Here is a 95,351-nt window from a genome sequence, read left to right on the forward strand (position 1 = left end):
AATTGTATTTGACTCCGTTTTTAAATCCTTTCAGATCATATGATTTCCACCGGTTATGATATTGAAATACGGGAAAATAGCGAGCGATCTCAGCCAGTCCCACATTGCTCAATGACATTTTGCGGTAGATTGCAAGGGTCTCCAAGATTACAATTTTAGGCTTTTGCTTTTGAAATGCCCTGTGCAGCATGGTGTTGCTGTAGGTTAAATGCTGACCCGCGGTTCCACAGACATATGCGGTGTAGCCTTTTTCTTTCCAAAGCTGCAAAGGGGAGATGGAGAAATAGGATTCGCTGTCTCCGAGCACCAGAATGTCGATGGAGTTTTCCTTTTCACCAAGGATTCCGTTGGCCGAAGTTGCTTCCATTCCCGCTGCAGCCGTATTGTTTCTGGGAACAAGCAAATAGGATGATACGGCCAGCAGGATCATGAGTCCGGCAATGAATGCTACACCTCTCAGCGTTCTCTTGATTTTCATGGTTTACCGCCTTTCTAAAAGCTTGCATAAATCGGATCGACAGGGACATAATTGTCTCCATATGCGCCAAATATGACAATTGCCATAATCAGAGCATAATACACCGCAAAACGTTTCGCCACAGGCTTTGTACTGATGCGCTCCCGAATGGATACGCCCTTTTCTTGGCAAAGCTCAATAAAAAAAACGACAGCCAAGACAATAGCGACAATGATGTAGTCATATAAGTCTGCACCAAAAGAAAAGAAAGTCTTTTCTACAATGGTGTTGAAAGTGAAGTCTGTAAAAATCTTCTTAAGCATTGCAAGTCCGGTACGAAGTCCGTTGGCTCGAAAAAACATTTCACCGATACAAACCAAAGCGGCGGTTCGGACGATTTGAAATCCATGATAAAGCGGATGTTCTCGCGATATATGCAACTTATGTGCGATATTCGCCGCGAAAGGTTCTGCTATGTTTCCACTCAAAATTAGCGCGAAATGATACATGCCGAAAAAAATGAAGTGCCACCCAGCGCCGTGCCACAATCCGTTGCATAGCCACACGTAAAAGAGCGCGATGGCACTGGCGGGCAGTGCGCCAAAGTTATGTCCAAGTCGTTTTCTCGCCTTCGAAGAAAGGTATTTCATGGGCTTTGACAGGGAAATAGGATAGAAGATATAATCACGGAACCATGCACCCAGAGTAATATGCCACCGCTTCCAAAATTCAGGAATAGTCTTGGAAAAAAAAGGGCGCTGAAAGTTTTCGGTCAATGAAACACCGAAAATCTGTCCGATGCCAAGGGCTACATCCATTGTGCCGGAGAAGTCCATGTAAAGCTGAATGGTATAGCACACTGCGGCGACAGCGATTACGAAGCCGTCATAGTCCTGATAGCTGTTGAATACATTGCTGATCAGCAGGTTCAGGCGATCTGCGACGACCATTTTTTTCAGAATACCGAACAGAATGCGTTGCAGGCCAAAGGTAAGGTTGCGATATTCAATGGGCGGTACGCTCCACAACTGCTCTGCGGTTTCGGTATACCGGCAGATTGGCCCTTCCATGATCTGTGGAAAGAAACTCATATAAAGGGCAAGACGAAATAGGTTGCGGTCAGCTGATATTTTTCGGTGATAGACATCCAAAACATACGATAGCGCCTGCATGGTATAAAAAGAAATGCCGATTGGCAACACAAAAGAAGGTATGGCGACCGTAGCAGGCAGCTTTAAAAGATTAAAGCCGACATTCAGGTTTGTTGCAAAAAAAGCCGAATATTTCAGAACTGCCAGAACGCCTATATGGAGAATAACAGCAAACGCAATAATCCCTCTTTGCTGCCGCTGATATAACACTTTGATGCCCTTGCGGTTTTCCTTTTGAGCCTGCTCCAAAGCCTGGTCACAGCGATTTTGATTGTCGGCAAGCCAGAGACCAAAATGGTGGATGGAGAGCGTGGACAGCAGAAGATAAACCAACAGCTTTCCGCTGACGGCCCAGAAAAAGGCGTAGCTCGCGAGTAAAAGTACAATCCGCCGCGGCTTTTGCGGAAGGAAAGCATAAGTCGTGACAGTGACTGGCAGCAAAATCGCCAGAAACTGTACGGAAAAATACGATGGAATCGAGGGCATATTATTCTTCCTCAATTAGTCGCGTTACCATTGCCCAGAGAGATTCTGGGGAATTGAAGTTGTCCGGAGTTATCTCGACGGTCGGGATTGTAATATCGAATTCTTCCTCCAGCTCTCCCACCAAGGCAATGATGGAGAGCGAATCCAAATGATGTCCATCGATCAGGTCTTTGCAGTTTGCGTAGTTAATTTCCGGTTCTATGTCTTTCAAAATTTTAATCAGGCGTTCCATACTCTTTTCCTCATTTCATTATTCGGTGTATTTAACATCTCTATTGGCATATGCCCCCGCACACAGACGGGTTCACAACCGTTTTTCAGCAACATGACCGCCGGTAAATCCCTGCTTAAAAATAAGGCGATTCCTTCCGCCGCACAATATGCACCAGTGTTTTCAAATACGATCACATCACCGATTTCCAGGCAATACATGGGAAACTGTTTTACCAAGATATCGTTAGTGGTACAAAGCGAACCGCAGATATTCCATGGTTCCTGCTCTGTGCCCCCGCGGCGAGTGAGCTCGTGGACAATGGGATGCTTCATTGCCATTGACTGACCATAATAGACAAGTTGGTGTATACCGCCATCGACAATGGCGTAGTTCTGCCCTTTGTTTGTTTTTTTATCGACAACGCTTGTTAAATAGGTACCGCAACTGGCGGCGATGCTGCGTCCAAGCTCCAGGGTAAGCTTTGTCTTGAACTGCATTCCGGTCAGCAAGGCTGAAAATTCATGCAAAAAGGCGTCTTCGTCAAAGTCCTCGTCGATAAAGTAGGAGACCGGAAGTCCGGGTCCGAACTCCAATTCAGGAGCGGAATAGCCGCAGTCAGTTTGTAATTTGTTAAGCACGCTGTCCAGATAGTCCAGCTCCCGTTTAAGCCGCTTCAAAGATGATTTCTGGGTACCGGAAAAATACTGAATGCCTCTGATTTCAAGGAATGGATCGTGCTGGTACTCGCTGACGATATGTTCCAATTCATCCTCGGAAAGTCCAAATTGGTTGCCGCTGGTCAGGCGGAGCAGAATGGAAATGCGTTTTTTCGCCAGATGAGCAATATCGCTTAAGATGCTGAATTGTTGCATGGATTCCACAGTGTAAAGCTCCCCAGTCGGTCCCTGGGCAATTAGTTCTCGAATCAGGGCGGGCGTCTTATAAACACCGGAAACCACGAATTTGTTCGTGGGCAACCCCATTTGGTAACAAATCCGCAGTTCTCCCGGAGAACAGATTTCCAGTCGATCGACTAGCGCACTTACTGTCGCAAGTATAAAGGTGTTGGCTTTCACTGCATAGCACAGTCTGACACCCTCGGGCAAACAGCTACGCAGGGAACGGATACGTTCTTCCAGTACAGAAAGGTCGTAAGCGTACATAGGCGTTGACTGTTTTTCTAATAATCCTCTCCATTTGAGTTTGTTCATGTTTTACTCCTTTCGGTCAAGCAGTCGCTTGCGGTCGATTTTTCCATTTTTATTCAATGGGAATTTCTTGATTTGATAAAGTGTGCGCGGGACCATATATACAGGTAAAGACTCGGCAAGCTGACTGCGGAGACTGGGTTGCTTTGGACTGCCAGTGTAGAAGCCGTATAGCTGCTCCTTTTTTGCGTCAAACACACAGCAACACTGATCAACACCGGGGATTTTCGCAACCGCCCGCTCGATTTCTTCTAATTCGATCCGGTGTCCCATGTATTTGATCTGAAAATCCTTCCGACCACAGAACAGAAGTTCCCCATTGTCCAGATACTTTCCAAGGTCGCCTGTTTTATAAATGCGTTCGGGGTAACCGGTATTGAGCGGATTCTGTACAAAAGCGACCTCCGTCTGCTGAGGGTTTCGGTAGTATCCAAGCGCCAGTGCCGTTCCCCGTACGCAGATCTCACCGACAACACCGGAGGTTGTCACTTCTTGTGCGTTGGCGTCGAGCAGGAACACCTGCTCATTTGGGAAGGGACGCCCAATAGGAATCCCATGAGAATAATCACCGTTTCTGTCAAGGATATGATAGGTGCAGTTGCAGGTGATCTCAGTAGGTCCGTAGAGATTAACAAACTGCGCGTTCGGCAAATGTTCCAGCCATGCTCGGAGATGCTTTTCCGGCATGATCTCGCCGCTAAAAAGAATCTTACGCACGGAAGTGGGGATAAGGTAGTCTAGACCGTGAAACGCGCTGATCAGGCACAGTGCTGAGACGGACCAGATCATGACAGTGATGTGAATCTCGCAGATCCAGTCCAGAAGCGCCTTTGGTCGTGAAAAAAAGGGCTTTGGAATAATCGCCAGTGTCCCTCCAACCTTTGCTGAAGTATAGATATCCTTGACGGAAACATCAAAATCGAAGGGTGCCTGATTGCCAAAGACATCCGTGGATGAAAACTGGAAGGTATTTGTGAAAACATCGATAAAATCGATCACAGAACGGTGACTGACCACAACACCCTTTGGAACGCCAGTAGAGCCAGAGGTGAAGTTGACATAAAGAGGATCGGTGTCGATCATCCTACTGCGCACAAAGCGCAGACGCTCCAAATCTATGGATCCTTTTTGCAGATCGTCCATCATCAGGATTGCTCTGGCTGGAAAAAGTTCCGTCGCAAGCTTTGCGTGCTGAAAATCGACAATCACATATTCTGCCTGAAGTACTTTCTGAATCTGCTTCAGGCGGAATACCGGCAGCTCTGGATTAAGCAGCACATAGTAGCCTCCTGCATAAATGGCGCCCCAAAATGCACATAGCGCGGGGATGCCTTTTTCCATCAAGACTGCGACCGGCTGACCGACTTTGATGTACCTTGACAGCGCTGTCCCGACAGTCTTACAGGTATGTTCCAATTCCCGATAGGAGTTGGAAGAAGTTTTATCAATGACAGCAATCTTGTCCGGGCGACAAAGCACATGGTGCTCCATATATTCCAATACATTTTTCATGGTGTTTCCTCACATTCATATTATTCTGTTATTCTGAATTGCTTCCTCCGAGATAAAAACGCTGCAAGTCAGCGATATTTTGATCTCATAAATCACACATGGGAATGCGATGGTTTTTTTATGTATCGAGAAATCAGCGCCTTTGAAAGTGCAGAGCATAAACGATACCTAAAAATGAGGTCAACATACCCACATAAGTGAGAATCACGGTGAAATTTTAAAATTTAAGCATAGGGACCTCCTAAAGTACGTTACTGAAGAAAATGCTGTAAAGCAGGATACACCAGGGCTTTGCAGTCATGATGATCAGAATATATTTTTTCGTTGGCATATTGATCAGGCCGGAAAAATAACACAGGGCACAGTCCGGCGCCAGCGGAAGCAGAATGGAAAGAAAAAGAATAATCGTATAGCTCTTTTTCGAGGCTGCCCATTCAACGACGGCATTATATTTTTTCTCCGGTATAATCTGTTTCACAAATCTGATCCCGAAGCGTCTGGCCAGGTAGTATGCAATGATGGAGCCAAGGCTGATACCGATATAATTACAAAGGAAGCCGCCAAACGCTCCAAATAATCCGGAGCCCGCTGCGAATCCGAAAAAGCTTGGGATGATCGGCAGAAATGCCTGCATGGTTTGAATCGCCGTCAACATCAGCGGCGCGAACGGGCCAAAGGTGCCAATATAGGCTCGAAACGCCTCCAATGATCCAAAGTATCCTCGGAAGAAACCTATTGCGAGGAATACTCCGGTAACAAGGAGCAAGAGCAAAAATAGTATAAGGAGATAAATCTTTAGCCGTTTTTCACGCTGTTTCATCCGCACCCCCGACGAGATATGCCCGCCCGCAGTTTCCATTTTGTTTTTGTATTATATCTACATATTCTGACGCTGGTGCTTACGAAAACCTTAAGTATTCTTAACTGACCCTGATAGGGGTATATCTTCGTTGCTTGTGTGACGGGCAGATGGTAAGATAACAGCAATACGTAGAGTGGAGGCGGAGCGACATGAAGAACGCCGCAAAAATTATGATCGTAGATGATGATTCTGAAATTCGTGAGATCGTCTGTGTTCTGCTGGAGAGCGAAGGTTTTACCACGCTGGAAGCAGCTGACGGGGAAACGGCGTTGTCGGTCTTTTCCGACGATGTGGATCTTGTTATTTTGGATATTATGATGGCCGGTATGTCCGGGTATCAGGTCTGCTTGAAAATGAGGGAGCAAAGTAATGTTCCCATTTTATTTCTTACGGCTACGGCAAAAAATAAAGATTCCGACCTGACGCTTGGATTTTCATCCGGCGGGGACGATTATCTCGCAAAGCCGTTTTCTTATGCCGAGCTTCTTGCCCGTGTAAAGGGACTCCTACGGCGCTATCAGACTTACAGAGGGAAAGGCAATATTGACAATGAAACCCCGTTGGAATGGCGTGGAATCATACTGTATCAGGACCGAAACGATGTTTGCAAAGATGGAGAAGAACTGAACCTGACAGACAAGGAGTATCAGATTCTCCGGTTACTGCTGACCTACAGAGGCAGGCTTTTCTCTGCGCAAAATTTATTTGAGAGCATTTGGGAGGAGCCGTTTTATTACTCCTCCAGCAACACGGTAATGGTTCACATCCGTAGACTGCGGGAAAAGATTGAGGAAGACCCGCAGGAACCAACATTGCTGAAAACGGTTTGGGGAAAGGGGTATCGCATTGAATAGCAGCAAATTTAAATCCCGCCTAGGTCTGAAATTCGCATCGGTTGCGGCAATTGCGCTGGTTATTTCCTTCTCTGTCTTTTTACTCCTGTATGATGGCGTTATTTGGTGGTTCTTGTACGGCTCGGAGTTCGATTCTTATTGGACAAATGTGGGAACTTCGGCAGTGGCGAGCTTTCAGGAACATGTGACAAGTAATGAGCTGACTGTCGATGACGCAATACGCGATGTCAGATGGGAAAAGAACTATCGTACGATGTATCTCTATTTGGCGAGCAGCCCTGAGGCGGACATCCCGGAGGAAGACGATGATACGCAAGTCGGTATCCCGGTGAACTGTTCGGACGGTGTCGTGTATGCATATGCATACCCGTCTACTTCTCATTATGATGGGCTTGGAATGGTAATCTCCCTTGGTATCGCGGCAATCTGCTTCTTCCTGATTTTAATTCCCTATGTCTATCGGATCATCCATCGCATTATGCATCTGAGTCATGAAATGGAGATCCTCACAGGAGGAGACCTCAGCTATCACATCGATTCTCCAGGCGAGGACGAGCTGGCTGAGCTTGGACGCAGCATTGAGGGAATGCGGCTTTCAGTAATCGACCAGATGGCACGAGAAAATGAAGCTGTGCTGGCAAACAGCCGACTGATTACCTCTTTATCGCATGACTTGCGAACGCCGTTGACCAAGTTGACGGGCTATCTTGAAATACTCCGCTATAAAAAGTATCGGAATGCGTCAGAAGAAGAACGCTATTTGAAGAGCGCCATTGAAAAAGTACAGCAAATGAAAAGCCTTTCCGATGAAATGTTCCGTCATTTTCAAGTGAATGATACCCCAAAAGCGGATACCGTTGCCGAAACAATTTCAGGGACGCTGCTGCTATCACAACTGCTTTCTGAAATGTGTTTTGATCTGCAGGCAGCAGGCTTTCAAGCAACCCTTCCGGTCATTGACGGTGAATTTATCCTTTCCTTTCCCGTATTTGACCTGCGGCGGATATTTGACAACCTGTTTTCCAACATAAAAAAATATGCTGACCCATCGAAGCCCGTTGAAATAACGATCATTAAACAGGCATCCGAGATTGGCATTATGATTTCAAATTATATGGGAGCTTATTTAGATACCGACAGCAATGGCATTGGTTTGCCCGCTGTAAAAACACTTGTGGAGCAAAACGGCGGAAGTCTTGATATTAAAAAAGCTGACGAAAGATTCTATGTCAAGCTATTTTTCCCAGTGCAAAATAAGTAATTGTGAAATGCAAAACGAATCCATAAGAACGGGGTTCTTCCGCATTTTAACGTTTATTTTAAACGCCAGGTCAGTAAGACCGCAATAGATAAAGTATTTATCAAAGAATTAAGAAAAGGCATGCTTCTTTAATCGAAGGACATGCTTTTTTTGAGTGGATCTAAGTGATAACAGCCAGCAATTCGAATTCAAACCAGATGCAATTGCGGCAGAATAATGATATGATTTAACAAAGGATTAGTACCTAATCAAATTGGTTGACTTTCCCGATGCTTTCGGGAGGATTGGAGTAAGTGTGAATTGGGATTGTTTAATTGTCGATGATGAAGTAGAATTGGCGAAAGCGAGCTGCGAATATTTTGAAATGTTTGGCGTGACCTGCACCTTTGTGAGCAATTTTGATGATTGTGTCTTGTTCATGGGAAATAACCAGGTTAAACTGATTTTGCTGGATATCAATCTGGGAAAAGACAGCGGCTTTGAATTGTGTAAAGCACTCCGAAAAAAAACCGATGTGCCAATTCTTTTTATCAGTGCCCGGCAGAGTGACGATGATGTCCTGATTGCCCTGAATATCGGTGGCGACGATTATATTAAAAAACCCTATTCCCTCGGTGTCTTGCTGGCCAAGGTGAAGGTTATGATCAAACGCTATGATGGGGCGGCGCTAAAAGCCGGGAGCAGTGATGCGGTTAGCGCTCAATTAAAAGCGCAGGACAGTTGCGGCAATCTGAGAATTGATAAGGATGCCATGAAGGTCTATCGCAATGAAAAAGATGTGGGTTTCAAAACCAAGGAATTCAAGTTGTTTCAATACCTCTATGAAAATAAAAACCGGGTGATTTCCAAAGACGAGTTATTTGCCAGGATCTGGGGGGATGCTTTTTTCAGTGATGGCACCCTGAATGTGCATATCCGGAAAATTCGTGAGAAAATTGAAGAAAACCCCAACCAGCCAAGGCTGATTAAAACCATCTGGGGAACCGGATATATGTTTGAGAGTCAGGAAAATGAATAACCCCGACGATATTCTGGCGGACATAATAAACTGTTTAGGTGAGGAAATACATGAAAATAAGAAATATGGTTATTCTCTTTTCAGTGATCATGATAGCCGGCTATCTGGCCACAATCACCACGATCTATGCCACCCAGATCAATCGGGTGGATGTCACGGAGATTAATAGCATCGTTAAAACCATTGAAAAAGATTGGCGCGACGGAGATACAATAAAATCTGGTATGTTCGGAGGGATGTCCTACCAGATCGCCCTGTTTACGGATGAAAACTATCAGGCGCTCTTGTTTGACAGCATTAAGAATCGACAGACCATCATGGATTTGACCGGAACCGCAGCGGATGGACAGGAAGAATTCCTGGGGAAGATCATTATTCTGACCGATGGGAGTGAGGAAGCAACCATGAAAAGAAATCTGACGATCCTGATTTCGCTTACCTTTGGGCTGGTCATGATTATGGTTTATCTGGTTTTGGGGCTGGTACATACTGCGATTCTGCGGCCCTTTGGGGTGCTGAAAGCGTTTGCCCGAAAGATTGCCGATGGTGATTTGGAGTTTCAGCTACCGATGGATCGGGGCAATTACTTTGGCGCTTTCACTGAAAGTTTTGATCTGATGCGGGAAGAGCTGAGAAAGGCCCGGCAGGGTGAATATCAGGCCAATATCAGCAAAAAAGAGCTGGTGGCGGAACTGTCCCATGACATTAAAACCCCGGTGGCTACCATTAAAGCGATTTGTGAGCTGCTTGAGATCAAGCTGGCAACTGTAAAAAGCGAGGATTTACCGGGGTCAACCGCGGCGACGACGCTCACCGAAAGTATCGAAAAAATCGCGGTGATCGATGCCAAAGCCGACATCATCGATGCGCTGATCAGCAATCTGTTCCACGCGACTCTGGAAGAATTGGAAATGCTGAAGGTCAATATCAGCGAGGAACCAAGCACTGTGATCATTAAAATGTTAAAGGAAATGGATAATTTTGGGAAAATCCAATTTAAAAATGACTTGGCGGAGTGTCTGATTTTTTGTGATCCGCTGCGGCTGGGTCAGGTGATTGACAATATTATCAGCAATTCTTATAAATATGCCGATACTGATATCGACATCTGGTTTAATCTGGACAAAACAGAAAAAAACCTGACCATAACGATCAAAGATTACGGGCCGGGCATAAATCCCGATGAATGTCCGCTGGTGTGTGAAAAGTTTTTCCGGGGCTCTGGGGAAACGGTCCAGAATACCCCCGGTTCCGGGCTGGGCCTCTATCTGGCCAGGCAGTTTATGGTCGCCATGGGTGGCAGCATCCGCTGCTATAATGAGGAGGGCTTCACGGTGGAATTGGGCATCAGGGTGGTGTAAGGGTCGTTTTAGTTAAGAAACAGATAAGAATTTAATAAGAGTTGGCAAAAGACCGGTTAAGAACTTATGAAATATAATTAGGCCATGGAAAGCAAAAGCCGACCATGGTCTTTTATCTTTGGGATAAAGATCCAATCAGTCAATTGGGAGGAATGTATGTCAAACACCATTTTAAAAGCAGAAATGCTCAGTAAAACCTATTCAAACGGCAGCATCATGCAGCATGTTTTAAAAAATCTTAACTTAGAAATCAAAGCCGGGGACTTTACGGTTATTATGGGTAGCTCGGGGTCGGGAAAATCGACGCTGCTTTATGCTCTGTCAGGGATGGACAAGCCAACCCTGGGAACCATCAACTTTAAAGGCGAGGCGATTTCCAATTATTCCAATGATCAGTTGGCGGTTTTTCGCCGAAAGCATTGTGGCTTTGTCTTTCAGCAAATCTATCTTAATGATACGATGACGGTGCTCGATAATATTATGATTTCGGGGTTACTGGTCAGCCGCGATAAAAAGGCCATTGCCAACCGGGCCAAGGAACTACTGCAACAGGTGGGGTTAAGTGATGCCAGCTATCATAAATATCCGTCTCAGCTTTCCGGCGGCGAAGCCCAGCGGGTGGCGATTGTTCGGGCGCTGATCAATGCACCGGAAATCGTCTTTGCGGATGAACCTACTGGGGCTCTCAATTCGACTAACGCCATCAATGTACTGGATGTGATAACCGAGGTCAATACCTCCGGTCAAAGCATCATCATGGTGACTCATGATATCAAAACCGCCCGCCGGGCCAACCGCATCCTTTATTTAAAAGATGGGGTCATCATCGACGAACTGAATCTGGGCGCCTATGTCAAAGACGATCCGGATCGCCATAAAATCCTTCGGGAATTTCTGGAAAGCATGGGCTGGTAGCATGAAAATTCTGATGATTGCGACCAACAATATCAAGAAGGCCAAGGTGGCCACAGCCACCCTGATCATCCTGATTGCGATTGCCACTATTTTTCTCTATGTGGGAATCAGCGTGCTGTCCAATATGGACACCTTTATTGATGAAAAAAATGCCGAAACCAATGGTGCGCACCTGATCTCAATTACCGATGGTACCTACGATCAGGAGATTCATGAAATTTATCAATCCATCCCGTCCTATTCCTACAGTGAACAGGAAGATGGGATAATGTCGATGTCGTCCTCATTTCAGAATATAAATACCGGGGAAGAGGCCAACAGTATCCCGGCGGTTTTCCTAAATTTGGATACCGCCCGGGAAATATCCCAGGTAAAGATTATTGATCCGGCTGAACAGATGCCCAAAAATGGGGTCATTGTGCCCTATGTTTTGAAAGTGGCCAATGGCTATCAAACGGGGGATACCCTAAAACTGACCGTGGATGATGCCAGTACCGAGTTCGAGATCGCCGGTTTCTATGAAGATCTGATGTTTGCCAGTCCTTCAAATGTCAGCATGTATAAATTGTTTCTGGGTGATCAGCAGTTCCAGGAATTCCAGGCGCAGCCGGAGTATGGCTCGAAATGCAGCTATATCGCAGTGATCACCGATGACATAAATGGCACCGAAGCATTTGAAGCGGAGTATCTTAAAGAAACAAAAACGGTTTTGCCGGACGGCACGGGGAGCTATGCGTTCTTAAGTTATGGATCAATGAAAACGGGTGTGGCCATCTTTATCAATATCATTATGGCGGTGCTGTTATCCTTCTCGATTATCATTCTGGCGATTGCAGCGATCGTTATTAAGTTTTCCACCACTACCCATATTGAAAACAACATTAAAAATATCGGAACCCTGGCAGCCATGGGCTATACAGCAAGGCAGATCCTTAATGCGACTCTGGTGGAGTATCTGTTGATGACCGCCGTCGGATTTATGGTGGGGCTGGCTGCTGCGCTATTGATTTCGCCGGTGATTACCAATATGGTGTCATCATCAATTGGGCTGCGTTGGGCTACCGGTCTCGATCCCCAGGCGGTGTTGGTAAGTTTGGGTGTAATTATGATGGCGGTATTGGGAATCTCCTATTTCAGTGCGGCGAAAATAAAAAGAATCACCCCTCTGACAGCTCTGCGCAGTGGGATTGAAACCCATCATTTTGAGAAAAACCGCATCCATCTGGATCAAACCAGGCTGAGCCTCAATACGGCGATGGGTTTTAAGTCACTGATTTTCAATAAACGGCAGAATTTCATTGCCGGGCTGATCATCATGCTGCTGAGTTTAGTAACGGTGTTTGCGCTGGCGTCATACTATAATTTTTCGGTGGATAAAACCGCCATGATCAAATTAATCGGACTGGAAACTGCCGAAGTTCAAGTGACGGCGTTGGCGGATGAAGCTAAGATGTTCGAAGAAATTGCCGCGATGCCAGGGGTTGAAGACACCATCAGACTCAATTCTTTTGACGGCATGATTAAATTTAAAAACAAGGATAGCAGTGCCAATACCAGAATAACTGAGGATTACAGCCGCTTGAAAGTTAACACTTGCGTGAAGGGCCGGATGCCGGTGCATGATAATGAGATTGCCATCACCAGCATTGTACTTAATAATCTGGGCGCCCAGATGGGGGATACGGTGTCGATCGACTATAATGGCACAACCCGGGAATTTCTGGTGGTGGGAGTCACCCAGCAGTTTAATATGCTGGGCCGAGGTGCTGCCATTACCACCGCCGGGATGAAAAAACTGGTACCATCCTATCAGGAGCAAAACCTGATGATCTATCTGGCCGAGGGTCAGGATACCGAAAAGTTTGTCACTAGAATAAATAATCAATACGGAACTGATAAACTACAAACCAACAGCTATTTTGCGTCCATCGAAATGATGCTGGATTCCTTTGAAGCGTCGATAAAAATTGTCGTGACCGGCTGTCTGGGGATCATTGCCGTGATTATTGTGTTCGTCCTATTTCTGGTGATCCGGGTGCGGATCTTGCGCGAGCGAACCCGACTGGGGGTTTCCAAGGCCCTTGGTTTTACCGCCAATCAGCTGATCGGGCAGATCTTAATCAGCGAGATGCCGGTTATTATCGGGGCTGCGGTGGTCGGGGCCATCGCTGGCTATTTTGCCACCAATCCGATGCTGGCGCTGATGCTGGCGGCCAATGGGATCCTGAACTGCGATTTTTATGTCGATCCCAGCCTGGTAATACTCACCGCCATCGGAATCAGCCTGCTGGGACTGGCAACGGTGCTGATTGTTGCCGGCAAGATCAGAAAGATCAGCCCTTGCAAGATGTTTGAAGAAGGAGTGGACTAAAAAGCCAATAAATAAACTTAGGATAAAAAAGATTAACAAAAATTGTAATTACCGGTGTTCCTAAATCTGAATAAGAGTTAGCGGCAGCAAGCAGGGTTACGATATCGCAAGGCTGCTAATGAAAAATGTATTTACAAAGAAAGACCAATATGTTATTATGACCACAAGTCACATGACCTGTGGTCATAATAATTTGGAGGGATAAATAAATGCCAAAGTCTACATTTTTTAACTTACCAGAGGAAAAGAAAGACAAAATCATTGCTGTTGCGATCGATGAATTTGCACAAAACCATTATGAAAAGGTAACGATTAATAAAATCGTCGAACGAGCAGAGATTCCGAAGGGCAGCTTTTACCAGTATTTTGAGAATAAAGATGACTTGTACATTTTTTTGTTCGGTCAAATTGGAAATTCAAAAAAAAATAGCCTTGAGGGATCAAAAGAAAAAATTAGCCAATTGGATTTTAAATCCTACCTTGTTTTATTACTTGAAGCAGGAAGTCGGTTTGAAACAAAGGATCTCAAAATTACAGAACTCAAGAATCGCTTTATAAATGAATGTCCACAAGAAATCAGAAAGAAAATACTGGGTAATGAATTTCCGAAGAGTTATGCATTGTTGGCAGACGTGATCCGGTTGTATATAAAAAAAGGGGAGTTGCGGGAAAACCTCGATGTCGAAATGGCCGCTTACATCATTACCCAAGGGGTGGCAAATATCGAGTTTTATCAAAATGATGATGGTTCAAGTATTAAAGACTTAGGCGCACGGATATTGGACGTTGTCATTGAAGGGATGCAGCCCGACTCAAGTGGAAAAATAGGAAGGGTGCATAGGCCATGTTAACCAGGCAGGATTTAGTACGAGATGAAAAATACCTGAAGTTAAATGAAGCCGGAGAGTTTGTTATTGATACGGATGAGGACCTGGAAATTGTCGATTTTCATACGCATATGTGCAATGTCCTGCCAGTTAGGCATATTGATCCCAATTCAAAAGGAAATAAACTCACATTTCCGACCCTTCCGGCCAATGAAAAGATTGATTTTTCAGTGCCTTACTGGACAAAAGAAGAACCAGGTATTAACCGGAAAGGCATGATGCCGGTGTTTCACTATGCGCAAAATGCCTACGCGGTGCTGCAGGATATGCGCAAAGGCGGGACTTACGACAATTGTTTTAAGTCTCAAGCAGATAATAAGATCGGCATCAATGTCGTGTTGCCATTGAGTACAAAAAAATACGACTGCTCACCAGAGGCGCTAAGAATTGCCGCTGATTATCCGAGCCACTTTATGGCATTTTGTTCGGTTCATCCTGATGATTCCGAGATGAAGGAAAAAATTGTAAAATACAAAGCCCTTGGCGCAAAAGGTTTCAAACTCAAAATATCGGACATTGAGCTTAAAAATGATTTTGTTTCGTTAATGACGCTGTTTAGAACCTGTCATGAAGCAGAATTGCCGGTTATCTTGCATACCGGATCAATTCCAGTGGATCAAAAAAGGACATCTAAACTTCTATGGAAGTTTTTAAGGTCAACCCGGGTCGAATTATTTGGTCAGCTGCTTAAGGAAATGCCAAAGGATTTTGTCTTTATCTTTGGTCATAGCGGGGTCTGCGAATATAAACTTGTCGCCGAATATTTGAAAAAATTTCCGGCAACTTATGCAGAATTGTCAAGTCAATCCCAGCACAGCATCAATTATTTAATCGATACGGTCGGATATGAAAGACTGTTATTTGGCTCGGATTGGCCAGCCTTGCCTCAGGCAATCACCCTTTCGCGCGTACTAATGGCAACTGCAGAAAATAAAGAAGCAAGAGATCATATACTTAACAAAAATGCGAAAAGACTGCTAAATCAAGCATAAGATAATTATTTTAAGCCATGATGCCATCTGCGGCATCATGGCTTTTTTTCAAAAAGGGATTAATTATATCGAGCACTCTGATATAATAAAAAATGATTGAACGCATAATTGAAATAGTGATTGAGCTAATGAAGGGATGGTGCGTAGAAGATGCCATTTGAAATCATCCGTAACGATATTACAAAAATGACGGTGGACATTATTGTCAACGCCGCTAATACTGGTCTGAAAATGGGCGGTGGCGTCTGTGGGGCGATTTTTGCTGCCGCCGGGGCGGACAAGCTCCAGGCTGAGTGTGACCAGATTGGAGGCTGCGCAGTGGGAGATGCTGTGATCACTGACGGTTATCAGTTGCCAGCAAAGCGCATCATCCACACCGTTGGGCCAGTCTGGCAGGGCGGTGGTGCCGACGAGGCCCGGCTGCTGCACCGGGCCTATACCCGTTCCCTGCTACTGGCCCTGAAACAGGATTGTAAAACGATAGCCTTTCCGCTGATTTCATCAGGAATCTATGGCTATCCTAAGGATCAGGCTTTAAAAATTGCCGTGGCGGCCATCACAGAATTTTTGCTTGAACATGAGATGTTTATTTATCTGGTGATTTTTGATAAGAAAGCTTTTATTTTCAGTGAAAAGCTGTTTGCGGATATCGAAAAATTTATTGATGATCATTATGTGGATGAACATCCGATTTATGAACGTAATATGGAATTCGAGCCGGAGCTGCCCAGGTATAATCGTACCCAAATGCGGGCTCAAGTCGAAAAACTGACCGAAACCCGGCCCTTGATGTCTGCTCCGGCGGTACCAGTCAAAAGAAGTCTTGCGGATGTGCTGGGTCAGCTGGATGAGTCCTTTTCAGAGATGCTGCTGCGGCTGATTGATGAAAAGGGCATGACCGATGTAGAAACCTACAAAAAAGCCAATATCGACCGGAAATTGTTTTCCAAGATCCGCAGCAAGAAAGATTATAATCCCAGTAAGGCCACCGCCATCGCCTTTGCCATTGCCCTGGAGCTAAGCCTTGACGAGACCCATGACCTGCTGGGGCGGGCTGGCTATGCCCTGTCCCACAGCCATATCTTTGATCTGATCATTGAATATTTTATCAGTGCCAAAAATTATAACATCTATGAAATCAACGAAGCCCTCTTCGCCTTTGATCAGGCATTGCTGGGGGCCTGATTGTCGTTTTAAAAGCGACCACCAGCCAGACCATCCATGGTATTCTCTACGTATCAAAGAAACGGAGGATAATATCATGAACACAAACAAAACAAGAAAAACGGAACTGGTCTTTATTCTGGATAAAAGCGGCTCGATGTCAGGATTGGAAAGTGACACCATCGGTGGCTACAATGCCATGCTTAAGAAACAGCAACAGGCTCCGGGCGAGGCCCGGGTCACGACCGTACTTTTCGATGATGGTTATGAAGTGCTCCATGATCGGATTGATATTCGTGGGGTTGCCCCGATTACTGAAAACGACTATTATGTCGGCGGTTGCACTGCTCTTTTGGATGCGATCGGAAAAACCATTCACAAGATTGCCAACGCCCAGCGTTATACCCAACCGGAACATCGCTCCGAGCAGATCATTTTTGTGATCACCACTGATGGGCTGGAAAACGCCAGCCAGGAATATTCCTATGAAAAGATAAAGTGTCTGATTGAACTGGAGAAAACAGAGTATCAGTGGGAATTTATTTTCCTGGGGGCTAATATCGATGCCATTGAAACCGCCGCCCGATTTGGGATCAGTGCTGATCGAGCCGCTAATTATCATGCCGACGGTCAGGGAACCCAACTGAACTATCGGGTGGTCAGCGAGGTGGTCAGTGAAATACGGGCCTGCAACCCGATTTCGGCCAATTGGAAGGCTGAAATTGATGAAGATTTTGAACTACGCAAGAAAAATAGATAGCCAGAGTAAGAAAACGGCAGGTAAGGTTTGCTTATCTACCGTTTTTTTTGAAAGTGGTGATATTTAAAAATCAAAATGGGCTATCAGGTAGGTCTTGCCATTCATTTGATAAAACGATATGATAATACCAATACGAATATAAAAGAATGGAAAAAATAAAGTGGCATCGAAGAATAAAAAATATACGTGTATGAAAGAATTGGAGATTTTCAGTATTCTGACTGACACTGAACAAAACGCAATTTATGGTTTAGCCAAGGGTGGTTTACTTAAAAAGGGTGAATTACTATTTTGTCAGGGCGAGGAAGGAGAAAAGGTTTTTTTAATTCAAACCGGGAAGATCATGTTGCAGAAATTCACCAAAGATGGGACGAAAATTGTCATTGACATCCTAAAACCGGGAGATTTGATTTGTGAAAACATTATCTTTGAAGACATTAATTATCCATTTAGTGGTATCGCTCTGGAAAACAGCTATATCTGCGCCTGCTCTAAAAAAGAGATGGTTGAATTAATCAAAGATCCAGTGATTCTTGAAAAAATATTTTTTAGCATCAATAGCAAAATGATGGAATACACTGAAAGAATGACCAATAATGCCTTAAAAGATGTTCAGGATAAGGTTTATAATACCTTAAAGCAGATTGCTGGCCGTCATGGACGAATAACTAATCTTGGACTGGAGATTGATTGCTATTTAAGCCATGAAGATATCGGGTTTCTGGTTAATGCATCACGGGTTTCGGTGACCCGTTCAATCAATCAATTAATTGAAATGGGAAAGCTGGAAAAAAATAATCGACATTATATTGTACATGAGTAAAAGTGTAGCCTGCTATACAGAAAATAGTTTCATTTAACGATATAATTTAACCAGAATACAATTCTGGAGGTCAAGATGAAAAAAATAGTATGTATCAGCGGTTCACCGGTTAAAGACAGCAATACGGACAGAATGCTGAAGAATATTGGCGAAAATGCGGGGGTGGAATATGAGTTCATTAAACTGAGTAACCGGATTGTCCGGCCCTGTTTAGCGTGCAAAGCCTGTGTGACAACAAATAAGTGTGTTCAGAACGACGATTTTCAGGAAATAAGTGAATTAATCTTAGGCGCAGAGGCTGTAGTTTTCGGAGCATATACGCCCTATGGCATGATTGACGCTTTCTCAAAGGCATTCTTTGAGCGGTTATGGTCGATGCGACATATCAATGGTTTAAACAATGGAAAGTATGCGATCACCGTGGTAACATCGCTTAATCGGGATGTAGCGGATCAGGTTAATCGGGAGATTGCCATGGAAATGGTCATGGAAGGGTTTATTTTACTGGATCAGTTAGTTATTAATGGCAGTGTTCCTTGTTTAAGTTGTGGGTATGGGGAAACTTGCAAGAATTCTTTTGCCCGCATGCAGGTCGGCGAAAAAGGTTCGGTTTCTGAAGCAAGTTGTTTCGATGTGGAAAACCAAAGCGTTTTTGAGAGAGGTGCAAAATTAGGAAAACTATTGGGCGATTACCTGAGAGATGACCAGTTATTTGATCTGGAAGGTCACCAAAAGAACATCGCTGGAATGATGGAAAAAATGATGCCGGTCATGGACAAGGGCATTCGGCAATGGCGGGAAGAAGAGCTTGCCAGTGTTAATCGAGACACAAAAAACAACTGATGGCCGGTGGATTTTGATCCTGAAAACCGTATTGAAAGGCAGAAACGATGTGGTTTAAAAAACGGGATGAAACCGATAGAAAGCTAAGTTGATGAATATAGAACTTGATTTAGTTAGGTAATATTACAACAGCCTCTAAATACCCAAAAGTATTTGGAGGCTGTTGTATAGAAGGAGAAAACAGCTAAATTTCGCACGTTTTGAATTCTCATTTCACACGCATGCGGTTTATTTCCAGTGAATGGCCCGGTTTTCCGTTGCCAGGGCGGCTTCTTTAATGGCTTCGCCGACGGTGGGGTGGGCATGGATGGTGGAGATGATTTCTTCCACCGTGGATTCCAGCCGCAGCGCCAGGGCGCCTTCGACAATCAGGTCGGTGGCCCGGGGGCCCAGAATATGAACGCCTACTACTTCTTTATATTTTTTATCAGAGATGATTTTGATCATTCCCTCGGTACTCCCCATAATTAGCGACTTGCCATTGGCGGCCAGCGGAAAGCGGCCGATGGAATAGTCTTTTTCCCGACCCCGGATATCTTCTTGAGTCAGACCCACACTGGCGAATTCGGGGTTGGTGTAAACACACGAGGGGTTGGTTTTTTCGTCATAGATAGCCTCATGGCCCAAGGCGTTTTCGGCGGCAACTTCCCCCTGCTGCGAGGCCACATGGGCCAACATTGTTTTCCCCAGACAATCGCCGATGGCATAAATGGTTGAGACATTCGTCTGCATTTTCGGATTAACAAGAATGCCTTTTTTATCGGTTTTAATGGTTGTGTTATCCAGTCCCAGTGTTGATAATTCGGCTTTTCGGCCAATTGCCACCAATACCTTTTCGCCGATGATGGCACTGTTGTTGCCATCCTTGTTGATGTTAACAGTCACCTTATTGTCATTGGCGTCAATCGACACGACCTGGGTACCGGTTAAAATCTCAATCCCATCTCGCATCAGTTTTTTTCGTAGCATTTCTCCCAGTTCGCCATCCATCAGTGGCAGGATCCCCGGCTGCATTTCGACAATCGTTACTTTGGAGCCAAACTGATTATAAACCGATGCCATTTCTACACCAATGACGCCGCCGCCGATAATCACCAGACTTTCCGGAACTTGAGCCAGTGACAGTGCCCCGGTGGAATCGATGCAATCGGGATGGTTAATCCCGGGAATCGGTGGCAGGGCAGGGATTGATCCGCTGGCAATGATGATTTTATCCGGCCGTAGTTCGTCCGTTTTTCCCGATGGTTCTGTGACCAGCAAGATTTCATCGCTTAAAAATTGGGCGGTGCCAGTGATGATCTTAACGCCGTTGGCTTTTAGCAGACCCTTAACGCCGCCCGACAACTTGGTACTGATCTGTTCCTTGTGTTTTTGAATTTTCGTCCAGTCAAAACCAATTTCAGGGATCAGTAATCCGATGCTTTCAGAATTTTTCGCTTCGGTCAGCACCTCGGCAGAATGGAGCAGGGCCTTGGTGGGAATGCAGCCTACATTTAAACAAGTGCCGCCCAGCTTATCTTTTTCGATCAGGGTAACCTGGGCACCCAACTGGGCCGCCCGAATGGCCGCCACATATCCACCGGGTCCACCGCCGATGATTGCTAAATGTGTCATATTTTTACCTTCTTTCAAAGTGTTACACCAACAGTAGCGAGGGGGTTTCAAGATATTCCCCGATCCGCTGCAGGAACTGAGCAGCCAACATCCCGTCGATGATGCGATGGTCGGCGGTGAGGCTCAGATTCATCATTGGCCGGATGGCGATTTGGTCACCAATAACCACAGGGGTATCAACCATCGCATCGATCCCTAAAATGGCCAGCTCCGGTTGATTGATAATCGGCGAAAAGGAAGTGATCCCATAAGCCCCCAGATTAGTCAGGGTAAAGGTGCCGCCGACCAGGTCATCCATGTTGGTAGTGCCGGATTTTGCATCGGCAATCAGTTTTTCGGTCTCTTCAGCAATCTGAGCGAGAGATTTGGTATCGCAGTTTTTTACATTGGGAACCAATAGTCCGGAATCCAGGCCGATCGCCAGACCGATATGGGCATGGGGATGAAGGGTCAGGGTATCATCAACCAGGCTGCCATTAACATGTGGATACTCCAGCAAGGCCTGGGCGCAGACCTTCATGATAATATGATTAAAGGTCAGCTTGAGTCCCCGTTTATCAAACTCCGGTTTCAGTTTAGCACGAAATTCCTTCATGGCAGTGGCATCGACTGGCCGGGTATAAGTGACCCGGGGCGAGGTAAGAAAGCTTTCGCTCATCCGTTTGGCAATGGTTTTACGCATCCCCTTAAGGCGGATCACTTCTGGAAGTGATTCGGCGGATGCAGTTAGCTGGGCGGCCACGTCTTTTTTCATAATTCGACCATCACCAGCCATGGTATTTAAATCAAGCCCCGACGCCTCAGCCATTTTTTTAGCAACCGGGGATACAGAAATTTTCAGATCAGCTTCGGCTATCGGGGTATAATTGTTGACATCGTCTACGGTGATGCTGCCCTTGGCACCGGTGCCAGTGATTAAACCAAGATCAATACCTTTTTCTTTAGCCAGTTTTTTAGCCAGCGGCGAGGCATTGATCCGCCCGCCAGCGGTTTTGGCTGGCGTTTCGATAACAGGAGCTTCGTTGGGCGTAGCTTTCTCATCCTCACTGGGAGCTGCAATACCGGTTAGTAAAGATGAAATATCCTCATTGGCTTCACCAATGATGGCAATGGGTTCCAGACAGGTAACGGTGGCGCCGTTGCCTTCGATGATTTTTAGTAGTACCCCGGCTTTGGGGGATTCAAATTCATTGGTTAGTTTATCGGTTTCGATTTCGCAGAGAATATCGCCTTCGGCGATGGTGTCGCCAACAGCCACATTCCAACTGCCAATGGTGCCTTCTGTCATTGTCAGCCCAAACTTGGGCATGACGATTAATTGTGCCATAATAACCTCCTTAATTTTTTGATTTCATGGTTAACCTTAAAAATTAAGCCATCACTTCCTTGACGGCATTGTAAATGTCGACGTCGTTGGGCAGGACAAAGTTTTCCAGGTTGGGCGCAAAGGGAATCGGGGTATCCAGAGCGTTGACCCGTTTGATCGGGGCATCCAGATTAAAGAAGCAGGCTTCCGAAATCATTGCCGCCAGTTCCCCGGCAAAGCTGCCCCGTTTGACTTCTTCAGTGGCAATGACCACCCGGGTCGTTTTTTCAATGGAGTTAAAAATCATCTGTTTATCCAGCGGATAGAGGGTTCGGGGATCGATCACTTCGACAGAAATCCCTTCCTGCTCCAGCTTGGCAGCGGCTTTTAAGGCATCATGAACCATTTTGCCGGTGGCTACCACGGTAACATCGGTGCCGGCCCGTTTGATGTCGCCGACGCCCAGTTTAATCGGAACGATCACATCATCGACGTCCCCCTTCATTCCATACATCGCTTTATGTTCGACGAACATAACCGGATCTTCATCATCGATGGCGCTGAGCATCAGACCCAGAGCGTCCTGTGGGGTCGATGGATAAACGACTTTTAATCCGGGAACATGTGTCAGCCAGGCTTCTAATGACTGAGAATGCTGAGCAGCAGCACTGACACCACCGCCACCTGGTAAACGGACAACCATCGGCACGGAAATATTACCGCCGAACATATAGCGCATTTTGGCAGCCTGGTTGACCAGTTGATCCATCCCGACAGTTAAGAAGTCAATAAACATCAGCTCAGCAATAGGGCGCAGGCCGGTGGCCGCTGAACCGACGGCACAGCCGATGATAACCCCTTCCGAAATGGGGGTATCGCGAACCCGTTTATCGCCAAATTCGTCGAAAAGTCCGGCAGTGACACCGAAACAGCCACCAAAAGCTCCAACGTCTTCGCCGAAAATACATACATTTTCATCTTCCAGCATGCGAATCCGCATGCCCTCACGAATGGCTTCACCATAAGTCATTTTTTTCATCTTGAACGAACCTCCTCAACAATATCAAAGTAAATATCTTTAACCGCACTGGATAATTCCGGATAAGCACTGGCATTGGCGAATTCAATCGCTTCGGCAATTTCTTTTACGACAGAGTCCTGAAGGTCGGCCAATTCTTCGGCAGTGAAAAGGTCGCTGTCGCGCATGTATTTTTCAATCCGTGGCATTGGGTCCTTTTTCATCCACATTTCCTGCTCTTCGGTGGGTTTGTATTTGCCGGCATCACCTTCAAAATGTCCCCGTTGCCGGTAGGTTTTACATTCGATCAGGGTTGGTCCCTGGCCATTGCGAGCTCGTTTAACGGCTTCAACAGCGGCTTCGTGAACGGCAATCACGTCATTGCCATCGACCGAGATGCCGGGAATACCGTAAGCGGTACCGCGATCAGCAATATCTTTAATGGCTTGATGACGGGCTTGGCTCATCGAAATGCCATAACCGTTGTTTTCGCAGACGAAGATAACCGGTAGTTTCCAGATACTGGCCAGATTCATCGATTCATGGAAGGTTCCCTGATTGGTGGAGGCATCGCCGAAAAAGCAGACGCAGACCTGGTCCGTGCCCCGGTATTGAGCACTGAAACCAGCACCAACAGCCAGATTATGACCAGCGCCAACGATGCCATTGGCACCCAGAATCCCCTTGGTGGCATCGGCAATGTGCATCGAACCGCCCTTGCCCTTGCAATAGCCGGTTTCTTTTCCGTAGAGTTCCGCCATCATGTATTTCAGATCGCCGCCTTTGGCAATGATATGACCATGGCCGCGGTGGGTACTGGTGATGTAGTCGGCATCGTTAAGGGCCTGGCAGACACCGGTAGCAACGGCTTCTTCACCCAAATAGAGGTGCACAAAACCGGGAATCGCCCCTTCGGCAAAAAGGTTCATAGCCTTTGTTTCAAATTCCCTGATCCGTTTCATGCGGATGTACATGTCTTTGATAATCGCTTTATCAAGTTTCATAAATTCAATGTTCTCCTTTTTTGTATTATCCAAAGATTTTAGATGACTTAACTAATAACAAGAACCGTGCCAACTTTTAAATTCAGCAGGATGTTTTTTGAAACGGCTTTAGAATGGGGTTTTGTTTCAAAGTGGGATTTTTTGAATAAAAAAAAGATACGCCCGATTACTCAGGCGTATCTCATATTTGAGAATTGGCTGTCGCAAAAATGAGAAAAATCTCACATTTGCGACAGATGACGAAAATCTTTGATATCGATGTTGTATTTTTTTATTTTGCGGTACAGCGAAGCCCGGCTCAGACCCATCATTTCGGCGGATGCTTCCACGCAGCCATGGGTTTCTTTGAGGATTTTTTCCAGATTGGCCTTGACCAGGTCATCCAGGGTCGGGCTGGTTGCCATTGGCAGGACGCCGGTTTCAACGAACTGACGAGGGGGTGGTGTCGGCAGGTAATCACTGGAGATAATCGGGTCGGGACAGAGGTAAAAAGTTCGTTCGATGTAATTTTGCAGTTCTCTGACATTACCCGGCCAGGGATGCAGCTTCAGACCTTCCAGAAATTCTTTGGACAAGCTCTTATTATGTTCCGGATATTCCCGATTGAGGCGATCGAGGAAGTGAGAAGCGGCCCAGACAATATCATCGCCCCGCACCCGCAGCGGCGGAATGTGCAGATAAATCACATTAAGACGGAAATAGAGATCTTCCCGGAAGCTTTTGTTTTTAACTTCCTGTTCCAGGTTGCGGTTAGTAGCGGCGATAATCCGGATATTCAGCTTACGTTCGGTTTGGCTGCCAATCCGGGAAACGGTACAGGTTTCCACCACCCGGAGCAACTTGGCCTGAACTTCCAGCGGCATTTCGCCGATTTCATCAAGAAAAATGGTACCACCTTCGGCCAGTTCAAATTTTCCTGGCTTACCTTCGTTAAGTGCGCCGGTAAAGGCCCCCTTGCAATAGCCAAATAATTCGCTTTCGACCAGATCCCGGGGCAGGCAGGCGCAGTTGACGACGATAAAGGGCCCCTGGGAAAAGGCGCTGGCCCGGTGGATGGCATGGGCAAACATTTCTTTGCCTGTACCGCTTTCGCCTTCGATCAGGATACACTTTTTAAAGCGGGCCATTTTTTCAGCCGTTTTGATAATCATCCGCATCTGTGGGTTCTGGGTGATGATGTCGGAAAAGGTATAGATGGCCACGTTGCCGCTGACCCGGTTGACGGCGCTGTGAAGATGCTTGATTTCCCGAATGCCGATGGAGTAGCCCTGAATCTTGTCGTTTTCCAGAATCCTTGAAATATTGGCGCTGCACTGAATTTTTTGGCTGCCGATATGGGCGGTGACATCGGTATAGTAATGGGTGGTTTCACCGCTGTTCCAGATTTCACCGTCAACGTCCATTTTTTTAAAGATCTTTTTAAAACCGATCGCATTGAATTCGTCCATATTTATCCGGAGGACTTTCTGGGCACCGACATTCATCCACTGCAGATTGAGGTTTTCATCGGTGACCAGAATCCCGTCTTCGGTACTGTCCAGCGAGGCTGACATTGAGCGGTAGGTATGGGATAGCGCCAGTTCATTCTCGATGCTGTAGGCTGCTGCCACTACAATCCCCAGGGTATGGGAGTGAAGCTTGTGGCTTTCTCCGGACATATTAAGAACGCCAATAATATCCCCTTTTACATTATGGATGGTGGTGGCAGAACAGGTCCAGGTATGGTGGGAAACGCAGTAGTGCTCAGCACCGACCACATGAACCGGGCCGTCTTCGTCCAGGGCAATGCCTATGGCGTTAGAACCCACCGCCTCGTTTGTCCAGACGGTTCCTTTTAAAAACCGCAGTTCGGATGCCCGCATACTGACCACCTCATCGCCGATGGTATCCAGTAAAACACCGTTTTTGTCAGTTAAAACCAACACGAAATGCGAAGATAAAACGATTTCATAAAGATTTTGCATGATCGGCTGGGCGATTTTGATCAGTTCCCGGTTTTGGGCTAGGACCTGGGCCAGCTGGCAGGCATCAATGCTTTCGCCCTTACCAGCGTTTACATCCAGGTTGATTTTTTGGCAGTATTCCCAGGAACGTTTAATAATTGGCCGGGTGTTGCTATCAAGAATGCCATGTTCAACAAAGTTTGTCCAGTTAGCGTTTAGTTTATTCAGATCAGGTTCCATCTTAATTAATCCTTTCTGGAAAGAATACGGCAAAACAGCGGAAGAATGGTATGATCGCAGAGAATCCGATTGGCGGCAAGAAAGTAACGGCAGCGTTGATGTGCAGAAAAAGTCGATTCATGGCGTGAGGCGATGTTCTTACTGCTCTTATTGACTCACATTATAGCGGAGTTTTTAGAATAAATCAAAAATAATCGTAAAAATAATAAGCGTTTCAATTATTGATCAGTATTTACACTGTTGGCAGACCCTATGGGGTTGGTGAAAATGCCAATTTATGCTATATTAGTGAAATGAAACGAATTTATCAGCAGGTAAAAATAAATGACCGTTTAGGAGGAGCTTATGAACATTGAAATGAGAGCTTTATGTCAGGCAGATTTAAAGCAGGCCACTGCAATTTGGAATTATATTGTCGAGGAAGCCAATAGTTTTCCCGGCGATCAGGTTCTTGGTGAAGCCGAAGCAGAGCTGATGTTTGCTCAGCAGACGGCCACGGTGTGTGCTCTTCAGGGAGACGAAGTCGTTGGACTCTATATCCTGCATCCCAATAATATTGGCCGCTGCGGGCATATTGCCAATGCTTCGTTTGGGGTTAAACCGGCCTATCGGGGGCAGGGGATTGGCCGCCAGCTGGTGGAAGACTGCCTTAAGCGCAGCCAGGATAATAATTTTAAGGGGCTTCAGTTTAATGCGGTGGTGGCCAGCAATTATTCGGCTATCACGTTGTACCTGAAGCTGGGCTTTAAAATCATCGGAACCATTAAAGATGGCTACCGACTAAAAGATAATCGCTACGTGGATACCCTAATTTTTCTTAAAAGCTGGTAAGTGGTTGTGGCGAATATACAGAAGAAAGGGTGTGAAACGAATCAAACTGTTGAAATTATCAGAAGAAGATTTTGAAAACGTGTATGCATTAATGGAAGGGGCGTTTCCCGTGGAGGAAGTCAGACCCCGGGAAAACGCCATGCTTCAGTTGCGTGATTCCCGATACAGGATTCTGATTTCGAAAAATGAAGCGAATCAAATCTTGGGTTTTATTGCCCAGTGGGATTTGGAAAGCTGTATTTTTGTGGAGCATTTTGCGGTGGATTCCAGTCTTCAGGGTGGTGGCATCGGTTCTGAGATGATGCGGGCGTTTTTACCTCAGGCGGAAAAACCCGTGGTCATTGAGGTGGAGGATGAGAAAACAGAGACGAATTTAAGACGGATTGCCTTTTATCAGCGACTGGGCTTTTATTTATCTCAATACGGCTATAACCAGCCGGTTTATCGGGGTGATTTGAGTAAAAAGATTCCGCTGAAGCTGATGACCTATCCAAACCCTCTCACAGCAGCCGGTTTTGAGACATTTAAAAAGCAGGTCTTTACCCAAATCTACAAGATTATCAACGTGTAACAAATAAAAAGGATGAATTGCTAGCCAATTCATCCTTTTATTTGTTATTTTTAGAGCAGTGTCACCTGATTCTTGCCATTGCTTTTGGACTCATAAAGCGCTTTATCAGCCCGACGGAGGATGGTGTCTTCAGTATCAATATCAATGGCCTGGGTTACACCGATACTGACTGTAATATTGAACTCGGAAAGCATTGGATCATTGGTAATTTTAAGCCGCAGGGCCTCAAGTTTTTCTGTGGCTAAAACCCCGGAAAGGTAGAGGATACCGCTGAATTCATCGCCGCCCCATCGGGTAATCAGATGGTCGTTGAGGGCAGCTTTGCAAATCGTCATCACATGTTTTAAGATCTTGTCACCCTGCAAATGGCCGTGGGTATCATTAACCTCTTTGAAGTGATCCAAATCCATTAAAAATACCGACCAGGGATCGTTGATTTCATCATTTCGAGTCAGGATTGCTTCTAAATGCTGATCAAAATCCTTGCGATTGGAGAGGATTCCCAGATTATCCAGCAAGGCCAGTTTGTTCATCAGCTGATCATTTTTCAGGATGATCCGCTGAACAATGATCACTACTGAGGCCAGAACTATGATGATGACAAAGAGGTCATAATACAATTGCCGATTAAAGGACTGGGCCAATGTGGACGTATCTTTTCGGACAATCAGCGTCCAGTCCAGTTCTTCAATATAATGGCTGATGATGTATTGCTGGTTATATAAATCATCGTCGTTAAAGACGTTGATGGTATCGGTTTTATTATAAAGATCTGGGCCGATTGCAGCATAAATGTCGAGATCATTGATGTTCTGATTCTCAATCAGATTGGGATTGGTGTGGGCTTGGATCAACCCCGTTTCATCAACCAGAAAGGCTTCCAGATCGTAGTCCCGTTCAAAATTTTCAAGCAGCTCCTGAACATAGGTCATTTCAATGCCAACCCCGGCTACTCCCATCAGGTTCCCCTGATCGTCGAGTATTTTGCAGTTGATAAAGATGGTTAGGCGCTGGTTATCAACTTCGTCCTGATCGACGTCCAAGATATAAAGCTTATCCTGATTGATAAAATTATAGTACCATTGATCATGCTCATCCTGGGGTGAAATGGTTTTAAACAAGCCGTTGTAATGAAAATAATTCAGCGATTTGGCAGAAATCAGAAAGACGGAATGATAATTATATTTGCTCCGGATGCCTTCCAGATAATCAATGATTTCCGGATTTCGTTGTGAGTCTTCCTGGGCCAGCCACTGTTTGACAAAGCTGTCATTGGCCATGGTCAGGCTGACAAAAATCGGCTTGGTCAATTCGTTATTGATTTCTGAATAAATATTGGTGGAGGTGAGTTTGGAAATATTTAGTACATCATCTTTAATAATTTTGCTATAGGTGGTAAAGCTGAAGAATACAATCGCCACGATTCCAATGAGGATAATCAGAGAGATCAGTAGTCCGACTTTATTGCGTTGTTTCATAATATCCTCATCCGTATCTTTTTTTAGTATCTTTTTTACCATTAAAGTGGGAATTTGTCAATGGATAACCGCGTTTAAAGAGTGGTGATAAGTTGATTATTAGCAGAAATAGCAAAGGGTTCGGGAGCGAATCTGTTGGGAAGAAGGGCGAGAACCAATAATTTGATGCAAAATTAATAAAATATCATGTTTATGCAAAGAGTTCAAGTGAAAAGATCATTCATTGGTGTAAACGATGAATAATTGTAAATCGCCCAAAAACTAGCTATTGGATCTCTCAAACCGGTCTGATATATAATTAAAGCAACAAAAAGATTGTTAAAAAAACAACGAGGAGGAAGAAATGGCAAAATTAAATGAACAAGAATTTCAAGCATATTTGAAACAGATCCGAGCACTGGCAGAAGGTCCTTTTGAAGAGATTCAAAAAGAGGTGGAGGTTACCAATAAATTCCCACAGGAATTTTTCGATTTAGCAATCAAAAATGATTTATATCGTTTCAGTTTACCGGAAGAGTATGGTGGCTGGGGACTCGATGAACTGCAGATTCTAAAGGTGCAGGAAGAATTCAGTCGTGGTCCTGGAGGAATGCGAATGCATCTTCACTATGCAGCAGATATGAACTGGCGAATTCTGGATGACTTCGGCAGCAGAGAGTTAAAAGATGAGTACATGAGTCAATTTGCAGATAAAACCGTATTTACCTGTTTTGCATTAACCGAAGAAACAGGGGGAACCGGAGCTGATTTACATACAACAGCTGTAAAAGATGGTGACGATTATATCTTAAATGGTGAAAAATTCTTAATCTCTCATACCGACTGCTGTGAGTTTGCCTATGTATTTGCTGTAACTGATCCCAATGCCGATAAAGATAAAAGACTGTCAGGTTTCTTTGTACCAGTGGATACCCCGGGTTATGAAATCGTACCAATGCCACATATGATGGGATGTCGTGGCGCCGGACATGCTGGTTTAAAATTTACTGACATGCGATTGAATAAAAAATACTTACTTGGTGAAGAAGGTGACGGCTTAAAAATTGCCATGCATTCTTTATCAGTATCCCGTGCCCACATCGGCGTAAGTAATTTAGGGATGGCTCAGAGAATGCTGGAAATGACCATTGCTCGAGCCAAAGATCGGGTGACCTTTGGAAAACCATTGGTGGCAAGACAAGCTATTCAGCAGAGCATCGCTGATATGGGAACAGAAATTCACGCATGCCGATTGATGGTTTATGACTTTGCCAAAGATTTTGAAGCCGGCAAAGACATTGAAATGAAAGCGGCAATGGTCAAACTTCATAGCATCAATACAGTTAAACTGGTATCTGACTATATGCTGGAGATCTTTGGCGGGATTGGATATTTCGAAGATTGTGTTTACGGTCCAGTGGAAAGAATGTATCGTGACTGTCGGGCAATGTGGCTTGAAGAAGGACCAAGAACGGTACAACGTTTAACCGCATCACGAAAATTAATTGCCAGTGGCGGCGTCATTGAGATTGATTAATCATATGTAATACCTCTTTAGCATAGCCTTTCGAATGTTTCGAAGGGCTATGTTTACAAATAGAGAAATAAGGAGAAAAATATGGAACCATTAAAAGGAGTAAAAGTCGTTGATTTAACGACGTATCTGGCTGCTCCAACCACGGTACGGGTAATGGGTGAATGGGGTGCTGACTTGATCAAAGTGGAAGCGCCAAAAGGCGATCCGGCCCGAGAACAGGGCGCAGTCTTTAATATGCCTTTTACTGACGATGAAAACCTGGCGTTTGATGTGGCGAATATGGACAAACGTTTTATTACGATCAATTTAAAAACCGAACGTGGTCTGGAAGTCATGTATAAATTGTTAGCTGAAGCCGACGTATTTGTAACCAATACCCGAACAAAAGGATTGGTTAAACTGGGTCTGGATTATGATACATTGAAAGAAAAATTTCCACGACTGATTTTTGCACAGGTCACCGGATACGGCGAAAAAGGGCCGGACAAGGATAAACCGGGTTTTGATGCAACCTGTTACATGGCCAGAGGCGGCGTTTTGGGGACGACTGTTGATAAAGGTGGATCACCCATGAATCCACCCAATGGTTTTGGGGACTTTCAGGTATCCATTGCTCTTTTGGCCGGCATCTGCGGAGCCCTATACAGTCGCGAAAAAACAGGAAAAGGTGAGAAAGTGACCGTCGGGCTTCAACATGCGGCGTCCTTCATGCTCAGTGTGGCAATGATTTCGGCGCAGTATGGCAATCAATATCCCAAAAGCCGAAGAGAAGTGGTTAATCCGTTCAACAATTGTTATCGAACCAAAGATGAAAAATGGGTGATCATGTGTTGTCCCGAATATGATCGGGATTTCAATAAAATCATGACCTTACTAAAGCTCGATGATATGGTTGATAATCCGAAATACTTAAGCTGCGCGCAGTTGAATGCTGACAAGCTAAACAGTGAAGTCATTGACCGACTGGATGAAGCCATCGCTCAAATTAACCGCATGGATCTGGTAAAAATGCTCTCAGAAAATGAACTTCCCTGTGAAGCGGCCAATGAACCGCTGGATGTGTATGAAGATGAACAGGTTTGGGCCAACAATATTCTGGCAAAGGTTAACTATCCGTCTGGACAGCGAATGGTTCCGACCAATCCTATTTTATTTGAATCCATGCCTGAACCACGCCTGGAAATCTGCAAATCTCAGGGCGCACATACCCAGGAAATTATGAAAGAACTTGGCTATAATGACACTCAGATTAATGAAGCCATTGATCAGGGTGCGGTAGCCGGGATAAAACGCCTAAAAAAATAAGGAAGGTTGAAATAGATGAGTTTATTATATACCGACGAACAAAAAGCACTGATTGCATTAGTAAAAGAAATGGCCGAAAATGAAATTAAGCCCCACGTTCAGGAACTGGATGAAAAAGGCGAATGCCCGAAAGATTTATTTAAATGGGCCTTTGATATGGGTCTGCATATGCTGGAAATTCCTGAAGAATATGGTGGAACAGGTTTAAGCTATGAAACCACGGCGATGATTTTTGAAGAATTGGCAAAAGTTGATGCCGGTTATGCGATTACGCTGGTGACAACCTTTGTTGCCTTAAGAAATGTAATCCTTTCCGGGACGCCGGAACAGGGAAAATATTTTGCCGATATTATCGGAAAAGGTAATTTTGCCGCGTTTGCCCTGACGGAACCAAATGCGGGTTCCGATCCGGCGGCCTTGCGTGGTACCGCAGTAAAAGATGGGGATGACTATATTTTAAATGCCGCCAAGACCTTTATTACCAATGGGGAAATAGCTGCGTTGTTTGTCGGATTTTTCAAAACGGATCCAGCCGCCGGCCATAAAGGGATTTCAGCCTTTATCGTTGACGCGGATGCTGCCGGGATCACTATTGGCAAGCATGAAAATAAAATGGGGTTACGGTTATCAAATACGACCGATGTAACCTTTGAAAATGTTCGTGTACCGGCATCCAGCATGGTCGGACCGGAAGGATCTGGTTTTAAACTGGCACTGAATGCGCTGAATTTATCTCGGGCGTTTGTGGCGACTATGGCGGTGGGCATTATGCAACGGGCCTTGGATGAATCGGTTAAATATGCAAAAGAGCGAAAACAATTCGGACAGCCAATCATCAAATTTCAGATGGTTCAGCAGATGCTTGCCGATATGGCGATAAAAACGGAAGCATCCCGCGTACTGGTCAATAACACGATGCGCATGATGGATAATGGTAGTCTGGTCAGAAAAGAAGGCTCAATCACGAAAACATTTGTATCCGATTGTGCTCAGGAAGTGACCTCCAATGCGGTGCAAATTTTCGGTGGATATGGATACAGCAAGGAATATCCGGTGGAAAAGCTGATGCGTGACTGCAAAATATTCCAGATATTTGAAGGCGCCAACCAGATTCAAAGACTGACCATTGCCAATGAATTAGAAAGAGAATACAAGTAAGGAGGAGTGAAAATGAATATTGTTGTTTGTGTAAAACAGGTTCCGGATACAACTGAAATTAGAATTGATCCAGTAAAAAACACCCTGATTCGCCAAGGTGTTCCCAGTATCATGAACCCCTTTGATAAGAATGCCCTGGAAGAAGCGCTGCAGTTAAAAGAGCAGTATGGCGGAGCGGTTACCGTTATTTCGATGGGACCGGAACAGGCCAAAGCGACATTAAGAGAAGCCTTGTCCATGGGAGCCGATAAAGCCTATCTGGTAACCGACCGGTCATTCGGCGGATCAGACACCTATGCAACCAGCTATATTTTAGCTAAAGTGATTGAAAAATTGGGACCGTTTGATGTGATTTTGGGTGGCAAACAGGCGATTGATGGCGACACCGGACAAACTGCCCCCAGTATTGCAGAACATTTGGGGATTGCCAGATTGACGCATGTGTTAAGTATAAAAATTGAAGGCAATAAGTGTATTGTTGAACGGGAAATTGAAGAAGGGGTAGAAATTGTAGAAGCAAAACTGCCAATTCTCTGTACCGCCACAAAAGAAACCAATAAGCCAAGATATGCGACCATTAAAGGGAAGATTGATTCATTAAAAGCGGAGATCGAAAATATTACGCTGGCCGACCTACCGGATATAGATGTCACTAAAATTGGTTTAAAGGGATCGCCAACTCGGGTAAAATCGACCTTTACACCGAAGCGTCAGTCCTGTTGTGAAATGCTCGAGATCATTAATCCCCGGGAAACCGCACGGATGCTGTTTGGCAAACTGGCAGATGCAAAAATATTATAAGAGGAGGGCTTAAAAATGGACTTAAAACAATATCAGGACGTATGGGTGTTCGTTGAGTGTTTTCAGGGACAACCCAAAGATGTTGGTTTCGAGTTGCTGGGTCAGGGACGATTATTGGCTGATGCCTTGAAACAAAAATTATGTGCCGTCGTGATCGGCAAAGATGTGGATGAAGGAATAAAAGGCGCCACCGCGTATGGGGCCGATATTATCTATGCGGTTCAGGGAAACGAATACGCCAACTATTCTTCAGATGCCTATGGTTATGCATTTTTAGAATTATGTGCTAGATATCATCCCAATACCATCCTTATCGGGGCAACCGCCAATGGACGGGATTTGGGTTCAAAATTGGCGATTTGTCTGAATACTGGACTAACTGCAGATTGCACCGCGCTAAGTGTTGAAGAGGAAACGGGAAATGTTGTCTGGGAACGGCCAGCTTTTGGGGGAAACCTCTATGCCCGCATTTTGTGCAGCGAAACCAGACCACAGATGGGGACCGTCAGACCTGGCGCTTTCAAGAAACCGGAAAAATTTCAGAATCGCCAACCGGTAATGATCCGGGAAGTTATCCATACAAAAGAAGAAGATATCCTGACCAAGGTAATTGATTTTATTAAAGCGAATGATGAAGCCGGCGTTAAGCTGGAAGAGGCAGAATATATTGTTTCCGGTGGCCGGGGTCTAAAAGGTCCGGAAAACTTTGCAATGCTTCAGGAATTGGCAGATCTTCTCGGCGGAACCGTCGGCGCATCCCGGGCATCGGTTGATGCGGGCTGGATTCCGCAAACCAAACAGGTTGGTCAGACAGGCAAAACAGTTTCTCCAAAAGTATACATTGCCTGTGGGATTTCCGGTGCTGTTCAGCATTTAGCCGGAATGACCGAATCCGATACCATTATTGCGATTAACAAAGATGCAACGGCGCCAATTTTTGATGTTGCCGACTATGGAATTGTTGGCGATGTTTTTGAAATGGTTCCGGCTATGATCAAAGAAATCCGGGTTTCAAGAAATCTAAATTAAATATTGAAAGGAAATTCCGATGAGTAATGGAAAAAAAGCAAATGTGCAGATGGTAGATGCCGGTGGAGCGGCAGCGGTACCACTGGATTTAAGCGGAAAAAAAACAAACGTACGATGGATCGTGGCGATTGTCCTGGCCCTTTCTTTCATGGCGATGTTTATGGGAAGAACTGTCTTTTCAGTTTCTGGAAAAGCGATTATGGAACAGTATGGTTGGACATCTGCTCAGTTTGGCTATGCTTCCACCGCATTCTTTATTGGTTACATGATTACAATGGTGCCTTCGGGATCAATTGCGGATAAATATGGTGCAACAAAGGTATTGATTATCAGTTTGCTTTTATCTGGGGTGTTTACATTCTTTACCCCGATTATCGGGGTATCGATGTTTTTGATGATTCTGATTCGGATTCTGGAAGGTGCGGCTCAGGGTTGTATTGTTCCGGGAGCGATGTCAAATTTAGGAAAATGGTTCCCCAAAAAAGAATTTGGTGTGGCATCGGCGCTTGTTCAGGCTGGATGTCCATTGGGGTCGGCGCTTAATATGTACATCGCCGCAGCGATGCTGCCAATGATCGGTTGGAAAAACTTATTTTATGTGTACGCGATCATTTTTCCAGTCTGGTGTATTATTTGGGTGCTGGTCGGGAAATCTTCGCCAAAAGAACATAAGAAAGTGAATCAGCAAGAAATCGATTGGATTGAACAGTGGCCGGAAGGTCAGGAAAACACAAAAAAAGTGATTCTGGCAAAAGCGGATATTTTCAAAACTCCGGCAGTCTGGTTAATGTGTTTATCTTATGGATGTGCCGTTTATATGTACTTTTTTGCGACCACATGGCTGCCAAATTATTTTACAATCGGGCGGGGAATGAGCATCAGCGCCGGGGCAATGCCCTATATCGTCGGTTTCTTTGCGTATTTTATCGGTGGCTTTATTGCCGATGGGGCCTCAAAGAAATTGGGTGATAAGATCGGCCGAAAATTGGTACAGGTGATTGGAATGATCGGAGCGGCAGTGTTTATTTTTGTTGGCGCCAATGCGACTGATCCAACCTTTGTCATTGCCGCTGTTTCCATATCCTATGGGTTTCTTTGTCTGACAATGGGCGGCTATTATTCAGTGGCTTCAGCCATTTGTCCCGCCAATATTGGTGTATATTCCGGTTTAGCCGGGATTATCGGCGCTATCGCCGGTGTTTTGGCACCAACAGTAACAGGCCTCGTTGTTGACGCGGGACTGAATGCCGGTGCCAGTAATGCAGTCGCCTACGGCTACGCTTTGTGGGTTTGCGCGGCCGTTTGTATTGTTGGATCTGTATTGGCGCTTGTCGCTAAACTTGACCCGATAAAACCGCGAAATGCATAAGATCAGTCAGATCTAAAAAGCCGGATGAAAAAGCAGTACTGCCGTCATTCGGAACAGCAGTACTGTTTTTAGGCTGATGTTTTGTATGCTCTTCTGAAACAAAAGGAGTGAAAGAAGAATGAAAATAAATAGACATCAAAAGGATTTGTATGAAAAATTGAACTACTGGGGAAAAGAAACCCTTTTGGATTACTGGAATATGAATGTTGCAGAAAATGGGAGCCGAGAATATGTCGTGGATGATCTGGGTAACCGTTTCTCATACCGTGAGGTCGACCGCCAAGCGGATATTCTTGCCGGTTATTTACAGAAAGCAGGAATGGTGTGTGGTGATGTGGTATCGTTTCAATTGCCGGTCTGGAGTGAATTTGTGATCATTACCATTGCTTGCCTGAAAGTCGGTGCCGTTGTTAACCCCATCGGGATGTGTTATCGGGGGAAAGAACTCGAATACCTTTTAAATCTGTCACAGACAAAAATATTTTTTTGTCCAACCTGGCATCACAAAACAAACTATGAAGTGATGATTCAGCGGGCTGTAAAGAATTGCAACAAGCTCCGACATGTCATCCTGCTGGACAATTGGAAAAAAAAGTCTGGCAATACCATCACCATGAGAGAAATTTTAAGGGATCATTCAGGGCCGGTATATAAATGTGAGAATGAGAAAAAAATTGACAGCAATGATTTAGCGGTCATTCTTTATACCTCCGGGACAACCGGTGGGATAAAAGGGGTAATGCTGACGCATAACAATATTATTTTCAGCGAAAAGTATTTTAACACAGCGCTGAGGCTGACAAAAGATGATATTATGTTTATGCCAGCACCACTTAATCATGCGACCGGTTTTCATCATGGCATTATTGCACCCATGCTGATTGGAGCAAAAGTGGTACTCCAGAGTAAATTTGAAAGTGATAAGGCGATTGAACTGATTAATCGTGAACAATGTACCTATTCGATGGGGTCGACACCGTTTATTTATGATATTCTTAATGAAATAAAAAATGGGGCAGAGCAGCTGGAGACACTTAAATTTTATCTCTGTGGCGGAGCCCCTATACCAGGGGATATGGTAAGATGTGCGGATCAATACGGCATTCAATTATGCGAGGTTTATGGCTCAACGGAAAGTGTACCGCATGTGTTTGTCAGACCGGAGGAAACGATCACCCTTAACGGCAGAACATCGGGTCGGCCGATGGAAGGGATTGAGGTCCGAATTGTCGATGAAAACAGACAGGACGTGCCCCCGGGTACCATTGGCGAGGAAGCCTCACGCGGGCCAAATGTTTTTGTTGGCTATTTAAATGATCTGGCAGCGACTGAAAAAGCGCTGGATGACGACGGCTGGTTTTACAGTGGGGATCTGTGCGTTGCAGATGAACAGGGCAATATTAAGGTAATCGGAAGGAAAAAGGACATTATTGTCAGAGGGGGCGAAAACCTCAATACAAATTATATTAGTGAATATGTTTCAAAACATCCTAATATTATTGATCAGGCAGTGATTGCGATGCCGGACGAACGTCTTGGTGAAAGAATTTGTGCCTACGTGGTACTAAAAAGGGGCAAAGAAGGGCTGGATTTAAGAAAACTTCAGTGTTATATGCAAAAGAAAAATATACCGAAACGGTATTGGCCGGAGCGGTTGGAAATAATTGAGGCGATTCCAAGGACCGATAGTGGAAAAGTAAATAAAAATATCCTGAGAGATGATTTAAAAAAACGCATGCAGGTATCGGAGGGTTTGGATTGCAGGAGCAGAAATTTGGCATAAAAAGATCCCGGGAAACAACAAAACCAGCGGTAATGTGTCCCGAAATACATTTTTATAAGTGTGACAGTTGTAATAGCGTGATTCAGATCATTAGCGATCAAACTGAGGCGTTTACATATTGTTGTGATAGCAGGATAAAACGGCTGGAACCGATTGACTCGGGCGAAATCAATAAGACGGTGGCCATTAATTATCGGATTATCGGGGGATATAACGACAATGCCGTTGAAGTTAGTTGGCAGGTTTTTGAAAAAAGGGAAACGGTTGAGTGGGTATATATTAAAACGTTTACAGGCGGGCAGCTAAAATATGTCACAAATCCGCGTAAGTCTTCTTTTATATTTGCCCTGGCGGATGAAGATGCCTATGTCTATTGTGATGAAGATCCCTGTCTGGAATGTACATTTCGCTGTAAACGCGGGTTTGAAATTTTTGTGTACCTGAAAAATAGCGGATTGATAAAATTGCCCATCGAGCGAATGCAGGCAAGCTGGTAATTATTCAGGCAAGTGACACTCATTTTCCAGGACGTAATTGATAAATGATTTGACATGTAAAGTCTGATAACTTCCCGTTTTGATGACGAGATAGATAAGCCGGGCATCAGGTGGAATATCCAGTTTAATCATTTTTAAATCTTGAAACTGATGTAAGAACGGCGTACGGGCGGTGATGGCGGCATTATCCGTTGTGGCGATTACGCCACCGATTGAGATTTCATCATCATACGCATAGAGTGCTTTCAGGCGATTTTGTTTGAGGTAATAGCCGATTGTTTTTCCGATGGGCAGACTTCGACGATAGGTGATCAGTTTATAACCGGAAAGTTCTTCCAGACGGATTGAGCTTTTTTCGGCCAGCGGATGTTTGGTATTAACAAGTAGAATGAGTTCCTGAGCCATTATGGGATGAAATTGGAGATCGGGTTTATTCTCAACATAGGAGCAGAGACCGACATCATATTTTTCGGATTCGAGACCTTCAATTATTTCAAGGGTCATGCCGTGAAAGATGTTAAAGCGCGTTTTATCATCAATGGATCGCAGATAGCCATTGATGGCTTTTGGGAGAAAATCCCCGGCGAGTGTTGGAATACAACCCAGATCGACGACACCACCATATAACCCGGCGCGGACCTTGGCTTTTTCGATACCTTTTTCGAGTTCGGCTAATGATGAACAGACATAGCGGTAAAATTCCTTGCCGTATTTTGATAATTTGATATTCCGGCCATGACGTTGAAACAAGGCGATACCCAGTTCATCTTCAAGCGATGCAATAGCACCACTTAAACTGGGCTGGGTAATGAATAATTCTTTTGATGCCTGAGTATAATGCTCTAATTCGGCTAATTTTTTGAAATAATAAAGTTGATTAAGATTCACGATAACCCCCATGAGACAGCATTTTAATCACGAAAATAGCGGATAAAAGATAAAATGAATCACAGCAGAAGAACAAAACATTTAAATTTCTATGACATCCTATCATAGAAATAAAAAGTATTCCAGAGAAAATGACCAGGAATTTAAACGTTTAATTAAAATTTCAGTTAAAGTAGAAAGGGAAAAAGCATGAGTCCTAGTATCGGGAATAAAAGATGGAAGATCGTATTTATGTTGACGGTTTGTTACATAGTTTTATATATGGATCGGTCGTGCATGTCCATGGCCGGACCTGCAATGATGAAATATTTCAATTGGAATGCCACTCAATTCGGTTTGGTTTCTACCGCTTTTTTCATTGGTTATGCCTGTACTCAACTATTGGGGGGATGGTTGGCTGATCGTTTTGGCGGGGGTAAAATTGTCATGTTTGGAGCACTGTGGTGGTCTGTTTTTGTTTTTTTAACGCCGTTTGGAGCTACCCTGGGACTGATGATTGCAATACGGATTTTCATGGGAATGGGTGAAGGTGTGTCATTGCCGGCAATGTCTACGATTATTGCCCAATGGATTCCAAAAAAAGAATCAGGTTTGGCGTGGGGCGTCAGCATCATGGGCGTTTCCATCGGGATTGCCCTGGCCATGCCGATTTCAGCCGGGATAATCAATACCTGGGGATGGGAAATGGTATTTCATATCTTTGCTTTTCTGGCACCGGTTTGGGTAATTATCTGGTGGAAATTCGGAAAAGACAAGCCGGAAGATTGTTTGACGGTCAGTCCGGAAGAACTAAAATACATCCGTTCAGATCAGGAGCTTCAAATTGATCATTCCGGGAAGGCGGTCAACTTAACAACAAAAGATATTTTTTCGACACCGTCGGTATGGACTGGTGCGATCTCATTTTTCTGTACCAATTATCTGTTTTATTTATTCATGACCTGGTTACCCACCTATTTTGTCAAAGGGCGGGGTTTTGAAATGAATACCAGCGCGATCTACACCATGATGCCCTACATGGTTGCAACGGTAACCTATCCGCTGGGAGGGTGGCTGGCAGATCGAGCGGCCAGTAAATTTGGTCATAATCTGGGCAGAAAGCTGTTTCCGTTGTTGGGCATGGTCGGAGCTGGGATTTTACTGATATTGGGATCACGGGCTGCAACATCAGTGGCAGCGGTGGCTTTTATCTCAGCATCGAATGGCTTGCTCTGTCTGACAATGGGCGGGTATTATTCCATGCCAATCGTGTTTTCGCCAAAGAACGCGGGAAAAATCACCGGGCTTTATGCAACCTGTGCAACCATTGGTGGGATTGTTGCGCCCTTGCTAACAGGAATTGTAGTGGATCATTACGGCTATAACTATGCATTGTATTTGGGTGCCGGGATATCGATAACCGGAGCGATAATTTTATTGACCAGTCAGGTTCGGCCAATCGTTCCGATTTCAGAGCGGCAAAGGGATAAGCAACAGATCGTTACCGAGAACGAATAAATACAAGCGCCCATATCAATGAATGGTTTGGATTAACTATTCATTGATATGGGCGCTTTAAATATGATGCTATTTGACAAAAATCATAGGAAAAGATTTTGAAATATTATATCGTCAGATCGATATGTTGAATGGTGCCGGCCGAACCGTTTTCGTTTAAATAGATCCCGGTACGCTGGAGTTGGCCGTTGGTCTGATTATTGGCCCCTTTAAGCGAAAAGCTGGTACTGACGTTGCCCAGATAAATGGCACCGACTCCTTTTTGACCCAGAGCCATCAAAACATCGTTGCCAGTGGCATCTTTGGACCAGATTTGCAATTTGTCATAAATGGCATCATTTTCATCGATCCAGTTATTGCCATCGCTATCATACTTGGCCAGATCGTCAAAACCGTTGCCGCTTTGCGGCCCGAAAAGTTCACTACCGTCATTAATGGTGCCGTCTCCATTGAGATCCAGAGCCAGAAAGCCGCTGCCGGGACCGACAAAGGAAATCTGATCGAGGGTGCCGTTAGCGTCAATATCAAAGGCGTATTTTTGCTCAGTGAGAGAGGCACTGCCAGTTCCGAAATTGATGACCAGCGGGTCGACTTGAACGGGTTCATTGCCAGCTTTTATATCCAGGTTGGACTGGGAGATAAATTCCCGGCTGAGATTTAATTGCAGATCGATATTAATCTCTCGGCCATCGGCAGTTGTCACTGAAGCCTGGGCCTGAAATGACGTGTTCTGGGATTCATAGTGAGTGACACTCTGATGGTATTCAAAGCCGTCACTGGCAGGAACGCTGTTGCGGGTTTGCGCACCGGCTAAACCCTGAGCCCATCCGGTAGCAGCACTCAGCAGCGAACGTCGGGTGGAATAGGCATTCTGAATCGCCTGATTCATTTTGGGGTCTTCCAGCGTGGCTTTTTGGGGCATCACAAATCTGATTTTTTTCTTGGTCAGTGCCTCAATCATCCGCTTTAGTAAGGTTAACTGTTGTTCTTCTTTGCTCGTCAGGGAGGGTGTTTCATCCTCTTCTGCGGTGGCCGACGATATCGGGGCCTGGTCGTTTAACTGTAGATTTTTAGCCGCTTCCGATATTTCAAGGGTATCCATTCCCTTGGCAGTAGCTATGGTTATGGTTGCTGTTTTAGAGTTGCCCTGAGCATCCCAGGTTCGCAACGATTCAACTGATTTCGTTGCTTCCTTATAACTGCTTTGGCTTGCCATCGTAACGCTTGAACTTTCGATTTTCATAAATCCACCTCCATGTTTTTACGAAATGATTACGCCCCCAAAAGACGCAATCCGCTAACATGGATATCGACCAATCAAGAAAAAAGATAAGCAAAAATTGATCAAAAAACGAATAAAGTTGATTAGTTCTCAGCGTGGAGGGTCACGGTTTGGCCATCCAGAATCATATTGGTGGTGCGCACGGCACACATTTTTCCGCACATTGAGCAGCTATGTTTTTCTTCAGTGGGAGTGCTTTCATAATAAGCTTGGGCCTTTTCGCCGTCAATGGCCAGCGCAAACATGGTCTCCCAGTCAATCTGGCGCCGGGCATCGGACATTTTATTATCCCAGTCTCGGGCGGAGGGAATGCCCTTTGCAATGTCGGCGGCGTGCGCGGCAATCTTGGTAGCAATGATGCCGTCTTTGACGTCATTGATATCGGGCAGTCGCAAATGTTCGGCTGGCGTCACATAACAAAGAAAATCGGCACCGTTGGCAGCAGCGATGGCACCGCCAATGGCGGCGGTAATGTGGTCATAGCCCGGAGCCACATCGGTGACCAGCGGACCGAGGACATAGAAAGGCGCGTTGTGACACAGCTTTTTCTGAATCACCATATTGGCGGCAATCTCGTTGATGCCCATATGGCCGGGGCCTTCAACCATGACCTGAACGTCCTTGGCCCAGGCCCGTTTGGTCAGATGACCCAGTTCAATCAGTTCACTGAGCTGCGAAGCATCAGAGCTGTCGTCAATACAGCCGGGGCGCAGGGCATCCCCTAAACTGATGGTGACATCAAACTCCCGGAGAATTTCTAAAAACTCGTCGTAATATTCATAAAAGGGATTCTCGTTGCCGGTCATTTCCATCCATGCAAAGATCAGCGAGCCGCCCCGGGAGACAATATTGGTGCGTCGCCCAGATCGTTTAAAGGCTTCCACCGCCCGCTTATTGATTCCAGCGTGGATGGTCATAAAGTCCACACCTTCTTCGGCATGGGCCCGAACCACCCGCATAAAATCCTGGGCGGTAATCGCCTGCAGATCTTTTTCCAGGTAGCCGATGGCATCGTACATCGGAACGGTGCCGATCATTGCTGGCGACAGTTCAATCAGTTGTTTTCGAAAGGTGTTGGTTTTGCCATAGTTACTTAAATCCATAATCGCTTCGGCCCCAAATTTCAGGGACAGTCTGACCTTTTCCAGCTCCAGTGTATAATCGTTACAATCCCCTGAGACCCCCAGATTGACATTGATTTTGGTTTTTAGACCAGTACCGATGCCTTCCGGCGACAGGGTGAGATGTCGGACATTGGCCGGGATGGCAACCTGACCACTGGCGACCAAAGCCATCAGTTTGGTTACATCGAGACCTTCTTTTTGGGCCACGGTTTTCATTTCCGGGGTGATAAGCCCCTTTTTTGCCGCCTCCATTTGGGTTTGGTAATTTTTCACAAGCGTTTCCTTTCTGATTTAAAATCTGGGGTAATAAAAAAGTGCCTTCCATAATAGGAAAGCACTGAACGTACGTATTAGAAATTAAGCCAAAACGCCTTGCATCCCTACGTTAGTATTAACTAACAGGTTCAAAGGGTCAGGTTTTAACCTTCTCAACAATAAGTCCCCCCGCAAAATATATTTAATTGTCAGCATTATATCATGAAAAATGAAAATGTCAAGATGAAAGAGCCGATCGGATGGGTTGCAAAATAGCGAAAAACCCAGCGACTATATAGGCAGTGTTCTCAATAATTGGGAAAAGTCGGGATCATCCAGAGGGCCGCTCCACCAAGATCCTTGGAGATAATCGCATTGGTGCTGCTGTAAATAGTCTGCTTGGGTCTGGGTTTGTACACCTTTGGCAAAAACTTCCAGTTTCAACTGGTGTGCGAATAAAACCATGGCCGCAAGGAGATGAGCCGTTTCATTACCATCATTAATGGCATCGATATAGTTCTGTGCAATATTAATTGTATCAATGGACAAGGTCTGAAGTTCGTTAATATAGCTCATGATTTTGCCAAAATCATCCAGGGAAATAAGAATATCAGCTAAGCGGAGTTCCTTGATCACCTCGGCCAGCTGCGGGGGAGCCGCCATAAAAGTCGATTCACTGATTTCAAATTCCAGGTTGCTGCCGACCATACCCGCTTTGGCCAGGGTCGTTTTTACCATCGGAACAAAGCCTGGATCCAGAAGTTCAACAGCAGAAATATGAATTGACATAATCAGCGGTGCGTCGTAAATGGATTTAAATTTCTGGTATTTTTCGCAGGCTGTGTGAAGAATCCACTGCCCCAACAATGGCATCAGACCATTTTTTTCGGCAATCGGCAAAAAAATCTCCGGACTGACGTTACCCAGGTCACCAGAATTCCAGCGTGTCAAAACCTCGAAACCCCGCAATTGTCGGGAGTCAGCTGCGAATTGCGGCTGAAAGACCTGATAAAATTCATTGTTTTCGAGAGCCAGGTTGAAGTAATGGGTGTAATCCAGCTTTGCAGATGGTTCGGCATTTTTTTTCTGATTAAAAAACTCAATGCCGGCGGTCTTATGGGTTTTAGCCTGGTACATTGCATGATCGGCGGATTTTAAAAGTTCAGCTGAAGTACTGCCATCTTCGGGGTAGCGGGACAAACCGAAACTGGCCCGAACTGGCAGGGGCCTATTTTCAATGATCAGATCATCGATGAGTTGTTGCCGTAAATTTTCAATGTAGCTAAAAAGGGCAGCATCAGTCAGGGGACGTTTAATGATTAAGGCAAACTCATCACCGCCCAGTCGCCCCAGCATATCATCGTCATGAATGGCATCCTTTAGTTTAGCAGAAACCCCTTGGAGCAATAAGTCCCCCACATGGTGACCTAAGGTATCATTGACTTGCTTAAAGTCATCCAGGTCGATAAAAGCGAGGGCAAAATGAAGATCGGGTTCCTCAATCGAGGTGATCAGTTGATCGATTCGATTGATCAGCATTTTACGATTCGGTAATTCGGTGAGCATGTCAATAAAGGCCATACGGCTTAATTTCTCTTCGTTAGATTTAATAATTTGGTTGTAGGCTGTCAGCAGATCATTTTGTTCAGCCATTTTCTGGTTTTTAACGGTGATTTCATCGATCTTCCGGTGATAATTAACAATGAACAAATAAATTATGGAGATGATAAATATCGTGGAGATCGGAACGATAACCATCGGTTTACCATGTATACCCGGTTGATTAAATCCGGAAAGACTAACACTGAGAATCAGCAACAGGTTTAACAAAACGGATAGAACATAACCCCATTTTTTGATGCGAATCGTCAGAAAAATTGAAATAAATACTTGAACTTGTGAAAGAATCACGCCGATATCGGCAACGGTCTTTAATTGAGAATCCAGAAAGCCGAGTAGGATAAAAAAGGCAATACAAAGTGTGCCGGTAATCCATTGAATGATTGCATTGCCGGAAAGGTAGGCTTCATTATCAAAGATGTGGCTAAGAGGACCTGGCTTATTTTTATCTGACATAAAGGATACTCCTTTCTGAGCGGGGATCGGATTAAATATTACGGTTAAAATAATAAATAGGGTCTGTCATTTTTGTTTGATTATTGATATGATAAGATCAAGTAATTCTTTCATTTATAATACCCCAGGGTGATTGAAGCAATCAGAGATTGAGCAGGATGAGCGCAGAAATTTCTAATTGCGGTTTTTGATGAGAATGAAACAGTAACGGATTGATTTAAAGAATTGATAGCTAGCCAGTATCGTGAAAACGATCGACAAACGATAACAGATAATCGAAGAAAATAGAGATGGTGTCAGATGAAACTGAAATACAAAACAATTATAATCGCCCTTTGCAGTGCGACAGTTCTACTGGGCGTCACCTATGGAATTTTTTATTGGGTTTTTTACGGCTATGTTGACGATGCCCAGCAAAATCAGATGGATAAAGATTTTGAAATGGTTGAGACGATTATTGACAACGAAAAAGAAACATTCACTAGTATTTTAATAGATTGGGCTTTTTGGGACGATACGTATAATTATATCAATGATCATAATCTAAATTATGTAACCGTTAATCTGAACGATGAAACCATGGAAAACCTCAATCTGAATATGATGCTTTTTATTGATCAAAACGGTGTGCTTGTTGGATCGGCTGAGTTCGACCTGACTGAAGAACAGGTTAGAACTTTGCTTGATAAAATTATGCAGAATAACTTTTATAGCGAGCTTCTGACTGAAGAAGCGGATAGTGCAACGGATTTGATGCTGTTGGAGGGACAACCCTATCTGATCGCCGTTGGGCGGGTCAGTAATTCCAGCCATAATGCGGTCAGTAATGGCAGTATGGTGATGGTCAAAACCGTAGATGACGAAATGACAACTTATATTGAATCATTAACGGGCGTCAATGTGGAATTAAGAGAAGCCGTGTCTCCCGTTCTTGAAAATCAAATCAGCAAAAGAGAATTCGACGGAAAACCTTATCTCACGGCCAGTCGGCTTCTGCCGGACAGCAGTGGGGAAGAAATCATTGTGATGACGATTTCCCGGATTGAAGAAAACTATAGTTTTATTAAACACCAATTTAATCTCTTTATGATCAGCTTTATCGGGTTACTCCTTTTGATTCTCAGCTTTGACTATTTTATAGTAAACCGTTATTTTCTAAAAAGAATAGAAAAGCTGATTGACTTTACCAAAGAGGTGGGAATAAAACGGGATACGACCCTATCGATCAGCATGGAAGGACAGGATGAACTAAAAACCCTGGCGGATTCCACCAATCAGATGCTTCAGGAAATTGATCAGGCGCATCAGCAGATAAAAATGATGGATGAGCGCTATCGTTTGATTATGGAAGCCACCAATGACGGCTATCTGGATGTTTGGCTACAAAAAAAAGAAGCTTATATCAGCCCCGAATGGAAACAATTAATCGGTTATCAGGGGAAAGATGGCCATCAGCTTTATGAGGATTATTTTTTAAAAATACATGGAGATTGCAAAAACCGGTTGGAAAACAGTTTTATGGATATGCTTAGTGGTAAAGTTGACTACTTTGAGGGAGAATACCGGGTAATGTCGGAGCTTTATGGCATCATCTGGGTTTCTCATCGCGGCAAAGTGGTTCAACGTGATCAGAATAACGAGCCGATTCGTTTTATCAGTACCCTTTCGAACATTACCCGAAGAAAAACCAATGAGGAAGAAATTCTCTTTTTGAGTTATTCAGATCCCCTGACCCGGCTCAAAAACCGGACTTACATGAAAAAACAGTTTGAAGCGCTCAGTCAGCAACAAAATCCCCACTATTTTATTATCATGTGTGATATCAACGGTCTTAAATTAACCAACGATGCCTTTGGTCATCAGGAGGGGGATCAGGTAATTGTGGCGGTCAGCAACGTGCTAAGGCGGATCTGCCGTCCCACCGATTTTATTTCCCGATGGCCTGGTGATGAGTTTGTCATTTTGCTTAAGGACATTGACCAGGAAGGCGTCTGTCAGCTGATCCGGGAGATTACGGATGAAACGGATAGAATTCGGGATTTCCACTTAAATATCAGTTTAGCCATGGGTTATGCAGAAAGCAATGTGGATCTGAAAAGGCCCGAAGATGTGTTGAATCTGGCTGAAAATCGGATGTACCGTAATAAGCTGATGGAAAGCAGCAGTTCCCGGAATGCCACGATCCGATCACTGGCCCGTACCCTACATGAAAAAAGTACGGAAACTGAAGCGCATACCATGCGGATTACCCAGTTAAGTAAAGCCCTGGGCAGCCGTTTAAATCTCCGCAAGGATCAGCTGGACGAATTGGAACTGTTATCACTGCTCCATGATATCGGTAAAATCGGGATCCCTGAATATATTCTGGATAAACCAGCCAAACTAAGTAAGGAAGAGTGGGAAATCATTAAAACCCATCCGGAAATCGGCTATCGGATTGCCAAGTCAACCCCAGCATTGGAACATATTGCCGAGGATATTCTGGCCCACCATGAAAAATATGATGGCAGTGGCTATCCCAATGGATTAAAAGGAGAGGCTATTCCCTACCTGGGTCGTATCATCAATGTAATTGATTCCTTTGATGTCATGACCCACAGCCGCAGCTATAAAAAAGCCAGTGATTTGTCCTATGCCATCAGCGAGCTTAAAAGCTGCTCCGGAACCCAGTTTGATCCGGAAATCGTCAGAGTCTTTCTAAAGATGATTGAAGAAGAAGGTTTGCCGATACAGCTGGAAATTTCAGTATGAATCAATAGTCAGGAAAATTAAAGTTGACAATAATAAATTTAAGGAGGAATCGGATATGACAGAAATCATTCAATTAGGGGCCATGGCACCAGATTTTACGTTGGTCGATCAAAATGGTGAGGTGGTCACCCTGAGTCAGTTTAAAGGGAAAAAAGTGCTTTTGTCCTGGCATCCACTGGCCTGGACGTCGGTATGCACGGACCAGATGCGTTCGCTGGATCGTAATGCGGATCGTTTTGCTGGGAAGAATACCGTGGTATTGGGGCTCAGTGTTGATCCCGAGCCATGCAAATCAGTATGGGCCCGGGCGTTATGTCTAAAACAGCTGAAGATCCTTTCTGATTTTAATCCCCTGGGAGCGGTTGCCCGGGCCTATGGGATCTTCAGCCCCGAACATGGCGCTTCCAAACGGGCTAATATCCTGATCAATGAAGTGGGGATGGTGATCTGGGTCAAAAAATATGAGATTCGAACCCTGCCGGATGTGGAAGAGGTATTGGGAAAACTGTAAAAAACAGTCGTTTTTGATACAGCGATGCCCCAGTCCCCGGATCGAGAAACTGTTTGGTAAAGGTATTCGCCTGACGATACCCTGGGTAACCAGGGTGTTTTTTGAATTGTTTCGGGTATAAAAATAAACAGATTTCAAATGAAGGGATGAGAAAGCATGAGCAGAAAGAAGATCATCGTCATCGGAGCTGGGGTCAGTGGTCTTGCCAGTGCCCTGCGGCTGTTAAATGAGGGCTTTGAAGTTGAGCTATATGAGAAAAATGATCAGGTCGGAGGACGGATGGGGGTAATTTCCGGGAATGGTTTTACCTTTGATTTGGGCCCGACCATTTTGATGATGCCCCAGATATACAATGAAGTCTTTAGCGTTTGTGGACGAAATCCGGCTGATTATCTCCAGATGGAACGACTCGACCCCATTTACAAGGTATATTTCGGTGATGGTTCGACCCATGAGGCATCTTCGGAATTAAGCAGTCTGATCAAAACACTGGAGTCGGTGGGTGAAGCAGAGACCCAGGGTTATCTGGCCTATCTGGCCGATGTTTATCAACGCTATCTGGTGGCCAAAGAGCATTTTATTGAGCGATCCTTTCGCAATGCAAGTGATTTTTATAATCCGAAAACCCTGCTGGCGGGGCTCCGGCTCAAAACCTTTGACAATGCCTTTGACTCGGTCGGGAAGTTTGTTAAGGATGAAAAACTCAAGGAACTCCTGAGTTTTCAGACGCTCTATATCGGTATTTCGCCTTTTAATGGGCCCTCGATCTATACGATCATTCCAATGATCGAACTGACCTATGGGGTCTGGTTTTTAAAAGGGGGAATGCGGGCCATGGCCCTGGCGATGGAAAAACTGTTTTTGGAAATGGGCGGGAAGCTGGTTCTTAATGCCCCGGTAGAGCGGATTAATTGTGATGGCAACCGGGTTCGCAGCATTACCGTTGGAGGTCAGGAGTATACCGCTGATGGGGTGGTTTGTTCGGCGGATTTTCCCTACGCCATGAAAGCCCTACTGCCGGACGATTTCAAGCACAAAAAATATCAACCTGCCAAAGTTGAGGCGCTGGATTATTCCTGTTCAGCCTACATGCTCTATCTGGGTCTTGACAAGCGGGACTTTCCCGGACTCAACGTTCATAATCTGGTTTTTTCACAGGATTTTAAAGGCAATCTTGACGATATCTTTGCCGGAAGCTTTCCGGCGGATCCATCCATCTATGTTTATGCGCCAGCCCTTCTGGATGAGAGCCTGGCCCCTCCGGGGCAACTGGGCCTTTATGTGCTGGTGCCGGTACCCAATTTAAAAGATGGCCCACTGGACTGGAACGACCAGCAGGTCGTGGCTGGCTACCGTCAACAGGCCATGGATAAAATCCGTCAGATTAAGCCGCTGGCAGATTTTGAAGCCCACATCATTTTTGAAAAAACCTATACGCCCCTTGATTTCCGGGATGACTTCAATGCCCTGTTCGGAGCGACCTTTGGGCTGCGGCCAACCCTTTTGCAGAGCAATTACTGGCGGCCTCAGCCCAAGGCAATGAAGTATCAAAACCTGTATTTTACGGGTTCCAGCGCCCATCCCGGGGCGGGTGTACCGATTGTATTGACATCGGCCAAGATTACCGTGGCCGAAGTGGTGAGGGATTTAACATGATCGAAGATGCGATTCAAAAGGATTTAAACTGGTGCGAAACCCTGATTCGGAATAATTCCAGCAGTTTTTATCGAGCCTTCCAAAAACTACCCCGAGAGCAGGCTCAGGCGGTGTTTGCCATCTATGCTTTCTGTCGGATTGCCGATGATGCCATTGATGTTGATAATAACCCGGAGGTGGTTAAAGTGATGGCGGTAAAGCTGTCAGCTTTTGAGGCCGGAGAAACCCCGGATGAACCGATGTGGCGGGCACTGCGCTGGGCGTTTGACCATTTTCCGCTAACGATCCGACCGTTTCAGGAAATGCTGATCGGTCAGCTTCAGGATGTTGAGTTTAAACAGCCAGAGACCTTTAATCATCTGCTTGACTATTGCTACCTGGTGGCGGGAACAGTGGGTTTAATGCTTTGTCCGCTGCTGGCTGAGCCGGTAACCATGGAAGCAGAAGCCTTATCGGTGGAACTGGGAATTGCCATGCAGCTGACCAATATTTTGCGGGATGTCGGTACCGACTATCGGTTGAAGCGGATCTATCTGCCGGAGGATTTAATGAGCGCCTGGGGCGTCAGTCCTGAGGATCTGGCTGGACCGGAGCCAAGTCCGGAGTTGATCCAGCTATGGGAGTACCTTGCCACTGAAGCGGAAAGCCGCTATCAAAAAATCACAATAAATCTGGCGGTGTTTGATAAAAAAGCCCGGTTGCCGGTGTTGTTGTCACTGCTTTATTACAGTAAAATTTTAAAACGGTGTCGGCAAGCCCGGTATCATTTGTTGGATCGGCGGATTTATGTGCCCAAATGGGAAAAGGTGATGCTCTATATTTCGGCCAACAGACAGTTGGTGTTGACATCTTTTGGGCAGTAAGTGACAGAGCAAGGAGGCGGAGAATGGAGAATATCTGGAACAATATTTTGGGAATCGTTGTTTCGTTTATTTATGTGTTTGGCGTAATTTTTCTGGCTAAATTTTTGGAGCGCTTCGGCAAAGAAGCCAGCCGCAAGGCGGTTCATATTCTGGTTTGTAACTGGTGGCTGCTGGCGATGGGCTTTTTTGACCATCCTCTTTGGGCAGCAGTGGTACCGGCCTGTTTTGTGGTACTGAATTACCTGTCCTATCGCTTCCAAATCTTTTCGTCGATGGAACGGGGGGCTGGAAAAGGTGATCTGGGTACTGTCTACTATGCCATTTCGTTACTGATTCTGGCACTGATCACCTTTGGGCCACTGAACAACCCGGTAGTTGGCGGGGTGGGGATTCTGATCATGGGTTATGGCGATGGTCTGGCCGCGGTGGTGGGTACCCGCTGGCCAAAGCGGCCGTATCAAATTTTCGGTTCCGAAAAAACGTTGTCGGGCAGTTTGACCATGCTGGGCGCTTCGTTTCTGGTGACGACACTTCTGCTGGCAGCCACTGGTCAGCCTCTGGTGCTGATCCCGGCGATTATCCTGGCGGTGCTGGCAACCGTACTGGAAGCCGCAACCCCGCTGGGGCTTGATAATCTGACCGTACCTCTGGTCAGTGCGGGAGCCTATTATTTTTTATTTGTCTAAACGGAGGTACAAAATGGACAATTTAACACAGTATAGCTTGGCGGCGCAGACCGGATCGCCTCTGGAACACGTGGTATATATTTTTTTGTCGCTGGCGGTTTCTGTTTTTGCCTTAAAGCGCAATGCGTTAACTTTATCGGCGGCACTGGGAGCTTTTTTTCTGGCCGTGGCCTTGTATTTGGCCGGTGGGCCGCTGTTTTTTATCCTTTTGATGGTGTTTTTTTTCAGTTCTACTATTTTATCGCACTTTAAAGCCAGCATAAAAGATCCGATTGAGGTTCGTCTGCATGCCAAGTCTGGCCCCCGGGATCTGGTCCAGGTTGGGGCCAATGGTGGTGCCGCCCTGATTATGGCGATTCCCTTTGTTTTATCTCAAAACCCTGCCTATCTGGTGGCAGTGGCAGCGTCCTTTGCAGCCTGTAATGCCGATACCTGGGCTTCGGAAATCGGAATTCTTAGTAAGAAGACCCCGGTTTCGTTACTTACCTTAAAACCGGTCAGCCCCGGGCTTTCCGGAGGGGTCAGTCCGCTGGGTTTTTTAGCTTCGCTGGGTGGGTCGGCTGTGGTGGCCTTGACCTATGGTCTTTACCAGTTGGCGGCTGGCAACAACGGGGTGCTTTTGTGGATGCAAATTCTGATGATTACCTTTGGTGGATTGCTGGGTTCAGTTCTGGATAGCTTTATGGGCGCTGCGTTCCAGGCCAAATATATCAGCCGTGAAACCGGTGAGCTGACCGAAAAACCGGTGGATAACAATAAACCCAATCAGCTTTATAGCGGACTGGCTTTTGTCAACAATGACGTTGTTAATTTTGCCAGTTCATTGCTGGCTGCCAGTCTGGTGTTGCTTTTTATCCAGCTGCAGTAAAGACTGGAATTTGGCGATCATTTTCAGGAAAGGAAAAGACGGATGATTAAGCAGGCTTATTTTCAGGGAAAAAACAAAAAACGCCGCTATTTTGAAGGCTGGTATTTTAAATGTATCAGCGCTGATCGCAAACATGCCATTGCTATTATTCCGGGAATGGCTATCGATCCCCAGGGGAACCGGCAGGCTTTTATCCAGGTCATCAATGCTGTCACCGGAAAAACCTGGTATCATCATTTTCCCTATCCCGAGTTCAAAGCCAGAACGGATCGGTTTGATGTAGAGATTGAGAATAACAGCTTCAACGCTCAGGGTCTCTCACTAAATATCGATACGGCTGAAGGCAGCATCAAAGGACGGTTGACTTTTCATAACAGCCATCCCTTTCCCAAGGGTTTTAAGAACCCGGCGATCATGGGGCCTTTTGGAATCGTGCCCCTTATGGAATGCTACCACGCCATTATTCATTTGTATCATGAAATAAAGGGTGAGATTGAGCTGGATGGGGAATTGCTTGATTTTAGTCGCGGAGTTGGGTACATTGAAAAAGACTACGGCCGATCTTTTCCCAAAACTTATCTCTGGTTGCAAGCCAGCCATTTTGAGGGGGGGGATGCTTCATTTGTCTTTTCACGGGCGAACATTCCTTTTTTGGGGATGGAATTTCCAGGTTTTTTTGCTTACTTCACTGATTTTAGCGGGATTACCCGCCGTTTTGCTACCTATAATTTTTCCCGGCTGGAGAAATGGGAAGTTGATACGACAAAGGGAACCTGTGCTGGGGAACTTGAAGGCCCAAATGGGGCCCTTGCTTTTAAAGCGCAGATGGCCGGTGGTGGACGGCTGCGGGCACCGGTGGACGGACTGATGGATCGTGAGATTGTCGAGAGTATCACGGCCAAGGTTTGGCTGCGTTTAACAAACAATCGGGGCGATATCATCTTTGAGCGTGTTAGCAGCGAAGCGGGGATGGAGATCTGTTTGGAAGAAGGGATTGCAGTGAAGCAAGAATATCAATAAATAAAACCCATTGTCAGGCAGAATCATTTATAGAAGTTGCCAAAAAGGTGTTTTATTGGGGCGTGCAATTATGATATAATAAGCCAAATTAAATAATCATTTTCAGGTGCCCTTCGGGGAGAATAGGAAAATAAGTGAAAAGCTTATACGGGCCCGCCGCTGTAAATTGGGAGTTGCTGTCTAGATGCCACTGTTTAAAAATGGGAAGGCGACAGCGATGAGGATCATGAGTCAGAAGACCTGCCTGAGAATTAGATGTTGAGAGATGTGGAAAGTCTACGCTTTGTTAGCGTAGCTTTTTTTGTTTAAAAAGCTTTATAAACAGTGTTTAAGAGAAAAAAACAAGGGAGGGACGAATTGAAAGCAGTGGTATTGGAAAAACCGGGGAAATTGGTGATAAAAGATAAAGACATGCCGGTCTGTAGTGATGGCGAAATGCTTGTTAAGGTCAGAGCCTGCAATATTTGCCGAACGGATTTAAAATGTGCCACCATGGGTCAACGAGATCTGGTTTATCCTCGGGTATTGGGACATGAAATCGCCGGTGAGATCATAGCTAAAGGAAAAGGTGCGAACGGTCGGGTGGGTTCCCGGGTGTCTATTCACCCGGGGATTTCCTGTGGGGTGTGCGACTATTGTAAAAGTGGTCAGGATAATCTCTGTGATCAGATTAAGATTATGGGCTTTAATTTTGATGGTGGTTTTCAGGAAGTGATCAAAATTGATAAACAGGCGATCCAATCCAAGATTGTTAATCTGATTAAAAATGATACTCTGGCATATGAAGAAATATCATTTATTGAACCGCTGGCCTGTTGTGTCAATATTCAGGATCGCCTTCAGTTGAACAAGAAAGCGGTGCTGGTCATTATCGGTGGCGGCCGTTTGGGCCTGCTTAACCTGTTTGTGGCGAAAGCGGAAGGAATCCAAAACGTGATTCTGATTGAAGCCAATGATGAGCGTCGTAACCGTGGCAAAGCCTTGGGTTTTGATGCTGTTTTTAGTGGTGACGAGCCGGATCTGCTCGACCAGTTAAAGCGGTGCAGCGATGGTCATGGAGTCGACGGAGTAATCCCCTGCTGTCCAGGCCCAGAGGCCTTTGACCTGGCCCTGGAAATCCTCAGAAAAAAAGGAACCCTCGGTTACTTCAGTGGACTAACCCGCAATGACGACTTCCAGCTGGACATCAACCGGATTCACTACAAGGAAATTACCGTAGTCGGATCCTATGGCTGCAGTGTTAAGCATAGTCAAAAGGCCAAAACCCTGCTTGAATCAAGAAAAATTGATGTTCGGCCACTTATTTCTCATCGCATCAAGCTGGAAGAATTGGAACAAGGAATGGACTATATCCGAAACGGCGATGGTTATTCAACCATTGTGGTGATGAAATGACGCGCTTTGGCGAAAGTGAAGCTTAAGTAGTTGTTGATGAAATAATAACGAATACTATTAATTTAAGGAGAAAATAAATGGAAAAAACAATCAGCATGAAAGATTATGGTCAGGTGATTACCCAGCTGATCAATAAGGAAAACCTGTCAAAAGATGATTCCAAAGAAATGTTTATGGAGATTCTTAGTGATAAGCAAACGGCCATGCAGCAGGGCGCTTTTTTAGCGGCCCTCAGTGCCAAAGGGGCAACCCCGGCAGAAGTAGCCGGAAGTTTTGAAGCGATTTACGAGGTGGATACCTTTAAGGTGGAACCGGTCACTGAGTTTCCGATTGTGGATAACTGCGGCACCGGTATGGATAGTTTTAAAACCTTTAATATCAGCACGGTGGCTTCAATTATTGCTGCCGCTGCCGGAATTCCTATGGCTAAACACGGTTCTCGTGCTATGACCTCGGTTTGTGGTACCATCGATGTGCTTGAAGCCCTGGGTATCGATATGGATTCCAATGTTGATCTGGTTAAAGAAAGTATTGAAAAAGCGGGCATTGGCATTTTTAATGGGATGAGCCCAGAGGTTCATCCAGTGGCTTTGGGGCGGGTTTTATCGCAGATTTCTTTTGGCAGTGTGCTGAATATTTCAGCATCTCTGGCTAATCCGGCGCTGCCGCAGTATGGGGTCAGAGGGGTCTACTCCAAAGAAATGCTGGATTTTGTGCCCCAGATCATGGCGGAGATCGGTTATAAACGGGCGATCGTCGTTTATGGCGAAGTTGGCGAGCAGGCCATTGATGAGGCCTCAACCCTCGGTACCACCCACATTGCTGAGCTGAAAGAAGATGGTCGTGTGGAAAAATATACATTTAATCCACAAGATATGTTGATAACTCCTGGAATTGTGGATGAAATCCGCACATTTAATTCGGTTGAAGAATCGGCGTTATGTATTGTCCGATTGTTAAAGGGGAAAGAAACCAAGACCCGTGAAGATATTGTTGCTTTAAATGCCGGACTGATTCTGTATTTGCGGGACAAGGCGCCCAGCATTCGGGAAGGTTATGAAATGGCACTGGAACTGATTCACAACGGTGCGGCCTGGGAAAAGCTGAAGACCTGGGTCAACTATCAGAATCGTGATGGTATTAAGGGCATGAATACTTTGTCAGCGTTGGAAAAAAAGGTTCAAAGTTAGGCAGCGCTGATGATTCTTTATGCGTTAAAAGCAGCAGAAGGTTATCTGAAAACGGCTGAAAATGGGGATTTTACCCTGGTTGGCATCAACAAGGCCAGCGTTTATCCAGAGAACGGACTGGATCAATTGATTGCAAAAAAAAATGAGTTGGCGGATAGACTAACCGAGCTCCGGATTGTCAAGTTGACCCTGGAGGAAACCGATTTTTTTGCTTGAATGGCTACAAATGAGTTAAGATATATTTACGGATTTTGATATCAATGGTATGATAAAAACAGAATAAATGGGTGACTCCATAAAATTAAAAGAACCTTTTTCTTCGAAAAAGGTTCTTTTAATTTCTTAATACGTATCGGAGTATGAAAGATCAATATAGTTATCCAGGGACATTGATTGTGGATAACTTTTAACCGGGTTGTCACTTGATAGAGGAAGAACGGCTTTTTTATCCACATTATACCGGATTTACCGGGATAATGTGGATAAGTTGTGTGGATAAAGATAGAATGTCGATAAGTTTGAGAAAGAAGGGGTAAAAGGATGCATAGATTTGAAAATTGTCTGGTGGTGGGAATCTCTTCCCGGGCGCTTTTTGATCTGGAGGAAGAAAACCGGATCTTTGATGAAGCAGGGGTAGAAGCTTATACAAAATACCAGATTGAACATGAAAACGATATTTTAAAGCCGGGAACCGGTTTTGCCCTGATAAAGGCGTTACTGAAGCTTAATGAAATCGGTTCGGAAGAGCGTAAGACCGAAATCATTGTGATGTCCCGCAATAATGCCGATAGCAGTCTGCGGATTTTTAACTCGATCAGGCATTACCAATTGGATATCACCCGGGCAGCACTGGTCAGCGGGGCTCTGTTGGCGCCCTATCTGGAAGCTTTTAACACCGATCTTTTTCTTTCCGCCAATGAGGAGGATGTTCAAGAGGCCATTAATGCCGGAGTGGCGGCGGGAATCATTTATACCCAACACTTGACCTACGATGAAGTAAAAGAAATCGATCAGATCCGGATCGCCTTTGATGGCGATGCGGTGCTTTTCTCGGATGAGTCCGAGCGGATCTATAAAAGTCAGGGCATTGAAGCCTTTCAGGCCAATGAAACCAAAAATGCCCGCAAGCCTCTGCCGGAAGGGCCTTTTGCCAGATTTTTAAAAACCCTGTCAGCTATTCAGAAAGCGTTTGATAAAAACCGGGCGCCGATTCGCACCGCTTTGGTCACGGCCAGAAATGCGCCGGCTCACGAGCGGGTGATTCGAACCCTGAGGGCCTGGGATGTGCGTATTGATGAAGCCTTTTTTCTCGGCGGTATGAGCAAGCAGGAGGTGCTTAAGGCCTTTGGCGCCCACATCTATTTTGACGATCAGGCCATTCACACCGATGCGACGGCGGAATTTGTGCCTTCGGCCCGGGTGCCGTATAAAAATAATCAGGAATAACCATAAGGAGAGCAAAAGCGTCGGTTGCGAACCAATTAGAAGCCAAATCAAAAAAGAACCCTCTAAATCAAGAGAATTCTTTTTTGTGAGAAAGGAGTTCATGAAAAGAAAATATATGTTAAACCAGAAAATTATTGAGGGATAATCTTCTGGTGAAAACCCGACAAAAAGATCATATCGGTGTATCGAGCATGTTTAGTTTACCGTCAGTCTGTGGTCGGGTCTTGATTATTTTGTGATAGTTAGGTGAAGTTTTAATTAAATTGAAATTAACGATGAGCTGATATAATAATCAAAAACTGGCTGCTCAGTGATGAATGAGCAGCCAGAAATAAAGAAAGAGGGAGCCTATGAAAGACTATCGACCCGATGATTTTGATTTTAATAAAACCCTCGGCGAAATCAGTGCCGGGATCAAAAAACCAAACATTCTCATTTGCGGCGCCACCGGTGCCGGAAAAAGTTCGGTGGTGAACTATGTGTTTGGCGAGAATCTGGCTCAAATTGGCCATGGCGTTCCAGTCACTCGGGGAATCACCAGATACCAACAGGAGGATACCGGGGTGGTGCTTTATGACACCGAAGGTTATGAAATCGGCACCGAGAAAATTTCTCAATACAAAGCCAATGTCGAAGACTGGGTCAATGCCTTTGGCGATGTTGACATTCATGTAGCTAAAAAAGCAGGCGTCACTCAGGAGCTGAATAACCGGATTCATGAAGTCTGGTATTGTATCTCAGCTGGAAACAAACGGGTCACCGATATGGATATCGATGTGATACAGATGCTTAAGGCAAAGAAACTGCCAGTGGCGGTGGTACTGACCCAAATTGATAACCTCGATGCCGAAGAACTCGAGGCGATGGAAGCAGCCATCAGAGAGTATTGCCAAGTGGTTTTTTTTCGAACCAGTGCTTCCGATGATCCGGCAGTGAAAGCTGCCTTGCAGGATTATCTGCAATGGGATGAACTGATCGGCTGGGCCATTGATCATCTCGATGAGTCCTTGCGGGAAGGGTTTATCAGCGCCCTGAAAGGGAATCTGGCGGCGAAAAAAAGATTGGTTAATCAAAAGATTATTCCCCTCTATACTAGCGCGGCGGCGGGGGTGGCCTTAACGCCGATTCCTTTTTCGGATGCGGCGCTGTTGGTTCCAATCCAGATTAAAATGTCGTTGCACATCATGAAAACCTATGGACTGGATCAGAAGCTGAGTAACCTGTCATCACTGGTGGGCTCAGTGGTGGTTTCGGAATCCGGCCGATTATTGGCCCAAACGCTTAGCAGCAGTTTGTTTAAACTGATTCCGGGAGTTGGAACAGCCATCGGCACCACAGTCAATACGGTAGTTGCCTCCAGTTTTACCGCGGCCATGGGCTATGCCATATCTCAAATCTGTTTTAACTGCGCGACTGCCGTGTTTGAAGAAGGCAGAGAGATTGAGTGGCCGGACTATTTCAACGGCGAAAATATTGCAGCCTTAATGGCTGAATGGTTTAAGGTTTCCCGGCATGGCTAAGCAATGCGAAACCAATGTCCTGATTTTGGGAAAAACCGGGGTTGGGAAAACGTCGCTGTGCAACTATATTTTTGGTGCTGAAGTGATGAAGACCGGGGCTGGCCGGCCAGTCACCGGGATGGGGATTTTTACGGAAACGATTCCGCTGAGTCCTCAGTTGATCCTCCATCTTTATGACTCATGGGGCCTGGAAGCCGATAAGTCGGAAAGCTGGAAAGTCCTGATTCATGAGGTGCTGGATCAGCATGATGTCCGGGAAATCGGAGCGTGGTTCCATACCATCATCTATTGTCTGTCCGCCAAATCAGCCCGGGTGGAGGACTTTGATCTGGACATGATCAGGGCTTTGGGGAAGGACGGAAACCCGGTGCTGGTGGTGTTGACCCATTGTGATGTGATGAATGTGGAAACTGCTATAGCAGCCATGCGATCAGAAATCATAGCTAAAGCGGGGATTCGCAATCAGAACATTATCGAGGTTTCCAGCCAGTCCAAAACGTTGTTAAGTGGCAAGACCACCCAGGCTTTTGGAAAAGAAAAAATCATCCATCGAATCAAAGTCAATCTGCTCGATTCCATTTCTCAAAAAATGCCGCAATTATTGGCAGCGTTTGGCCATCAAAAAATCAATCAATGGTTTAAAACCTGTCAGGAGGTGGTACAGCAGCAGGTCGGCTTTATCAATCCAACTTCCGGAAAAAAAGAAATCAGTCGTAATGATTTTTTCGATCGCTCTGCCCAGGAAATAGTTGACCAGATTGCCCGGGAATCGGATGCGCTTTTTAATGAAGCCTATGAATTCTATACAGCTTTCAGCCGCCAGTTTTCTGGCAATGCTCTGGTGGAAGTGACCGACCAGCAGCGGATTCCCGAGATTATCCACGTTCAAATTAAAAAAAGGGACAAAATTGGAACTTCGATTGCTGGAGCAATGTTATTGGCGATTCCGGTAGTGGGACTGCTGGGAAAATTTGCCATTCAGGAAAAAACCCGGGCCTATTATCGGGAAGGGTTGCGCCATAATAAGGCATTGTTGGAAGACCATCTGAAAGTCTGTGTTGGGATGCTGACTCAGGACTTAAAAAAAATAAATGACGAATTGGAACGTGAAGAATAATTTCCGGGTTTTGGGGTAAATAGTTAGATAACGTAAATTTTCATAAGAAGGAGAAGCAGAAATGGAACTGGTAGATAAAATTGGCGTGATATATTGGAGTTATAAAGAAAGCACGGAGATCATGGCTGAAAAAATTTCCAATGGCATTGACGAAGCCGGAGCAAAAGCGATTCTGGTCAATGTGGTTGACTTTGATATTAATACGATTGACAGCTATTATAAAATTGCCCTGGGATGCCCGGCGATGGAAGGGGAAGCTCTGGAAAGAAATGAGTTCGAACCGTTTTTTAAGGCCATATCTGGTCATCTCAACGGTAAAAAGGTTGCTCTGTTTGGCTCTCACGGTTGGGGCGAAGGGGAATGGATGCATGTCTGGGAGAACCAGGTGAAAGATTTGGGAGCTCTTTTATTCGATCATGGTCTGACCATTCTGGGAGAGCCTGATAAAGCCGGACGCCGTCGCTGCGTTGAATTTGGCAAGGCGTTTGCTGAATTTTAAAAGGATCCAAAAGTATTGAATCAAATAGAAAGCCCGGGAAGCTTAGCTTCCCGGGCTTTTGTCACAACATATCGTTTTTCATAAACATCAGATCCGGCGATTGATGAACAAGGGGGGTGTTCATCAATCGCTGGGTGACTGATATCGTTTTGTGGGATGACGTGTGAATGGAGGTCTTAGTTCATTCGACTGACAAAATCAGAGTACGCTTCGATACCGTGTTCGTGAACGTCAAGGCCTTCAATTTCAACCACTTTTTCAACGCGGAGGCCAACTGTTTTATTAAGGACATAGAACAGCAGGAACGAAGTGGCCAGAGTCCAGGCAGCTACTGAAACGACACCGATTGCTTGAACGATCAATAGATCAATTCCACCGCCATATAATAATCCCAGAATTGCATCTTCGGTTCCCGGCAGGTAGTTAGCAAATAAGCCAACCAATAAGGTTCCCGCTACACCGTTCATGCAGTGAACACCGACAGCCCCAACCGGGTCATCAATGCGCAGTTTCTGATCGATAAAAGGAATCCCGAAGGTGATGATGACACCAGCAACGATACCGATGATGATGGCACCCCAAAGGGTAACAACCAGACAACCGGCAGTGATAGCAACCAGTCCGCCCAGGACACCATTGAGAGTCATTGAGATATCCGGTTTTTTGTATCGTGCCCAAGTCAGCAGCATGACGGTTAATCCGCCAGCGGCAGCAGCCAGATTGGTAGTCATGGCAATATGTCCAATATCCAGATTGACGGCCAGCGTACTACCACAGTTGAATCCGAACCAAGCAAACCAAAGAATAAAGACACCGAGAGCACCTAAGGTTAAACTATGACCAGGAATGGCATTGGCTTTGCCGTCTTTATTGTATTTGCCAATTCGTGGCCCGACAATGATGGCACCCATGAGTGCAGTCCAACCACCAACAGAGTGAACAACAGTAGAACCGGCAAAGTCAACAAATCCCATTTGACCAAGGAATCCACCACCCCACGCCCAGTGTCCAACAACGGGGTAGATAATCAGGCTGATAAAAGCTGAGATAATGCAGTAGACTGAGAATTTAGTACGTCCGGCAACAGCACCTGATACAATCGTGGCAGCTGTAGCGCAGAATACTGTTTGGAAAAAGATAAACAGTTCTGGAGTGACGGCTTCAAAAGCTGAAACATTGGTCAGATTTTCAGGATTGAAGAAACCGCCCAAGCCGATGAATCCGCCAACATCAGGACCAAACATGAAGGCGAAACCAAAACAGAAGAAAAAGATTGAACCGACCATAAAGTCGACGAAATTCTTCATAATAATGTTACCGGCATTTTTAGCACGGGTAAAGCCGGTTTCAACCATTGCAAATCCAGCCTGCATAAAGAAGACAAGGACTGCAGCCAAGAATACCCAGACAATATCAATATATTGTTGTAGTTCTAATAATTCCATAATAATACCTCTCTTATTAAAATTAAATCATACAAGTAGAAGAAAAGTAATCGCTATAAGCATAAAAAAAGAAGACAATTTTAATTCATGATTAAAATCTATCTCCTTTGATAGCTGATATTACTTTCTCTATTCATATTAAATTGCATCAACTCCATGATCACCAGTACGAATACGAATAACATCGGCAACATCGTACACGAATATTTTTCCGCCACCAATTTCGTCCTCTGTAGCAAGGCGATCTTTGATGATCTTAATAATAATTCCCGCTGTTTCAGCATCTGTCACGGTTTCAACCTTTATCTTTGGAAGAAAGTTAACGGTGTAAGCCGTCCCTCGATAGGACTTTTGATAACCTTTCTGGTTTCCGTAGCCCATGATATTGGTAATCATCATCCCCTGAACATCACAGGTGTTTAAGATTTCTTTCAGATCTTCCAGTCTTTCAGGTTTAATGACTATTTCAAGCTTTTTCATATGAACCTCCTTATCGTTTTACATGAAATATGATAATGGGGGGAGGGAAAATGATCCCATCCCCATTATTTTTACTTTTATTGATTATACGTAGAATAAAATATCTTCGTAGGTTGGGAATGGCCAGTATTTTTCGGCAACAATTTCTTCAAGAGCATCAGCAGCTAAGCGAAGTTCGCCCATGGCAGGGATGACTTTTTCACAGAAATAGTTTGCTTCAGCTTGTTCACCTTCGCATTCGTGTGCTGCAGCCAGAGTAGTTTCAAGCACATCGATGGATTTAATGAACGTTCCAAACAGGGTGGATAATCGTTCGGTCAAGGTTGTTTCAGCCGTTACATCAACTGAGCCGATGGCTTTTTTAGCAGCTAAGGTATCAACCACTTCTTTGGTATAGGTTACAACTGCTGGTGAAATTTCCCGTTTTGCCAGAGTCAACATGGTCAGTGCTTCAATGTTGATAGTTTTGATGTATTCTTCAAGCAAAATGGTCTGACGGGATTCCATTTCAGCTGGAGTGAAGATGTTATGACGGCCAAACAGAGCAACATTCTTTTCAGAAGTAAATTCAGCCAAAGCGGTCGGAGTGGTTTTTAAGTTTGGCAGACCGCGTCGGGCAGCTTCTTCAACCCATTCATCGGAGTAGTTATTGCCATTGAAGACAACATTTTTATTTTCTTTAACAGATTTTTGAAGCAGTGCATCAATTGCGGCATCTAAATCATCGGCTTTTTCCAGAACATCCGCATAATCCGAAAGAACGTCAGCAACAATGGTGTTTAATGTGATATTTGGGCCAGCAATGGACTGGTTTGAACCGAGCATTCTGAATTCAAATTTATTACCGGTAAAAGCAAATGGTGAGGTTCGGTTTCGATCCGTTGCGTCAATGATGAATTTTGGTAGGCTCTTAACACCCAGTGCCATCACCAGATCTTTGGCTTCGGTAACCGGTTCGCCAGTTTCGATGGATTTAAGTACAGCGGTTAACTGTTCACCAAGGAAAACAGAAACAATGGCTGGAGGTGCTTCATTGGCGCCTAATCGATGATCATTACCAGCGGTGGCAACAGAAATTCTCAGCATTTCACTGTATTTGTAAACTGCTTCAATGGTTGCACAAAGGAAAATCAGGAATTGCTTATTCTCAGCTGGGTTATCTCCTGGATTTAACAGGTTTTCACCGGTGTCGGTTGACATTGAGAAGTTATTGTGTTTACCGGAACCGTTAACGCCATCAAATGGTTTTTCGTGCAGTAAGCAAGCCAGATCGTGACGGTAGGCAACGCGTTGCATAAATTCCATAATCAGTTGGTTGTTGTCGGTTGCGACATTGGTGTTAGTGAAAATTGGAGCCATCTCGTGTTGTGCAGGTGCAACTTCATTGTGTCGTGTCTTGGAAGAAATGCCTAAGCTCCAAAGCTCGCGATCTAATTCATCCATATAGTTAGCAACACGACCACGGATTTTTCCAAAATAGTGTGTTTCCATTTCCTGACCTTTTGGTGGTTTAGCACCAAAAAGGGTACGACCGGTAAGAATTAAATCTTTTCGTTTTTTGAACATTTCCCGCTCAACCAGGAAGTATTCTTGTTCAGCACCAATGGTAGTTGTAACTTTCTTAACATCTTTGCCGAACAGTTTTAAAATACGTTTGGCATTCTCATTAAGGGTTTCCATTGATCGTAACAGTGGCGTTTTCTTATCAAGAACTTCCCCAGAGTAGGAACAGAAAATAGTTGGGATATAAAGGGTGGTTCCCTTAATAAAAGCATAAGAGGTGGGATCCCAGGCGGTATAACCACGGGCTTCAAAGGTGGCTCGTAAGCCGCCGGACGGGAAAGAAGAGGCATCCGGTTCACCCTTGATCAGTTCTTTGCCGGAGAATTCCATAATCACTTTGCCATCTTCAGTTGGATTGATAAATGCATCATGCTTTTCAGCAGTGATACCAGTCATTGGCTGGAACCAATGGGTGTAATGGGTGGCACCCAGCTCTAGCGCCCAATCTTTCATGGCATTTGCCACAACTTCAGCAACGTTTTCTTCCAGAGGTAAATCCTCTTTCATTGTTTTTAACAGAGAAGCATAAATGTGTTTGGGCAAACGCTTGCGCATCACTCCAGAGTTAAAAACCTTTGATCCGAAAAGATCAGATACATTTTCATTAATTGGCACGTCCGTGTCCTCCTAAAATATAATTTGTATAATTATAACATAACTGTCACCATTGTCAGATATATTACAATAAAAGCTAAGTAAAATCAAATCGAAGGTTTTTTAAGATTATGGAAACCCTTCTTTCTGAGATGGAGTACTTTTTAGTTGGTGGGTTCTAAAAAGTTTAATAAGTGCAAATAAAAAGAGATAAAAAAAAAGCGCCTTAGAAAGTGTTCTTACACTCTCAAAGCACCATTGCTATTGCCACTTTCATGACAGTTATCAGTTTTTATTAATTTAAGCCTATTATAGACGATTGAAGAACGCTTGTAAAGAAAAAATTACAAAAAATTACATGTAATGGTTATCAATTTGGAAAGGATTTTAGGAATGATTTACAAAAACAAAGGCCTACTATATAATATAGCTAAATAAATATAATGGCATAACAACCTAGAGAATTGTCTGCTATTTTTGTCAGCACTGGCTGATGAATTAAGAAAGGAAATTTAAAATGAGTATCGAGTTTAAAATGGATGAAGAAAAGCACATCAAAGTACTGGATGCTTTGTTGGGCGATCCGGATTTGATGATGGCTTTAAATGCGGCTGAAGACTTCGAAGCTGGCTATCGGCTGGTGGCTGAACGGGTTCCTGGCTTAACTCTTGAAGAATTTGCCGGATCGATGGAAATGATGCGACAAATTGTTCTGGCACAAATGGAGAAAGGTCCAGTTCAGTAAGCAGAGACCGGAAGTTTGCCAAAAGCCTATCTGTAGAAGACGGATGGGTTTTTGGCGATAATCTGAAAACCTTGTCAGTGAAAATAAAGCAAAAAAAAATTGAAAACACAGTGAAAATATGGTTTAATGAGAGAACTAGTCGCGAAGTACATTGTATACAAAAATAGAATAAGAGTTGTGCAAAGAACAAAGGCGTTCGATCCTCCTGAACTTTTTAGAGCAGAGGGGATCATTTAGCATGTTCTTTTTTTGTTTGTTGGACAATGGCAGAAAACCTGTGGATTCGTGAGATAAGTGGGTAAAAAAGACAGAAAACAATGCAATTGGCCAAGAGTTGGCGGCTTGTTTGAAACAGCCGCAGGATAATGGTTCGATATAGATAATAAACTTATGGAATCGGGTTTTAAAATAATTGGAGGTTAAAGAATGAGCTTAGCAAAGAATATAATTGAAGCGATGAAATTTATTGAGGCGAATGATGTGAAATTTATTCGGCTTCAGTTTTGCGATCTCTTTGGACAGAATCGAAATATTGCAATTACCGCAATGCAGATGGAACGGGCTCTGGCTAACGGGATTCCCTTTGATGCTTCACTGGTAGTAGGCTTTTCAGAGTCCCGGTATACGGATTTAATTCTGCATCCGGATATCAGCACCATCCAGCTGCTGCCCTGGCGACCACAACAGGGTAAGGTAGCCAGAATTCTCTGTGATATCCGCTATCCCAATGGCGATATCTTTGAGGCCGACAGCCGCTATATTTTAAAAGAGACCATCAAACGGGCCAAATCTCTGGGATATGAGTTCAACACCAGTGCGGAATGCGAGTTTTATCTGTTTAAGCAGGACGAGAACGGTGATCCCACAACCATTCCCACCGATCAGGCCGGATATTTCGATTTGGCACCTTATGATCGAGGAGAAAACACCCGTCGGGAGATTTGCCTGACGTTGGAAGATATGGGCTTTGAGATTGAAAGTTCCCGCCATGAAGCAGGCCGGGGTCAGCATGAAATTGACTTTAAATACGATGACGCCCTGTTGGCTGCCGATAAAATTATGACTTTTAAAACCGTAGTCAAGACGGTGGCTCAGCGAAATGGTGTTCACGCCTCATTTTTACCAAAACCGCTGATGGAAGAACCCGGCAGTGGGATGCATATTCATGTGTCGCTCTTAAAAAACGGCCAGGACATTTTTGAAAACCAGGACGGCATTCTTGGCACCGAGGCCAAACAGTTTATGGCCGGTGTCCTGGCGCATGTTAAAGGGATGACTGCCATTGCCAATCCACTGGTTAACAGCTATAAACGGTTGACTGGCGGTAAGGAAGCGCCCCGACACATTGGCTGGGGCTTTGGCAATCGTTCGCCCTTGATTCGCATTCCGATGGAGTCGAATGAGTATTATCGTTTTGAACTACGGGGGCCTGATCCTACCTGTAATCCCTACCTGACTTTTGCCATTATTCTGGCGGCTGGTCTGGAAGGGATCGAGAAACAGATGGTGTTAATGGATGAGTTAAAGCTGGATGAAAATGAAATAACCAGAGATCCTCAGGCAGTCAAAAGCATTCAGGAGTTGCCGATCACCTTAATAGAGGCCTTGGCCGAAATGGATGCCGATCCTTTGATTAAAATGGTACTGGGCGATACGCTGGCTGATAAATACATCGAGCTGAAAACCGCCGAATGGATGGATTATATTAAAACCGTTCATCCCTGGGAAATTGATCGTTACCTCTTAACTTATTAATCCGAATCAAATCAAACAGGCAGGAGGTGAAGGGGATGAGCAGCGTATTATTAGTATGTAAGCAAGATGACGTTATTCGTGGGCTGGCGGATATTCTCCGGCCGATGAATTTTCAGCTGATTGATTCGGCTAATTCAGCCGCCGAAGGCCGACGCCGACTTCAGGAAATTGAGTATGATCTGGTGATCGTGAACACCCCTTTAGGCGATGAATTCGGTGTGGATTTTGCGGTTGATATTCTGGAAAAATTCATGGTTGGGGTGATTCTGATTGTCAAGAGTGAACTCGTGGATCATGTTGAAGAAAAACTGACCGATACAGCGGCTTTTGTTGTCCCTAAACCTCTGAATCGGCAGCTGCTGGTTCAGAATGTCCGGTTTGTCTGTCAATCCCGGGAAAAAATCCAGAAGCTGCAAAGTCAGAATCAGGCCTTAAAAGCTAAAATTGACGACCTCGGGGTCGTCTATCGGGGAAAATTGTTCCTGATGGGTCATTTGGATATGACTGAAGATCAAGCTCACCGCTACATCCAAAAAAAGGCCATGGACATGCGAACATCCCCTCGAAAGGTAGCGGAACAGATTATCAAAACCTATGACAAAAAGTAACAAAGTAGTACATATAAAAAATGCGATTAAGCTTCCTGACAGGATTAACGCTTGTTATGAAGCTTTTTGCATGGTAAGCTTTAAAATAAGTGAATTGTTTTAAGCGTTTTCCAGCTTAAAAAAGCGAAATATAATAATGTAAACAATATCATCAAAAAAACTAAAAAATTTGTGGAACAAATACCATGGCTTTATGTTATAATACTGTGGGAAAAAATGATCCCATAAATTATGTAGAAGATACGCATGAAGTTGCTTATTAAGTGGTATTCGATCAAGGTGCGCAAAAAAACTGCCGGTTTTTAGGCAGATAGCTGCGCTTTTGGTCTGAGGTTGATGGAAGGAATGAGAATAGATGTCGATTTCTGTATTAGTTGGCGCCCAGTGGGGCGATGAAGGCAAAGGCAAAATGGTGGATTATTTCGCCAAACAGTCTGATTTAATTGTTCGGTTTCAGGGAGGCGATAACGCGGGTCATACAGTTATTAATGATTACGGTGTGTTCAAACTTCATTTAATTCCCTGCGGTGTTTTCGACAAAGACTGTCAATGTTTAATCGGAACCGGGGTGGTGGTTAATCCGGATGTCTTACTTGAAGAAATGCAACAGATTATCGAAGCAAAGGTCAGCCTGGACGGACTTAAAATTTCGGCCAAAGCGCATATTCTCATGCCCTATCACCAAAAACTGGACGAACTAATGGAAGCCAGTGGTGGTATTGGTACCACCAAGCGGGGGATCGGCCAGGCCTATGCTTATAAAGCAATGCGAAAAAGTTTGCGTTTTGAAGATTTACTGAATCTTGATAATGCCAAAAAGAAACTGGAAACCATTGTTCCGGTGGTCAATGATCAGATGGCTTCCTATAAAATAGAGCCCTACACCGTGGAAGCGTTGTTTGCCAAATGCGAAGCTTGGGCTAAAACGTTTGGTCATATGATTGTGAATCCGGTTGGATTTTTGCATGACATGATTGATGCTGATAAAAACATTCTGTTTGAGGGCCAGTTAGGTGCGATGAAGGATATTGATCTGGGAATCTTCCCCTATGTTACTTCATCCAATCCGATTGCGGCTTATGCGGCTGTTAGTGGCGGCTTCCCGGCTAAAAAAATTGACAAGGTGATTGGCGTAGCGAAAGCCTTTTCGAGTGCGGTTGGCGCCGGGCCTTTTCCGACGGAAGAATTTGGCGGCACTATTGACATCCTGCGGGGCACTGGTGAAAAACCGGATGATGAGTTTGGGGCCCGAACCGGCCGCTCCCGTCGCCTTGGCTGGATTGATATCCCGGTATTGAAATATACCCATGCCATCAACGGCTTTGATGAATTGGCGTTATGTAAAATTGATAAATTGGACGATCTGCCGGAGATTAAAATCTGTGTCGATTATAAACTAGACGGCGAACTGATAAAAGATTTTCCCAATACCGAAGATTTAGAGCGGGTTGAACCGGTTTACATCACCCTTCCCGGTTGGCTCAGTGATACCACCGGTATCCGACGACTGGAAGATTTACCAGAGAATGCAAAAAAATACATTAAAACAATTGAAGACTTGGTTGGAACGACCATCGCTTATGTCGGCGTTGGCCCGAACCGAGAGGACTTAGCAATTCGATAAATGTGCTAAATTGAAATACCTGGTTGCGTGCAATCAGGTATTTTTTGGAAATAAAGAATACGGAGGTAAACAATGTCTTATTACAAACGAGATAAGCGGGCCTGGCTGGTGCTGTCGGATGGCAGTGTGTTTGAAGGCTATAATTTTGGGTGCGAAGGCACCACCATTGGCGAAATCGTCTTTACGACCGGGATGACCGGTTATCAGGAGGTGCTGACGGATCCGTCCTACTATGGACAGATTGTCCTGCAAACCTATCCGTTGATTGGGAACTATGGCATCAATGCCGACGATATGGAGTCGGAACGGAGCTGGATCAACGGTTATATCACCAAAGAATGGTGTGAAGAGCCATCCAACTTCAGAAATACCCATAACATCAATGAGTTTATGATTGAGCAGGATAAGATTGGGATCTGGGATGTGGATACCCGGGCGATTACCCGGGTGATTCGGGAACATGGTACCATGAACGGCGCCATCACCACCGAAGACATTGCCACCACCAAAGAAGCGCTGCTGGAGAAAATCCGGGCGTTCAAGGTCGTTAATCCGGTGCAGGCGGTTTCCCGTAAAAATAAGGGCTGGTATTACAGTCAGGTGAACCGGGCTAACCACGTTGCCTTGATCGATTATGGCTATAAGCATAATATTCTGCGAATGCTTTTGCGTCTGGGCTGTAATGTTACGGTGATGCCAGCTAATACCACTATTGATGAAATCCGGAACTTAAATCCCGATGGCATCATGCTGTCCAATGGACCGGGTGATCCGGCAGAGAATGTGGAAATCATTGAAAACCTTAAAGACTTTGTCAAATATGGCAAGCCGATTTTTGGCATCTGTCTCGGGCATCAGCTACTGGCGCTGGCGATGGGGGGCGAAACCTTCAAGCTTAAATACGGCCACCGGGGGATGAACCAGCCTGTTAAAGATGTCACCCGGGACCGGGTCTTTATTACCAGTCAGAATCATGGTTATGCCGTGGTACCGGAAAGCATTCCGGCCGAAGTGGGCAAAGTGACCCATTTTAATTTGAATGATGGTACCTGCGAAGGGGTTGAATATCCGGATATTCATGCCTTTACGGTACAGTTCCACCCGGAAGCCAGTGCTGGCCCCAACGATACCGGCTATTTATTTGAACAATTTACTGATTTAATGGAAAGGGGGCAACAGGGATGCCTTTAAGAAGCGATATTAAACGAGTTTTAGTCATTGGCTCCGGCCCCATTGTCATCGGCCAGGCGGCCGAGTTTGACTATGCCGGCACCCAGGCCTGTAAGGCCCTGAAGAATGCAGGACTGGAGGTCATTCTGATTAACTCCAACCCGGCGACGATTATGACCGACAAGGCCATGGCGGATAAAATCTACATCGAACCCCTGACACTGGAAGTTGTCCGACGGATTATTCTGCTGGAAAAACCGGACAGTATCCTGTCGACCCTAGGCGGTCAAACGGGACTAACCTTATCGATGCAGTTGGCCAAAGAAGGTTTTTTGGATGCTCAGGGGGTCAAGCTTTTGGGCGCCAATCTGGAAACCATTGAAAAAGCTGAAGACCGTCAGGCCTTTAAAGATATGATGCGGGAGATTGGAGAACCATGTATTCCCTCTGAAGTGGTGATGACGGTGGAAGATGCCGTTAAATTTGCATCCAACATTGGTTATCCGGTAATTGTCCGGCCGGCGTTTACCTTGGGGGGGACTGGTGGTGGGATTGCAGCCAACCAGCAGGAACTGGAAGAAATCGCCACCCACGGCATCCGGCTTTCGCCAATTCACCAGATTCTGGTGGAAAAAGGGATTGCTGGCTGGAAAGAAATCGAATTTGAAGTCATGCGGGATGCCAAAGGCAATGTCATCACCGTCTGTAGTATGGAAAACTTTGACCCGGTGGGAATTCATACCGGCGATTCCATCGTGGTGGCGCCCTGTCAAACCTTAAGTGACAAGGAATACCAGATGCTTCGGACCTCGGCCCTTAAAATCATTTCGGCGCTGGGGGTTGAAGGGGGCTGCAACTGTCAGTTTGCCCTGAATCCGGAAAACTTTAATTACGCGGTTATCGAGGTTAACCCCCGGGTTTCCCGTTCATCGGCGTTGGCCTCCAAAGCCACTGGTTACCCGATTGCCAAGGTTGCCAGCCAGATAGCTGTGGGCTATTCACTGGATGAAATCACCAATGAGGTCACCGGCTCCACGACCGCCTGCTTTGAACCAGCTTTGGATTATATTGTTGTCAAGTTTCCCCGTTGGCCCTTTGATAAATTCGTCTACGCCAAGCGAACCTTGGGAACTCAGATGAAAGCCACCGGCGAAATTATGTCAATTGGTTCGAGCTTTGAACATGCCATGATGAAAGCTGTCCGCTCGATTGAATTGGGTCTCGAAACCCTGACCATTGAGCGGCTGGTGGAAGCCAGTGATGAAGATATCATGAAAATGCTGGCGGCTTCGGATGATGAACGGTCGTTTGTCGTCTACGAAGCGATCAAACGGGGCGTTTCAATGGATACGATCACCCAAATCACCCGGATTGACAAGTGGTTCCTCGATAAATTGCGCCATCTGGCGGTAATGGAGAAGGATCTCAAAACCCTGGAGTTGACTGAGGAACGGGTCCGGGTTGCCCGGGAAATCGGATTTTTGGATAAGACCATTGAAGAATTGTCGGGGCAGAAAATTGACGAAGTGGTCAAAACCTATGCATCCTTTAAAATGGTTGATACCTGTGCCGGAGAATTTGCGGCCCAGACCCCGTATTTCTATTCGACCCGGGATAAAGAAAATGAAGCGGCATTATTTATCGAAGAACATCCCAGCGGGAAAGAACGGATTCTGGTGCTGGGTTCCGGCCCGATCCGAATTGGCCAGGGGATTGAATTTGATTACTGCTCGGTGCATTGTGCTTGGGCGCTTAGGGAAAAAGGCTACGAAGCAATTTTTATCAACAACAACCCGGAAACCGTCTCGACCGACTTTGACACCTCGGACCGTCTGTATTTTGAACCGTTGACCAAAGAAGATGTCCGTTCAGTGGTGGAAACCGAAAAACCGATTGGGGCCATTGTTCAGTTTGGCGGCCAGACGGCCATCAAGTTGACCCGCTACCTCGAAGAGATGGGCGTGCCGGTTTTGGGAACATCGCCGGCCAACATTGATGCCGCCGAGGACCGGGAGGTATTCGACCAGTTACTGGAATCCTGCCAGATTCCCCGTCCGCAGGGGGAAACAGTCTATACCACCGATGAAGCAGTCGACGTTGCGAACCGTTTAGGCTTCCCGGTATTGCTCCGTCCGTCCTATGTTTTAGGGGGGCAGAATATGATTATTGCCTACGAGCCGGAAGATGTGGTTGAGTATATGAACATCATTACAGCGGTCGAACTGGAAAACCCGGTGTTGATTGACAAATACCTGATGGGAAAAGAAGTGGAAGTCGATGCCATCAGCGATGGTGAGAATTATCTGATTCCAGGAATTATGGAACACATTGAACGGGCCGGAGTGCATTCCGGCGATTCGATTTCGGTTTATCCGCCCCAGACCCTGGATAGCCGCATCCGGGAAACCATCATTGACTACACCGGTCGCCTGGTTAAGGCACTGGATATTGTCGGGATGGTCAATATTCAATATGTCATCTATGAAGATGAAGTCTATGTGATCGAGGTCAACCCGCGCTCCTCGCGAACCGTTCCCTATATTTCCAAGGTCACCGATATCCCGATGGTTAACATTGCCACCAAGATGATGCTTGGTGATAAGCTCGCTGATCTGGGTTATGTCCCGGGGCTGCAGCCGGAAGGCGACTACGTCGCCGTCAAGGTACCGGTATTTAGTTTCTCCAAGCTTCAGGATGTTGATACTCAGCTGGGACCGGAAATGAAATCGACCGGAGAAGTACTGGGGGTTGCCAAAACCTTTGCCGATGCCCTTTACAAAGGTCTGGTCGCATCCGGCAATAAAATGGAACGCTCCGGTGGGGTCCTGTTGACCGTTAAAGACCGGGATAAAGAAGCGATTGTCGAAATCGGCCGACAATTCCATGAACTGGGCTTTACCATTTATGGAACAGTCGGAACGGCACTGATCCTCAATGAAAACAACATTCCGACAAAAGTGGTGCGCCGACTGGCTGAAAGCAAACCCAATATTGGGGATCTGATTGAAAGCGGCAAGCTGAATTATGTCATCTCGACCTCCAGCAAGGGCCGGATGCCTCAGCATGATGACGTGCGGATGCGCCGGAAATCGGTCGAAAGTTCGATTGCTCTGTTGACCTCCCTGGATACCGCCCAGGCGCTGCTGGACTGTTTAAAATCCAACCGCACCATGACTGAAATTGAACTGGTTGATATTAAAGATATCCGCTAAAAAAGCGCCATTCTTAACAAAAGAACTTATTCAAGATGATTGAATAAGTTCTTTTTATTTGGTAGAATGAAAAGAACACGACAACAAAAAAGAAAGGATAGCAGATGATTGCCACGTCAAAAAAGATTAAAGCCAGTTTTATTGCAATTGTAACTGTTGTTCTTTTTTTTGCGCTGAGCTGGTATTATGTCACATTGATCAATAACACCTTAAAGGCGCAGACCTTTTTATATCTTTCCGAAGTCGGTACCCGGGGGGCATCGCTGGTTGAGAGCAAGGTCGACAATGAGCTGGAAAATCTGGAGACAGCCGCCCGACTGATCGAAGCCCATGGCGACTATGATCACAACACCATGCTGAGCCTGATCAAGTTGCAGGCGACAAAAGGATACTATAAACGGATGGGGATTGCGCTGGCCGATGGAGCGGTGTTGACCTCTGATGGGCTGGCCTATAACATTGCGCATCGGGCATATTTTCAGGAAGCCATTAATGGCAACGCAACTGTTTCTGATACCATCAACGACTACACCGATAACAAGCCTATCAACGTCTATGCCGTGCCGATTTACCGGGGCACCGAGGTGGTGGGACTGGTACTGGCATCGGTAAATACGGATGATTTAAAAAAATATCTGGAGGTAGAAAGCTTTGCTGGGCAGGGTTATTCCTATATTGTCAAGGCAAATGGCGATGCGGTGGTCACCTCGACGCATGCCAATAGTCCCGGCGACTTTGAGAATGTATTAAAGCTGTTAGAAAAAGCGGATTTGCGGGATGGCGACAATTTCGAGACCATTACGGCTAATATGGCCGCCGGTAAAAGTGGCAGTTTTACCAGCTTTTATGGGGGAATGGAGCGGCATACCATCTATAAACCGTTGGCGATCAATGACTGGTATATGATGACCGTGGTACCAACTCAGGTGATCAGCACTCAAACCCAGCAGATCAGCTGGTATTCCTTTTCGCTGATTGTTGCGGCACTGCTGGCGATGACCTTGTTGTTTGTGATCATTCTGATTTTTCAATACCGCTCCAAGCGGCGGTTGGAGCGGGTTGCCTATGTCGACGAGATTACCGGCGGTAACAACTGGCAAAAATTCAAACAGGAAGCTACGGCCATTCTGGAATCAAAAACGGTAACCCAAAGTGCGTTGTTAACCTTTGATATTGACCGCTTCCGTTTTATTAATGAAGAGTATGGCCATGAGAAGGGTGATCAGGTGTTGCGATTGGTGGTTGGGATTCTGGAAAAGCGGATGGCGAAACAGGAAACCTATGCCCGGGTCTCAGGCGATCATTTTGCGATCCTCTGTGTCTGTGACGATCAGGATAAAATAACCCGGCGGATCAAAGAGTTTATCCATATTTTAAATAAAGAACGGGATACCATTGGCATTAAAGAAAAGCTGTCATGTCATTTTGGCATCTATATCATTGAAGATAAAACTGGGAATCTGGAAAAAATTCGGGAGAAGGCCAACATGGCCCGGATTGCTGCCAAGACGGCGGAGAATCAGCGCTGGTTTTTCTATACCGACGCTTTCCGTAAAAAAATAGGTGACGAAAAAGAAATCATCGACCAGATGGAAGATGCGCTTAAAAACCATGAATTTGAAATATATCTGCAACCCAAGTACAATCTCCATACGAACTGCTATTGTGGTTGTGAAGCGCTTGTACGCTGGCGAAACCCTCACAAAGGTTTGATTTCACCGGCGGAGTTTATTCCCATTTTTGAGCAAACTGGGTTTATTAAAAAGCTTGATATGTTTATGCTGGAAGAAGTCTGTCGGATTTTGAAACGTTGGGAAGGGAATGCCTATCCGGAAATATCCATTTCGGTCAATCTATCCCGAAAAAACCTCAAACAAACTGATTTTGTTGAAAGGGTTTTGAGCATTACCAATCAATATCGGATCAAACGGAGTAATCTGGAAATCGAGTTGACGGAATCCAGTATTTTTGAAAATATTGATTTGATGATTGAGATTGGCGAGGATTTTCGTCGTTACGGTTTTAAAATGGCCATGGATGATTTTGGCTCCGGTTATTCATCCATTAATCTACTGGGCAATCTACCTCTGGATGTTATTAAAATGGATCAGGGGTTTTTCAACAGTCATCTTAATCGTGAGCAGAATTTGATTGTCGTGGAGTCCGTCATTAAGATGATTAAAAAACTGGGGATGACGGTGGTGGCAGAAGGGATCGAAACCGAAGCCGAGGTGGATCTGCTGCGGTCACTTGGTTGCGATATCATCCAGGGCTATTATTTTGGCAAACCGATGACGGTTTTTGAATTTGAAGAACAGATTTTTTAAAATGCCAGAAGGTATTGGAAAAGGAAGCTAATGGAAACTAAGAACATTCGTATAGGTGATATTTTGATTAATGCCGGATTTATCCGGGAAGAACAGCTTCAGGAAGCTCTGGCCTATCAGAAGGTTGATAAAAGCAAGCGGCTGGGCGCGATCCTGGTTGAATATGGTTATGTCACCGAGGATCAGCTGCTTAAGGCCCTTTCCAAACGGCTGAATGTATTGGTGCTGGATTTAAATGATACCCCCATTGATCTCGAAGCCGCCGCAAAAATCCCTCAGAATATCGCTTTTAAATATACTCTGATTCCGATTGGTGAAGAAAACAACCACCTGGTGGTGGCCATGAATGACCCTCTCGATTTTTATGCCATTGAGGATCTGCGGCTGATTACCAATATGAACATTGATGTGGTGCTGGCCACCCGGGAAGTGATTCTCGAAACAATCCGCAAAACCTATACCGAAATTGAAGCCAAAAAAGCCGCCAAAGCCGCCAACAAAACCGTCGAGGGCAGCAGTTTGTCTTTTGTTGAAGATATCCTCACCAATGAGGGGGATGCCCCAATTGTCAACCTGGTCAATTCGGTGTTGTTAAAAGGCCATAACGCCGGGGCCAGTGATATTCATATCGAGCCCTTTGAAAAAGAGACCATTATCCGGTTGCGGATCGATGGTCTGATTGTTGATTATCTGACACTGGCCAATAATCTTCACCAGTCCCTGATTGCGCGTATCAAGATTCTCTCCAATCTGGATATTGCTGAGCGTCGGGTGCCCCAGGATGGGCACTTCCGGATTCGTATTGATGGGGTTGAAATGAATGTCCGTAGTTCCAGTATTCCCACCGTCTACGGTGAAAAAATGGTCATGCGGTTTTTGAGCATGAATGTCCCCTTGGATCATGCCGGTCAATTCGGGATGAATGAGTCGGATTATCAGAAAATTCTCCAGATGCTGCAAAGCCCCCATGGGGTGGTGTATATTACCGGACCCACCGGCAGTGGCAAAACCACTACCCTTTATATGATTCTGGAGATGCTCAGTCAGCGGAATGTCAACATTGCCACCATCGAAGATCCGGTGGAACGGAATCTACCCAAGATCAATCAGACCCAGGTAAATATTCTGGCCGGACTGACCTTTGATGTGGGCCTCCGCTCAATCCTACGGCAGGATCCCGATATCATCATGGTCGGCGAAACCCGGGACACTGAAACCGCCTCGATTGCAGTTCGTTCAGCCATCACCGGCCATCTGGTGCTGTCGACCCTGCATACCAACGACGCTGTTTCGGCGGTCGTTCGGCTTCAGGACATGGGGGTCGAGCCGTATCTGGTGGCCAACTCCCTGACTGGGGTAGTGGCTCAGCGACTGGTTAAAAAAATCTGTCCCAACTGCCGGGAAGCCTACTTCGCCTCGGAGATCGAAAAAGATCTGCTGGGGGAACCCCGGCTAACTACCCTATATCGGGGCCGGGGTTGTCATATTTGTAACAACACTGGATATAAGGGTCGAACCGCCATCCATGAAATTCTGGCGATTGATAAAACCATCCGCAATCTGATTTCCCGAAAAGAACCGATTGAGGATATTTATAACTATGTGGAACAAACCGGGAAGCTGATTCCGCTGAGAAAAAGTGTTGCTAATCTGACCATCCAGGGGATTACCTCGATGGAAGAATTTCTTAAATTATCATACTATGTGGAATAGGGAGGAGCCTGATAATGCGTTTTTTGGATCTGGTCAACTATGGCCGCCGCAACGATTGTTCAGACATTCATTTATCCCGGGAACTGCCCCCGGTTTTTCGCAAAAACGGCCGGCTCTATCAGAGCGATTTTGAGCACAATCCGCAGCTGATTGAACAGCTGATTTTTAGCATCCTGACCCCGGCCGAGCGCAAGAAGCTGGAAGATGGCGCTGATCTGGATTTTTGTCATGTCACCCCGGAAGGGTTACGGCAGCGGGTTAATATCTATAAACAGCAGGGCAGCTATGCGGCTGCCATCCGGCTGCTTAATGATACCATCCCCAGTTTTGAGGAGCTCAAGCTGCCACCGATTATCCGCAAGCTGGCATCAGAGCCCCGGGGCCTGATTTTAATTACTGGGCCTACTGGTAGCGGAAAATCGACCACTCTGGCTTCGATGATCGACTACATCAATATGAATCGAGCAGTTCATATCTTAACCATTGAAGACCCGGTGGAGTATAAGCATACGCACAAGCACAGCATTGTCCATCAGCGGGAAATCGGGGTCGATGCCAGTTCCTTTGCCGCCGCTCTGCGGTCATCCCTGCGGGAAGACCCGGATGTTATTCTGGTGGGGGAAATGCGTGACTACGAAACCGTATCAGCCGCCGTCACCGCCGCTGAAACGGGGCATCTGGTGCTGTCGACCCTACATACCATTGGGGCCGCCAACACCATTGACCGGATCATCGACGTTTTTCCACCCCACAGCCAACAGCAGATCCGTACCCAGCTGTCCAGCATTTTAAAAGGGGTTGTTACTCAGCAGCTGGTGCCGCTGGCCGATGGCTCCGGCCGGATGGCCGCCCTGGAGGTGCTGATTGGCACCGATGCGGTCTTAAACCTGATCCGTGAGAATAAAACTCACCAACTGGCCTCAGTGATGCAGACCGGCGGCCGAGATGGCATGAAAACTCTCAATGCTGATCTGGCGATGCTGGTTCGGGATCAGAAAATCAGCTACGAGGTCGGCCTTGAATGGGCTAGCGATAAGCAGGAGTTTAACCAGTATTTTGGGCGATAGCTGGGTTATCACAATAACGTTTATTTGAATTCGTAGGGGCGGTTCTCAACCGCCCGAACAAAGTTATGTCGTAGCAAAACTCAAGTTTACTAGACGATATTACCAAAAGCACAATGGCTGTATATGCATTCCCCGCAATTCCTTTACAAAAGAATGGTTTATAAACGGTGTAATTCAGGACGGGTTGCTAAAAAAACAGATGTAAGTCTAAGACGCGAAGCTTCTAGGTCGACGTTATGATGGTGGTTGAAACGCCAGCTAATAGGACAGCCGGTTATCAGTGCTGTAGTTTTTTTATGCCTGGAAAGGAATCCTTGGTGCAGAGACTGGAGCAAGAATTGTCACAAATTTGTAAACTTTAACTTGACTTTTTAATGGGTATCAACTAAGATTAAACCTAAGTAAAATCAGAAAAAGGCAAAACAGGGGAAACCCTGGGACGCAAAGCTACAGGGTCTACAGCCGTGGTTAGTCCAGTAAACCGCCACGCTACGACAGCCAGCTGCCGCACGGTATCAGTGCGGCTTTTTTTGAGCCCAAAAGTGACAATAGGGGAGCGGGATTAAGGCAAAAAACCAGAGATTGTGAGATAATCATTCTTAGCTGATAACAAGTATCGTATAGAAGTCATCGCCGGCGCAGATGATCATATAAAGCAAAAAACGAAGTGTAAGGAGAAATGCAAATGGAGTTAATTAACAAGATACGGAAAAGCAGAAAAGGGTTTACCCTAGTGGAAATTATTGTGGTATTGGTGATTTTGGCGATCTTGGCGGCATTTACGATTCCGGCAATGTTGGGATTTGTGAATGATGCAAAAGGAAAGGCATATATTGCGGAAGCAAGAGAAGTTTATGTTGCAGCACAAGCGACGGCGACAGAGATGATAGCTGATGGGTCACTTAATGATGGAGACTTAACAGCAGATTTGGACTCAACATCTGTGAAAGCATCTTCGGCACCTACAGCATCGTCAACAGCGGATAATAACGCAAGTTATCAGATGAAAAAATATTTGGATGTAAGCTTAGGTGGAGATATCACGATTTCTGCTGATGATGTAGCTACAGTTCCTACGGTTGCTACTCTAGGTGGTACTGAATCGGCTTGGACTGTAACTGTGGGGACTGGTGCAGCTTCAACAGCTAAAACTGGGAAAATAGAAACGCTTATATATTATAAAAACGGATATATTGTAACGATAAAAGATGACAAGTCAACGGTTTCGAAAATGTCATAAAGTTAAATTCATATCCTATGCGCCATAGGTTTTTCTCCCCCTCCCAGGCGCAAGCCCGTCATCGGGTTTGCGGGGATGGGGAGATTTTTTATTTATGCCGTCCAGATAAACGGGCTTTTAACCTGTAGTTGACTTGCTAAAAATGGTTCTAACCGAACCATACCGAAAGTGTCAGTTTATGAACACTGTTTCCAACTACTGCTAAAAAAGCCAAATTTTTACATTCCTTTAAGCCAATCCGGCGGATCACATGGTAAAATGAACCAACGTTTTATCGTTAATCATTGCTGTCAAGGCTAAAGCGCTGTAGCGTCGCATTTCCAGGAGGTAAACCGTGAACCCAATTGCCAAATATCAGTTTCCTCCTGCCAAAAACGAACCGGTCGCCTTTGACCGGGGGTTTCCCTTGGCGGTGGTCAGTATCCTTTTTTTTGTGGTGGTGATTATTGCAGGTCTGGTGCTCAGCAGCCAGCACAGCATTGATGCCGCCAATGCCCGGCTGGTCTATCTGGCTGCTCAGGCCAGAGCCATCGAGTCGGTGGCATCCGGTCACTACCAAGTGCCGATGCAGGCCGACCTGATTGATTACATCGGTAATGAAGTCAATCAGGATGCGGTCATTACCGTGATCGATGAAAACCGGGATGCCACCATCGATTATGTTATCTATCGCCGGGGCGGTCGGGTCACCAGCTATGCCCCCGGAAACCTTGAAGTAACCAAAGAAGATTAATGCGAAAGGAAAAAGCCCGATGGTTGCACTGTTTCAATTTATCCTTTACCTCTATATTTTCGTCATCGGCATGGTCATCGGCAGTTTTCTTAACGTTGTCATTTATCGGGTACCCCGGGAGATTTCGGTGGCCAAGGGCCGTTCCTTTTGCCCGAACTGCAATGCTCCAATCAAGGGCTATCACAATATTCCGGTCTTTAGTTATTTCTGGCTGCGGGGTAAATGTGTCGATTGCGGCGAGCCTATCGCTATCCGCTATCCACTGGTCGAACTGTTTGCCGGGCTACTGGCAGTGCTGATTTTTGCGGTCTACGGTTTTTCCTTTGAGTGGCTGGTAGTGTTCTCAGCCGGTGCTATCCTGATTTGCATCACGATGATCGATTTTGATACCATGACGATTCCCAACGGTCTGATCATTGCCCTGATAATTCCGGCATTACTCAGTTTTTTTGTTTTCCCGCAGGTTGGGTTGCTGTCCCGGGTCATTGGCATTGTTGTGATTAGCCTGCCGATGCTGGTACTGGCACTTTTTATACCCGATGCCTTTGGCGGCGGTGACATCAAACTGATGGCGGTGGCTGGGTTTATGCTGGGCTGGGGTAACACCCTGCTGGCGACCTTTATTGGTGTTGTTCTGGGTGGGGTGGTGGCTGTTTATCTACTGGTAAAAAAAACGGCTGATAAACATATGGCCTTCGGCCCTTATTTAGCCATTGGTATTATGACAGCATTATTATTTGGTGATATAATAATAGGATGGTATCTTAACCTGTTTGGGTTATAATAATTTAAGCGAAAATCAAAAACGGAGGACACCCATGCCGGTTTATAAATATACAGCCAAAAATTTGCAGTCCCAGCTAATCAAGGGCACCATGGAGGCCACATCGCCAGAGACGGTGCGCCGCACCCTGCGGCAAAACAATGAGTTTGCCCTGAAAATTAATGAGGTACGACAGCATCATAAGGTCTACAAACTCAAACCGATGGAGTTGTCCGATTTTTCCCGACAGATTGCCAGCATGCTGGGGTCGGGCATCACGATGATCCGGGCCATCAAAATCATGGAAGAGCGGGACATTAAACCAGCGATCAAAAAGGTTTATGGACTTTTGTATCAGGAGATCCAGCGGGGAAATACCCTCTCTTATGCGATGGAGTTAACTGACGGTTCTTTTCCGGAACTTTTGATTAACATGTATAAATCCGGCGAGGCCAGTGGTCAGATGGAGGGTACCGCCCGGAAAATGGCCGATCATTATGAGAAGGAACACAAACTACGGGGCAAAATTAAAAGCGCCATGACCTACCCGGTGATCCTCTTTTTCATCACCATTGCGGTGGTGGTGCTGATATTCACCCTGATTCTGCCCCAGTTTTTTACCCTTTTTGAAGGGATTGAACTGCCTGCAATTACCCAGCTGATGATTTCAATCAGTAATTCCATGACAACCTACTGGTATATCTATATTATCGGATTATTGGTCGCTATTGCACTGGGTGGTTTTTTAGTGACGATTCCCCAGGTCAAAAAAGCCCTGGATCATTTTAAACTAAAAATCCCCAAGATCGGTAAGCTTTTAAAAATTATTTATACCGCCCGTTTTGCCAGAACCCTGAGTTCGCTTTATTCCAGCGGTCTGGCGATGATCAATGCCCTGACCATCAGCGGAGCGACCATTGGTAACAGCTATTTGCAGGGGCAGTTTTCCGGGGCCATTGAGCAGGTGCGCAATGGCGAGCCCCTGTCGGCTTCAATCCAGACCATTGACGGCTTTGATGCCAAGCTGGTGTCGACCATTTATATTGGTGAGGAATCCGGGAATCTTGACAGTATGCTGGAATCGGTGGCTGATTCTTTTGATTACGAGGCCGAAATGGCCACTACCCGGCTGGTTACGTTTATTGAACCGGTTATGATCATCATTATGGCAGTCATCGTTGGTGGGATCATGTTGTCCGTCATGCTCCCAATTATGACCTTATACCAAAATATCGGATAGGAAGGCTCTATATGCAGACACTCGTCTATTTTTCCAATGATGGCATTCAGGTCCTCCAGGGCATCGTCAAGAAGGGCCGATTGACTATCACTAATTATAAAACATTACCGGTCGAGGCCGGGGCCCTGATTAATGGGGTCATTACCAATGAAGAAGTGGTAAGAGAAACGATCGCAGAAGCGCTTAAGGAAAGTCCCAAACTTTTTAAAAATATGAAACTGATCATCGACAGCAGTTTGATTCTTACCAAAACCGTGGAGGTGCCAAAGCTTAAGCCCCGGGAGCTGGAAGCGCTGGCGGCAGCGGAGTTTGATGAGTCGGCGGGAAATTATGATGAGTTGGTGGTGGACTATACTCCGATTTCCGGATCAAGCAGCAATCGCATCTTTTGCTGTGGAATTGAAAAGCGGGTCATTGAATCTTATGTGACGCTTTTTGCCAGTCTGAAAATTCAGATTCGGAGTATGGATGTAGGTCTCAACACAATGATCCAATATGTCACAGCCACTCGGGATTTTCGGGGAATGACCTTTGCCCTCAATATTCTGGATGGGAAAAATCTGGTTTCACTGTTGTTTGAGAATGGCATTTTTATTTTTTCGACCCGTTCCCGGCTGCTTGCCGAGCGAGGCACTGAGGCCTTTGCTCAGGAACTTAACGGAAAACTGTCATCGTTGATCCAATTCAATAAATCCCAAAAATCTGAACACCCTTTAAATATGAGTCTCTATGCCGGGCTGGATGAATTTGAACTGGAGGGGCTTAGGGCATTAAACTTTGATCCGGATCTGAATGTGTTTGCTTTGCCCCAGACGCCTAATATAAAGACTGGTTTTGTCATGGACGAGGTGTTTGATTTTGGCAGTTTGATTTATCCCAGTGCCGGATTTTTTTCGGGATCTAGACCACTCAACCTTTTTGCCGCCTACCGCAAAAGCAATGCCGTAAAAAAAGTGCTGCCGTTTGAATATAAAGTGTTGATTTTTCCCGTCGTCATGATTCTGTTTTTTTTGATCACGTTTGGGGTTCTCTTTGGTTTGAAATACAGTGCCGGGAAACGGTTAGAAGAGATGAATGCCTATATCAGTGATGCCAACAATCAGGCGGAATATCTTCAGGCCAAGCAGCTAACCGATGAGGTTAACAGCATTCAGGTCGAGATCGCTAACATTGAAACGATTAATGCGGCGATTAGCAGCAATCCCGATCTGGGATCAGCGATAATGAACAGTCTTGCAACCCAGGGTAATGGGGTGATAACGCTAAATGCGTTGGAATATGATGGTATTACCGGAGCCATTCACATTGTAGCGACGGCCAATAACGAAAAGGAAGCGGCCCGCTATATTGATCGCTTAAAAAGCACATCTTACTTTACTCAGGTTGATTACACCGGCTATGCTCAGGTCAGTGGAACCCAGACAACCACCAGCAGTACGGCAACGAGTTCCAGTACAAGCAATACGATTCTGGGCTATGGCTTTTCGGCAGATGCCTATCTGAAAGCGGGTGTGGTCCAATGAAAAAGCTGACGAAGCGAGAAAAGCTGCTGATTTACATTTTAGGTTGTTTTCTGATCGGCTTTTTTGGGATTTATTTTGTGGTATTACCAAGTATTCAAAGCTATCAAGTGGTTAACGATCAGGCTGATGAGGCCCAGTTTACCAAAGAATCGATGGAAATGGCGATTGATGCCATCCCGTCTACCATGGAGGCCCGGGATGCGGCAACAGTGACATTGACCAGTATGAAAGTGGGTTTTCCGCAGCAATTGACCAATGAAGGGCTGGATATGCTGCTGACTCAGCTCTGTCTGGATTACAGTTTATCGCCCCGGGTGTTATCAATTGCCAGCAATGGTATGGCAGATGTGTTGGTTTTTATTCCTTATACCTCAGATGATGCTGCATCAGCAGCAGTTGGAACAGGAAGCACCACCAATACGGGAACGGAGACTGCGACCGAAGATGTCACCTCAAATAACACCACGGGTGAAACCGCGGATACTACGAGTACGGATAGCACAGAAACTGCCGCTGGGGTTCAAACCCTGATCGGAGTAGTCAACATGGAAGTGACTGGCACTCAAGCGAACTTTTACCGGCTACTTGATGCTGTAGCAGCCAGACCGGATATGGTGATTACGGCTTTTGAGATTGAACCGGAGACAGCGACAACCGGGTCAACCAATACGTCCGGCACAGCAGGATCCACAACCGCTGGAATTGCAAAACTGGACGGTGGCAAGGTGGCGATTAATGTGACCTTTGAGGTTTATATGATGGCAAAATAAAGAACGTTAACTATCTGGCATGAGAAAAAGATCGCAATAGCGGTCTGCTTTGTAGGTGAAACGGTTTTTTAGCGAGTGGCACAAAATATGGTGGAGGTTTACCATGGCTGATAAAATAAAAGACATTTTAAAAGACCAAAAAGGCAGTTCGTTGGCATTTGTGATCATTATTGGTGTAATTATTATGATCATGGTTGTTTCGCTGCTGTCGGTGGCCAACAGTGACTTTACCTTTACCCAGCAAACGGTCGAGAGTCGCCAGGCTTATATTGATGCCAAGTCGGTGATTGAGTTTGGGAAGATTTTTATTAATAATGATATGGCGGAATTAAATGGTTATCAACTGGAAAAAATAGAAAAACAAAATCAATTGAATGCGTTAGATTCTACAGATCCCGATAATCAGGTGCTGATTGCATCATTGCAAATGCGTATATCACAGTTAAATAATCTTATTAGTGGAAAAGAAAACGAATATCCCAAGCAGATTTTTGGGACTAAAAATAGTGTTACAGGAAATATTGACGATATGTCTTCATTGATTGCTCGAAGCAACGGTGATACAACTCCATTGGCGACCGGAAAAGTGATTCTGGGTGAATGTCATTTAACAGTGAATGGCGATGGTGCTGCGCGAGTGTATACATTTAATATTGATGTTCAAGGTTTGCGGCGAGAGCTTAATTATAAGGTCGATATACCGGTGCAAGCTGATTCGGGAACTGGAAGTGTTTCAGGACCACCAGTGGAGGATGCGGGTGCTCGAAATACAAATATCCACGTTGCCGGAAATAAGGTCAAAATTAATATTCAAGGAGAAGGAAACGAAAAAGAGGATTCTGGCGGAGTGCTCAGCGTAGAATACCCTAATCTAAGTTTAGATATTGGAAGAAATAAGGATAATAATAGTAAGTTTGAGTGGATGAACGGAAAAACGCTGGATATGAAGGCAAAAAATATCTATGTGACTGCACCGATGCCAACAACCGGGGTTTGGCAGGCTGAATTCAATTTGGGAGATAGAAATATAACGGAGACGATTTGGTTCAAACAAAATTATGTTCAGAATAATGGTTCAGGAAAAACAAATACGTTTAAAGCCAAAACAATTATTTTTGACAAGAATCTGACGATAAATGATAATACAAATCTAAATATCGAATGTGATACCCTTTGGGTTAAGGGGGATATTTTAATCAATGCTTCTGGTGGAACGAAATCTTCTTTATTTATTAATGCAAAGAATATTATCATTGGAGATTATACCAATAATCTTAATGGGAATATCAAGGTGGGAGATCGTTCGAAAATTGTTTGGACGTGTAGTGATAATATCTGGATTCGCGGCAATTTGGATCTGCTAACAAATTCAACGGATTTTTCAAATCCGGATAATAGCCTGACGGCAAAAAATATTTCAATTGGACGAGCATCTAATCCAAGTAACGTAACGGTAAAAAATGGGACAAGCGTCATTTGGGATTGCGAAAATTTCTGGCTTCATGGTGATATGACGACGATAACATCGGGTTCTCATCAGGAATTTAAAAATATTGTATATTTCTATTCGGGAAAAATAAATTTATCCAATAATTGTCAGATATCAGTAACAGGTAAACAAAACTCAAAAAATCAGATTTTTGTGGGAGGAATTATTCCGTTAGAATCAATTGCCTATAATCTTAAGATTAAAAACGTTGAACTCTTTCAGTGTAATGGTGATTTTGGACTAAAACAAAATTCAGTGCTGGAATTAGAGGCTCAGAATATTCTTGTTAAGGGGAATCTAACAGTTAATCGAACCGGAACCCTGAATATCAATACCCAATATCTTGATGTTACCGGGAAGACCTATATTGATAATGCATTAATGAATATCAGTGGTAATGGAACACTAAAAGCCCGATTTAACGGTTATGAACAGTATAATTCAACAGTTAATATGACTGGTGCCGAAAAAATTATCTTTGGAAACCCGGTGATTTTAAAGTATGATAATCCGCCAACTTTGACGCTCAATGTAGAGTCGGACAGTATCTATTTAAACAGTAGTGGAGGAGACATCAAAAAGAAAACGCAATTAAAATACTCAGGAAATAATGATGGAAATGTTACAGATTTTTATTTCTATCCCGATCAGTTAGTGTTTAAAGACTGGGAGACGGATCGAACCATTAAGCCGGGAAAATATCAATCCGTTACAGGTAATAAACTGGAAGATCTCCCTCTGGAACCATTAGCTTATAACAGTTCACCGGAATGGCTTCCTTTGGCGGTAATATTATTAAATCCTGCAGAACCAAGTGTTTCGATTGCGTGGTCTTCTGATGATCCAGTTGACCCTGACGACCCATCAGAGATAAATAAACGGGGAACTGAGAAATATTATTAAGGGGGCATCATGAATAAGATTTTGAAGAACAATGATGGAATTACCCTGATTGAAACAGTTGTTTCAACGGCGATTATTATGATAATTCTCGTTTCAGTTGTTGGTGCTTTGATGTATGGACAAAAGATGATAGTCTTTACGGATAGCAAAAACAATGCAGCGGCAATCGGGCAAGACCAGATTGATAAAATGATTGCAGCCTTTGAAGCTGGAGAAACGCCGGGAAGTTATCCAGACTTAATTGATGGACATGCGGTTGATATTGTTGTAAATAGTAATGTGATAGATGAAAAGACAGTATATAATATCAGCATAAGAGTGTATTATAATAGTGGAGATTCTTACGTTGACCTTGTCGCATTGGCCAAATATTACAATAACAAGAATAAGGATAAGCCGTTTTCAGAGGGCGGTGATTTTGTATGAAGAAGCTGTTTAATAATCACGATAAGAATGGTTTCACATTGGTGGAATTGCTTGTGTCGTTACTTATCTCGGGTATTTTGATATTTACAGTAATGACGGTTTTTTTGATGTCACAAAAGCTTTATATTCACGGTGAGGGAATTTCATATAAACAAAAGAGTATTACCAATGTAGAAACGGAACTGCAAAATTCATTAGCTAAAGCAATTGAAGTCAGGGTGGATCAAACAGCTGGTGGTGATTATAGTATCGGTTTTAATGGAGCAGGTGACTGTAACATTGATCCTGGTGGATATGTTTCGGATCAAGTCAAGGATATTCAATTGGAAATAGTTGGAGATACCATGTCTTACAAACTGATTCCGAAGAACAGTGCCATGTCAACCTTAAGTGGCGGGATTGTTTTAAATAATTTTGACCACCCTGATTTTGACCATGATGGTTTTGTGAATGGGTCTTTAAAAACAAATTTGCCTAAATATCTAGTTGTGACATTTGCGGCTCCCTAGACTGAAAGAAAAAGATAAAGTTCAAAAACTGTTTTATAATTAAACTTGAGTTTAAAGAATTAATTTTCATACAAAATTAAAGAGACAAAGCATTTCAGGAGGAAACATGAAAAAAGTAGAATTTTACGAACCGGCTGGCTGTGCCGGCGGTGTTTGTGACCCGATGATCGAGGCGGATCTGCTTCGCATTGAACATATGGTTCAGGATTTGAGAGAGCGGGGCGTTGCGGTAATGCGCTATAATGTGATGGATGATATGCCAGCTTTTATGGAAAGCTTTATTGTCAAAGAAGCCATTGCGACCAAAGGGATTGAGTGTCTGCCGTTGACCATTGTTGATGGAAAAATTGAAATGACAGGAAAATACCCCACTGATTTTGCTTTGGCAAAATGGGCGGGACTGCCCTGGAGTGATCTGGAAATTTATGCGGAACGGGAAAAGCGCGAAAAAACAGTCTTTTTGGGCTTTGGTGACGAAGTGAAAGGGAATGATTGCGACGACAGCGATTGTAGCGGGGACTGCGATAGCTGCGGTTGATTAGTAAAATAATTCGTAAAAAAAATTGAAATGCGAGAGCATTTCTTTTTTTTGACAAAAATTACCACAAGAATTTATTATCGCAATTGTATATTTATTAACAAGGAGAATATTAGCAAAGGATTTCAGCGAAAACGGGGAAAAATCGGGCAAAAATCAGGATTCGCCTGCAAATATTTATATTGAAAAAGTTTGTATTTTACCCTAATAAAGTGGTAGAATAATATGCAATGTGAAAAGAAGGAGAATTTAGTATGCAATTTGACCGAAAGCTTCAGCTTGCAACGGACTTATACCAATTTACCATGGGAAATGTATACGTTCAGGATGGCAAGGAAAAAGAAGAAGCAGTCTTTGACGTTTTTATCAGAAACAACCCATTTGCCGGGGGTTACACTGTTGTAGCCGGACTGGAGCAGGTGATTGAGTACATCAAGGGCATCCGGTTTACCAGTGAAGATACGGCATTACTGAAAAAGAATCATCCTGAATTTTCACCCGCTTTTTTAGCTTATCTGGAGAACTTTAAATTCGAAGGGGAAATTTTTGCCATTCCGGAAGGCAGTATTATTTTTCCGATGGAGCCGATTATTCGGGTCAAAGCGCCGCTAATCCAAGCTCAGATTGTCGAAACCACGATTCTGAGCATTGTCAATCATCAGACCCTGATTGCCACCAAGGCTGCCCGGATTATTGAAGAAGCCCGGGGTGATGTGGTGATGGAGTTTGGGTTGCGCCGAGCCCATGGAACCGAAGCCGGTTTTTACGGTGCCCGGGCCGCCGTTATTGGTGGCTGTGCCGGAACCAGTGTGGTGGAAACCGAAGCGATGCTTAATCGACCGGCGATGGGAACCATGAGCCATAGCTTTATTCTGAGCTATGATACGGAGCTGGAAGCCTTCGAAAAATACGTTAAGTACAATCCCGATAATGCCACCCTCTTGGTGGATACCTATAATACTCTGGAAAAAGGCGTGCCTAACGCCATCAAGGTTTTTAAAAAAGCTTTGGCCGAAGGGGCGATTACTGGTCGCTATGGGATTCGGATCGATTCTGGTGATTTGGCCTATTTCAGTATCGAAGCTCGAAAAATGCTCGACGAAGCCGGACTTCACGATGCCGGGATTGTGGCTTCATCAGATCTGGACGAACACCTTATTAAAGATTTAAAAAGCCAGGGGGCAAAAATCAATTCATGGGGTGTTGGCACCAAGTTGATTACCGCCTATGATTGTCCAGCATTGGGTGGTGTGTATAAATTGTCGGTGATTTCCGGTAAATCGAAACTGAAGGTCTCCAATGATCCGGAAAAGATCACCAATCCCGGATACAAGAAAATATTTCGCATCTATGGGAAGAGCAATGGGATGGCCCTGGCGGATCTGATTACCCTCGAAGATGAAACCATCAATGAAGATGAGCCGTTGACCATTTTTCATCCGGTGCATACCTGGAAAAAACGAATAATCAATGATTATTATATTCGGGAATTGCTGGTACCGGTTTTTATCAATGGAAATTGTGTTTATCAGTCACCGACGATTGCAGAGATTCAACAGCACTTGAAAGATGAAAAAAATAGTTTATGGCCGGCGTTTAAGCGGATGGTCAATCCCCATGTGTATCATGTTGATTTATCTGAAAAGCTTTGGGCACTGAAACAAAAGCTGTTAAGTGAGGCTGAATAAAATTTAAGTTGTGATGATGACTTAAGAAAAATGGATACAATCATGAAAACAAAAATAATAAATATAGAAGTGCTTGATGAGTCGACTTTAGCTGACTTGGAAGCGGTTGCCAGTCTAATCCGATTTGGAGGCACGGTGGTATTTCCCACTGAAACAGTTTATGGCCTGGGTGCCGATGCACTAAATCCTCAGGCGATTAAAAAGATTTTTGCGGCTAAGGGCAGGCCGGATGACAATCCGCTGATTGTTCATGTTGCCAGTCTGGATGAAGTGAAGCCATTGGTTGCGAATATTCCAGAGCAGGCAAAAAAACTGATGCAGGTATTCTGGCCAGGTCCGTTGACCATTATCATGGAGAAAGCGGCATCAATTCCCACTGAAGTAACGGGGGGGTTGAATACGGTCGGGGTTCGCTTGCCCGATCATCCCATTGCTCAGGCCTTTATTAAAATGGCAGGCTGCCCGATTGCTGCACCCAGTGCCAATCGTTCAGGCCGTCCCAGCCCAACCCAGGGAAAACATGTCCTGGAAGATCTGGATGGGCGGGTTGATGGTATTATTTTATCTTCCGATACGGAGCTGGGTTTGGAATCCACGGTGATTGATATGACGGTGGAGCCGCCAGTGGTGCTGCGGCCAGGGGATATTACCCTGGCAGAACTACGGGAGATTTTGGGTGAGGTGGCGGTTTCTGCCAATGTAACCGAAAATGTGGTGCCGGAAAAGATTTCATCCCCAGGGATGAAATACACCCACTATTCACCCAAGGGTGAACTGGTGGTGGTTAAGGGAAGTCCGCAAGAAATCCGGGACAAGATTAACCGGGCGCTTTCACATCATAAAGGAAAGTCAATGACTATTGGGGTGTTGGCCAGCGATGAAACCATGGGCTTTTATCAGGAAGGTCTGATTATTTCCCTGGGCAGCCGAAATGATCCCAAAGAAATGGCCAAAAACCTGTTTTCACGACTTCGTACCTTTGATGAATTGGGTGTTGAAAAAATATTTGCCGAGGATATTCCCTTGAATAATGAAACGTTGGCATTAATTAATCGTCTGTATAAGGCGGCGGGTTATGCCTTTATATAAATAGGAAGGAAAATAAGAATGAAAATAGCAATCGGATCAGACCATGGTGGACTGGCACTAAAAGAAGTCGTTAAAACATTTTTAATTGAACAGGGACACGAGGTGGTTGACTACGGAACAAAAACAGCCGATTCCTGCGACTACCCCATTTACGGGGAACGGGTTGGCGAAGCGGTCAGCTTTGGAGACTGTGACCGGGGCATCGCAATTTGCGGAACGGGTCTGGGGATTTCCATGGCGGTTAACAAGGTGCCGGGTATCCGGGGTGCTTTGTGTACCAATGAGTTTATGGCCGAAATGTCAAGAGAACACAATGACGCCAACGTCCTGGTATTGGGGGCCCGGGTTTTAGGTGAGGGTCTGGCATTGCGGATTGTCAAAGTCTGGCTGGAAACGAAGTTTGGCGGGGATCGTCATCAACGACGGATCGATGAGATTACTGCCATCGAAAAAAAATATTCAAAATAACAAAAAAATAGAATTGCTGTATATACAAGTCTATAAAATTGTGATACTATATGAAAAAGATTTCACGGAAAAGGATAAATATTAGTTTTTTCCTTTGGTTTGTAGAATAATTAACAAATGATATGACAAAAAATAACAGAAATATAACGAAATATTACTGCAAAGGTTTGGAGTGTTGAATGAAGCGGGAAAAAGAGAAACCGTATAAATACCTGGCGATGATCTCACAGATTGGGATATCAGTACTTGTTCCGGTCGGCATTATGATTTTTATCGGCAAGGTTCTGGATTTCTATTTTCATACTGGCAACATGGTGGTGATTATCTTAGCGGTGCTGGGAGTTATGGCTGGTTTGCGAAACATGTATGTAATTCCTCTGCGGTTGAGTGAAAAGGCTCAGAAATTAACAGAAGAAAATGAGACAGATGAAGAACGAGCTGCCAGAAAAAAGCGTGCCCAAGACTATCGGGATCAGATAAAGAAGGAAGATGAAAACAATGAAAACGATACAGAGTTTTAACAAATTGTCTTTAGAAACACGAATAATGATTGAAGGTGGATTGGTCAGTCTCGGTTTGATGCTGTTTAGTTTTCTCTCTAAAGATCCGCTGGCTTTTGCCCTAGGCGTGCTCTTTGGTGGCGCGTACAGTATTCTTAATTTTCGACTCATGCAATTAACCTTTAACAAAGCGATGAAAATGCCATCGGCGAGGGCTCAAAAATATGTTCAGACCAGATATTTTTTGAGATACCTGATAACCGGTGTTGTTATATATGTGGCAATTATTAATCCTTGGGTGAACATCATTGGTGTTTTACTTGGGTTGGTTGCCGTAAAAATTTCAGTTTTAATCAATACAACAGTATCAAAAAAAAACGTCTTGATCAATGAGGCGTAAAAATCCAAAAACACAATAGGCGTTTTTAATTTAAAACGTCTGGACAATGAGGTGAAAAAACAATGGAAGGCCCAAAAATTTACGGGTATATCTACGGATTCCCAATCACACAAACACTTGTGAACACCTGGATAATCATGGTGATGATTCTGGTTGTGTGTGCTATTTTGACAAAAAATATGCAAAAGCGTCCAGGAAAAGCCCAAGTCATTGCTGAAACCATTGTCACGGTTATGGATAGTTTAGTCGGCCAAACGATGGGAAAAGATAAGATGAAGTTTGCTCCTTGGATGCTTGCTCTAATTATGTTTCTCGCGTTTTCGAACACGTCTGGAATCTATGGTCTGAGATCTCCGACAGCCGATTTAAACTGTACAGTTGGCCTGGCTTTGATGACATTCTTTATGACCCAGTTCTTTGGTTTAAAATCAAAGGGATTGGGAGGCTACCTCAAGGGTTTCCTTGAGCCGATGCCGTTCTTGCTGCCAATTAATATTATTGGCGAATTTGCCAATCCGGTTTCCCTGTCTTTCCGTCTTTTCGGAAACATGCTTGGTGGCGGGATTATCATGGCGCTACTGTATTCAGCGTTAGCAGGACTGTACTTCTTCCCGATCGTACTTCCTGTACCATTCCATTTCTATTTTGATATCTTCTCAGGATTATTGCAAAGCTTTATCTTTACAATGCTATCCATGGTGTTTATTTCTGGGGCTATGGATTAATGGGAGAGAAAGGGAGGAAACGGTATGATTGGTGATGCGAATATTGTAGATTTTTTATTGCAGTTTCTCGGTCAGTTTGATGGTATTGATGTGATCAAAGCATTTTCAGCCATTGGCGCAGGGACTGCCATGATTGCAGGGGTAGGACCTGGTATTGGCCAGGGATTTGCCGCCGGTAAAGGTGCAGAAGCAGTGGGAATTCGGCCCGATTCCCAAAGTGATATTATTCGAACAATGCTATTGGGGGCAGCAGTTGCTGAAACCACCGGTATTTATGGGCTCATCGTCGCATTGATTCTACTCTTTGCGAATCCCTTCATGGGGTAATTGTCGTACTGATTTATTCATTACGAATCCCTTTTAGAAGGGAAGGAAATTTTTAGGAGGAACGTTTAATTATGGAAGGTTTAGATTTTATTAAAGCGTGTTCAGCCATTGGTGCAGGTATTGCGATGATCGCTGGGGTAGGACCTGGTATTGGTCAGGGTTTTGCCGCTGGTAAAGGTGCTGAAGCGGTTGGTCGTCAGCCAGAAGCACAAAGTGACATCGTTCGAACCATGCTTCTTGGTGCAGCGGTTGCTGAAACCACTGGTATTTACGGTTTGATTGTTGCATTGATCTTATTATTTGCAAACCCATTTCTTGGTTAATTAAAAATAATTTTAAATTTCGGTTGAAATTAGGAGGAAGAAACACAAATGGAAGGTTTAGATTTTATTAAAGCATGCTCAGCTATTGGTGCCGGTATTGCGATGATCGCTGGGGTAGGACCTGGTATTGGTCAGGGTTTTGCCGCTG

83 protein-coding genes, 1 pseudogene and 3 riboswitches (1 of these 87 cut by a window edge) are annotated in these 95,351 nt (G+C 45.0%); of the genes and pseudogenes, 65 read left to right on the forward strand and 19 right to left on the reverse strand.

Annotated elements, in window-relative coordinates; genetic code table 11:
- The 6 genes from Q7P33_RS09650 to Q7P33_RS09675 all read right to left on the reverse strand — a co-directional run.
- Positions 1 to 478, reverse strand: partial view of a hypothetical protein gene (locus Q7P33_RS09650; RefSeq protein ID WP_303869783.1) — the beginning only. It extends 479 nt beyond the left edge of the window; the window shows 478 of its 957 coding nt (coding positions 1-478); it begins with the start codon at positions 476 to 478; the stop codon falls past the left edge of the window.
- 14 nt (positions 479 to 492) lie between these two features.
- Complete coding sequence (locus Q7P33_RS09655; protein WP_303869785.1) at positions 493 to 2,094, reverse strand: MBOAT family protein; 1,602 nt, start codon at positions 2,092 to 2,094, stop codon at positions 493 to 495.
- 1 nt (position 2,095) lies between these two features.
- A complete protein-coding gene (locus Q7P33_RS09660) occupies positions 2,096 to 2,326 on the reverse strand; it encodes a phosphopantetheine-binding protein (RefSeq protein WP_303869787.1) in 231 nt (76 codons plus the stop codon).
- Entirely contained in the window at positions 2,314 to 3,519 is a 1,206-nt protein-coding gene (locus Q7P33_RS09665; RefSeq protein ID WP_303869791.1) for an alanine racemase, read from the reverse strand. Before Q7P33_RS09665 ends, Q7P33_RS09660 begins: the two co-directional genes overlap by 13 nt.
- A gap of 3 nt (positions 3,520 to 3,522) precedes the next feature.
- Complete coding sequence (locus tag Q7P33_RS09670) at positions 3,523 to 5,028, reverse strand: amino acid adenylation domain-containing protein (RefSeq protein ID WP_303869792.1); 1,506 nt, start codon at positions 5,026 to 5,028, stop codon at positions 3,523 to 3,525.
- Between the two features lie 241 nt (positions 5,029 to 5,269).
- A complete protein-coding gene (locus tag Q7P33_RS09675) occupies positions 5,270 to 5,734 on the reverse strand; it encodes a TVP38/TMEM64 family protein (protein WP_303869795.1) in 465 nt (154 codons plus the stop codon).
- 305 nt (positions 5,735 to 6,039) lie between these two features.
- On the opposite strand from Q7P33_RS09675, the gene Q7P33_RS09680 reads away from it, so the two are divergent.
- The 12 genes from Q7P33_RS09680 (at position 6,040) to Q7P33_RS09735 (ending at position 19,139) form a co-directional block, all read left to right on the forward strand.
- A complete protein-coding gene (locus Q7P33_RS09680; protein ID WP_303869798.1) occupies positions 6,040 to 6,744 on the forward strand; it encodes a response regulator transcription factor in 705 nt (234 codons plus the stop codon).
- Complete coding sequence (locus tag Q7P33_RS09685) at positions 6,737 to 8,005, forward strand: sensor histidine kinase KdpD (RefSeq protein ID WP_303869801.1); 1,269 nt, start codon at positions 6,737 to 6,739, stop codon at positions 8,003 to 8,005. Before Q7P33_RS09680 ends, Q7P33_RS09685 begins: the two co-directional genes overlap by 8 nt.
- 295 nt (positions 8,006 to 8,300) lie before the next feature.
- The gene (locus tag Q7P33_RS09690) at positions 8,301 to 9,023 is read left to right on the forward strand and encodes a response regulator transcription factor (RefSeq protein ID WP_303869804.1); all 723 of its coding nucleotides are present in this window, start codon (positions 8,301 to 8,303) and stop codon (positions 9,021 to 9,023) included.
- A 50-nt stretch (positions 9,024 to 9,073) separates the two neighbouring features.
- Positions 9,074 to 10,384, forward strand: a complete 1,311-nt coding sequence (locus tag Q7P33_RS09695; protein WP_303869807.1) for a HAMP domain-containing sensor histidine kinase — start codon at positions 9,074 to 9,076, stop codon at positions 10,382 to 10,384.
- Positions 10,385 to 10,540: 156 nt separating this feature from the next.
- A complete protein-coding gene (locus Q7P33_RS09700; protein ID WP_303869809.1) occupies positions 10,541 to 11,299 on the forward strand; it encodes an ABC transporter ATP-binding protein in 759 nt (252 codons plus the stop codon).
- Positions 11,235 to 13,670: an ABC transporter permease gene (locus tag Q7P33_RS09705; RefSeq protein ID WP_303869811.1), complete on the forward strand. Its 2,436-nt coding sequence runs from the start codon at positions 11,235 to 11,237 to the stop codon at positions 13,668 to 13,670. The genes Q7P33_RS09700 and Q7P33_RS09705 overlap by 65 nt, the downstream gene beginning before the upstream one ends.
- A 209-nt stretch (positions 13,671 to 13,879) precedes the next feature.
- Positions 13,880 to 14,521 carry a TetR/AcrR family transcriptional regulator gene (locus Q7P33_RS09710; protein WP_303869813.1) on the forward strand — a complete coding sequence of 214 codons (642 nt, stop codon included), beginning with the start codon at positions 13,880 to 13,882 and terminating at the stop codon, positions 14,519 to 14,521.
- Positions 14,515 to 15,549 carry an amidohydrolase family protein gene (locus Q7P33_RS09715; RefSeq protein WP_303869815.1) on the forward strand — a complete coding sequence of 345 codons (1,035 nt, stop codon included), beginning with the start codon at positions 14,515 to 14,517 and terminating at the stop codon, positions 15,547 to 15,549. The genes Q7P33_RS09710 and Q7P33_RS09715 overlap by 7 nt, the downstream gene beginning before the upstream one ends.
- A gap of 150 nt (positions 15,550 to 15,699) precedes the next feature.
- On the forward strand, positions 15,700 to 16,734 hold the full coding sequence (locus tag Q7P33_RS09720; protein ID WP_303869817.1) for a macro domain-containing protein: 1,035 nt from the start codon (positions 15,700 to 15,702) through the stop codon (positions 16,732 to 16,734).
- A 76-nt stretch (positions 16,735 to 16,810) separates the two neighbouring features.
- A complete protein-coding gene (locus tag Q7P33_RS09725) occupies positions 16,811 to 17,473 on the forward strand; it encodes a vWA domain-containing protein (RefSeq protein WP_303869819.1) in 663 nt (220 codons plus the stop codon).
- A gap of 190 nt (positions 17,474 to 17,663) precedes the next feature.
- Positions 17,664 to 18,296 carry a Crp/Fnr family transcriptional regulator gene (locus tag Q7P33_RS09730; protein WP_303869822.1) on the forward strand — a complete coding sequence of 211 codons (633 nt, stop codon included), beginning with the start codon at positions 17,664 to 17,666 and terminating at the stop codon, positions 18,294 to 18,296.
- Between the two features lie 75 nt (positions 18,297 to 18,371).
- Positions 18,372 to 19,139, forward strand: a complete 768-nt coding sequence (locus tag Q7P33_RS09735) for a flavodoxin family protein (RefSeq protein ID WP_303869824.1) — start codon at positions 18,372 to 18,374, stop codon at positions 19,137 to 19,139.
- Positions 19,140 to 19,367: 228 nt separating this feature from the next.
- On the opposite strand, the gene lpdA is transcribed toward Q7P33_RS09735, so the two are convergent.
- The 5 genes from lpdA to Q7P33_RS09760 form a co-directional block, all read right to left on the reverse strand.
- Positions 19,368 to 20,753 (reverse strand): dihydrolipoyl dehydrogenase, encoded by a 1,386-nt coding sequence (gene lpdA / locus Q7P33_RS09740; protein ID WP_303869826.1) that lies wholly within the window; start codon positions 20,751 to 20,753, stop codon positions 19,368 to 19,370.
- A gap of 22 nt (positions 20,754 to 20,775) precedes the next feature.
- Positions 20,776 to 22,080 (reverse strand): dihydrolipoamide acetyltransferase family protein, encoded by a 1,305-nt coding sequence (locus Q7P33_RS09745; protein WP_303869829.1) that lies wholly within the window; start codon positions 22,078 to 22,080, stop codon positions 20,776 to 20,778.
- A gap of 43 nt (positions 22,081 to 22,123) precedes the next feature.
- Positions 22,124 to 23,098: an alpha-ketoacid dehydrogenase subunit beta gene (locus Q7P33_RS09750; protein WP_303869831.1), complete on the reverse strand. Its 975-nt coding sequence runs from the start codon at positions 23,096 to 23,098 to the stop codon at positions 22,124 to 22,126.
- Positions 23,095 to 24,081 carry a thiamine pyrophosphate-dependent dehydrogenase E1 component subunit alpha gene (locus Q7P33_RS09755; RefSeq protein ID WP_303869833.1) on the reverse strand — a complete coding sequence of 329 codons (987 nt, stop codon included), beginning with the start codon at positions 24,079 to 24,081 and terminating at the stop codon, positions 23,095 to 23,097. The genes Q7P33_RS09750 and Q7P33_RS09755 overlap by 4 nt, the downstream gene beginning before the upstream one ends.
- A 221-nt stretch (positions 24,082 to 24,302) precedes the next feature.
- Entirely contained in the window at positions 24,303 to 26,264 is a 1,962-nt protein-coding gene (locus tag Q7P33_RS09760; RefSeq protein WP_303869836.1) for a sigma-54-dependent Fis family transcriptional regulator, read from the reverse strand.
- Between the two features lie 345 nt (positions 26,265 to 26,609).
- On the opposite strand from Q7P33_RS09760, the gene Q7P33_RS09765 reads away from it, so the two are divergent.
- A complete protein-coding gene (locus tag Q7P33_RS09765) occupies positions 26,610 to 27,095 on the forward strand; it encodes a GNAT family N-acetyltransferase (protein ID WP_303869838.1) in 486 nt (161 codons plus the stop codon).
- A 31-nt stretch (positions 27,096 to 27,126) separates the two neighbouring features.
- Entirely contained in the window at positions 27,127 to 27,666 is a 540-nt protein-coding gene (locus Q7P33_RS09770; protein WP_303869840.1) for a GNAT family N-acetyltransferase, read from the forward strand.
- Between the two features lie 50 nt (positions 27,667 to 27,716).
- Here the strand turns inward: Q7P33_RS09770 and Q7P33_RS09775 are convergent, their stop codons facing one another.
- Positions 27,717 to 29,186, reverse strand: a complete 1,470-nt coding sequence (locus Q7P33_RS09775) for a sensor domain-containing diguanylate cyclase (protein ID WP_303869842.1) — start codon at positions 29,184 to 29,186, stop codon at positions 27,717 to 27,719.
- Positions 29,187 to 29,487: 301 nt separating this feature from the next.
- Between Q7P33_RS09775 and Q7P33_RS09780 the strand changes: the two genes are divergently transcribed.
- From Q7P33_RS09780 to Q7P33_RS09815, 8 genes are all read left to right on the forward strand, one after another.
- On the forward strand, positions 29,488 to 30,660 hold the full coding sequence (locus tag Q7P33_RS09780; protein WP_303869845.1) for an acyl-CoA dehydrogenase family protein: 1,173 nt from the start codon (positions 29,488 to 29,490) through the stop codon (positions 30,658 to 30,660).
- A gap of 81 nt (positions 30,661 to 30,741) precedes the next feature.
- Entirely contained in the window at positions 30,742 to 31,965 is a 1,224-nt protein-coding gene (locus tag Q7P33_RS09785) for a CaiB/BaiF CoA-transferase family protein (RefSeq protein ID WP_303869847.1), read from the forward strand.
- Between the two features lie 15 nt (positions 31,966 to 31,980).
- Positions 31,981 to 33,123 (forward strand): acyl-CoA dehydrogenase family protein, encoded by a 1,143-nt coding sequence (locus Q7P33_RS09790; protein WP_303869849.1) that lies wholly within the window; start codon positions 31,981 to 31,983, stop codon positions 33,121 to 33,123.
- Positions 33,124 to 33,135: 12 nt separating this feature from the next.
- Entirely contained in the window at positions 33,136 to 33,924 is a 789-nt protein-coding gene (locus Q7P33_RS09795; protein WP_303869852.1) for an electron transfer flavoprotein subunit beta/FixA family protein, read from the forward strand.
- A 15-nt stretch (positions 33,925 to 33,939) separates the two neighbouring features.
- Positions 33,940 to 34,953 (forward strand): electron transfer flavoprotein subunit alpha/FixB family protein, encoded by a 1,014-nt coding sequence (locus tag Q7P33_RS09800; protein WP_303869856.1) that lies wholly within the window; start codon positions 33,940 to 33,942, stop codon positions 34,951 to 34,953.
- Positions 34,954 to 34,972: 19 nt separating this feature from the next.
- Positions 34,973 to 36,322: an MFS transporter gene (locus Q7P33_RS09805; protein WP_303869858.1), complete on the forward strand. Its 1,350-nt coding sequence runs from the start codon at positions 34,973 to 34,975 to the stop codon at positions 36,320 to 36,322.
- A gap of 118 nt (positions 36,323 to 36,440) precedes the next feature.
- Positions 36,441 to 38,105, forward strand: a complete 1,665-nt coding sequence (gene fadK / locus Q7P33_RS09810; RefSeq protein WP_303869860.1) for a medium-chain fatty-acid--CoA ligase — start codon at positions 36,441 to 36,443, stop codon at positions 38,103 to 38,105.
- A 77-nt stretch (positions 38,106 to 38,182) separates the two neighbouring features.
- Positions 38,183 to 38,602, forward strand: coding sequence for a hypothetical protein (locus Q7P33_RS09815; protein WP_303869862.1), 420 nt, complete (start codon positions 38,183 to 38,185; stop codon positions 38,600 to 38,602).
- On the opposite strand, the gene Q7P33_RS09820 is transcribed toward Q7P33_RS09815, so the two are convergent.
- Positions 38,603 to 39,490, reverse strand: coding sequence for a LysR family transcriptional regulator (locus tag Q7P33_RS09820; RefSeq protein WP_303869864.1), 888 nt, complete (start codon positions 39,488 to 39,490; stop codon positions 38,603 to 38,605). It abuts the gene before it with no gap.
- 189 nt (positions 39,491 to 39,679) lie between these two features.
- On the opposite strand from Q7P33_RS09820, the gene Q7P33_RS09825 reads away from it, so the two are divergent.
- Complete coding sequence (locus Q7P33_RS09825) at positions 39,680 to 40,987, forward strand: MFS transporter (protein ID WP_303869865.1); 1,308 nt, start codon at positions 39,680 to 39,682, stop codon at positions 40,985 to 40,987.
- Positions 40,988 to 41,093: 106 nt separating this feature from the next.
- Here the strand turns inward: Q7P33_RS09825 and Q7P33_RS09830 are convergent, their stop codons facing one another.
- The 3 genes from Q7P33_RS09830 to Q7P33_RS09840 all read right to left on the reverse strand — a co-directional run bounded on the left by Q7P33_RS09830 (position 41,094) and on the right by Q7P33_RS09840 (position 45,724).
- Entirely contained in the window at positions 41,094 to 42,230 is a 1,137-nt protein-coding gene (locus Q7P33_RS09830) for a hypothetical protein (RefSeq protein ID WP_303869867.1), read from the reverse strand.
- Between the two features lie 122 nt (positions 42,231 to 42,352).
- Positions 42,353 to 43,645, reverse strand: a complete 1,293-nt coding sequence (thiC, locus tag Q7P33_RS09835) for a phosphomethylpyrimidine synthase ThiC (protein WP_303869967.1) — start codon at positions 43,643 to 43,645, stop codon at positions 42,353 to 42,355.
- 107 nt (positions 43,646 to 43,752) lie between these two features.
- Positions 43,753 to 43,849, reverse strand: a riboswitch (TPP riboswitch).
- A gap of 90 nt (positions 43,850 to 43,939) precedes the next feature.
- A complete protein-coding gene (locus tag Q7P33_RS09840) occupies positions 43,940 to 45,724 on the reverse strand; it encodes a bifunctional diguanylate cyclase/phosphodiesterase (RefSeq protein ID WP_303869869.1) in 1,785 nt (594 codons plus the stop codon).
- Positions 45,725 to 46,024: 300 nt separating this feature from the next.
- Here Q7P33_RS09840 and Q7P33_RS09845 point away from each other — a divergent pair, with 300 nt between their 5' ends.
- From Q7P33_RS09845 to Q7P33_RS09910, 14 genes are all read left to right on the forward strand, one after another.
- On the forward strand, positions 46,025 to 48,475 hold the full coding sequence (locus Q7P33_RS09845) for an HD domain-containing phosphohydrolase (protein WP_303869871.1): 2,451 nt from the start codon (positions 46,025 to 46,027) through the stop codon (positions 48,473 to 48,475).
- 55 nt (positions 48,476 to 48,530) lie between these two features.
- Positions 48,531 to 48,986 (forward strand): redoxin domain-containing protein, encoded by a 456-nt coding sequence (locus Q7P33_RS09850; RefSeq protein WP_303869873.1) that lies wholly within the window; start codon positions 48,531 to 48,533, stop codon positions 48,984 to 48,986.
- A 156-nt stretch (positions 48,987 to 49,142) separates the two neighbouring features.
- A complete protein-coding gene (locus Q7P33_RS09855; RefSeq protein ID WP_303869876.1) occupies positions 49,143 to 50,642 on the forward strand; it encodes an NAD(P)/FAD-dependent oxidoreductase in 1,500 nt (499 codons plus the stop codon).
- Positions 50,639 to 51,505 carry a phytoene/squalene synthase family protein gene (locus tag Q7P33_RS09860; RefSeq protein WP_303869879.1) on the forward strand — a complete coding sequence of 289 codons (867 nt, stop codon included), beginning with the start codon at positions 50,639 to 50,641 and terminating at the stop codon, positions 51,503 to 51,505. Before Q7P33_RS09855 ends, Q7P33_RS09860 begins: the two co-directional genes overlap by 4 nt.
- A 23-nt stretch (positions 51,506 to 51,528) precedes the next feature.
- Positions 51,529 to 52,191 (forward strand): diacylglycerol/polyprenol kinase family protein, encoded by a 663-nt coding sequence (locus tag Q7P33_RS09865; protein WP_303869881.1) that lies wholly within the window; start codon positions 51,529 to 51,531, stop codon positions 52,189 to 52,191.
- 13 nt (positions 52,192 to 52,204) lie between these two features.
- A complete protein-coding gene (locus Q7P33_RS09870; RefSeq protein WP_303869883.1) occupies positions 52,205 to 53,059 on the forward strand; it encodes a DUF92 domain-containing protein in 855 nt (284 codons plus the stop codon).
- 42 nt (positions 53,060 to 53,101) lie between these two features.
- Positions 53,102 to 54,079 carry a tocopherol cyclase family protein gene (locus Q7P33_RS09875; RefSeq protein WP_303869885.1) on the forward strand — a complete coding sequence of 326 codons (978 nt, stop codon included), beginning with the start codon at positions 53,102 to 53,104 and terminating at the stop codon, positions 54,077 to 54,079.
- A gap of 87 nt (positions 54,080 to 54,166) precedes the next feature.
- Positions 54,167 to 54,342: riboswitch (cobalamin riboswitch) on the forward strand.
- A 103-nt stretch (positions 54,343 to 54,445) separates the two neighbouring features.
- A complete protein-coding gene (locus Q7P33_RS09880; RefSeq protein WP_303869969.1) occupies positions 54,446 to 55,474 on the forward strand; it encodes an alcohol dehydrogenase catalytic domain-containing protein in 1,029 nt (342 codons plus the stop codon).
- A gap of 77 nt (positions 55,475 to 55,551) precedes the next feature.
- Positions 55,552 to 56,664, forward strand: a complete 1,113-nt coding sequence (trpD, locus tag Q7P33_RS09885) for an anthranilate phosphoribosyltransferase (protein WP_303869888.1) — start codon at positions 55,552 to 55,554, stop codon at positions 56,662 to 56,664.
- Between the two features lie 9 nt (positions 56,665 to 56,673).
- Complete coding sequence (locus Q7P33_RS09890; protein WP_303869890.1) at positions 56,674 to 56,880, forward strand: hypothetical protein; 207 nt, start codon at positions 56,674 to 56,676, stop codon at positions 56,878 to 56,880.
- Positions 56,881 to 57,204: 324 nt separating this feature from the next.
- Positions 57,205 to 58,110: a 5'-nucleotidase gene (locus tag Q7P33_RS09895; protein ID WP_303869892.1), complete on the forward strand. Its 906-nt coding sequence runs from the start codon at positions 57,205 to 57,207 to the stop codon at positions 58,108 to 58,110.
- Between the two features lie 350 nt (positions 58,111 to 58,460).
- Entirely contained in the window at positions 58,461 to 59,630 is a 1,170-nt protein-coding gene (locus tag Q7P33_RS09900; RefSeq protein WP_303869896.1) for a YcjF family protein, read from the forward strand.
- Positions 59,623 to 60,747 (forward strand): GTPase domain-containing protein, encoded by a 1,125-nt coding sequence (locus Q7P33_RS09905; protein WP_303869899.1) that lies wholly within the window; start codon positions 59,623 to 59,625, stop codon positions 60,745 to 60,747. Before Q7P33_RS09900 ends, Q7P33_RS09905 begins: the two co-directional genes overlap by 8 nt.
- A 61-nt stretch (positions 60,748 to 60,808) precedes the next feature.
- Positions 60,809 to 61,246 (forward strand): flavodoxin domain-containing protein, encoded by a 438-nt coding sequence (locus Q7P33_RS09910; RefSeq protein ID WP_303869902.1) that lies wholly within the window; start codon positions 60,809 to 60,811, stop codon positions 61,244 to 61,246.
- 176 nt (positions 61,247 to 61,422) lie between these two features.
- Here the strand turns inward: Q7P33_RS09910 and Q7P33_RS09915 are convergent, their stop codons facing one another.
- The 3 genes from Q7P33_RS09915 to Q7P33_RS09925 all read right to left on the reverse strand — a co-directional run bounded on the left by Q7P33_RS09915 (position 61,423) and on the right by Q7P33_RS09925 (position 65,349).
- Positions 61,423 to 62,691: an ammonium transporter gene (locus Q7P33_RS09915; protein WP_303869905.1), complete on the reverse strand. Its 1,269-nt coding sequence runs from the start codon at positions 62,689 to 62,691 to the stop codon at positions 61,423 to 61,425.
- Between the two features lie 138 nt (positions 62,692 to 62,829).
- The gene (locus Q7P33_RS09920) at positions 62,830 to 63,171 is read right to left on the reverse strand and encodes a P-II family nitrogen regulator (RefSeq protein WP_303869908.1); all 342 of its coding nucleotides are present in this window, start codon (positions 63,169 to 63,171) and stop codon (positions 62,830 to 62,832) included.
- A gap of 84 nt (positions 63,172 to 63,255) precedes the next feature.
- Positions 63,256 to 65,349: a glutamine synthetase III gene (locus Q7P33_RS09925; protein ID WP_303869910.1), complete on the reverse strand. Its 2,094-nt coding sequence runs from the start codon at positions 65,347 to 65,349 to the stop codon at positions 63,256 to 63,258.
- A gap of 496 nt (positions 65,350 to 65,845) precedes the next feature.
- Between Q7P33_RS09925 and Q7P33_RS09930 the strand changes: the two genes are divergently transcribed.
- The 28 genes and pseudogenes from Q7P33_RS09930 to Q7P33_RS10065 all read left to right on the forward strand — a co-directional run.
- On the forward strand, positions 65,846 to 66,073 hold the full coding sequence (locus Q7P33_RS09930; RefSeq protein WP_303869912.1) for a hypothetical protein: 228 nt from the start codon (positions 65,846 to 65,848) through the stop codon (positions 66,071 to 66,073).
- Between the two features lie 426 nt (positions 66,074 to 66,499).
- Positions 66,500 to 67,828, forward strand: coding sequence for a type I glutamate--ammonia ligase (glnA, locus tag Q7P33_RS09935; protein ID WP_303869914.1), 1,329 nt, complete (start codon positions 66,500 to 66,502; stop codon positions 67,826 to 67,828).
- A 35-nt stretch (positions 67,829 to 67,863) separates the two neighbouring features.
- Positions 67,864 to 68,436, forward strand: coding sequence for an ANTAR domain-containing response regulator (locus Q7P33_RS09940; protein WP_026393392.1), 573 nt, complete (start codon positions 67,864 to 67,866; stop codon positions 68,434 to 68,436).
- A 355-nt stretch (positions 68,437 to 68,791) separates the two neighbouring features.
- A complete protein-coding gene (locus tag Q7P33_RS09945; protein ID WP_303869917.1) occupies positions 68,792 to 70,060 on the forward strand; it encodes an adenylosuccinate synthase in 1,269 nt (422 codons plus the stop codon).
- A 72-nt stretch (positions 70,061 to 70,132) separates the two neighbouring features.
- The gene (gene carA / locus Q7P33_RS09950) at positions 70,133 to 71,251 is read left to right on the forward strand and encodes a glutamine-hydrolyzing carbamoyl-phosphate synthase small subunit (protein ID WP_303869919.1); all 1,119 of its coding nucleotides are present in this window, start codon (positions 70,133 to 70,135) and stop codon (positions 71,249 to 71,251) included.
- Complete coding sequence (gene carB / locus Q7P33_RS09955) at positions 71,242 to 74,442, forward strand: carbamoyl-phosphate synthase large subunit (protein ID WP_303869921.1); 3,201 nt, start codon at positions 71,242 to 71,244, stop codon at positions 74,440 to 74,442. Before carA ends, carB begins: the two co-directional genes overlap by 10 nt.
- A gap of 104 nt (positions 74,443 to 74,546) precedes the next feature.
- Complete coding sequence (locus Q7P33_RS09960) at positions 74,547 to 76,769, forward strand: EAL domain-containing protein (protein WP_303869924.1); 2,223 nt, start codon at positions 74,547 to 74,549, stop codon at positions 76,767 to 76,769.
- A 30-nt stretch (positions 76,770 to 76,799) separates the two neighbouring features.
- Positions 76,800 to 78,482, forward strand: a complete 1,683-nt coding sequence (locus Q7P33_RS09965; RefSeq protein ID WP_303869926.1) for a GspE/PulE family protein — start codon at positions 76,800 to 76,802, stop codon at positions 78,480 to 78,482.
- A gap of 14 nt (positions 78,483 to 78,496) precedes the next feature.
- Complete coding sequence (locus Q7P33_RS09970; RefSeq protein WP_303869927.1) at positions 78,497 to 79,549, forward strand: type IV pilus twitching motility protein PilT; 1,053 nt, start codon at positions 78,497 to 78,499, stop codon at positions 79,547 to 79,549.
- Positions 79,550 to 79,955: 406 nt separating this feature from the next.
- Positions 79,956 to 80,059, forward strand: a riboswitch (cyclic di-GMP riboswitch).
- 175 nt (positions 80,060 to 80,234) lie between these two features.
- Positions 80,235 to 80,789 (forward strand): type II secretion system protein, encoded by a 555-nt coding sequence (locus Q7P33_RS09975; protein ID WP_303869929.1) that lies wholly within the window; start codon positions 80,235 to 80,237, stop codon positions 80,787 to 80,789.
- A 334-nt stretch (positions 80,790 to 81,123) separates the two neighbouring features.
- Entirely contained in the window at positions 81,124 to 81,522 is a 399-nt protein-coding gene (locus tag Q7P33_RS09980) for a hypothetical protein (RefSeq protein ID WP_303869931.1), read from the forward strand.
- Positions 81,523 to 81,541: 19 nt separating this feature from the next.
- Positions 81,542 to 82,306, forward strand: coding sequence for an A24 family peptidase (locus Q7P33_RS09985; protein ID WP_303869934.1), 765 nt, complete (start codon positions 81,542 to 81,544; stop codon positions 82,304 to 82,306).
- A 34-nt stretch (positions 82,307 to 82,340) separates the two neighbouring features.
- Positions 82,341 to 83,525 carry a type II secretion system F family protein gene (locus tag Q7P33_RS09990; protein ID WP_303869936.1) on the forward strand — a complete coding sequence of 395 codons (1,185 nt, stop codon included), beginning with the start codon at positions 82,341 to 82,343 and terminating at the stop codon, positions 83,523 to 83,525.
- 11 nt (positions 83,526 to 83,536) lie between these two features.
- Entirely contained in the window at positions 83,537 to 85,048 is a 1,512-nt protein-coding gene (gene pilM / locus Q7P33_RS09995) for a type IV pilus biogenesis protein PilM (protein WP_303869939.1), read from the forward strand.
- Positions 85,045 to 85,818, forward strand: coding sequence for a hypothetical protein (locus tag Q7P33_RS10000; protein ID WP_303869941.1), 774 nt, complete (start codon positions 85,045 to 85,047; stop codon positions 85,816 to 85,818). Before pilM ends, Q7P33_RS10000 begins: the two co-directional genes overlap by 4 nt.
- A gap of 103 nt (positions 85,819 to 85,921) precedes the next feature.
- Entirely contained in the window at positions 85,922 to 88,210 is a 2,289-nt protein-coding gene (locus tag Q7P33_RS10005; protein ID WP_303869943.1) for a hypothetical protein, read from the forward strand.
- Positions 88,211 to 88,219: 9 nt separating this feature from the next.
- On the forward strand, positions 88,220 to 88,636 hold the full coding sequence (locus tag Q7P33_RS10010; protein ID WP_303869945.1) for a prepilin-type N-terminal cleavage/methylation domain-containing protein: 417 nt from the start codon (positions 88,220 to 88,222) through the stop codon (positions 88,634 to 88,636).
- Complete coding sequence (locus Q7P33_RS10015; RefSeq protein ID WP_303869947.1) at positions 88,633 to 89,145, forward strand: PilW family protein; 513 nt, start codon at positions 88,633 to 88,635, stop codon at positions 89,143 to 89,145. Before Q7P33_RS10010 ends, Q7P33_RS10015 begins: the two co-directional genes overlap by 4 nt.
- Positions 89,146 to 89,251: 106 nt before the next feature.
- Positions 89,252 to 89,683 carry an arsenic metallochaperone ArsD family protein gene (locus tag Q7P33_RS10020; protein WP_303869949.1) on the forward strand — a complete coding sequence of 144 codons (432 nt, stop codon included), beginning with the start codon at positions 89,252 to 89,254 and terminating at the stop codon, positions 89,681 to 89,683.
- Between the two features lie 254 nt (positions 89,684 to 89,937).
- Positions 89,938 to 91,371, forward strand: a complete 1,434-nt coding sequence (locus Q7P33_RS10025) for a nicotinate phosphoribosyltransferase (protein WP_070371634.1) — start codon at positions 89,938 to 89,940, stop codon at positions 91,369 to 91,371.
- A 42-nt stretch (positions 91,372 to 91,413) separates the two neighbouring features.
- Positions 91,414 to 92,460: an L-threonylcarbamoyladenylate synthase gene (locus Q7P33_RS10030; RefSeq protein WP_303869953.1), complete on the forward strand. Its 1,047-nt coding sequence runs from the start codon at positions 91,414 to 91,416 to the stop codon at positions 92,458 to 92,460.
- 18 nt (positions 92,461 to 92,478) lie between these two features.
- Positions 92,479 to 92,928 carry a ribose 5-phosphate isomerase B gene (gene rpiB / locus Q7P33_RS10035; RefSeq protein WP_303869956.1) on the forward strand — a complete coding sequence of 150 codons (450 nt, stop codon included), beginning with the start codon at positions 92,479 to 92,481 and terminating at the stop codon, positions 92,926 to 92,928.
- A 179-nt stretch (positions 92,929 to 93,107) separates the two neighbouring features.
- Positions 93,108 to 93,449 carry an AtpZ/AtpI family protein gene (locus tag Q7P33_RS10040; RefSeq protein ID WP_303869959.1) on the forward strand — a complete coding sequence of 114 codons (342 nt, stop codon included), beginning with the start codon at positions 93,108 to 93,110 and terminating at the stop codon, positions 93,447 to 93,449.
- Between the two features lie 25 nt (positions 93,450 to 93,474).
- Positions 93,475 to 93,828 (forward strand): ATP synthase subunit I, encoded by a 354-nt coding sequence (locus Q7P33_RS10045; protein ID WP_303869961.1) that lies wholly within the window; start codon positions 93,475 to 93,477, stop codon positions 93,826 to 93,828.
- Between the two features lie 62 nt (positions 93,829 to 93,890).
- Positions 93,891 to 94,553 carry a F0F1 ATP synthase subunit A gene (gene atpB, locus Q7P33_RS10050; protein ID WP_303869964.1) on the forward strand — a complete coding sequence of 221 codons (663 nt, stop codon included), beginning with the start codon at positions 93,891 to 93,893 and terminating at the stop codon, positions 94,551 to 94,553.
- Between the two features lie 24 nt (positions 94,554 to 94,577).
- Positions 94,578 to 94,880, forward strand: a complete 303-nt coding sequence (atpE, locus tag Q7P33_RS10055; protein ID WP_026393411.1) for an ATP synthase F0 subunit C — start codon at positions 94,578 to 94,580, stop codon at positions 94,878 to 94,880.
- A 71-nt stretch (positions 94,881 to 94,951) separates the two neighbouring features.
- On the forward strand, positions 94,952 to 95,203 hold the full coding sequence (atpE, locus tag Q7P33_RS10060) for an ATP synthase F0 subunit C (RefSeq protein WP_026393412.1): 252 nt from the start codon (positions 94,952 to 94,954) through the stop codon (positions 95,201 to 95,203).
- A gap of 48 nt (positions 95,204 to 95,251) precedes the next feature.
- Positions 95,252 to 95,351 (forward strand): annotated as a pseudogene (locus Q7P33_RS10065) (F0F1 ATP synthase subunit C); the annotation flags it as partial.

This window comes from Acetobacterium wieringae (assembly GCF_026646375.1).
Lineage (GTDB): Bacteria > Bacillota > Clostridia > Eubacteriales > Eubacteriaceae > Acetobacterium > Acetobacterium wieringae_A.

Bases quoted from the DNA above. Each gene is read 5' to 3' on its own strand.
- Q7P33_RS09655 (WP_303869785.1), bottom strand. From the start codon at position 2,094: ATGCCCTCGATTCCATCGTATTTTTCCGTACAGTTTCTGGCGATTTTG.
- Q7P33_RS09660 (WP_303869787.1), bottom strand. From the start codon at position 2,326: ATGGAACGCCTGATTAAAATTTTGAAAGACATAGAACCGGAAATTAAC.
- Q7P33_RS09665 (WP_303869791.1), bottom strand. From the start codon at position 3,519: ATGAACAAACTCAAATGGAGAGGATTATTAGAAAAACAGTCAACGCCT.
- Q7P33_RS09670 (WP_303869792.1), bottom strand. From the start codon at position 5,028: ATGAAAAATGTATTGGAATATATGGAGCACCATGTGCTTTGTCGCCCG.
- Q7P33_RS09680 (WP_303869798.1), top strand. From the start codon at position 6,040: ATGAAGAACGCCGCAAAAATTATGATCGTAGATGATGATTCTGAAATT.
- Q7P33_RS09695 (WP_303869807.1), top strand. From the start codon at position 9,074: ATGAAAATAAGAAATATGGTTATTCTCTTTTCAGTGATCATGATAGCC.
- Q7P33_RS09700 (WP_303869809.1), top strand. From the start codon at position 10,541: ATGTCAAACACCATTTTAAAAGCAGAAATGCTCAGTAAAACCTATTCA.
- Q7P33_RS09705 (WP_303869811.1), top strand. From the start codon at position 11,235: ATGTCAAAGACGATCCGGATCGCCATAAAATCCTTCGGGAATTTCTGG.
- Q7P33_RS09710 (WP_303869813.1), top strand. From the start codon at position 13,880: ATGCCAAAGTCTACATTTTTTAACTTACCAGAGGAAAAGAAAGACAAA.
- Q7P33_RS09715 (WP_303869815.1), top strand. From the start codon at position 14,515: ATGTTAACCAGGCAGGATTTAGTACGAGATGAAAAATACCTGAAGTTA.
- Q7P33_RS09720 (WP_303869817.1), top strand. From the start codon at position 15,700: ATGCCATTTGAAATCATCCGTAACGATATTACAAAAATGACGGTGGAC.
- Q7P33_RS09725 (WP_303869819.1), top strand. From the start codon at position 16,811: ATGAACACAAACAAAACAAGAAAAACGGAACTGGTCTTTATTCTGGAT.
- Q7P33_RS09730 (WP_303869822.1), top strand. From the start codon at position 17,664: ATGAAAGAATTGGAGATTTTCAGTATTCTGACTGACACTGAACAAAAC.
- Q7P33_RS09735 (WP_303869824.1), top strand. From the start codon at position 18,372: ATGAAAAAAATAGTATGTATCAGCGGTTCACCGGTTAAAGACAGCAAT.
- lpdA (WP_303869826.1), bottom strand. From the start codon at position 20,753: ATGACACATTTAGCAATCATCGGCGGTGGACCCGGTGGATATGTGGCG.
- Q7P33_RS09745 (WP_303869829.1), bottom strand. From the start codon at position 22,080: ATGGCACAATTAATCGTCATGCCCAAGTTTGGGCTGACAATGACAGAA.
- Q7P33_RS09750 (WP_303869831.1), bottom strand. From the start codon at position 23,098: ATGAAAAAAATGACTTATGGTGAAGCCATTCGTGAGGGCATGCGGATT.
- Q7P33_RS09755 (WP_303869833.1), bottom strand. From the start codon at position 24,081: ATGAAACTTGATAAAGCGATTATCAAAGACATGTACATCCGCATGAAA.
- Q7P33_RS09760 (WP_303869836.1), bottom strand. From the start codon at position 26,264: ATGGAACCTGATCTGAATAAACTAAACGCTAACTGGACAAACTTTGTT.
- Q7P33_RS09765 (WP_303869838.1), top strand. From the start codon at position 26,610: ATGAACATTGAAATGAGAGCTTTATGTCAGGCAGATTTAAAGCAGGCC.
- Q7P33_RS09775 (WP_303869842.1), bottom strand. From the start codon at position 29,186: ATGGTAAAAAAGATACTAAAAAAAGATACGGATGAGGATATTATGAAA.
- Q7P33_RS09780 (WP_303869845.1), top strand. From the start codon at position 29,488: ATGGCAAAATTAAATGAACAAGAATTTCAAGCATATTTGAAACAGATC.
- Q7P33_RS09785 (WP_303869847.1), top strand. From the start codon at position 30,742: ATGGAACCATTAAAAGGAGTAAAAGTCGTTGATTTAACGACGTATCTG.
- Q7P33_RS09790 (WP_303869849.1), top strand. From the start codon at position 31,981: ATGAGTTTATTATATACCGACGAACAAAAAGCACTGATTGCATTAGTA.
- Q7P33_RS09795 (WP_303869852.1), top strand. From the start codon at position 33,136: ATGAATATTGTTGTTTGTGTAAAACAGGTTCCGGATACAACTGAAATT.
- Q7P33_RS09800 (WP_303869856.1), top strand. From the start codon at position 33,940: ATGGACTTAAAACAATATCAGGACGTATGGGTGTTCGTTGAGTGTTTT.
- Q7P33_RS09805 (WP_303869858.1), top strand. From the start codon at position 34,973: ATGAGTAATGGAAAAAAAGCAAATGTGCAGATGGTAGATGCCGGTGGA.
- fadK (WP_303869860.1), top strand. From the start codon at position 36,441: ATGAAAATAAATAGACATCAAAAGGATTTGTATGAAAAATTGAACTAC.
- Q7P33_RS09825 (WP_303869865.1), top strand. From the start codon at position 39,680: ATGAGTCCTAGTATCGGGAATAAAAGATGGAAGATCGTATTTATGTTG.
- Q7P33_RS09830 (WP_303869867.1), bottom strand. From the start codon at position 42,230: ATGAAAATCGAAAGTTCAAGCGTTACGATGGCAAGCCAAAGCAGTTAT.
- thiC (WP_303869967.1), bottom strand. From the start codon at position 43,645: ATGGAGGCGGCAAAAAAGGGGCTTATCACCCCGGAAATGAAAACCGTG.
- Q7P33_RS09840 (WP_303869869.1), bottom strand. From the start codon at position 45,724: ATGTCAGATAAAAATAAGCCAGGTCCTCTTAGCCACATCTTTGATAAT.
- Q7P33_RS09845 (WP_303869871.1), top strand. From the start codon at position 46,025: ATGAAACTGAAATACAAAACAATTATAATCGCCCTTTGCAGTGCGACA.
- Q7P33_RS09850 (WP_303869873.1), top strand. From the start codon at position 48,531: ATGACAGAAATCATTCAATTAGGGGCCATGGCACCAGATTTTACGTTG.
- Q7P33_RS09855 (WP_303869876.1), top strand. From the start codon at position 49,143: ATGAGCAGAAAGAAGATCATCGTCATCGGAGCTGGGGTCAGTGGTCTT.
- Q7P33_RS09860 (WP_303869879.1), top strand. From the start codon at position 50,639: ATGATCGAAGATGCGATTCAAAAGGATTTAAACTGGTGCGAAACCCTG.
- Q7P33_RS09865 (WP_303869881.1), top strand. From the start codon at position 51,529: ATGGAGAATATCTGGAACAATATTTTGGGAATCGTTGTTTCGTTTATT.
- Q7P33_RS09870 (WP_303869883.1), top strand. From the start codon at position 52,205: ATGGACAATTTAACACAGTATAGCTTGGCGGCGCAGACCGGATCGCCT.
- Q7P33_RS09875 (WP_303869885.1), top strand. From the start codon at position 53,102: ATGATTAAGCAGGCTTATTTTCAGGGAAAAAACAAAAAACGCCGCTAT.
- trpD (WP_303869888.1), top strand. From the start codon at position 55,552: ATGGAAAAAACAATCAGCATGAAAGATTATGGTCAGGTGATTACCCAG.
- Q7P33_RS09890 (WP_303869890.1), top strand. From the start codon at position 56,674: ATGATTCTTTATGCGTTAAAAGCAGCAGAAGGTTATCTGAAAACGGCT.
- Q7P33_RS09895 (WP_303869892.1), top strand. From the start codon at position 57,205: ATGCATAGATTTGAAAATTGTCTGGTGGTGGGAATCTCTTCCCGGGCG.
- Q7P33_RS09900 (WP_303869896.1), top strand. From the start codon at position 58,461: ATGAAAGACTATCGACCCGATGATTTTGATTTTAATAAAACCCTCGGC.
- Q7P33_RS09905 (WP_303869899.1), top strand. From the start codon at position 59,623: ATGGCTAAGCAATGCGAAACCAATGTCCTGATTTTGGGAAAAACCGGG.
- Q7P33_RS09910 (WP_303869902.1), top strand. From the start codon at position 60,809: ATGGAACTGGTAGATAAAATTGGCGTGATATATTGGAGTTATAAAGAA.
- Q7P33_RS09915 (WP_303869905.1), bottom strand. From the start codon at position 62,691: ATGGAATTATTAGAACTACAACAATATATTGATATTGTCTGGGTATTC.
- Q7P33_RS09920 (WP_303869908.1), bottom strand. From the start codon at position 63,171: ATGAAAAAGCTTGAAATAGTCATTAAACCTGAAAGACTGGAAGATCTG.
- Q7P33_RS09930 (WP_303869912.1), top strand. From the start codon at position 65,846: ATGAGTATCGAGTTTAAAATGGATGAAGAAAAGCACATCAAAGTACTG.
- glnA (WP_303869914.1), top strand. From the start codon at position 66,500: ATGAGCTTAGCAAAGAATATAATTGAAGCGATGAAATTTATTGAGGCG.
- Q7P33_RS09940 (WP_026393392.1), top strand. From the start codon at position 67,864: ATGAGCAGCGTATTATTAGTATGTAAGCAAGATGACGTTATTCGTGGG.
- Q7P33_RS09945 (WP_303869917.1), top strand. From the start codon at position 68,792: ATGTCGATTTCTGTATTAGTTGGCGCCCAGTGGGGCGATGAAGGCAAA.
- carA (WP_303869919.1), top strand. From the start codon at position 70,133: ATGTCTTATTACAAACGAGATAAGCGGGCCTGGCTGGTGCTGTCGGAT.
- carB (WP_303869921.1), top strand. From the start codon at position 71,242: ATGCCTTTAAGAAGCGATATTAAACGAGTTTTAGTCATTGGCTCCGGC.
- Q7P33_RS09960 (WP_303869924.1), top strand. From the start codon at position 74,547: ATGATTGCCACGTCAAAAAAGATTAAAGCCAGTTTTATTGCAATTGTA.
- Q7P33_RS09965 (WP_303869926.1), top strand. From the start codon at position 76,800: ATGGAAACTAAGAACATTCGTATAGGTGATATTTTGATTAATGCCGGA.
- Q7P33_RS09970 (WP_303869927.1), top strand. From the start codon at position 78,497: ATGCGTTTTTTGGATCTGGTCAACTATGGCCGCCGCAACGATTGTTCA.
- Q7P33_RS09975 (WP_303869929.1), top strand. From the start codon at position 80,235: ATGGAGTTAATTAACAAGATACGGAAAAGCAGAAAAGGGTTTACCCTA.
- Q7P33_RS09985 (WP_303869934.1), top strand. From the start codon at position 81,542: ATGGTTGCACTGTTTCAATTTATCCTTTACCTCTATATTTTCGTCATC.
- Q7P33_RS09990 (WP_303869936.1), top strand. From the start codon at position 82,341: ATGCCGGTTTATAAATATACAGCCAAAAATTTGCAGTCCCAGCTAATC.
- pilM (WP_303869939.1), top strand. From the start codon at position 83,537: ATGCAGACACTCGTCTATTTTTCCAATGATGGCATTCAGGTCCTCCAG.
- Q7P33_RS10000 (WP_303869941.1), top strand. From the start codon at position 85,045: ATGAAAAAGCTGACGAAGCGAGAAAAGCTGCTGATTTACATTTTAGGT.
- Q7P33_RS10005 (WP_303869943.1), top strand. From the start codon at position 85,922: ATGGCTGATAAAATAAAAGACATTTTAAAAGACCAAAAAGGCAGTTCG.
- Q7P33_RS10010 (WP_303869945.1), top strand. From the start codon at position 88,220: ATGAATAAGATTTTGAAGAACAATGATGGAATTACCCTGATTGAAACA.
- Q7P33_RS10015 (WP_303869947.1), top strand. From the start codon at position 88,633: ATGAAGAAGCTGTTTAATAATCACGATAAGAATGGTTTCACATTGGTG.
- Q7P33_RS10020 (WP_303869949.1), top strand. From the start codon at position 89,252: ATGAAAAAAGTAGAATTTTACGAACCGGCTGGCTGTGCCGGCGGTGTT.
- Q7P33_RS10025 (WP_070371634.1), top strand. From the start codon at position 89,938: ATGCAATTTGACCGAAAGCTTCAGCTTGCAACGGACTTATACCAATTT.
- Q7P33_RS10030 (WP_303869953.1), top strand. From the start codon at position 91,414: ATGAAAACAAAAATAATAAATATAGAAGTGCTTGATGAGTCGACTTTA.
- rpiB (WP_303869956.1), top strand. From the start codon at position 92,479: ATGAAAATAGCAATCGGATCAGACCATGGTGGACTGGCACTAAAAGAA.
- Q7P33_RS10040 (WP_303869959.1), top strand. From the start codon at position 93,108: ATGAAGCGGGAAAAAGAGAAACCGTATAAATACCTGGCGATGATCTCA.
- Q7P33_RS10045 (WP_303869961.1), top strand. From the start codon at position 93,475: ATGATTGAAGGTGGATTGGTCAGTCTCGGTTTGATGCTGTTTAGTTTT.
- atpB (WP_303869964.1), top strand. From the start codon at position 93,891: ATGGAAGGCCCAAAAATTTACGGGTATATCTACGGATTCCCAATCACA.
- atpE (WP_026393411.1), top strand. From the start codon at position 94,578: ATGATTGGTGATGCGAATATTGTAGATTTTTTATTGCAGTTTCTCGGT.
- atpE (WP_026393412.1), top strand. From the start codon at position 94,952: ATGGAAGGTTTAGATTTTATTAAAGCGTGTTCAGCCATTGGTGCAGGT.